This is a genomic window from Infirmifilum sp. NZ (assembly GCF_022693705.1).
In the GTDB taxonomy this organism is placed as follows: Archaea; Thermoproteota; Thermoprotei; order Thermofilales; family Thermofilaceae; genus Thermofilum.
Genome location: NZ_CP094288.1, coordinates 1081105 through 1196447, shown reverse-complemented (window position 1 = coordinate 1196447; position 115343 = coordinate 1081105). Strand labels below are relative to the sequence as shown.

The 115343-nt window shown below is 50.9% G+C and carries 119 protein-coding genes, 5 tRNA genes and 1 rRNA gene (2 of these 125 only partly in view); 63 read left to right on the top strand and 62 right to left on the bottom strand.

Annotated elements, in window-relative coordinates:
• On the top strand, positions 1-1253 hold the 3' portion of the coding sequence (gene aspS, locus MOV14_RS06565) for an aspartate--tRNA(Asn) ligase (RefSeq protein WP_318536534.1). It extends 19 nt beyond the left edge of the window; the window shows 1253 of its 1272 coding nt (coding positions 20-1272); its start codon lies beyond the left edge, outside the window; the stop codon is at positions 1251-1253.
• Positions 1254-1767: 514 nt separating this feature from the next.
• Here the strand turns inward: aspS and MOV14_RS06560 are convergent.
• Positions 1768-2388 carry a 30S ribosomal protein S3ae gene (locus MOV14_RS06560; RefSeq protein ID WP_318536533.1) on the bottom strand — a complete coding sequence of 207 codons (621 nt, stop codon included), beginning with the start codon at positions 2386-2388 and terminating at the stop codon, positions 1768-1770.
• A gap of 128 nt (positions 2389-2516) precedes the next feature.
• Between MOV14_RS06560 and MOV14_RS06555 the strand changes: the two genes are divergently transcribed.
• Positions 2517-4400 (top strand): DEAD/DEAH box helicase, encoded by a 1884-nt coding sequence (locus MOV14_RS06555; protein ID WP_318536532.1) that lies wholly within the window; start codon positions 2517-2519, stop codon positions 4398-4400.
• Here the strand turns inward: MOV14_RS06555 and MOV14_RS06550 are convergent.
• Positions 4397-5116, bottom strand: coding sequence for a nucleotidyltransferase domain-containing protein (locus tag MOV14_RS06550; RefSeq protein ID WP_318536531.1), 720 nt, complete (start codon positions 5114-5116; stop codon positions 4397-4399). The genes MOV14_RS06555 and MOV14_RS06550 overlap by 4 nt on opposite strands.
• Positions 5088-5471, bottom strand: a complete 384-nt coding sequence (locus tag MOV14_RS06545; RefSeq protein WP_318536530.1) for an Sjogren's syndrome/scleroderma autoantigen 1 family protein — start codon at positions 5469-5471, stop codon at positions 5088-5090. The genes MOV14_RS06550 and MOV14_RS06545 overlap by 29 nt, the downstream gene beginning before the upstream one ends.
• 37 nt (positions 5472-5508) lie before the next feature.
• Between MOV14_RS06545 and MOV14_RS06540 the strand changes: the two genes are divergently transcribed.
• Positions 5509-6096, top strand: coding sequence for a ZPR1 zinc finger domain-containing protein (locus tag MOV14_RS06540; protein ID WP_318536529.1), 588 nt, complete (start codon positions 5509-5511; stop codon positions 6094-6096).
• 56 nt (positions 6097-6152) lie between these two features.
• Positions 6153-6356 carry an SEC61-beta family protein gene (locus tag MOV14_RS06535; protein ID WP_318536528.1) on the top strand — a complete coding sequence of 68 codons (204 nt, stop codon included), beginning with the start codon at positions 6153-6155 and terminating at the stop codon, positions 6354-6356.
• Here the strand turns inward: MOV14_RS06535 and MOV14_RS06530 are convergent.
• From MOV14_RS06530 to MOV14_RS06500, 7 genes are all read right to left on the bottom strand, one after another.
• The gene (locus MOV14_RS06530) at positions 6325-7104 is read right to left on the bottom strand and encodes a geranylgeranylglyceryl/heptaprenylglyceryl phosphate synthase (RefSeq protein WP_318536527.1); all 780 of its coding nucleotides are present in this window, start codon (positions 7102-7104) and stop codon (positions 6325-6327) included. The genes MOV14_RS06535 and MOV14_RS06530 overlap by 32 nt on opposite strands.
• A complete protein-coding gene (locus MOV14_RS06525) occupies positions 7085-7384 on the bottom strand; it encodes a hypothetical protein (protein WP_318536526.1) in 300 nt (99 codons plus the stop codon). The genes MOV14_RS06530 and MOV14_RS06525 overlap by 20 nt, the downstream gene beginning before the upstream one ends.
• 59 nt (positions 7385-7443) lie before the next feature.
• Positions 7444-8871 (bottom strand): OB-fold nucleic acid binding domain-containing protein, encoded by a 1428-nt coding sequence (locus tag MOV14_RS06520; RefSeq protein ID WP_318536525.1) that lies wholly within the window; start codon positions 8869-8871, stop codon positions 7444-7446.
• Positions 8872-9508: 637 nt separating this feature from the next.
• Positions 9509-9835: an SWIM zinc finger family protein gene (locus MOV14_RS06515; RefSeq protein ID WP_318536524.1), complete on the bottom strand. Its 327-nt coding sequence runs from the start codon at positions 9833-9835 to the stop codon at positions 9509-9511.
• A 221-nt stretch (positions 9836-10056) separates the two neighbouring features.
• Positions 10057-11055, bottom strand: a complete 999-nt coding sequence (locus tag MOV14_RS06510; protein ID WP_318536523.1) for a DHH family phosphoesterase — start codon at positions 11053-11055, stop codon at positions 10057-10059.
• An 11-nt stretch (positions 11056-11066) separates the two neighbouring features.
• Positions 11067-11357, bottom strand: coding sequence for a hypothetical protein (locus MOV14_RS06505; RefSeq protein WP_318536522.1), 291 nt, complete (start codon positions 11355-11357; stop codon positions 11067-11069).
• Positions 11354-11698, bottom strand: coding sequence for a prefoldin subunit (locus tag MOV14_RS06500; RefSeq protein ID WP_318536521.1), 345 nt, complete (start codon positions 11696-11698; stop codon positions 11354-11356). The genes MOV14_RS06505 and MOV14_RS06500 overlap by 4 nt, the downstream gene beginning before the upstream one ends.
• A 172-nt stretch (positions 11699-11870) precedes the next feature.
• On the opposite strand from MOV14_RS06500, the gene MOV14_RS06495 reads away from it, so the two are divergent.
• From MOV14_RS06495 to MOV14_RS06480, 4 genes are read left to right on the top strand one after another with little or no spacing between them, the layout of a single operon-like run.
• Positions 11871-13982, top strand: coding sequence for a hypothetical protein (locus MOV14_RS06495; RefSeq protein ID WP_318536520.1), 2112 nt, complete (start codon positions 11871-11873; stop codon positions 13980-13982).
• A 9-nt stretch (positions 13983-13991) separates the two neighbouring features.
• Positions 13992-14999: a radical SAM protein gene (locus tag MOV14_RS06490; RefSeq protein ID WP_318536519.1), complete on the top strand. Its 1008-nt coding sequence runs from the start codon at positions 13992-13994 to the stop codon at positions 14997-14999.
• 4 nt (positions 15000-15003) lie between these two features.
• Complete coding sequence (hisS, locus tag MOV14_RS06485; protein ID WP_318536518.1) at positions 15004-16302, top strand: histidine--tRNA ligase; 1299 nt, start codon at positions 15004-15006, stop codon at positions 16300-16302.
• A 24-nt stretch (positions 16303-16326) separates the two neighbouring features.
• A complete protein-coding gene (locus MOV14_RS06480; RefSeq protein WP_318536517.1) occupies positions 16327-17424 on the top strand; it encodes a bifunctional phosphoglucose/phosphomannose isomerase in 1098 nt (365 codons plus the stop codon).
• Here MOV14_RS06480 and MOV14_RS06475 read toward each other — a convergent pair whose 3' ends face one another.
• On the bottom strand, positions 17425-18165 hold the full coding sequence (locus tag MOV14_RS06475) for a DUF72 domain-containing protein (RefSeq protein WP_318536516.1): 741 nt from the start codon (positions 18163-18165) through the stop codon (positions 17425-17427).
• A gap of 58 nt (positions 18166-18223) precedes the next feature.
• Between MOV14_RS06475 and MOV14_RS06470 the strand changes: the two genes are divergently transcribed.
• The 5 genes from MOV14_RS06470 to MOV14_RS06450 all read left to right on the top strand — a co-directional run bounded on the left by MOV14_RS06470 (position 18224) and on the right by MOV14_RS06450 (position 21499).
• Positions 18224-18317 (top strand) — tRNA-Pro (locus MOV14_RS06470).
• Between the two features lie 101 nt (positions 18318-18418).
• Positions 18419-18503, top strand: a tRNA-Leu gene (locus tag MOV14_RS06465).
• Between the two features lie 152 nt (positions 18504-18655).
• Positions 18656-20308, top strand: coding sequence for a thermosome subunit beta (thsB, locus tag MOV14_RS06460; protein ID WP_318536515.1), 1653 nt, complete (start codon positions 18656-18658; stop codon positions 20306-20308).
• 106 nt (positions 20309-20414) lie between these two features.
• Positions 20415-21014 (top strand): AAA family ATPase, encoded by a 600-nt coding sequence (locus MOV14_RS06455; RefSeq protein WP_318536514.1) that lies wholly within the window; start codon positions 20415-20417, stop codon positions 21012-21014.
• Positions 21015-21046: 32 nt separating this feature from the next.
• Complete coding sequence (locus MOV14_RS06450; RefSeq protein ID WP_318536513.1) at positions 21047-21499, top strand: RNA-binding domain-containing protein; 453 nt, start codon at positions 21047-21049, stop codon at positions 21497-21499.
• A 75-nt stretch (positions 21500-21574) separates the two neighbouring features.
• Here MOV14_RS06450 and MOV14_RS06445 read toward each other — a convergent pair whose 3' ends face one another.
• From MOV14_RS06445 to MOV14_RS06430, 4 genes are all read right to left on the bottom strand, one after another.
• A complete protein-coding gene (locus tag MOV14_RS06445) occupies positions 21575-22513 on the bottom strand; it encodes a ribonuclease Z (protein ID WP_318536512.1) in 939 nt (312 codons plus the stop codon).
• Positions 22510-23553: a TRM11 family SAM-dependent methyltransferase gene (locus MOV14_RS06440; RefSeq protein WP_318536511.1), complete on the bottom strand. Its 1044-nt coding sequence runs from the start codon at positions 23551-23553 to the stop codon at positions 22510-22512. The genes MOV14_RS06445 and MOV14_RS06440 overlap by 4 nt, the downstream gene beginning before the upstream one ends.
• A 3-nt stretch (positions 23554-23556) precedes the next feature.
• A complete protein-coding gene (locus MOV14_RS06435) occupies positions 23557-24627 on the bottom strand; it encodes a DUF373 family protein (RefSeq protein WP_318536510.1) in 1071 nt (356 codons plus the stop codon).
• A gap of 87 nt (positions 24628-24714) precedes the next feature.
• Positions 24715-26067, bottom strand: coding sequence for a cyclic 2,3-diphosphoglycerate synthase (locus tag MOV14_RS06430; RefSeq protein ID WP_318536509.1), 1353 nt, complete (start codon positions 26065-26067; stop codon positions 24715-24717).
• Between the two features lie 187 nt (positions 26068-26254).
• On the opposite strand from MOV14_RS06430, the gene MOV14_RS06425 reads away from it, so the two are divergent.
• From MOV14_RS06425 to MOV14_RS06410, 4 genes are all read left to right on the top strand, one after another.
• Positions 26255-26656, top strand: coding sequence for a hypothetical protein (locus MOV14_RS06425; protein WP_318536508.1), 402 nt, complete (start codon positions 26255-26257; stop codon positions 26654-26656).
• A 79-nt stretch (positions 26657-26735) separates the two neighbouring features.
• Positions 26736-27686 carry a transcription initiation factor IIB gene (locus MOV14_RS06420; protein WP_318536507.1) on the top strand — a complete coding sequence of 317 codons (951 nt, stop codon included), beginning with the start codon at positions 26736-26738 and terminating at the stop codon, positions 27684-27686.
• A gap of 840 nt (positions 27687-28526) precedes the next feature.
• Positions 28527-29360, top strand: coding sequence for a diphthine synthase (dph5, locus tag MOV14_RS06415; RefSeq protein WP_318536506.1), 834 nt, complete (start codon positions 28527-28529; stop codon positions 29358-29360).
• Entirely contained in the window at positions 29321-30028 is a 708-nt protein-coding gene (locus MOV14_RS06410; protein ID WP_318536505.1) for a DUF357 domain-containing protein, read from the top strand. Before dph5 ends, MOV14_RS06410 begins: the two co-directional genes overlap by 40 nt.
• On the opposite strand, the gene MOV14_RS06405 is transcribed toward MOV14_RS06410, so the two are convergent.
• On the bottom strand, positions 29991-30659 hold the full coding sequence (locus tag MOV14_RS06405) for an endonuclease V (protein WP_318536504.1): 669 nt from the start codon (positions 30657-30659) through the stop codon (positions 29991-29993). The two genes, MOV14_RS06410 and MOV14_RS06405, sit on opposite strands and share 38 nt — an antisense overlap.
• The gene (locus MOV14_RS06400; RefSeq protein ID WP_318536503.1) at positions 30652-31287 is read right to left on the bottom strand and encodes a hypothetical protein; all 636 of its coding nucleotides are present in this window, start codon (positions 31285-31287) and stop codon (positions 30652-30654) included. The genes MOV14_RS06405 and MOV14_RS06400 overlap by 8 nt, the downstream gene beginning before the upstream one ends.
• A 418-nt stretch (positions 31288-31705) precedes the next feature.
• On the opposite strand from MOV14_RS06400, the gene map reads away from it, so the two are divergent.
• Positions 31706-32620, top strand: coding sequence for a type II methionyl aminopeptidase (gene map, locus MOV14_RS06395; RefSeq protein WP_318536502.1), 915 nt, complete (start codon positions 31706-31708; stop codon positions 32618-32620).
• Here the strand turns inward: map and MOV14_RS06390 are convergent.
• The 4 genes from MOV14_RS06390 to MOV14_RS06375 are packed head-to-tail and all read right to left on the bottom strand — an operon-like array spanning position 32617 to position 36273.
• Positions 32617-34059, bottom strand: coding sequence for a helicase C-terminal domain-containing protein (locus MOV14_RS06390; protein WP_318536501.1), 1443 nt, complete (start codon positions 34057-34059; stop codon positions 32617-32619). The two genes, map and MOV14_RS06390, sit on opposite strands and share 4 nt — an antisense overlap.
• 5 nt (positions 34060-34064) lie before the next feature.
• Positions 34065-35216: an ATPase, T2SS/T4P/T4SS family gene (locus tag MOV14_RS06385; RefSeq protein ID WP_318536500.1), complete on the bottom strand. Its 1152-nt coding sequence runs from the start codon at positions 35214-35216 to the stop codon at positions 34065-34067.
• Entirely contained in the window at positions 35216-35560 is a 345-nt protein-coding gene (locus tag MOV14_RS06380; protein ID WP_318536499.1) for a hypothetical protein, read from the bottom strand. Before MOV14_RS06380 ends, MOV14_RS06385 begins: the two co-directional genes overlap by 1 nt.
• Positions 35560-36273, bottom strand: a complete 714-nt coding sequence (locus MOV14_RS06375) for a ParA family protein (RefSeq protein ID WP_318536498.1) — start codon at positions 36271-36273, stop codon at positions 35560-35562. The genes MOV14_RS06380 and MOV14_RS06375 overlap by 1 nt, the downstream gene beginning before the upstream one ends.
• 96 nt (positions 36274-36369) lie before the next feature.
• On the opposite strand from MOV14_RS06375, the gene MOV14_RS06370 reads away from it, so the two are divergent.
• Genes MOV14_RS06370 through MOV14_RS06350 form a run of 5 tightly spaced genes read left to right on the top strand, consistent with a single transcriptional unit; the run spans position 36370 to position 42206 of the window.
• Positions 36370-36864, top strand: a complete 495-nt coding sequence (locus MOV14_RS06370; RefSeq protein ID WP_318536497.1) for a hypothetical protein — start codon at positions 36370-36372, stop codon at positions 36862-36864.
• Positions 36865-37644: a hypothetical protein gene (locus MOV14_RS06365; RefSeq protein WP_318536496.1), complete on the top strand. Its 780-nt coding sequence runs from the start codon at positions 36865-36867 to the stop codon at positions 37642-37644.
• Positions 37645-37664: 20 nt separating this feature from the next.
• Entirely contained in the window at positions 37665-40058 is a 2394-nt protein-coding gene (locus MOV14_RS06360; protein WP_318536495.1) for a hypothetical protein, read from the top strand.
• 21 nt (positions 40059-40079) lie between these two features.
• The gene (locus MOV14_RS06355) at positions 40080-41150 is read left to right on the top strand and encodes a hypothetical protein (RefSeq protein WP_318536494.1); all 1071 of its coding nucleotides are present in this window, start codon (positions 40080-40082) and stop codon (positions 41148-41150) included.
• A gap of 9 nt (positions 41151-41159) precedes the next feature.
• Positions 41160-42206 (top strand): ATP-binding protein, encoded by a 1047-nt coding sequence (locus MOV14_RS06350; RefSeq protein ID WP_318536493.1) that lies wholly within the window; start codon positions 41160-41162, stop codon positions 42204-42206.
• A gap of 178 nt (positions 42207-42384) precedes the next feature.
• Here the strand turns inward: MOV14_RS06350 and MOV14_RS06345 are convergent, their stop codons facing one another.
• Positions 42385-42819, bottom strand: a complete 435-nt coding sequence (locus MOV14_RS06345; RefSeq protein ID WP_318536492.1) for a winged helix-turn-helix transcriptional regulator — start codon at positions 42817-42819, stop codon at positions 42385-42387.
• A gap of 59 nt (positions 42820-42878) precedes the next feature.
• On the opposite strand from MOV14_RS06345, the gene MOV14_RS06340 reads away from it, so the two are divergent.
• The 3 genes from MOV14_RS06340 (at position 42879) to MOV14_RS06330 (ending at position 44639) form a co-directional block, all read left to right on the top strand.
• Positions 42879-44042: an NAD(P)/FAD-dependent oxidoreductase gene (locus tag MOV14_RS06340; RefSeq protein WP_318536491.1), complete on the top strand. Its 1164-nt coding sequence runs from the start codon at positions 42879-42881 to the stop codon at positions 44040-44042.
• Positions 44043-44088: 46 nt separating this feature from the next.
• A 5S ribosomal RNA gene (gene rrf / locus MOV14_RS06335) occupies positions 44089-44207 on the top strand.
• 261 nt (positions 44208-44468) lie between these two features.
• Positions 44469-44639 (top strand): hypothetical protein, encoded by a 171-nt coding sequence (locus MOV14_RS06330; protein ID WP_318536490.1) that lies wholly within the window; start codon positions 44469-44471, stop codon positions 44637-44639.
• 91 nt (positions 44640-44730) lie between these two features.
• On the opposite strand, the gene MOV14_RS06325 is transcribed toward MOV14_RS06330, so the two are convergent.
• The 4 genes from MOV14_RS06325 to MOV14_RS06310 all read right to left on the bottom strand — a co-directional run bounded on the left by MOV14_RS06325 (position 44731) and on the right by MOV14_RS06310 (position 47887).
• On the bottom strand, positions 44731-45228 hold the full coding sequence (locus tag MOV14_RS06325) for a TFIIB-type zinc ribbon-containing protein (protein WP_318536489.1): 498 nt from the start codon (positions 45226-45228) through the stop codon (positions 44731-44733).
• 357 nt (positions 45229-45585) lie between these two features.
• On the bottom strand, positions 45586-46161 hold the full coding sequence (locus MOV14_RS06320; protein WP_318536488.1) for a tRNA (cytidine(56)-2'-O)-methyltransferase: 576 nt from the start codon (positions 46159-46161) through the stop codon (positions 45586-45588).
• Positions 46158-47402, bottom strand: coding sequence for a GTPase HflX (hflX, locus tag MOV14_RS06315; RefSeq protein ID WP_318536487.1), 1245 nt, complete (start codon positions 47400-47402; stop codon positions 46158-46160). Before hflX ends, MOV14_RS06320 begins: the two co-directional genes overlap by 4 nt.
• 2 nt (positions 47403-47404) lie before the next feature.
• Positions 47405-47887, bottom strand: a complete 483-nt coding sequence (locus MOV14_RS06310; protein ID WP_318536486.1) for a multiprotein bridging factor aMBF1 — start codon at positions 47885-47887, stop codon at positions 47405-47407.
• A gap of 42 nt (positions 47888-47929) precedes the next feature.
• Here MOV14_RS06310 and MOV14_RS06305 point away from each other — a divergent pair, with 42 nt between their 5' ends.
• The gene (locus MOV14_RS06305; protein ID WP_318538142.1) at positions 47930-49054 is read left to right on the top strand and encodes a Gfo/Idh/MocA family protein; all 1125 of its coding nucleotides are present in this window, start codon (positions 47930-47932) and stop codon (positions 49052-49054) included.
• Here MOV14_RS06305 and MOV14_RS06300 read toward each other — a convergent pair.
• A complete protein-coding gene (locus tag MOV14_RS06300) occupies positions 49008-50009 on the bottom strand; it encodes a hypothetical protein (protein ID WP_318536485.1) in 1002 nt (333 codons plus the stop codon). The genes MOV14_RS06305 and MOV14_RS06300 overlap by 47 nt on opposite strands.
• 52 nt (positions 50010-50061) lie before the next feature.
• Between MOV14_RS06300 and MOV14_RS06295 the strand changes: the two genes are divergently transcribed.
• The 3 genes from MOV14_RS06295 (at position 50062) to MOV14_RS06285 (ending at position 51803) form a co-directional block, all read left to right on the top strand.
• Positions 50062-50544: a class I SAM-dependent methyltransferase gene (locus MOV14_RS06295; protein ID WP_318536484.1), complete on the top strand. Its 483-nt coding sequence runs from the start codon at positions 50062-50064 to the stop codon at positions 50542-50544.
• Positions 50545-50898: 354 nt separating this feature from the next.
• A tRNA-Pro gene (locus MOV14_RS06290) sits at positions 50899-50972 on the top strand.
• Between the two features lie 165 nt (positions 50973-51137).
• Positions 51138-51803, top strand: coding sequence for a helix-turn-helix domain-containing protein (locus tag MOV14_RS06285; RefSeq protein ID WP_318536483.1), 666 nt, complete (start codon positions 51138-51140; stop codon positions 51801-51803).
• A 29-nt stretch (positions 51804-51832) separates the two neighbouring features.
• Here the strand turns inward: MOV14_RS06285 and MOV14_RS06280 are convergent, their stop codons facing one another.
• From MOV14_RS06280 to MOV14_RS06270, 3 genes are all read right to left on the bottom strand, one after another.
• On the bottom strand, positions 51833-52105 hold the full coding sequence (locus MOV14_RS06280) for an elongation factor 1-beta (RefSeq protein ID WP_442786680.1): 273 nt from the start codon (positions 52103-52105) through the stop codon (positions 51833-51835).
• Between the two features lie 9 nt (positions 52106-52114).
• Entirely contained in the window at positions 52115-52294 is a 180-nt protein-coding gene (locus MOV14_RS06275) for a zinc finger domain-containing protein (protein ID WP_318536482.1), read from the bottom strand.
• Between the two features lie 57 nt (positions 52295-52351).
• Positions 52352-52425 (bottom strand) — tRNA-Arg (locus tag MOV14_RS06270).
• Positions 52426-52621: 196 nt separating this feature from the next.
• Between MOV14_RS06270 and MOV14_RS06265 the strand changes: the two genes are divergently transcribed.
• Positions 52622-53086: a PUA domain-containing protein gene (locus MOV14_RS06265; protein WP_318536481.1), complete on the top strand. Its 465-nt coding sequence runs from the start codon at positions 52622-52624 to the stop codon at positions 53084-53086.
• Between the two features lie 12 nt (positions 53087-53098).
• Here the strand turns inward: MOV14_RS06265 and MOV14_RS06260 are convergent, their stop codons facing one another.
• The 4 genes from MOV14_RS06260 to MOV14_RS06245 form a co-directional block, all read right to left on the bottom strand.
• On the bottom strand, positions 53099-53434 hold the full coding sequence (locus tag MOV14_RS06260) for a hypothetical protein (protein WP_318536480.1): 336 nt from the start codon (positions 53432-53434) through the stop codon (positions 53099-53101).
• Positions 53435-53527: 93 nt separating this feature from the next.
• On the bottom strand, positions 53528-54010 hold the full coding sequence (locus MOV14_RS06255) for a hypothetical protein (protein WP_318536479.1): 483 nt from the start codon (positions 54008-54010) through the stop codon (positions 53528-53530).
• 11 nt (positions 54011-54021) lie between these two features.
• Entirely contained in the window at positions 54022-55863 is a 1842-nt protein-coding gene (gene tes, locus MOV14_RS06250) for a tetraether lipid synthase Tes (protein ID WP_318536478.1), read from the bottom strand.
• A gap of 71 nt (positions 55864-55934) precedes the next feature.
• Positions 55935-56522 carry a PRC-barrel domain-containing protein gene (locus MOV14_RS06245; protein WP_318536477.1) on the bottom strand — a complete coding sequence of 196 codons (588 nt, stop codon included), beginning with the start codon at positions 56520-56522 and terminating at the stop codon, positions 55935-55937.
• Positions 56523-56975: 453 nt separating this feature from the next.
• Here MOV14_RS06245 and MOV14_RS06240 point away from each other — a divergent pair, with 453 nt between their 5' ends.
• The 3 genes from MOV14_RS06240 (at position 56976) to MOV14_RS06230 (ending at position 58758) form a co-directional block, all read left to right on the top strand.
• Positions 56976-58064 carry a DUF1512 domain-containing protein gene (locus MOV14_RS06240; protein WP_318536476.1) on the top strand — a complete coding sequence of 363 codons (1089 nt, stop codon included), beginning with the start codon at positions 56976-56978 and terminating at the stop codon, positions 58062-58064.
• Positions 58061-58435: a hypothetical protein gene (locus tag MOV14_RS06235; RefSeq protein ID WP_318536475.1), complete on the top strand. Its 375-nt coding sequence runs from the start codon at positions 58061-58063 to the stop codon at positions 58433-58435. The genes MOV14_RS06240 and MOV14_RS06235 overlap by 4 nt, the downstream gene beginning before the upstream one ends.
• A 143-nt stretch (positions 58436-58578) precedes the next feature.
• Positions 58579-58758 carry a hypothetical protein gene (locus tag MOV14_RS06230; RefSeq protein ID WP_318536474.1) on the top strand — a complete coding sequence of 60 codons (180 nt, stop codon included), beginning with the start codon at positions 58579-58581 and terminating at the stop codon, positions 58756-58758.
• Here MOV14_RS06230 and MOV14_RS06225 read toward each other — a convergent pair.
• Positions 58734-60566: a phosphoadenosine phosphosulfate reductase domain-containing protein gene (locus MOV14_RS06225; RefSeq protein ID WP_318536473.1), complete on the bottom strand. Its 1833-nt coding sequence runs from the start codon at positions 60564-60566 to the stop codon at positions 58734-58736. The two genes, MOV14_RS06230 and MOV14_RS06225, sit on opposite strands and share 25 nt — an antisense overlap.
• Positions 60567-61025: 459 nt before the next feature.
• Here MOV14_RS06225 and MOV14_RS06220 point away from each other — a divergent pair, with 459 nt between their 5' ends.
• A complete protein-coding gene (locus MOV14_RS06220) occupies positions 61026-62564 on the top strand; it encodes a DNA topoisomerase VI subunit B (RefSeq protein WP_318536472.1) in 1539 nt (512 codons plus the stop codon).
• A complete protein-coding gene (locus tag MOV14_RS06215; protein ID WP_318536471.1) occupies positions 62554-63684 on the top strand; it encodes a DNA topoisomerase IV subunit A in 1131 nt (376 codons plus the stop codon). The genes MOV14_RS06220 and MOV14_RS06215 overlap by 11 nt, the downstream gene beginning before the upstream one ends.
• 82 nt (positions 63685-63766) lie before the next feature.
• Here MOV14_RS06215 and MOV14_RS06210 read toward each other — a convergent pair whose 3' ends face one another.
• From MOV14_RS06210 to MOV14_RS06195, 4 genes are all read right to left on the bottom strand, one after another.
• A complete protein-coding gene (locus tag MOV14_RS06210) occupies positions 63767-64015 on the bottom strand; it encodes an Lrp/AsnC ligand binding domain-containing protein (RefSeq protein ID WP_318536470.1) in 249 nt (82 codons plus the stop codon).
• A 66-nt stretch (positions 64016-64081) separates the two neighbouring features.
• On the bottom strand, positions 64082-64222 hold the full coding sequence (locus MOV14_RS06205) for a hypothetical protein (RefSeq protein WP_318536469.1): 141 nt from the start codon (positions 64220-64222) through the stop codon (positions 64082-64084).
• Positions 64215-65315: a hypothetical protein gene (locus MOV14_RS06200; RefSeq protein ID WP_318536468.1), complete on the bottom strand. Its 1101-nt coding sequence runs from the start codon at positions 65313-65315 to the stop codon at positions 64215-64217. The genes MOV14_RS06205 and MOV14_RS06200 overlap by 8 nt, the downstream gene beginning before the upstream one ends.
• Positions 65316-65320: 5 nt before the next feature.
• The gene (locus MOV14_RS06195) at positions 65321-65719 is read right to left on the bottom strand and encodes a hypothetical protein (protein WP_318536467.1); all 399 of its coding nucleotides are present in this window, start codon (positions 65717-65719) and stop codon (positions 65321-65323) included.
• Between the two features lie 428 nt (positions 65720-66147).
• On the opposite strand from MOV14_RS06195, the gene MOV14_RS06190 reads away from it, so the two are divergent.
• The 8 genes from MOV14_RS06190 (at position 66148) to MOV14_RS06155 (ending at position 72563) form a co-directional block, all read left to right on the top strand.
• Positions 66148-67239, top strand: coding sequence for a hypothetical protein (locus MOV14_RS06190; RefSeq protein WP_318536466.1), 1092 nt, complete (start codon positions 66148-66150; stop codon positions 67237-67239).
• 166 nt (positions 67240-67405) lie between these two features.
• Positions 67406-69427: a hypothetical protein gene (locus MOV14_RS06185; protein WP_318536465.1), complete on the top strand. Its 2022-nt coding sequence runs from the start codon at positions 67406-67408 to the stop codon at positions 69425-69427.
• Positions 69424-69942, top strand: a complete 519-nt coding sequence (locus tag MOV14_RS06180; RefSeq protein WP_318536464.1) for a hypothetical protein — start codon at positions 69424-69426, stop codon at positions 69940-69942. Before MOV14_RS06185 ends, MOV14_RS06180 begins: the two co-directional genes overlap by 4 nt.
• On the top strand, positions 69939-70178 hold the full coding sequence (locus tag MOV14_RS06175) for a hypothetical protein (RefSeq protein ID WP_318536463.1): 240 nt from the start codon (positions 69939-69941) through the stop codon (positions 70176-70178). The genes MOV14_RS06180 and MOV14_RS06175 overlap by 4 nt, the downstream gene beginning before the upstream one ends.
• Complete coding sequence (locus MOV14_RS06170) at positions 70175-70453, top strand: hypothetical protein (protein ID WP_318536462.1); 279 nt, start codon at positions 70175-70177, stop codon at positions 70451-70453. The genes MOV14_RS06175 and MOV14_RS06170 overlap by 4 nt, the downstream gene beginning before the upstream one ends.
• 2 nt (positions 70454-70455) lie before the next feature.
• A complete protein-coding gene (locus MOV14_RS06165) occupies positions 70456-71022 on the top strand; it encodes a hypothetical protein (RefSeq protein WP_318536461.1) in 567 nt (188 codons plus the stop codon).
• Between the two features lie 151 nt (positions 71023-71173).
• The gene (locus MOV14_RS06160; protein WP_318536460.1) at positions 71174-71380 is read left to right on the top strand and encodes a hypothetical protein; all 207 of its coding nucleotides are present in this window, start codon (positions 71174-71176) and stop codon (positions 71378-71380) included.
• A 61-nt stretch (positions 71381-71441) separates the two neighbouring features.
• Positions 71442-72563 (top strand): TGS domain-containing protein, encoded by a 1122-nt coding sequence (locus MOV14_RS06155; protein WP_318536459.1) that lies wholly within the window; start codon positions 71442-71444, stop codon positions 72561-72563.
• Here the strand turns inward: MOV14_RS06155 and MOV14_RS06150 are convergent.
• Positions 72560-74038: a hypothetical protein gene (locus MOV14_RS06150; RefSeq protein WP_318536458.1), complete on the bottom strand. Its 1479-nt coding sequence runs from the start codon at positions 74036-74038 to the stop codon at positions 72560-72562. The two genes, MOV14_RS06155 and MOV14_RS06150, sit on opposite strands and share 4 nt — an antisense overlap.
• Before the next feature lie 374 nt (positions 74039-74412).
• Here MOV14_RS06150 and MOV14_RS06145 point away from each other — a divergent pair, with 374 nt between their 5' ends.
• On the top strand, positions 74413-75201 hold the full coding sequence (locus MOV14_RS06145) for a hypothetical protein (RefSeq protein WP_318536457.1): 789 nt from the start codon (positions 74413-74415) through the stop codon (positions 75199-75201).
• Positions 75198-75686, top strand: a complete 489-nt coding sequence (locus tag MOV14_RS06140) for a hypothetical protein (RefSeq protein ID WP_318536456.1) — start codon at positions 75198-75200, stop codon at positions 75684-75686. The genes MOV14_RS06145 and MOV14_RS06140 overlap by 4 nt, the downstream gene beginning before the upstream one ends.
• 79 nt (positions 75687-75765) lie before the next feature.
• On the opposite strand, the gene MOV14_RS06135 is transcribed toward MOV14_RS06140, so the two are convergent.
• The 3 genes from MOV14_RS06135 to MOV14_RS06125 form a co-directional block, all read right to left on the bottom strand.
• Positions 75766-76017 (bottom strand): hypothetical protein, encoded by a 252-nt coding sequence (locus MOV14_RS06135; RefSeq protein ID WP_318536455.1) that lies wholly within the window; start codon positions 76015-76017, stop codon positions 75766-75768.
• Positions 76018-76226: 209 nt separating this feature from the next.
• Entirely contained in the window at positions 76227-76586 is a 360-nt protein-coding gene (pth2, locus tag MOV14_RS06130) for a peptidyl-tRNA hydrolase Pth2 (protein WP_318536454.1), read from the bottom strand.
• Positions 76587-76609: 23 nt separating this feature from the next.
• Positions 76610-77107, bottom strand: coding sequence for an adenosine-specific kinase (locus MOV14_RS06125; RefSeq protein ID WP_318536453.1), 498 nt, complete (start codon positions 77105-77107; stop codon positions 76610-76612).
• Positions 77108-77447: 340 nt separating this feature from the next.
• On the opposite strand from MOV14_RS06125, the gene truD reads away from it, so the two are divergent.
• Positions 77448-78782 (top strand): tRNA pseudouridine(13) synthase TruD, encoded by a 1335-nt coding sequence (gene truD / locus MOV14_RS06120; RefSeq protein WP_318536452.1) that lies wholly within the window; start codon positions 77448-77450, stop codon positions 78780-78782.
• 398 nt (positions 78783-79180) lie between these two features.
• The gene (locus MOV14_RS06115; protein WP_326403619.1) at positions 79181-81580 is read left to right on the top strand and encodes a tRNA(Met) cytidine acetyltransferase TmcA; all 2400 of its coding nucleotides are present in this window, start codon (positions 79181-79183) and stop codon (positions 81578-81580) included.
• Here MOV14_RS06115 and MOV14_RS06110 read toward each other — a convergent pair.
• A complete protein-coding gene (locus tag MOV14_RS06110; RefSeq protein WP_318536450.1) occupies positions 81564-82616 on the bottom strand; it encodes a hypothetical protein in 1053 nt (350 codons plus the stop codon). The two genes, MOV14_RS06115 and MOV14_RS06110, sit on opposite strands and share 17 nt — an antisense overlap.
• A gap of 292 nt (positions 82617-82908) precedes the next feature.
• Complete coding sequence (locus tag MOV14_RS06105; RefSeq protein WP_318536449.1) at positions 82909-85071, bottom strand: CDC48 family AAA ATPase; 2163 nt, start codon at positions 85069-85071, stop codon at positions 82909-82911.
• A gap of 94 nt (positions 85072-85165) precedes the next feature.
• Here MOV14_RS06105 and MOV14_RS06100 point away from each other — a divergent pair, with 94 nt between their 5' ends.
• The 4 genes from MOV14_RS06100 to MOV14_RS06085 all read left to right on the top strand — a co-directional run bounded on the left by MOV14_RS06100 (position 85166) and on the right by MOV14_RS06085 (position 88258).
• Positions 85166-85498 carry a hypothetical protein gene (locus tag MOV14_RS06100; protein ID WP_318536448.1) on the top strand — a complete coding sequence of 111 codons (333 nt, stop codon included), beginning with the start codon at positions 85166-85168 and terminating at the stop codon, positions 85496-85498.
• Positions 85499-85628: 130 nt separating this feature from the next.
• A complete protein-coding gene (locus MOV14_RS06095) occupies positions 85629-86105 on the top strand; it encodes a ribosomal protein L13e (RefSeq protein WP_318536447.1) in 477 nt (158 codons plus the stop codon).
• A gap of 527 nt (positions 86106-86632) precedes the next feature.
• Entirely contained in the window at positions 86633-86971 is a 339-nt protein-coding gene (locus tag MOV14_RS06090) for a U6 snRNA-associated Sm-like protein LSm6 (RefSeq protein WP_318536446.1), read from the top strand.
• A 63-nt stretch (positions 86972-87034) separates the two neighbouring features.
• Entirely contained in the window at positions 87035-88258 is a 1224-nt protein-coding gene (locus MOV14_RS06085) for a methionine adenosyltransferase (protein WP_318536445.1), read from the top strand.
• Here the strand turns inward: MOV14_RS06085 and MOV14_RS06080 are convergent.
• The 8 genes from MOV14_RS06080 to endA form a co-directional block, all read right to left on the bottom strand.
• The gene (locus MOV14_RS06080) at positions 88232-90247 is read right to left on the bottom strand and encodes a DUF460 domain-containing protein (protein ID WP_318536444.1); all 2016 of its coding nucleotides are present in this window, start codon (positions 90245-90247) and stop codon (positions 88232-88234) included. The genes MOV14_RS06085 and MOV14_RS06080 overlap by 27 nt on opposite strands.
• A 95-nt stretch (positions 90248-90342) precedes the next feature.
• A complete protein-coding gene (locus MOV14_RS06075) occupies positions 90343-91242 on the bottom strand; it encodes a lipopolysaccharide core heptose(II) kinase RfaY (protein WP_318536443.1) in 900 nt (299 codons plus the stop codon).
• Positions 91243-91616: 374 nt separating this feature from the next.
• Positions 91617-92327: a metallophosphoesterase family protein gene (locus tag MOV14_RS06070; RefSeq protein WP_318536442.1), complete on the bottom strand. Its 711-nt coding sequence runs from the start codon at positions 92325-92327 to the stop codon at positions 91617-91619.
• 11 nt (positions 92328-92338) lie between these two features.
• Complete coding sequence (locus tag MOV14_RS06065; protein WP_318536441.1) at positions 92339-93061, bottom strand: energy-coupling factor transporter transmembrane component T family protein; 723 nt, start codon at positions 93059-93061, stop codon at positions 92339-92341.
• Positions 93049-93885 (bottom strand): energy-coupling factor ABC transporter ATP-binding protein, encoded by an 837-nt coding sequence (locus tag MOV14_RS06060; RefSeq protein ID WP_318536440.1) that lies wholly within the window; start codon positions 93883-93885, stop codon positions 93049-93051. The genes MOV14_RS06065 and MOV14_RS06060 overlap by 13 nt, the downstream gene beginning before the upstream one ends.
• Complete coding sequence (locus MOV14_RS06055; RefSeq protein WP_318536439.1) at positions 93869-94723, bottom strand: energy-coupling factor ABC transporter ATP-binding protein; 855 nt, start codon at positions 94721-94723, stop codon at positions 93869-93871. Before MOV14_RS06055 ends, MOV14_RS06060 begins: the two co-directional genes overlap by 17 nt.
• 11 nt (positions 94724-94734) lie before the next feature.
• A complete protein-coding gene (locus MOV14_RS06050) occupies positions 94735-95940 on the bottom strand; it encodes a redox-regulated ATPase YchF (RefSeq protein ID WP_442786679.1) in 1206 nt (401 codons plus the stop codon).
• A gap of 121 nt (positions 95941-96061) precedes the next feature.
• Positions 96062-96640, bottom strand: a complete 579-nt coding sequence (endA, locus tag MOV14_RS06045; protein ID WP_318536437.1) for a tRNA-intron lyase — start codon at positions 96638-96640, stop codon at positions 96062-96064.
• Positions 96641-96860: 220 nt separating this feature from the next.
• Between endA and MOV14_RS06040 the strand changes: the two genes are divergently transcribed.
• The 4 genes from MOV14_RS06040 to ahcY are packed head-to-tail and all read left to right on the top strand — an operon-like array spanning position 96861 to position 100690.
• On the top strand, positions 96861-97535 hold the full coding sequence (locus MOV14_RS06040; RefSeq protein ID WP_318536436.1) for a phosphoribosyltransferase: 675 nt from the start codon (positions 96861-96863) through the stop codon (positions 97533-97535).
• Complete coding sequence (locus MOV14_RS06035; RefSeq protein WP_318536435.1) at positions 97532-98491, top strand: MBL fold metallo-hydrolase; 960 nt, start codon at positions 97532-97534, stop codon at positions 98489-98491. Before MOV14_RS06040 ends, MOV14_RS06035 begins: the two co-directional genes overlap by 4 nt.
• 42 nt (positions 98492-98533) lie before the next feature.
• Positions 98534-99334 (top strand): S-methyl-5'-thioadenosine phosphorylase, encoded by an 801-nt coding sequence (locus MOV14_RS06030; RefSeq protein WP_318536434.1) that lies wholly within the window; start codon positions 98534-98536, stop codon positions 99332-99334.
• A gap of 57 nt (positions 99335-99391) precedes the next feature.
• On the top strand, positions 99392-100690 hold the full coding sequence (gene ahcY / locus MOV14_RS06025; RefSeq protein WP_318536433.1) for an adenosylhomocysteinase: 1299 nt from the start codon (positions 99392-99394) through the stop codon (positions 100688-100690).
• A gap of 44 nt (positions 100691-100734) precedes the next feature.
• On the opposite strand, the gene MOV14_RS06020 is transcribed toward ahcY, so the two are convergent.
• Entirely contained in the window at positions 100735-102018 is a 1284-nt protein-coding gene (locus MOV14_RS06020) for a tRNA (N(6)-L-threonylcarbamoyladenosine(37)-C(2))-methylthiotransferase (protein ID WP_318536432.1), read from the bottom strand.
• 189 nt (positions 102019-102207) lie between these two features.
• Here MOV14_RS06020 and MOV14_RS06015 point away from each other — a divergent pair, with 189 nt between their 5' ends.
• The 4 genes from MOV14_RS06015 to MOV14_RS06000 all read left to right on the top strand — a co-directional run bounded on the left by MOV14_RS06015 (position 102208) and on the right by MOV14_RS06000 (position 105055).
• Positions 102208-103809: a hypothetical protein gene (locus MOV14_RS06015; protein ID WP_318536431.1), complete on the top strand. Its 1602-nt coding sequence runs from the start codon at positions 102208-102210 to the stop codon at positions 103807-103809.
• A 216-nt stretch (positions 103810-104025) separates the two neighbouring features.
• Positions 104026-104250, top strand: coding sequence for a hypothetical protein (locus MOV14_RS06010; protein ID WP_318536430.1), 225 nt, complete (start codon positions 104026-104028; stop codon positions 104248-104250).
• A gap of 119 nt (positions 104251-104369) precedes the next feature.
• On the top strand, positions 104370-104567 hold the full coding sequence (locus tag MOV14_RS06005; RefSeq protein WP_318536429.1) for a hypothetical protein: 198 nt from the start codon (positions 104370-104372) through the stop codon (positions 104565-104567).
• Positions 104568-104575: 8 nt separating this feature from the next.
• Positions 104576-105055: a transposase gene (locus MOV14_RS06000; RefSeq protein ID WP_318536428.1), complete on the top strand. Its 480-nt coding sequence runs from the start codon at positions 104576-104578 to the stop codon at positions 105053-105055.
• An 11-nt stretch (positions 105056-105066) separates the two neighbouring features.
• On the opposite strand, the gene MOV14_RS05995 is transcribed toward MOV14_RS06000, so the two are convergent.
• The 7 genes from MOV14_RS05995 to MOV14_RS05965 all read right to left on the bottom strand — a co-directional run bounded on the left by MOV14_RS05995 (position 105067) and on the right by MOV14_RS05965 (position 112210).
• A complete protein-coding gene (locus MOV14_RS05995; RefSeq protein ID WP_318536427.1) occupies positions 105067-107271 on the bottom strand; it encodes an elongation factor EF-2 in 2205 nt (734 codons plus the stop codon).
• A gap of 115 nt (positions 107272-107386) precedes the next feature.
• Positions 107387-108715, bottom strand: a complete 1329-nt coding sequence (locus tag MOV14_RS05990) for a TiaS agmantine-binding domain-containing protein (RefSeq protein WP_442786678.1) — start codon at positions 108713-108715, stop codon at positions 107387-107389.
• 16 nt (positions 108716-108731) lie between these two features.
• Positions 108732-109313 (bottom strand): 50S ribosomal protein L6, encoded by a 582-nt coding sequence (locus MOV14_RS05985; RefSeq protein ID WP_318536425.1) that lies wholly within the window; start codon positions 109311-109313, stop codon positions 108732-108734.
• A gap of 129 nt (positions 109314-109442) precedes the next feature.
• Positions 109443-109527, bottom strand: a tRNA-Leu gene (locus tag MOV14_RS05980).
• A gap of 119 nt (positions 109528-109646) precedes the next feature.
• The gene (locus tag MOV14_RS05975; protein ID WP_318536424.1) at positions 109647-110033 is read right to left on the bottom strand and encodes a RidA family protein; all 387 of its coding nucleotides are present in this window, start codon (positions 110031-110033) and stop codon (positions 109647-109649) included.
• Positions 110034-111257, bottom strand: coding sequence for a threonine ammonia-lyase (ilvA, locus tag MOV14_RS05970; protein ID WP_318536423.1), 1224 nt, complete (start codon positions 111255-111257; stop codon positions 110034-110036).
• 47 nt (positions 111258-111304) lie between these two features.
• Entirely contained in the window at positions 111305-112210 is a 906-nt protein-coding gene (locus MOV14_RS05965; protein WP_318536422.1) for a PfkB family carbohydrate kinase, read from the bottom strand.
• Positions 112211-112360: 150 nt separating this feature from the next.
• Between MOV14_RS05965 and MOV14_RS05960 the strand changes: the two genes are divergently transcribed.
• The 3 genes from MOV14_RS05960 (at position 112361) to MOV14_RS05950 (ending at position 114669) form a co-directional block, all read left to right on the top strand.
• Positions 112361-113389, top strand: a complete 1029-nt coding sequence (locus MOV14_RS05960) for a polyprenyl synthetase family protein (RefSeq protein ID WP_318536421.1) — start codon at positions 112361-112363, stop codon at positions 113387-113389.
• A gap of 17 nt (positions 113390-113406) precedes the next feature.
• On the top strand, positions 113407-114177 hold the full coding sequence (locus tag MOV14_RS05955; protein WP_318536420.1) for an isopentenyl phosphate kinase: 771 nt from the start codon (positions 113407-113409) through the stop codon (positions 114175-114177).
• A 78-nt stretch (positions 114178-114255) separates the two neighbouring features.
• The gene (locus tag MOV14_RS05950; RefSeq protein ID WP_318536419.1) at positions 114256-114669 is read left to right on the top strand and encodes a secondary thiamine-phosphate synthase enzyme YjbQ; all 414 of its coding nucleotides are present in this window, start codon (positions 114256-114258) and stop codon (positions 114667-114669) included.
• Position 114670: 1 nt separating this feature from the next.
• On the opposite strand, the gene acs is transcribed toward MOV14_RS05950, so the two are convergent.
• On the bottom strand, positions 114671-115343 hold the 3' portion of the coding sequence (gene acs, locus MOV14_RS05945; protein WP_318536418.1) for an acetate--CoA ligase alpha subunit. It continues 1442 nt past the right edge of the window; the window shows 673 of its 2115 coding nt (coding positions 1443-2115); its start codon lies beyond the right edge, outside the window; its stop codon occupies positions 114671-114673.

The window sequence follows — 115343 nt, the reverse complement described above, 5'->3', positions numbered from 1 at the left end:
TCGTGGAGGGTTGGGTGAGCAACGCAAAGAGCCTAGGAAGGGTGGCCTTCCTAGAGGTCATCGATGACCTCAACCTCTCCCCAATAACGGTCGTCGTTAAAAAAGACCAAGTCGATCCAGAGACATGGACAACCGCTACGAGGGTCAAGCTAGGCTCAGCGGTGCGCGTGGAGGGGGTTTTCCCAGAGGTGGTCGTGAGTAGAAAAGGGCGTGAAATCCAGGCCTCGAGGATAACCGTACTATCCGAGACACTGGAAATACCGCCGATCGACTTGACAGGCAAGACCCCAGCGAGCTTTGACCTGTACATCGACTACAGGTACCTTGCACTTAGGCTGCCCCGCTTTCGAGCCGTGTTCATCGCGCGAAGCAAGCTCATGGGTTTCACTCGCGAGTTCTTCGCAAAGCAGGGGTTCTTGGAGGTGAACACCCCGAAGATCGTCGGTGCTGGAGCCGAGGGAGGGGCCACCCTCTTCACAGTGGATTATTTTGAAAGGAAAGCTTACCTCTCTCAAAGCCCCCAGCTGTACAAGCAGATGCTCATGTGCGGGGTGCCGCGAGTATTCGAAATTGCACCGTACTTTAGGGCTGAGAAGTTCAGCACCCCTAGGCACTTGAACGAAAGCTGGGGGCTCGACGTCGAGATGGCGTTCATCGACAGCGAGGAGGACGTTATGAGGATACTGGAGGACTTCGTCAGAGGTGCAATAAGGTACCTTAGGTCACAAATGGGTGAGACCTTGAGGGAGGTGGGATTCGAGCTCCTAGAGGAGCCGGCGAATATACCAAAGGTAACGTACAGCGAGGCTTTAGACACGCTGGGGAAGCTCGGGTTCAGCCTGCAGTGGGGGGACGACCTAGACACACAGGCGGAGAAAGCCCTGGGAGAGCACTTGCAGAATCAAGGCTACCCGATTTACTTTATCACGAAGTACCCCTGGGACGCAAAACCCTTCTACATCATGAGGGAGAACGACAAGCTGAGCAGGTCTTTCGACCTCGACATAAGGGGTATCGAAGTGGCCTCAGGAGGTCAGAGAGAACACAGGTACACCGAGCTACTCAAAAACCTCAAAGCTAAAGGGCTGAATCCAGAGGAGTTCAGCTTTTACACACAGGCATTTAAGTACGGTATGCCTCCTCACGGCGGCTTCGGTCTAGGCCTGGATAGACTCTTAATGACTATGCTGGGGCTCTCGAACATACGAGAAGTCGTGCTATTCCCAAGAGACCGCTTCAGGCTGGTCCCCTGATGGGCACCGAGGCTCGGCCTTCAAGTGGCTTCGAGAAGCGTTCATGACCACGCTCATCTTAGGTCGCGCCTGCCTCATTTACCCCCTTAACTAATGGGGGGACCTCTCCTCGGGATATCACGGGTCCCCTTTTCCGGGGGATGGCTCCAGTGGACTCCAGCCCGCGTCGCTGTGGGCAAATTGTCTTTTCGCGTTGTTCAAAGCACCCGACTGGCAACCGTGTGGACGTACCGGGAAATGGTTATTGCTCGACGCTGACTTCTCGCCATTCGGGATTCATCTCCTTTTCGGTGCGTATGCTGAGAAACGAGAAATTATGTCTTCGCTACTTATCCCTTTTTGCGAGGTTGAAGGTGCTGGATGTAAACCTTCACATGTACTGTAACTGATGCGGCCCGAGATACGTAGGCATTATCGAGTGCTCGTACAACTCCTTTAAACTTGGATGGAACATGGAAGGATATGAATTGGATTCAGGAAAATTTTTGGGAAAACTAAAAAGTACTGTTGCTACTTAGGCCTGAACGCTTATGCTTTCGGGTTTAGCCAAGGGGATCTGGAATGTGGGTGTGAGGACTTTTATCTTCCTGATTTCAGCCTTCTTAATTGGGTATATCTTTCTGGCATTAGCCTCGATTTCCGAGGCTATGTTACCGAGAACCGCCTGCTGTATGAAGGTGTCGAAGTCGAGCTGGCTAGCTTTTTCGCTTATTATTTGAAACATAATCTTTCTGATAGCCTTTTTCTGCGAGGTTTTAACTCTGCTCACGGTGACGGCCATGCCCATCACCCTGAGCTTAACTCCATCCTTCGTTTCCACGTCTATTATCGCGTCTATCCTGGATGTCCCCCTCCTCACGAGGCTTCGTATGTAGTCTCGCGTGAGCTCCATCTGTTTGAGCTGCGTGTAAGCTGTAGTCCCCTCAACTTTAACTATCTGGAACTTCAGCTTAATATGTAGCTGAGAAATATCCTTTGTGATGTCGTAAAAGCTTACTTCGACGGTCCTGCCAATGACGTTCTCAGGCTCGTTAGCCGGGATTAGACCTAGTTCAGCATAGCCGAATGCCCTGGGCGCTAGCACCTTGATCCACTTCTTCATCGCCCACTTGTCCTTGGCCTTCCTAGTGCTCACGGAGTAAACCCCAGCTTGCCTACGTGTAACGTCATTTAAACTTTTTCTTCCGGCAAGCAATATGCTTATACCCTATAAGTTAGATTTTCATAACAGCCGATGAAGAAGGAGGTGATCTGTGATATTGCATGGTGATCGATGACTACGGGGGTCTGAGGCTGCAATTCGAACGTAGGAAAGGCCTTAGCGCGGAGGAGTTCGAGAGGTTTCTCGTAAACGCTAGGAAGATAGCGTATTTCGATCAGTCAAGAAAAGTTTGGGTGATCTCCGAGGAGAAGCTTCTCAGGCTTGACAGGGAAGAGCTGGTGAAGACTCTCGACTCTCTCAGGGAGTTATCAACCCTCACGGAAGATCAAGTTCACGTTATTCTCGCCAATTACGGCTCGAGTGCAGGGAGCCGCGGTGAGAGGCTCAGTGTCACGGGTTTTCTGGAGGTGCGAGGTCCTGCACAGCTCATCGATAAAATACTTCGAGATGCTGACTTCAGCGGAATGGTGACGAGCAGGAACGGAAGGCTTTACCTCACTTCCCTCCTCAGTCTAAAGGTGTTCGCTGAGAGGTTGCGCGAAAAGTATGGCGTTCAGCTGGAGTACAGCGTCGACCTGTTCAGCGTGAAGGTGTACAGAGAGGAGGCGTCTCTTAGGCTCTCGTTCAAATACGTTGACAGAGACCTCGCTATGCTCTTACTCAACGAGGGTGTTTTGACTTACAACGTCGAGAAGCCTGTTATAGGTCCAGACGGGGAGTACCAGGGTTCAGAGCTTGTCCAGCGCACGCTGAAAGTAGCGAGGATGCGCTGGGGTGACAAGACGCTTATTGCACCTGTAGCACTGTTGGAAAAGTATCTGTCGAGGCTGGCCGCTATAGGCCTGAAGCCCGAAGTCCAGATAACCGAGAAACCCGACATAAAAACTCCTCTTCGCAAGAACTTCACCTTATTACCTCACCAGGAGGAGGCGTTCAGCCTCTGGGCCAAGCGCAAGAGGGGCACGATCGCTATTTTCACGCGAGGAGGGAAATCCTTCATAGCTCTTGAGGCTATTCAGCACCTCCGGAAACCTACGCTTATACTCGTCACGACCCAGGAGCTCATGGCCACCTGGCTGGACTACCTGGAAAAGTACCTCTCCCTTCCGCGCCACTTCATCGGGGTCCTCGGAGCCGGCGAGCAAAAGATACGAGAAATAACCGTCGCGACTTACTCGAGCGCTGTGAAGTACATCGAGCTCATAAGGGACAAGTTTGAGTTCGTTGTGTTCGACGAGGCCCATCACGTCCCAGCCACCACGTTTAAAAACGTAGCTTTGCAGCTCGACGCTCTGTACAGGCTGGCTCTCTCGGCGACTCCCACGCGGAGAGATAACAACCATAACCTTCTCTACGAGCTTTGCGGGGGGTTGCTGTACACGCTGTCATACGAGGACCTTGTGAGGCTGAAGGTTGTCGCCCCTATTGAGCGCTTTCAAGCCTTCTTTACTGAAAGTGAAGAGGAGAAGCTTCACAGACTCTACGAGATCCTGCGCGAGTACCCAGGGTCAAAGGCGATAGTGTTCACCCAATACTTAAAGACGGCAGAAACAGTTTATAGCTTCCTGCAGGAGAAAGGGATCAAGGCTGTTCTGGTAACAGGCCAAACACCAAGCGCCAAAAGGGAGCTCCTGTTCCGAGATTTCCTAGAGGGAAGAGCCAACGTCATCGTTTCCACGACTGTGCTGGATGAAGGCATAACTGTTCCAGACGCCGAGCTCGCGGTTATATATGAGGGGAGCGGTGAGGGCAGGCAGATGATACAGAGGATAGGCAGGGTTTTAGGCTACCAGCCGGATAAGACAGCTAAAGTGTTTGAGATAATCAACATCACGAACCCCAAGGAGAAGTACGCGTACTTGCGCAGGTCGTGGGTTCGTGAGCTCTACGTTTTCGAGGGGCTGAAAAAATATGTCGAAGCAACAAAGAAGGGTCAAACCGACGAGATCAAGCCCTCCTACCAAAGGAGGATAGACTCCTTTTAGCACCCGAGAACCGTGGCTACTGCTCGTCGTATTACTGGGTTCGTCCTTGCCGCCTCGCATATCCTGTCTTCAGGGCTCTCGCCCACTGGGATCTCGAGGTGTACGTAGAATCCCGCTTTACCCTCTCTTGCACGCCTAATCCGCATGAATCTTCTCTCTAAAATAGTGTCCAAGGATATCCCCAGCAATCTCGCAGCTTCGCTCTCAAAGCCAATGATGGACCACTCATCGTGACCGTAGCTTGTGGGCTCGACGAAGAGAAGACGCTTATTCACGCCCGGGACTCGTACCCCCAACTTGATCTCTCTCAGCGAGACGGCGCCCGCGTATTTCGGGAACTCTTCCTCGGTTTTGCTCAGCCTCGAAACTGGGATTGAGATCTCGATGCCCTCATCCACCACGACAATTATCCTGATCGCTGTAGAGGGTGATGCCTGAATCACGCGAAAGCCCCTAACCGAGATGCCAGCTCTCTCAAGGGCAACCACTACGCGCCACGACGGCACGTAAGCCGTGAAGTGCACATCGATGTCGCTCGAAGGCGTCACATCACCCCGTGCAACACTACCTATGACGACAGGGGATGCACCCACGCCCTCTAAGGCTCGAAGTAGCTCCAGAGCCCTCTCCCTGAGGTTTTCTAGTAGCCTCCACCTCCACTCGGGATAAACCACAGGAGTCTTATCCCTAACTCTTACCGGGGTGAGACTCGGCAAGGGTCTTCACTCTGTATGCCGTCTCAAGTATCTGGAGGAGTATCATAACGGCCTTCCCAACCTCGTAGACGTCAGCGGGGCTTGAAGCCCTAGCAAGCTCGTCTCGCAGAAGCTCCATGCGCTCAACTACAGTCTGCTCTAAGGACCTGAGAGCCAGCGCGGAGCGGGCACGGACCTCTTCCTCATCGCTTGATACAATGACAAACCTTTGCCCGCACTTGGGGCACACAACCTCACCGGACTTCAGGCGGAATAGAGGTACTGAGCAGTAGGGGCAAAGCTTGTCGAGCATCGTTGCCCCGGACTTCAGCAAGGAAGCCATCTTGGCTAGAACAGCCTTCTCCTCCTCAGACACAAAAAATACAATATCAGCCCAATATATAACTTAGTCAATGCCAAACGTCGAGGACTTTCAAGACAATCCCTCCATATACGGTAAAAAACTGGGAGAGTTTACGATGCAGTGCCCCCTTTGCGGGGGTCCACTGCACATCACGGAGGCCGAGTACGAAATACCTGTCCTCGGGAAGGTACTAATAGCCAGCAAGCGGTGCGAGAAGTGCGGGTACAGGAAGAACGATATCGTCCCGCTTGAACAAAGAGAGCACCTCCGCGTGTACTTTAGAGTTGAGAAGCCAGAGGACTTCGAGGTGAAGGTTGTAAGGTCCCCGACTGCTCGTGTGATTATACCGGAGCTCGGGCTGGAGCTCGACCCCGGGATAGACGCGGAGATGTTTATAACGAATGTTGAGGGCATACTACAGCTTTTCCTAGACGCCATTCAAAAGCTTCGGGTACTCGACCCCGATGTGGATACAACAGCAGTCGAGAGCGAGCTGAAGCTCATAATCGAGCAGCGCCGATGCGGTTTCACGGTAGTCCTCGATGACGAAAGTGGATTAAGCACCTTCTACTCCGAGAACTATAATATTCCACTCTTGATCGAGAGGGTCGGCATTAAAAAGGCGAGCACTGACTGACCAGTAGGCGAAATGTATATACATGTAAGTAAGGGTAGCTTATACTTGAGCTATCTATGAGCAAAAGCGGGTCTAAAAGCAAGAAAGGGAGCAAAGGCGAGAAAGAACGGAAGCCTACAGCGCTTCCAGCCGCAGGTCTGCTGACGTTCTACGAGGAGGACATAGGAGGGATAAAGGTCAGGCCCGAGGTCGTTGTAGCCGGGACTTTCCTTCTAGCGTTGATCGTGATCATGGCGCATCTCGGAGTCTTCGGGCCCTAGCCCCCTCCTCCATAGCTTTCACAATCTCTCTAACTTTCTCCTGCACATTCTCGGACTCCTCGACAATCGTTCCAGTGACGAGGATGTCGGCACCTGCCTTGGCTAGCTCTCTGGCGGTCTCCGGCTCCCTTATTCCACCCCCAACGATGATGGGTATCGTCACGTTCTCTCGAACCATCCTTACGAGAGCGGGGGGAACGGGGTGGCCACCGGACCCGCCCTCCAAGTAGACAAAGTTAAAGCCCATGTACTCCGCCGCCAGCGCGTAGGCCACCACCACCTCGGTTGCGTCGAAGGGTAGTGGTCTAGCGTAGCTAACAAGCGACGCGGCCCCTCCGGATCCCATGAGGATGTACCCGAGCGAAAGGGTTTCGAGCCCGTACCTTTTAACGATCGGCGCGCCTTGCACCTGGGCCCCCACTATGAAGTAAGGGTTCTGCGAGTTTAGGACGGAGAGGAACCAAACCGCATCTGCGTACTTGCTCAGCGCCGTAGGAGTCCCCGGGAAGAGGATCACCGGTATATCCACAGCTTTCTTGACAGCGAGAACCAGCTCGTCCGTCATACCCTCAGAGACGCCCGTGCTACCCCCCACCATGATAGCTGAGGTGCCAGCCGCGAAGGCCTCTCTGGCTATCTTAGAGGCCTGCTCCGGCGGCGTCTTGTCTGGGTCAAGTAGAGTCATATGTATGGCGCCCCGCTCCCTTATTCGCTCTAAAATGTACTCCCTAACCCACCTCTTCTTCATCCTCCTCACCGCTCGATGGTTTCTCAACAGTCACAAGCTTGCCTGCCTCGAAATCATCTAGGAATTTGCTAAAATAATCCACTGGGTGCAGGTAAGGATTATACTCGTACTCGCCTCTTAGCCCGCAGTTCGCACAGGTCACTATGGCCTTCTTCTCCTTGCCCTTAGTGACTGAAACGCTCACAGCCGTCGCTCCGCATGAGGGGCATTGGAACACCGTGGGTAGCTTCCTCTTGGGAACCAAACGCGGACGTGCACGCTTCCGCCTGCGCCTTCCCATACTACCAGCCTGCCTCTAGAAGATGTCAGCCTAGATATAAGTACTTATGTGTCCGTGGTTTACACTAAAGCTACGTCGTCTACGAACAACGAGTATTGGTCACCAGGCATCATCCTAGCTCTTAGCAGGACATCTGTCCCCAAAAGCTCTTGGTTGACGTAGGACAGAATTTTCTCCAAGGCCGAGGGGGTGTACTCGCACCCCTCCTTGACGTTCATCGAGTATATTTTCTCAAAAACTCTTGCGCTGTTGCTAATACCACGTAGCGTCGCCACGCCATCGTCAAGAACCATGGATAGGTGGAATAAGGGGTTACCGTTTAGGCAGCGAAGGCGAGAGTTGAGAGATATCACCGCGGCCCTGTTCAAAATGTGCCCTGCCTGACCCGTGAACTTCGAGAATACATACCTTGACGGGTGTTTGCTCTCTATAACAACGGCATTGAGGCACTCGCTCTCTCTAAAAGTACCGTCTACCGAATAAGCCCCCACAATTTCACAAACTTTTCCAATGGTCCCAGCGAGCATGGCAAGACTGGTGTCCCGGAATATTACGAGGTGCTGAACGGCTATCCCATCTTTGCTGTTTTCAGTGGCCAAGTAAACCCGCCCTCCCTCTCTTCTAAAGAGAAGGTAGCCCAAGACTTCAGCCTTAAACCCAAACAGCTCATTGCTCTGAGCGTGCGTGCAGAGCGAAACCTCGCCTTCACCGCTCGGAACAGCGGATACTTGCGAGGGGGCATCGCATCTTATGGTGAGGATGCCCTTCTTGGAAAACTCGCTACAACCGCTCGTAGCGACAAGGTCCGCCTCTGGGGCTGTCGTAGCCGGTAGGATCACTACCGCTGGCTCACACCCATCTAAACTAACACCGTAAATGCAGCGCCTGCCGGCTCTGGCGACGCCCCTCACGACTCTTATTACTCGAGTTCCCGGTTTATGCCTCTCGATATACTGAAGAAGCTCTGTCAGCTCGCTCTGAGCTAGAGCTTTAACCGAGGAGGATTTCTCGAAGTATATTTCGTTTCTCTCTCTGTACCTTCTAATGGACACTTTAATAAGCCTCACCTTGGTGCCCACCCTTAAGGCCTTTCCGATGCTTTCTGCTTGCTCATCCCATAGAACCCCCCAGATGATGCCAGTCTCGTCGGCTATAGCGAAACGCAGGTACTTCTTACCTGTAGGCGATAGCTTCAAACCAGAATTGAACACCACTAGGCCCTCGACATCAACGCCTCGGAAACCTGAGGCGAGATCCCTGATCTTCAAAACCGTGAGGGATGAGGGAGTTGACTCGCGAGAAAGAACTACCCCCAGCTCCTTCGCGACCATGAGGGCGGCTGCGTCTCTCCTTATTATCCCTCCGAACTCTTTGACTTTCTCGTCGATCATCCTCTCAATCTGCTCTCGGGTGAGGTTGGGCTTACTCCTCAAAACCTCCTCGACTACGCGCTGAACATCGTTGTCTGCGCTTGGTACTCTCTCCATTGCGCTAACCTGAATTCTGCGGTCATCTTACTAAAACGTTTTTACCTTTAAATCCTTAGATGCGAACATGGGTCATGCGTGGCACACCTATGATTTCACTATGCCGAATGGATTCTTTTAGGAGTAATGGATCGGTCGTATCACTCAAGCGGCTACGCGCAGCAATACCACATTTTATTAGATTTTCCCCAATCTCTTCCCGGTACGACGTGCGCCTTCCCTGCCATCGCGGGTTAGAGGAGTAGGGTGCCGAGTAACGCTTGTGGGGCTTGAGTCTGCGGCTGTCACAGTGCACGTAAAGGATCATGCCCCCGACCCACCAGTGCAGTTATACTCGAGGCAAGTGTCAAGGCATATGGCCGGGAGATTCGAGCTCACAGGCTTAATGGTGGTGCTACAACGCCTGAGGCAGCTGAGACCGCTGAGTAGCGCTCTCGCCACCAGAAGCACCAGGTATACAGCCTGGAGAGCCGTTCATCATGAGCCCCCCGTGTCCACCCGGGAAAGTGTTTTTCAGACCAGTGAAGTGGCAGACACGCCAGCCGTGGCTTAAACATCGACACGAGTAGCTGATATGGGCGTGCCCACTACCAGTGATTGGGATGCTGCAGTCGCGGGCTGTTGCTGAGTAGCCTCGTTAGGATAGGCTTGAGAGAAACTTTACGTATAATTCGTTGAAGCTGATGCGCTCTTTCTTCAGCTGAACACCCTCCTTTATGGCCAGCTCTACTGCAATCATGTGGTAGCAGGCTTTCGACCTGCCTCTGTAGAAAACCGAGAATAGGAAGTCTTCACAGGAGCAGAAAACGCCGGGAACAACAATGTGAAGCCTTTTCCTGTCTTTGCTCTCTACAGCATAGAGTTCAACGGTTCTTTCCCCTGCCCCAAAACCCTCGATTTCAATCTTTTTCACTCTCCCCTCTGCCAGGGCTTTCCTTGCCTGAGTAGAAAGCCTTCGAGACAAACGGGCGGCCCGCTGATCCCGAAGCAATGCTACTTTTTAAGTTTTCCCTTGCCTCCTCTGGTGCTTGACCTTATCCTTCCTCATTTCCAGCGGATGTAAGGGGATCAGGAGTTGCGCGACTAGCGCTCCTAGACCTCAGAACTGCAGCGGTCCTCGCCTCAAGGAATACCATGTGCATCGACAAGGCACTAGAGGTTACCTGCATGTTTTGTGTTGCGGTTTTAAACCGTTTGCTCGCAGAACGCCATTACCTCGGCGATCGCGTCTAACAAAAACTGTCTCAGCGTTCTGTTCCGAATCCCTCTAAGCTTCTTTGAGGCGAGGTTTGTATACCCCGAGGCGCCGGGGTGCCCTCCCCCCTCTCCTCCAAGCATCTTTGCAACGCTGGATACGAGCTTGGAGCTGTCAAAGCCTCTCTCCAGTAGCCTCTCGGAGGCTCTTACGCTGACTCTCGTCGCGTCATGGCCTCCTAGAACTATCGCCAGGTCGACTCCCAGTGAGACGAGCGTCCTTGCTACGGATGCTTCGTGGGCGCTTGACTCGGTGACGGCGATTATGTAACCGCAAACGTCGATTATACTTGCCCTTTGAACACCCTTAAGCCTCGCGATTAGCTCGGAGCGGTCCTCCTTTTCCTCTATTAACTTTAAAGCCTGAGCGTAGTCGGCTCCGCTCTCGAGCAGAATCTTGCTGGCGAGAAATGTGCTAGGAGACGTGTAGAGGTATCTCCTCGTGTCGTATAGTATGCCTGTTAAGGCAATTAGAGCTGTCCTGCTATCGATCTCCACCTTCAGCCTATCGGCCAGCAGGACGGCGATCACCGTCGAGGCGGGTTCTCGCGCTATAACGGACGCTTTAGCCCTCTCCGCAAGTATGCCGGGCGGGAAGTGGTGGTCTATCACAAGTATATCCGTTTCTGCCTCGAGCAGGGGTCGGATATCCCCCAGCATCACGGCGTTTGACGTGTCGCAGACGACTACCCCGTCGGCCTCCTGGCACCTCTCCCGCCACTGGACGCCGAGAGTCTCCATAATCTTTTTCGAAACACTACTCGGCCCCTCTGGTAAGCACACTTCAGCCTCAACGCCTAAGCTAGAGCACACTTTTTTGACCACAAAGGCGCAACCAATAGCATCGGGATCCGCATTCTTGTGAGTTGTTATGATGAGCTTTTTGCCTGTAAAACTCCTGAGGAATTCCTCAGCACGGTCTAAATCCACCGAGCACACACCTAAGGTAAGGGTTTTAAGCCCTTTTCGCGCAACTTCTTCTCAGCCAGGCTTATCGCCTCCTCCGCGACCTCTTCTGCCACTTTTGCAAGCCTCTCCCTGTCTAGCACCCTCGAGTAAATGCGTACTTCCACAGAAAAGTCGTAAGGCCAGTCTTCGCCCAGGAACACGGAGACGATCACCTGGAGACTTGGATCGTAGGGGAGCTTCTCCTCTATCCGCCTGAGCGCAAAGAGTATTACCTCATCAACAATATCGTGAGCATCAGGCTCGGAAACGGTGCTACCCTTCACTCCGCAGTCCCACTAGGCGATGGAAGCGACGCTCTGAGCTGCTTTTCAAGCGAGCTGACTCGCTCGCGTAAAAGCTTCTCCCTCTTGGAGAACTCCTCGATCCTCACCTGAAGCAGTTCTTTCTCGGACGCGAGGTCACGGGAAACCTCCTCCTTGGGAACTTTCATGAGGATTCCCCCCATTGCTTTATAGACAAACTGGTCTGGCGTCTTCTCGAGCTCTCTCAGCGTCTTCTCAACCTCTAGTAACCTCGCCTTATACTGCTGAAGGTTTAGCACAACTGCTCGAAGCTCATCAATAGCCTGCTGGTACTTCGCAACTAGACTCTGGTCGACGGACATACCTGCCTTAATTCCGCGTAGGAGTTTTAATGCTTTTGGTGCTCTTCGCGCACAAACCATCGCCACACAATTGCTCATGAGGGTCTGCAACTCCCCGTGCAACAGCGCCGTCGGTTACAGGGGCTTGAACAACAACCGTTTAATACCCTAACCTCTATTCTACGCACTGAACGTGAGCACACTCCGACTCCTGCTGGCATCATTCGCGCTAAGCGTGCTGGTCAGCCTAGTGTGTATTCACGGTTATTCAAGCACCTCCTCAAACCCCGGGAAAACAGAGTTTGCAAACGCAACCAGCTTTAACGTCACCGTAAAGATTTTTTCCTGCAAGGGTGAGAAGATTGCTGCAGAATACCTGAAGTACCTCACCGTTGAGCTTAAGGGTAGTAATCAGACCTGGCCCTTTCAAGATCAGGACACGCTTCTCGTTACTATTCCAGCTGGGAACTACTCCCTGATCGTGAAATACCTCGGGTTCCTCGTGTATAAGGGGGAAATCCCAGTCTATAATTCAACTGAGGTGAGCGTAAGAGCTAACATCTCAAAAGTGCAGTTCAGGGCCATTGACCTCATGATGAGGGGCATTCAGGGGTACGAACTCTCGGTTTCAGCTCTCAAACTGTCTCCTCGGACTGGCGACACGGTGGACGTTTGGCTACCCTTTGGTAACCTCCAGTACTCTGTAACGTATCGTTGGGGAAACTACGGGAACGTCACCAAGTCTGGCAATGTTATGGTGAGCTGCGATACCCCTCCCGTTGTAGTGCCCCTACCAGTTTGGAGCCAGCTTGTGCTCAACTTCAGGCTCGCCGATGGCTCCTCGGCTCTCGGGCTGAACGGCTCCGCAGAGGTGTACTACTCCAGTGTTCTCGTGAGCAGAGTTGACTTCTTATCCCAAGATGCGCTTAAACTGCAGGGGGCTATTACCGGAGATTACACGCTACGCATTTATCTTCACGGGAAGAAGATAGCTGAAACGGTTATCGCTGTAGACAATAGGAGCTGGAATTACACTGTGACAGTCGGTGTCATGCGCAACATAATGCTAAGACTCTTCGACGCCAGCGGCAAGCCTCTGGTATCCCAAGACTTAACGGTTACCGTAGTAACCCCTCTCGGCGAGACAAGGAGCTACACTCTTTCAGGTTCAAACACGCTAGAGATAGCGGAAGGGGTCCCAGGAAGCTACAGCCTGACCGTGACTAGCTCCGTGGTGGGTCAGCTGTACAGCGACCGAGTAAACATGAGAGACTTAATTTCAGATATACAGCTCCCCCTAGTTTTCACCTACGTGGTATTCAAGCCTGAGGGGTCAAGCACAATACCAAGAGGGGTTTCAGCAAAAGCCTTTTACATCCAAGGTGGGAAAGAAATACTCCTCTGGTCCACTTCCAGCTTATCTGAGGGAAACGAGGGCTATAAAACTGTGCTACTAGGTGTCCTACCGCTGGGCGGCAACGTAAGGGTCGAAGTCTCGTACGCGGGGGCTCAGTCCTCAACACTCACAAGCGTAGGCGGATCAGGAATCATCGAGTCCACGATCCCTGTATATGACTTCGCCGTGCGAGTAATTGACAAGAACAACGATCCGGTAACGGGGTGCCTTGTCAACGTGTCGGCGGGCGCGCTCTCGGTCTCGGGCACTGTGCGCGACGGACAGGTCTTCTTCAAGAACCTTCCGAGGGCTGATGCGAGGGTAATCGTACAATGCAGCAATGTTCCTGTAGCGGACCAAGTTATCAGCACTGCTTCTCGGAACGCAACGATACAGGTTCCACTCGTCTCGTTTAAAGTGAGTGTTAAGAGCTGGTTCAACAGGCCGATCATGGGAGCTGAAGTGCAGGTGGAGGTTCTCACTGGAAACAAAACGCTGTTCACAGCGCACGATGTTACAGACCAGGGTGGAAACGCGCTGTTCTCAAGCGTCCCTGCCCCTCCAGGGGCGACCCTTGGAGTAAAAGTCGTGTACGGTTCATCCTCGTATACTCAGCGACTCAGCGGAGAGGAGAGGGAGGTCACCGTCTTCTTCGATATCCTGGTGGATACTCCACTACTCAAGCTCACCCTCTTGCAGACCGCCACCGTTATAGGCGCTGCAACAATAGTCAGCGTAGCGGGGCTTATAGCCTACAAGAAGTACTCTGCCATCTCCACGTTCAGGCACATGTTCGAAACTGGAGCTGGGGGGGAGGAAGAGGAGAGCGAGAGCTTCACAGAGAAGCTACGCAATATATTCAGACGGAGGAAAGAGGAGGAGGAAGAGGAGGAGGGCTTGTTCTTTTAAGGGATTGGGATGAGAGCCCTCTACAGAATCGACGGGGAACTTCCCCTTATCGGGCATATAGCCTTCGGAGTGATCGACCGGGGAACAAACCTCCTGCAACTTAGGCCTACCTCTTTTTGTCCGCTCTCCTGCATCTTCTGCTCCGTTGATGCTGGACCTCGGTCTCGCATGCGGACGGCCGAGTTTGTTGTTTCCCCCAGGTACCTGGTTGAGTGGTATGCTTGGAGTGTTCGCGTAAAAGGTCTCGACGCCGCTCACGCCTACATAGACGCCGTGGGAGACCCCCTTACTCATCCCCAAATAGTTGAGCTTGTACGGCTTTTGAAAAACTCAGGCTTAGCACTCACCGTTGCCCTCGAGACCCACGGAGCTCTGCTCTCTGAGAGGCTAGCCGAAGAGTTGGACGAGGCTGGTCTAGACCGGATTAACCTCTCGGTAGATGCCATTGATGCTACGAGAGCTAAACTACTTTCCGGCACGCCCTGGTTCGATGTTACCCGCGTGATGAGGGTTGCGGAATACATAGCGTCGAGCCTGCGGATGGACTTACTCATAGCCCCTGTCTGGGTTCCTGGATACAACGACTCCGAGATTCCGCAGATCATTGAGTGGGCACTTAAAATAGGGGCGGGTAAAAAGTGGCCTCCTCTAGGAATCCAGAAGTACGAGGCGCACAAATACGGAAGAAAGGTGCCTGGGATTAAACCTCTATCTTGGAAGGAGTTTTACCATGCCCTACGCAAGTGGGAGGATGAGTATAGTGTAAAACTCGTGCTAAGTCCGCGGGACTTTGGGATCACAAAGGCTGAGAGAGTGCCTTATGCTTTCGAAGTAGGGGAGAGGATTACGGTCAAGGTTGTTGGGCCCGGTTGGCTCAGCGGTCAGCTACTTGGGGTCTCTAAGGGAAGGGTGGTCACGCTGGTTGGCGGGGGCAGAGGTCTCTCAACGGGGACCCGCGTTCAAGCGAGGGTAGTCCGAAATAAAGACAATATATATATTGCGAGAATCTTCGAATAGTGAAATGACCGGAGAGGCACTTCTAAGGCCACCGCGGGGCACGAAGGACAGGCTGCCCGAGGAGTCATACATTAAAAGGAAGGTATGCGAGTCCATCAGGAAAGTTTTCGAGCTCTACGGCTACGGAGAGATCGAGACCCCAGCCTTCGAGCACCTCGAGGTTCTCATAGCTAAGGCCGGTGAGGAAGTCGTAGATCAGATATACGCTTTTAAGGACAAGGCTGGCAGAGACTTAGGTTTAAGATTTGAGCTGACAACACCTATAGCTCGAATCGTGGCCTCGCGCCTTGACATGCCTAAACCAATACGCTTCTACTACATACAGCCCGTTTGGAGGTATGAGGAACCTCAGAAGGGGAGGCTCAGGGAGTTTTGGCAGGCCGGCGTTGAGCTTATAGGGATAGATGACCCAATGGGCGACGCGGAGGTCATAGCAATCGCTCACAGAGCTTTGAGGAGCGCGGGGCTTCAGGAATTTGAAATCCATATCAGCCACCGAAGCGTCGTGGAGGATTTAATCCTGTCAACGGGATTGCCTGAAAACCGAGTCAACGAGGCTTTACGTGCGCTTGATAAACTTGATAAAAAAGGAAAAGAATATGTTGTAGATGAGCTTTCGAGGCTAGGAGCAGAGAGGTCAAGTGCCGAGAAAATGCTCGAGCAACTGTCAAGTGCTGATCTCAACATAGAGGTTAGATCCCAAAAGGCGGTCGAGGGGCTGAAATTCTTATCCCGAACCTTGGATTTACTTGAAAGCGCTTACGACCTGAGAGCAAGGGTAGACTTCGGAATAGTCAGAGGTTTGGGATACTATACGGGCCTTGTTTTTGAGGTCAAGACGCCTCTGGGAGGAGAAGTTGGTAGCGTTGCTGGTGGCGGGCGGTACGATGACCTGATAAGCTCTCTGGGTGGTCCGCGTCTGCCGGCAACGGGTATGGCCATAGGTGTTGATAGGCTTATAGAAGTGCTACGAACCCTAGGCAGGATTGATGTCACATTCAGTGAGTTTGACGCCGTGGTGGTGCCGGTAGGTAGCGATGAAGAATTGCTAAAATACGCCATTAAAGTGGCAGAGACACTGCGCTGGAAGACGGCTCTACGTGTGACTGTTGAGTATACTGGTAGATCCCTTTCGAAAACACTCGAGAAAGCTGGTAAAAAGGGAGCTAAGTATGCCGTGATCATCGGCGCACGAGAAGTCTCTGAGGGGAGTCTGACCCTCCGGGATCTTGAGAACTGGACGGAGCAGAAATTGACCATTGATGAAGCCGTTAAGCTTCTTGGTTATTCAAAAGGATTTTAATCGCCATAAACGCTCTTAATCACAATGCTGGAAGACAAGGCATATACGTTGATCTCTTCGGAGGCCAGAAAGCATGACCCTTCGGGAATGCTCCTACACGTTATCCATACACCTCACAGCGTCCTGGAGAGCACACGTAGGTACAGGGAGGAAGCTGAGAGTTTACTCAGGTTTGACTTCTCACGCCTTAGCGGGGTGGTTGTCAGCGGCATGGGTGGCTCCTTTATTAGCGGACTTTTCCTCTACGACTTAATCGCGGATAAAACCGATAAGCCTCTTGTCTTGAATAGGGACGCAAAGCTACCGAAGTTTATAGACAAGAACTACCTTCTCGTGACGGTCAGCTATTCTGGCAACACCGAGGAAACCCTGAGAGTCTATTCCGAGGGGCTCAAAAGGGGGATCCCGATTGTAGCTGTCACGTCCGGAGGCAAAATGGCCGAGATCTCGGAGAAGAAGGGAGTACCTCTTCTTCGCTTACCTCCTGGCATCCCGCCCAGAGCCGCCTTCCCGCATATAACCTCCGCCCTTACCTCAGTTTTATCCCTTGTAACCGGTATCGACGCAGTTAGCTGGCTTGAAGAAGCGGCTCGAGAGCTCCAGAGCAGGCTTGAGGGGGCTTTCAGTGAGGGGGCCGCATTAGCCAGGCTACTCCATGAGGACGTCGCGAAGGGTCTGGTTCCACTCGTGTACGGGTACTCTCCCTACACTTCCCCAGCCTACAGGTTTAAGACACAGTTAAATGAGAACTCAAAGGTTCACGCATTCTTCGGCGAGCTCCCTGAGGGTAACCATAACGAGATAATGGGCTGGAGTGGCCCTCTGGCCAACTTTTCGGTAATTTTCTTGAGGGGGCGGGAGGAGCCGGAGTACATGCGGGCTAGGATTGAGTTCTTGGAGGAGCTTCTAAGCAGCAAAGGCGTTCCCTACTACAACCTCTATGGGGAGGGTGGAGGCAGAGCCGGCGAGCTTCTCTCACTGGTTTTCAAAGCCGATGTAGCTTCTGTAGCTCTCGCTCTCCTACGGGGGGTTGACCCGACACCTGTTGACATCATTTCACGGCTTAAGACACACCTAGAGTCCAGAGTCGGCTTGACGTTTCTACGAGAAGCCGAGAGGTGATCAGCGCCTCTCAAGCAGTTCTTTAAAGCGCAACGCATCTTGGAACATTTGAATATTGTTGAAGAAGACGTATACTTTTGAGGCGCTGAGGCTTTCTATAATGGAGAGCAGGCGGAGCAGGTCTTCCTCGGTGTACTTATAGGAGTAGTTTACCTCTCCTCTTCCTATGCCGTGCAACCTGAAATACTGCACCTTAGACTCGACTAAGGGCATGCGCCTGAACGGGTCTACAACGTGGATCAGATGGTGTTTTTTGAAAATCCCCTCTAGAAGCTCTGGACGATTGAGCCATTCTCCACGCGGTTCCCATCCTAGAGTCAATGACCCTCTGTCTATCTTCGAGAAAAATGTGTCCACGTTAGACACATTCTCTTCTGTGGGACCAAAGCTGGGGGGCGTTTGGAAGACGACGACGCTCGCGTCCAGGGCTTGAGCCGCGCTTCTCGTATACTCCCACCCTTCGAAAACCTCCCTAGTTGGTCTAAAGAAGCCGTGGTTTTCCGTCGGCTTGATGCCCTTCGCCCTTCTCCAGGTCGGCGAGCTGGCTGGATGCGTGATTCCCTGGAAAGCTTTAAGCGTGAACTCGAAACCTTCTGGTGCTTCACTCCTCCAGCGGCGCAGGGTTTCGAGCGGCACTGGCCTGTAGAAGGTTTCCTGCACCTCAACACCCCTAAAAGAGTTGTAGTAGTTTCTACGTCCTCCTTTTCCGGAGAAACCGCACGTTCCTACAACAACCTCCACACTCTCGCCCGAAAAAAATAAACATTGGCCAGCGATAAAAGTTCATCTGGGATCTCCGGGGGCCGTAGTCCAGCCTGGTAGGATAACCCGTAGCGGTTCCTGATGCCTGGCTTGGGCCCAGGTGGTCCCGGGTTCGAATCCCGGCGGCCCCACTTTTGCACAGAACTACTCTCCTTCTGACCACCTGAATTACCGCCCTTGTCTTGCAATACTAGAAAAAAGTTTTAACAGCGTGTAGAATTCTTTCAATAGTGCGGGGGTGCCCGAGCCTGGACGAAGGGGGCGGACTTAAGATCCGCTGGCGTCGGCCTGCCCGGGTTCGAATCCCGGCCCCCGCACCTCCTCAAGCTTTCAGGCTTAGTTACTGCTACTGGAAGCCGCATGATGCTAATGGGTATGAACTTAGCGGTGAGTTGAGAAAAATTTTTATAGAAGCGATAATTTTCATGAGGTGCAGGCGAGGAAAATGGCATCACCTGGTGGTGAGGGTATGGCGTCGGTGGCGCAGCTGGGTGGAGTTCCTGTATTGATACTGAAGGAGGGAACCTCGAGGCAGACTGGCCGTGAAGCGCTTCATCTTAACATAATGGTTGCGAGAGCTATCGCTGAGACCATTAAGACGACTCTTGGCCCTAAAGGCATGGACAAAATGCTCATTGACACGCTCGGCGATATAACAATATCTAATGATGGAGCAACAATTCTGGATGAAATGGACGTGCAGCACCCTGTCGCGAAGCTGATGGTAGAGGTGGCTAAGGCTCAGGACAAGGAGGTTGGCGATGGGACAACGACTGCAGTGGTCTTAACCGGCGAGCTCCTAAAGGAGGCTGAAAAACTCCTAGAGAGGAACATCCACCCGACGATAATAGTGGGCGGGTACAAGAAGGCAATGGAGAAAGCACGTGAGGTCATTAAGCAGAAGGCCATCAAGGTAAGCCTGGATGACGTGGAAACTCTAAAGAAGGTTGCGGCAACATCCATGAGGAGCAAAGCCGTTGCCGCCCTAAGGGACTACTTCGCAGACCTAGCAGTGAGAGCCGTGAAGCAAGTCGCAGAGGAGGTTAACGGTCAGGTACGTGTGGATATCGACAACATACAGATCATCAAAAAGAAGGGAGGCGCCTTCCTTGACACACAGCTGGTCTACGGCATCATAGTCGACAAGGAGGTTGTCCACCCTGCTATGCCTAAGAGGGTTGAGAACGCGAAGATCGCCCTGCTCGATGCGCCGCTCGAGGTCGAGAAGACGGAGATCGACGCCGAGATCAGGATCTCCTCTCCCGAGCAGATGCAGCAGTTCCTCGAGGAGGAGGAGAGGATACTGAAAGAGATGGTCGACAAGATCAAGGAGAGTGGTGCTAATGTGGTTTTCTGCCAGAAGGGTATTGATGATGTTGCGCAGTACTACTTGGCTAAGGCTGGGATTCTGGCTGTTAGGCGTGTGAAGAAGAGTGATATGGAGAAGCTTGCTAGGGCTACTGGGGCGAGGATCCTGACTAGGGTTGAGGACATCACGCCCGAGGCCCTGGGCACCGCGAAGCTCGTGGAGGAGAGGAAGGTGGCGGACGAGAAGATGGTCTTCGTCGAGGGCTGCCCCAACCCCAAGAGCGTCACAATCCTCGTCAGAGGCGGATTCGAGAGAGCCGTGGACGAGGCTGAGAGGTCGCTCAAAGACGCACTGTACGCTGTCGCGGACGTCCTCAAGCACCCGTACATCGTCCCGGGCGGTGGCGCGATCGAGGCCGAAATCGCTAGGGAGCTCCGCAAGTACGCCACCGAGGTCGGTGGGAAGGAGCAGCTCGCAATAGAGGCTTTTGCCAACGCGATAGAAGCTATTCCGCGAACCCTCGCTGAGAACGCTGGGCTAGACCCCATCGACATAATCGCTGACTTAAGGTCTGCCCACGAAGACCCCGCGAAGTGGGGTTACGGTGTCGATGTAAATAACGGTGGAGTCGCGGACATGTTGGCTCTAGGAATATTTGAGCCGGCGAGCGTTAAAGACCATGCGATTAAAATCGCAACCGAGGCTGCGTCGATGATCCTCCGCATCGACGACATAATCAGCGCTTCAAAGCTCGAGGAGAAGAAGGAGGAGAAGAAGAAAGAAGAAGGAGAGGAGAAGAGCGAGTTCGATTAAAACAACATTAAGGAACAAATATTCTTTTCTTCTCCTTTTTCTTTACTTTTTGCTTCAGGGTTGAAACAGAACTAATTTTAAGCCTTGAGTATCTCTTAGGAAGAGTATGCCAGCGCGCAGCTCGGAATGCAGGGTGGAGAAGCTAATACTGGTTACAGGCATGCCCGGTTCGGGAAAAAGCATCTTCGGTGAAATTGCTAGGAGAAAGGGTCTACCCGTTGTAAATATGGGTGACATTGTGCGCGAAATAGCACAGGAGCGAGGGTTAGAAGTTAATGATAGTAACCTCGCGAGAATAGCCAAGGAGTTGCGAGACAAAAGTGGCAAAGCGGCGGTGGCGATGCTGGCTTATGAGAAAGCATGCAAAACAGGGAGTACTGTAGCTGTTATCGAGGGATTGAGAAGCCTAGAGGAGCTTGACTATCTTCGGCAGAATGCAAAAGAAGCTGTCGTGGTTGCTTTTCACTCCTCACCCAAAACTCGTTTTAACCGATTGCTGAGGAGGGCGCGTAAGGACGACCCGTCGACGTGGGAGGAGTTCGTGGAAAGAGACCGACGCGAGCTGGGATTCGGAATAGGTTCTGTCATCGCATTAGCAGACATCATGGTTGTCAACGAAGATATAGAGATCGATGAGCTCCAGAGAAAGGTTGAAAACATATTGAATAAGCTACTTAACGTAGAAGTAGAGAGATCTCCTGTATAAGCTTATAAGTACCCTCTCCTTGCGGTCACAGTATGATGGTTGTAGCTCGAGCTCCACTCTATGCAACTGAGTCTGAGGAAAAGGTCCTGAGAGCTATCCTAAACGTACTGTCATTCAGCAAAGATGAGTGCTCCATCCAGAATTTCGAGGATTATCGAGAAGTAACCTGTCGGTCTGAGTCTTACAAACCTCTCGAGAAGCTGTCTAATCTCATCAAAAGTCAGAGAATACTCGACGCTGCGCGAAGCTATGTTTTGAGAGATTCTACTGAGAAGATGTTCAAATTCTATCTGAATAAACAGGCCGCCTTCCAGGGACGTGTCAGCTTCTGCACCTTCGAGTTCGGTGAAAGCCCTCTTGGAGCGATATCAGTACTAGTCGACATAGGTGAGTGTGACCGAGAACTGTTTCTTAACTGGTTTGTGCCCGAAACACGTGAGGGGCGGCCAGTAAACGAAGAAGCCGAGTTCAGGTGTCACGGCTGAGGAGCGGCAAGATTCTTTGCCGGCAAATATCAAAAGTCGGCTCACACAGCGTGCAACTGGTTCTAACTAGTATTACTACGCCCTCATGATAGTTATGACCCTTGGTCGCCCAGCTTTGACCTCCACCACCAGGCCTCTCTCGGCCAACACAACACGTGGGAAAACGGCTTTGGCTTCCTCAAGCAGGGGCTCAAGTTCGGTGTAACGAGTGCTGAAGTGTGTGAGGATTAAAAGCTTGACTCTAGCTTTCTTCGCCAGGTATGCTGCTTCTCGGGAGGTTGAGTGGGCGATACTCTCTCTGCCGATCCAGTCAGCATGGAGGAATGTACTTTCGTGTATCATGACATCTGCTTCCCGGCTTGCTGCTCCAAATCGGGCGTTAGGTAGCGTATCGCCACTGTATGAGATTTTCAAACCGGGGATTTTGTCCAAAGTGAAGTCCTCAAGGAAGTATACCTTCCCTCTGTAGCGTATTTGTCCCCTGTCCAGAAGCCTTCTCCTGAGCTTTCCCGGTATGCCTTCTTCCTGTAGTTTCCTCCCATCTAAACGTATTCTCTCGCGTGTTTCTAGCACATAGGAGTACGATATGTATGAGTGGGGGGCCCTGATGTACCTAACCGATAGACGCTCCTCGCCGCCCAGCGGGATTCTGCCTTCGTCGCCTAAAATCTCCAATACCCTTACCGGGTATTCCTGCTTCAGCAAAAGCTGTGCCGGAATTATCTCACCTACGCCCAGCGGTCCTATGATCTCGACCGGTTCCTTCCTGCCAGCCAGTTGCAATGACTCCAAAAGTGGCACCAGCCCGTATGTATGATCGCCGTGAAGATGCGAGATCAGAATAATCAATGGGGAGTTGTAGCTTAACCCGAAGTACTCAAATGCTCCCTGACACATTTCTCCAGAGTCGAGGAGTACAATTCTCCCGTCGAGCTTTACCACGGTGCAGGGAGGCAGCCTTCCCTTGAAAGGCCGCGTGCTGCTAACACCCCAGAACATTATCCTGGCGATCATTTAGTACACCGCCAAACTGACCTCGTGAGGCTTGAGTGCTCGCGAATCCAGCAGATCTCCTCGCACCCCAAATCCCTCAACTCTGCATTGGCGCCTTCATATGGATAAAGGAAAACGCACGACCCTCTCTTCTTTAGAGCCTCCTTTACACGCCGAAGTGCGAGTTTGAGTGTTTCATCGGGGCTTCGCCCCTTCGCGGAGGCGAGCCGGCCGTACGGCGGATCAAATGCTATCGCGTCCACAGCATTCGCCCTTAAAGGGAGCATTGAAGCGTCTGAAAGTATGAGGTCTACTCTTTCGTAGAGGCCGTGGAAAATCACGTTCCTCCGAGCCCCCCGAACCGGTCTGTAGTGTATTTCAACCCCCACCGCGTAAAACCCTAAAAGAGCCGCTTCGATGAGCGTGCTACCCGAGCCGCAGAACGGGTCCAGAAACGTCCTGGTCTCGTTACTTGCACCGAGTCCCTGAGTGGATAAGTTTACTAGGAAGAGAGCCAACTTCGGTGAAAGAGCCGAGAACTGCAAGTATGGTCTCTTCTCGGGCGAGCGGTACGTGAATCTATCTCTCCTGAAGCTGTGGAATATCTCACCCCAGTAAGCTTTCTCCCTTGCGAAGTCTACTAGAAGGAAAAATCTTTGGCCATGCTCGGGATAAATTTCACCAAGGGAGAGGTTGCTCTTCTGGATAAATTTTCCCAAAAGGCAGTTCACTACTCGGACTTTATTTGGTTTTTCACCAATGATGACCATCTTGACTGAGCGAAACCACTCCTTGCTTCCTGGTTCCGCATCCAGAGTACAATCCCCAATCTCCACCTCTTCTCTAACAACAATGACGTCGCTCAATGTTACAGACCGGTATGCGTGCTCCATCAGCTCTCCTAGGTCGACGCTTCCCTCCACCTCGTAGAGGTTCCTGCTCAACTCCCTTACAACTCCACTTCCCGATAATAAACGAAGCATATTGGAGATGTCTACTTGGCTACATTCTCCGAGATTCCATTTGAATACTAGGAGTAGCTTACTTACGTTGCGATCCAAGTATTACCTCCCGCTTTTCCTCTCAAGAGGCATTATTGCTACCGAGAAAACCACGAACCCTAGAACTATGAAAGACCATGTTAGAATCGCTCTTATGTCACCTCCTCCGGAGAGGTATTTGGCAACCTCTACCAGCAACTGCCGAGATATGAGTATCGTGGTAATCGCGAAGGCATCTGAGTACAGCGGCGGCTTACGCGATAAGACGGCGTCTACTAACTTACCGAAGATTAGCAGGGCAACCGACAGAACGAGTAGATCTACAACTATTAGCTGGGCTCCCACCGGAGCTATAAGCATATCTCCGAGGGCGTTCCAGACCCCCTTGGAGAGGCTTTGGACGAAGACCGATAGACCCTGTATAACGCCCAAGAGCAGTAGCAGCGAAGAAAGTAGCAGGGTGGCGAACGTTATCGGCCTCGAAGCGTAGATTTCTCGTAGTGCCACGTCGAGCTCATACCCTTTTACGAAAAGAGCGGCCCCTGTGAGAAGTAGTATGATAGGCCATACAAACTGCGGAACCAGCGTCGAGAGGACAACGTAAGCGACTAGGACGGCTCCAGTTAAACCTAGGGAGTATCTACGGTACTTTTCCTCTGTCACGAGCTTCTTTAGGTAATTGACCATTAGGACGAATGTCTCCTCTACTCCGCGAGACTGCTGAACGATCACACGCCTAATTGAGATGAGTGGAAGCCTGGATTGTATAAGCGGTGCGACCGCCTCATCTGTAGGTCCGTCTGACACGAGTATTGCTCCCGTGTACTTATCTTTGGATAGGATAGAGTCGAGCTCGCGTAGTATTTTCATGTCAGCTTCAACTCCCTCCTCCTTCACGCCTGCCAGCAGGGCAACTTCGACTTTGCCCTCATACCCTTTTGCCTTGAGCTCCCTGTACGTTTGGATAGCCGCGAAGAGGGCGTTAGAGTCTGAGTCCTCTGGACGCCTCAGAATGTAGTCGAGCGCGATCTTCAGAATGCTTTCTTCTCCTACGACCGGTGTGGATACGCCTAGAGTATCACCCACATCGTTGTCCCTATCCACGCATAGGACAAGTACCTTGCCTTCCTCCATACCGACTGAGAATATATTTGCTCTCGAAGGATTATATTATTATCTACCAGGAGGCCTCGAGTAAACACCGTCCAGAAAGATCTATCTTCACCGAGGTTTTACCTTCTTCGTGATAAAGTCAGATAGTATCTCTAATAGCCCAGGGTTGCTTACATCGCGAGCTTCGTAAAACACCCTCACAGCCGGCTTATTTAACCTGAGGTAGCGACGTAGGTCTGATGGGGTGCCGAGAACGACGGTATCTGCAGGCACTTTGTTAAGCGTCTCCTCGAGTTCTCTGATCTGGGTTTCAGAGTACCCTAGTGCCGGGACAACGGGCCCTATGTGAGCATACTTCCTGTACGCCTCAGCGATCGTGCCGACTGCGTAAGGACGTGGGTCTACAATCTCTCTAGCACCGTAAAGCTTCGCAGCAAAGTACCCTGCTGCATGGCTCAGCGACCCATGGGTTACTGTAGGTCCATCCTCGACTACCACTACACGTTTACCCTTAACAAGCTCAGGAACATCCACATTAACCTCCGAGACCGTATGAACAATAATTGCCTTTTTATTCACCTCACGAACGCTTTTTTCAACCTGCTCAATTGCGGACTTATCGACCACGTTGACCTTATTGACGACTATAACGTCAGCCAACTTCACGTTAACGTAACCCGGGTAAGAGCCCAAAACGTCATCCGGCCTTGTAGGGTCAACCACCGTTATATAGAGATCAGGCTTGAAAAATGGCCAGTCGTTGTTCCCGCCGTCCCACACTATGAGCTCCGACTCTTTTTCGGCTTCTCTAAGAATTTTCTCATAGTCAACTCCCGCGTACACGATGCTACCCATGGCGAGGTGAGGCTCGTACTCTTCGCGCTCCTCTATTGTACACTTGTACTTATCTAGGTCTTCAAATGACGCAAACCTTTGAACCACGCTGGACTTAAGGTCACCGTATGGCATCGGGTGTCTAACGACGACGAACTTTACTCCGTGCTGTTTCAGGCCCCTGGCTATGAGACGTGTGATGGTACTCTTCCCAGCCCCCGTTCGCGAGGCAGTCACTGCTATAACTGGCCTAGTTGACTTCAGCATCGTTTTTTCAGCTCCGAGTAGAACAAAGTTCGCCCCGGCGGCTATAACACGGCTTGCCTTATCCATCACATCGTTAAAACGCAGGTCGCTGTACGAAAGATAGACCTCATCGACGTTGTACTTCCTTATAAGGTCTTCCAGGAGATCCTCGGGGTAAATCGGTATCCCGTTAGGATACAATGGACCGGCCAGTTCTGGCGGGAACGTGCGATTTTCGATAAATGGGATTTGCGTAGCTGTGAAAGCAACGACTTCGTAGTTGGGGTTGTTCTTAAAGAGAACGTTAAAATTGTGAAAATCGCGACCTGCGGCTCCCATTATAATGACTCTTTTCCTCGAAGGTGGTGTTTGCGAAGGCATCGAAGCCCTTGTTGAAAGCTTCATCATGAATTAAATAAATTTTTGTAAAAGTTTTTGATATTTTTTCTGATAGTAGAGCAATACTTTTACTTCTTAAGGAGAATCTTCATGAAATGCATTCAATAGATCAAGAAGATTTTTATTACGATGTTAGTAGTGGTATGAGAGTCGAGGCAACACAATGTGCGTGTCACTGCTAGTTGATACAAGCGTTCTCTTGTTCGTTTCTGAGCGGAGGTTGAGCCTCTTAGATGTGCTTTTTGACTGTGAAATCACAGTCTGCCGTATCTTAATTGCCGATGCTGTTGTGGAGGAGTTAAAGAGGCTTGCTCTCTCTAAGGCTTCCAAAAGAGGTAGGAGTGCATCGATTGCGCTAGCTATGCTAAAGGATGTACTTTCTAAGCACAGTAACTTGTTCTCAGTTATTGAGGTGAAGACCAAAGAGGGAGACGTGGATTCAACGCTAATATCCCTAGCCAAGAAAGAGGGACTTATTCTCGCTACGGCAGATAAGAGAATGAAGACAAGAGCTGAGAAGAACGGTGTCACAGTACTATTCCTGAGGGAAGCTAGCGGAAAACTCGTATAGGCACATGTACACCTCTTCTTTGACAGAAAACTTTATAAGTAAATTGGAGAAATCCTTAAATAGGTTTCGGGTGAGTGGCATGGCTAAAAGGGAGAATGCAAAAGAAGAATTTGAATCTGAAGAAGAGCTTAAGTGCCCACAGTGCGGCAGCACGAAGTTAATCTATGATGCCACTCGCGGTGAAATAATCTGTGCAAACTGCGGCTACGTGATGAGCGAAAGGGAAATTGACAGGGGGGCAGAGTGGAGGGCGTTTACGCCAGAGGAAAGGGAGAGAAGGAGTAGGGTCGGAGCACCTATCTCGAGATTTGGGATCGAAAGCCTCGTCACAGACATCGACTGGGCTGGGCGCGACGCGGCAGGCCGTGAGATTAGCCTTAGGAAGAAGATAGAGATGCTTAGGCTTAGGAAGTGGCAGGTGAGAGCCAGAGCCCAAAGCTCTATTGAAAGGAACCTGGCTCAGGCAGTTGTGGAGCTTGAGAGGCTTGGAGCTCAGCTCGGTCTGCCTAAGTCTGTCCTGGACCGAGCTATTGAGATATACCGAAAAGCGCTAGACAGTAATCTTGTGAGAGGCAGAAGCATCGAGTCTGTGATGGCGGCCGCTGTTTATGCAGCCTGCAGAGAAATGAGGTTGCCGAGAACATTGGATGAGATAGCTCTCTACACTAGGGCCGGGAGAAAGGACGTGGCAAGATGCTATAGGCTACTGTTGAGGGAGGCCGCAATAAAGGTTCCGCTACCGAACGCCTCTGACTTTGTACCTCGTATCGGGTCGTTGCTGAGACTGTCAGGCTCCACGATCAAAAGGGCTATGGAGATCATCGAGCAAGCTAGAAACGCGGGGCTCACCGCAGGTAAGGATCCCGCAGGATTAGCCGCAGCAGCAATATACATTGCTGCAATTCAGAATGGAGAAATGCGGACCCAGAAAGAGGTCGCTCGGGCTGCGAAGGTTACTGAAGTTACTGTGCGTAATCGCTATAAGGAGCTCGTTAAAAAACTCGGGATAAAGCTTCCGGTAAAAAAATAGCACTATTAAGGGGCTTAAAGCCTAAATTAAGACGGCTACTCAGTAGCTATAGCTATTAATTTCTTCGGAATGCTCCTCGAGGTATACTAGATTTATGAGAATGCTTGGTGGTACTCGGCCGCGACCGTCACATTACTCCCATTCACTAGTCCGGAGAGGCCTTCTTCGAGGTAACCCTGGATTTTCCCTCTCGGAGCGAGGCGAGGTGCTAGGCGACACTTGTCCCCGGTTCAACGTATTCACGAACAATACCCTATACAAGCGCGACAGCCTCTCCAGCCTACGGCTTTAAGCGCAAGGTGAGGTATTCACGCGGGTAGCGACGGCCACGTAACATCGGAGGTGGCCGAAGCTACACGCCTGATGGGGCCTAATGCATTACTTTCGCACTCCAAGTCCACGGCACCGTGGCCGAGCAACACGAGCGGGTTATGTGCCCTTAGTGTAAGGTAGACGTAGCGGATATTACCCGCAAACGCCTCCCTGGTGTCTCCTGAGCATAGTCTTTTCAAGTCACCATTAACGTACTCCGTGGCGTAGACCCTTAGGTGCGGCTTTGCTCCCTTTAGAGCGCCAGAAAAGCTTCACGGAGCCGTTGTTTCGAGCCACGAGCGGCGCCCAGATCCCACACTTACCTCAACTCTCATGCTTAAGTGGATGCTGGGGTACAAAAATTCTCATGTAATGTGTCGACTAAAGGCTAAAAGCTGTAGGGCGTTAGTAGACATCCTCCCACAACCTCTTCCAGTCCGTAGTAAGCGGGGGTCGCGAGTTGATCGCGGGAAGAAACTCGGGAAATCTAAAAAGGCGCTGCTGGTACACTATAAATGCATCGTTAGTATGCTGATAGTCGGAGGAGTAGGTATCTGGGGTCTTCGGGACGTCTCGCTTGGACTCGTTGAAGCATTAAAGACAGCTGAGCTGGTGTTCCTAGAGGAGTACACGAGCATCACGCCTGGCTTCTCGAAAAGAGTTCTGGAAGATGTTATTGGGAAGAAAGTGGAGGGCCTGACTCGCAGCGACTTAGAGAATGGCAGGCTCCGCGAAATACTCGAACTGGCGCGGACTAATAAGGTTGCTATTCTGACCTACGGAAACCCCTTCTTCGCCACAACGCATGCATACATAGTCTCCGAGGCTTACAGGCTCGGAGTCCCCGTAGAAATATACCCTGCACCTTCTGTTTTCGACGCTATCCTCTGCTCTACAGGCCTGCACGTCTACAAGTTTGGCAGAATAGCCACTCTCGTCTTTCCAGACGAGGGGGTTGGGTACTTTCCATACACAACATACAAGGTTCTGGGTGACAATCTCTCTCGGGGTTTGCACACATTGCTCCTCTTGGAAATGAGGACTGAGGATGGTGTGTTCATGAGCATACCTGATGCCGCTTCTGTGCTCCTGGGGCTCGAGGAGAGGTTCCGCGAGAGAGTAGTCGAGCCCAACATGCTAGTGATAGGAGTTTCCAGGGCACTGTCACCAGATGAGGAAATCTTTATCGGTAGCCTAGAGGAGGCGACAAAGCTAGAAAAATCCCCACCGCCTCACTCTTTAATCATTCCGGGCGTCCTACACGATACAGAAATAGATTTCTTGCATTACAGGCTTGGAGTTAAACGCGAGGTGCTTACCGGTTGGAGCGAGTCTGTAAAGAGAAGGCTTCAAAGTACATAGAGAACGTAGAGGAGGCCCTGAGGCAACTAAATCATTCCAATGTTGCGTCGAGGCTTCAAACAGTAATAGAGCAGGTCAAGCTATACTTGAAGGACGCGCAATTTTACCTTAATCGAGGTGATTGCATTACATCAATCGCGTGTTCGAGCTACGCCGAGGGGCTCCTCGATGCCTTAAGATTCTTAGGCCTTGCAGAATTTCAGTGGAGGAGCGGTCCCGCTGCTGGCTCTGCGAAAAAAGTCCTGGTTGGCGGTGTGTTTGACATACTGCATCCAGGACACATATTCTTTCTGCGGAAAGCCGGCGAGTACGGCAGAGTGTACGTCGTCGTTGCTAGAGATCAAACCGTATTGGAAACCAAGGGTCACCTGCCTATCTTCAGCGAAGGCGATCGGGTCGAAATCCTAAACAGCCTGAAGATCGTGGAGGAAGCGTTCCTCGGTGACTACCCGCCGAACTTCGAGAACGCTATTAAGAGAGTGAACCCTGACTACATTGTGCTCGGAAGTGACCAAGAAAGGCTCGTTCAGGCTGTCGAGAAAGCGATTGACTCCCTAGGAGTGGACACAAAGGTGGTAGTGCTCAAAGAGCGTATCGAGGGTTACTCGTCGACGCTCTACAGGGACAGACTTAGGAGCTATTACGCGAACGTAAAAACTCCAACCTAGACCTGGTCGCTATTCTGTGAGCTTGAATTAATGGTTCTGGAATCGAGGAGTTCTTTTTGGTAAAGCTTATAGTCAGTTTTAGGGCAGTTTCAAGAGTTACTTTATGCCCTACACTCACGTAGATAGCTCTACTCCGCTCTCCAAGCTTTATGGCATAGGCCAAAACCTCGCCTCTATAAACAACTACCCCTAAGTTCTCCCGCTTTTGAAAAACCTCACCCACTAGCAGTTTTTTGGCAACTCCAATGGTGGGTTTATCGAGAATTACCCCAAGATGACATGCAAATCCGGCTTTAAACGGGTGCAGTCTCCCGTTTCCGTCAACAAACAGCACTTGATAAGGTGTGCTCAGAGATTTCACGGCCTTATAAGCCGGCCAAACCTCTCTAAAGGCGAGTAAAGTGGGTATATAGGGGAACTGTACGTCAACAACCACGGTTTTGCTTTCAATAACTCTCAACCCGGGGTAGTCCACAACTACAGCTGATGCAACGGCTTTATCATCAACATAGGCTACGTCGACCCCCGCAGCGTACTTTAAAGGGAAATCTATCTCGTCTACTTCTTTCACTTTTTCAGCTATCTTCTTTTGGGCTATCCTTGCTTTCTCGATAGAGAATCGTTCAATCACCCGCTCCACCAGAGAGGAGATGATCTATTTTCCTTGACAGCTTAATGGATTTCTCCGACACCAGGATGTCTTTTCTAGTGCTGTCGATGAGCGCTCTCGCAACGTCCACTTTGTGCCTTAACCCAGGTGTCAACGCCTCGGGAAGAGAGAACTTGCTTAACTCGTAGAATATTCTTTCCATGAGGTCTACTAGCTCCCACGCTCTGGTAAAGTTATCCCGCCTTAGCTCGTCCAAAGCGCTTCTCCTCAGCTCGCCTATAAGGTCGCCCAAACCTTGAAGGTAGGCTTGGGGCTCAACGCCCAGATCCTCAAACGACGGTGGTGCAGTCCCGCTTAAGATTGAGTAGAGCATTTCCGCCTCAACGTATTCAGCTTGAGCCGATATCACATACCCGGCGTAGTAGATGTTGGGAAAGCCCTCGCGGAAAGAGAGGATCCTCCTAAGGAGACGGCGAGCCTCTTCAAGGCTTTGAATGCCTCTTTCCCGATCGCCTCTGTGTAGGCTGAAAATGGCTTCTCTCGCTTTTCTCGTTAGCTCACGTGTCAGTGTCAGAATTTCTTCTCTTTTCTCATCAAGCTCGGTTAACAATTTATTGATCTTTTCAAGATCCTTACCTAACACCTCCACGGTTTACTCGGTGTAAACCAACTGGTACGGTTTAAATACTTACCATTGTTCCGTGCTCCTCTGGTCGCTTCGCAAGCTTTGCAGGCCACTTGTCCTTTAAGGGTACCCAGCCCCACTAACGCTTCGGCTTCCATAGATTCAAAGAGCCATTTCTTGCACTCTAGTTTTCGCTCGTCACAAGGCTAGAGGCCCATGCCGAGTCTATTAAAGCATTAATGATAGCTAGGCACAGGAGGTCGGTTTAAGGACGGTCGGAGTTTGGGGTAGAGGTGTCTCTCTTAGATGAGTTACGGTAGAAGTGAGGCGGCGCTGTTTCCCAGAGAATTACTACTTGATGTGCGAGGTAAGATCGCGCGATAGCAGGGGTCTGATAGTTACGAATTTATGCTAAAGGCTTTAAGGCTCTTGAACACGCAGTATGGAGGAGAAGTACGCTCGCGCAGGCCAGATAGCCTCCTCGGCTCTTAAACTCGCTATAGATATAGTTGATGAAGGTGTGCCCTTAATAGAGATAGCCGAGCGACTTGAGGGGTTCATAATTTCTAGAGGAGGTAAGCCGGCCTTCCCGGTTAACATCGCTATTAACGAAGTCGCCGCTCACTACTCGCCAAGTATCGAGGATACGAGCGCGGTTCCTCGAGGAGCTCTTGTTAAGGTGGATCTCGGCGTGCACGTCGAGGGTTATATCGCCGATACGGCGATTACTATTCCATTAAGCAGTAGGTTTAACAATATCGTAAAGGCCAGCCTGGAGGCACTCGAAGAGGCTTTAGCCATCATTAAAGCTGGTGTAAGCGTGAACGAGGTAGGAGCTGCCATTACGAGGAAGATATCCTCTTATGGATTACGACCCATCAGAAATCTAACCGGGCATAAAGTAGAGCGTTTCGAGCTTCATGCGGGCAAGAGTGTGCCGAACGTGCCAGGCTTCGAGTACTTTGCCGCTAAAATGCTTGAGGGTGAAGTTTTCGCCATAGAGCCTTTTGCAACTGATGGGGCTGGTTTTGTCGTGGAAAAGGGTTGGAGTAACATTTACCGAGTTGTCTCGGTGAAGAAAATCCCCCGCGAAGGCGAACTGAACGAGGTGCTGGAAACACTATGGAGGGAATTTAGGGGGCTACCTTTCTCTGAGCGCTGGGTTGTGAATAGGATAGTAAGCAAGGAGCAACTCGAAGAGCTGGTGAAGCTGAGGCGCGTGTATCACTATCCAATGCTGGTTGAGCAGGGGCTTGGCTTCGTAAGCCAATTCGAAGACACCGTCATTGTCTCGCGAGACAGAGCTTTACCACTGGCCTCTACGACGAAACTCTTCAGAGAGTCTTTTGCGCTTTAACGCGATACTAGAACTTTCTCTAAACTTCTCAAGTCCACTTCCTCGAGCACCAGTGTCGGGCTGAAGTCGAAGCGCCTGAACCTGTAGTCCGCCAGGACTATAAGTGGGCTGTCCTCGGGCTTCCGGGTGGCCCTCCCGACGCACTGCAGGGTTGTGGTCACCATGGGCACCCACCTCGCAGCGTCGCCGCTGATGCCCAAGCGGTTGTAGTAGCGCTCGTACCTCGCCTCCACCTCCGGCGGTAGGAAGGGTGCCCCCAGGAGGGCTACGGCGTCCGCTGACAGGTCCACCCCCTCGCTGAAGCGCCCGTAGACAGTGTAGAGCGCCACACCCCTCCACTCCGCCGGGAGGCGCTCCTCGTAGAAATCCACCCCAGCGATCACCTGCCTCGCAACCCTCTCGGTGGCGAACGCCAGAACCCTCGAGTAGCGCCGCCTCAGCGCCGCGAGCAACTTAACGTAGCCCCAAATGGTCTCCGAGCCGTACTTGCTCGTCAGGTCCGTGACGACCAGAGCCCTCCTGGGCTGCTGAGGCACCCTGACAACCTGCGCCCCGAAGAGCTTTTCGAGGGGCTCCGGCACCGTACCACTAAGGTATATGCGGGGGTTAATGTTGGGCTTCCACGGAGGCATGTAAACCTCAATTGCTCCTGCTTCTCGGTAGACTACCCCGCCCCTCACTACCGCCTTTAGCAGCCTTACAAGCGGCACTAAAGCAGTATGCACCTTACCAAGCATCTCTCTGTAAAGCTGGAGTACACTCTCAAGTGCCTCCTCAGCAGCACCCTGTTTTGAAAAAGCCTCCTCTACAACTGGCACCAGGCTCGGCTCCCTAGTTTTCAGCTCGTCCAGTGCTAGCTCCAGCTTGGCGAGATCGTACTTCAAAACCCTCGGCGCCAGCAAGTTGTGGGCCTCGTCCACGACAGCAGCGCTGTAGTAGCCGCTCACCCTGCGGTAGTAGTTCTGTACAACGACGTCCGCCCTGCTGATCACGGCGTCCTGGGCGTAGTAGTGACATACTCCCGGTAGCAGTTTAGGTAGTTCCTCCCAGCTCTCCGCCCACAAGTCCCCCACCCCCTCCCTGACCAGCGAGAGGAAGTGGGGGCACTGCGCCCTGAAGGCCCTGCAGAACTCCGCCGTGTCCTCGACGCTCCTGGCGTAGGGGCACAGTTTTTCCCTCCCCGCCGCCACGAAGGCCCTCAAGCCCAGCCTCGAGGCGTCGGCAACAACCCTCCTCCCGACCTCCAGCGCCCTCGTCAGCCACAGCACCGGCAGCCGATGCGAGGCCTTCAGCCCCGCGAGGACAGCCAGAGTCTTGCCCCAGCCCGTCGGAGCCACCAGTAGCACGTCACCTTCAAGCTCGGCTATCAGTTGCGCGACTTCAAGTTGCCCAGACCTCGGCTGTAGGCCCGCTTTTTCGAAGAGCTCCTCCGCTTTCAAAGTTTTTACCGCTTGAGACTCAAGCCAAAACTACTATAGACCTCAGCTAAGGCTTGGTTCGCGGCACCCACGTACAGTTGATCTGGCACTGCCTTCAGGAAATCTTCTTCTGCGGCAAAGTCTCCGTCGGCGTATACTGGGAAGAGTCGTTGCCCGTCGCTCACGTAGATGCCTTCAACCTGCCTCTCCACACCGCTGGGAGTGACTTTCTTGCGCGTTTGAACAAAAACGTCGATGTATTGGAGCGCGCTGTTCTCGTCGCCGTACCCAAGGTGAGCTCTGAGAGCATCTGAAAGCACTTTTACAGCTTTCCTTATAGACGGGCTGTGAAAAGTTGTTATTGTCGGAAGGCCTGCGCGTCCTGGCTCGACTATGCTCCACACGTCCTCTGCCATTATTTCTCCAACCACTAGAACGTCGGGTCGGTAGTACCTCATTGCAAACCTTACTCCTTCTGCCAAGTTATCGTTAATTACCCACGTGAACCATCCGTCCCTAAACACTAGCTCCCTGTACTTCTCGACAACTGCGATATGAAGAAACGGGTACCTAAGTGCCACCTCCCTCACTAGCGAGTTGAGCAGCGTGGACTTTCCTGAGCCAGGTGGTCCGAGAATAAGTACGACCGATGGTCTCATCAGCAAAAGAAGAAGCCTGGCAGCTGCAAGCGGAGGCAGGATTTCTGTGATCGCCGGCACTCTCGCGAAGCGAGTTGCAACCAGTTGCAACTGACCGCCCGAGGAAAGCTGAAGGGAGACTCTCCAGTCGTCGACGTCCACGACGCCTCTAGGGCGCCTCATGTCAACTTTTACTCCCGTTGCGGCAATTATCTTTACAATGATGTTTTCTAGCTCCTCCCTTGTGGGTGCTCCAACAATGCTCACCCTCCCAACGTTCTTTATTGTGACGATTGTTTTTCCCTCGAAAAGCCACACCTCTTCGGCCTCCTGGGATAGAAAGATTGGTGATAGCCTGCCCCATATGTCGTGCTCCCTCAAGGGAATTACATCTACGCGCCCATCGTAACTGACAACGAAACCGCTCGGGTTTTTAACCAGTAATTTAGAACCACTAGGTATAAGATCCTCAACGCTCACAATTTCCTGGCTACTCTGCTTTCCTGTCTTGGATGTTCGAAAGGTTCTCAGAAGGTTCATCAAGCAACACCAGAAAATGCTCTGATAACCGAAGCTATTCTCTCCTTCTCCTTTAACAGGCGATTTCTCTCACCCTCAAGTTTCGCGATTTCAGCCTCTATTCTGCTAATATCCCTATCAATCTCCACCATCCTTTGGCGAACCTTCTCAGCTAAGGCTCCCTCAAATCCCAGACTCCTTAGAAGCTCCTCAAGAGTCCTTAACCCACGCTCAAGCATATCCTTATCCTCCACGACTCCTAAGGTTGTCTCCATCCTCATAGGCGGTGACGGAATTGGTAAAGACTGTTTCTCAGCGCGTTCAGCAACCCTCGACCCATTCGCGAAAGGTCTCCTTAACGACATCAGCCTGTCACCTTCAGCAACGGCTTCTCAATGCGGTAAGCTAGGAGCCTCAGCTCATCTTTAACACGGCGATTTGATAGGGAGTAAGCGTCTTCAATAGTGCTTGTAAGCGAAAACAGGAGAGCAGAGTCGAACGGAAGCGTGAACACCGATCCGAATTCATCCTCTGCTTTCTCTTTCCACTCACCCATCATCGTAAAGTACTTATTGAGAAGCGGTAACACAAGCTTTCTGCTGCGAAAAGCTCTCCGCTTTAACCACTCTTTAACCGCCTGGAAGGACAGAGAATCAGGATTAAATACCGGGACAATTATTTCGGCTAAGCCAACTATGGGGTCATATAGCGAACCGGGGTAAGCGGGCAGATCTATAAACACGTGCGAAACGTGGCTGCTCACGCGGTCTAGCAAGTACTCAAGCGTTTCGGCGTCCACGGGACCTATCTCGCCACGGCTTGGGGCGACATGCAGGTTGTCGCTAAATGGACTTGTCACGATAACATCGCCCCAGGAGGCGTTTCCCAGGAAATAGTCGTTGAGGTACGGTGGGCCGGGGTCCCTCTCCAGGGTTAGCTGGGTGCTACTGCCGTATTCGCCTAAATCAATGAGGAGTACTTGTCTACCGCTCTTCGCAAGGTGATAGCTTAAGAGGCTGGCGGTTACTGTTTTCCCAGTCCCCCCTTTGTTACCGGAGGCAAACGCCACGATAACCATAGTATCCCTGCTTGTTTACATGCACGCATTAATAAGACGAATAAACGCGGTTCCTTCTCTCACTTTTCAATATAAACTTGCGGCTAAGTTTCAACGATGAACTTTAAGGATAAAATTAAGCTGAAAATTCTCCAGGTTAGGTTCGAAGCATCGCTTAGAAGAGCAAGAAGGAAAGAAGTGGTGGAGTGGCGCAACGTCGACGAGAAGATCGCCGCCATTGTCCCCCTTGCGCTAAACGCACCTTCGCTTCTGCAGCCTGAGGAGATCGTATTGAAGATCTTTCAGCCATTCGTTGATATCCTAGCCCTCCTGTCCGCGATAACCTTCGGTATCGGCGTTCTCGGCTTTATTATACTTATTTTGGACGCCGCCCTTTCGTGGGTAACCGGAGGGAGCTTTGGGAGAAGCCTCGCCGTGTCTAAATTTATACGCGCCGCTGAAACACTCGCGATCATACCGATAACTTTCTTCGTCGTCTACGTGCTTAACTCGCTGGGCATCCCGGAGATCTCCAGCATTGCTCAGATCATGGATAGTCTGCTGAGGCGTGGCTGGACCATAATTGTAGGCACGCTATCGAAGGGAGTGTAGATGCTGGTTGTTGATCTCGTCGCCGCGAGTGGGGCACTACTGTACCTCGCACTCGGAACGCTCAAGTGGACATTAGGTAGACGCGGTGAAGCTGTCTACGATTTCGAGGCAGCCGTGAATGTATTGCTCTACACCGTTATCCTTCAGGTGATCTTCTCAGCCGCTGACAGCATAGCTGGCTCGATCGGAATACCTATAAGCCTCAACTCCGCGGGCTTCGTCAGTGAGAGACTCAACGAGAGCAGTTTGACATTTGCTAATGCCAGCAGACTAGCCGTCGAAACGATCCTTTACGTCCAGAGCGAGCGGGCGGTTCTGGCGTCCGCGCCTCTTACATCGCCATTCGCTAGCGTACTTGGTGCAGCAACGGGCTGGTCTGTAACCGAGCTATCTATAGCTGCGGTATTTTTCCTGCACTTAAGCTTCGCCTCGAGGGTTGTAGCTGCAGCCTCACAATATCTCGCCCTGGTTGGTTCTGCTCTGCTACCAGTCCCTAAGTTTCGAAGGTGGGGCAGTAGTTTTCTGGCAATCTATCTCGCAACGAGTTTAGGCTTGTTGTACAGCAACTCTGTGACGGCGAAAGCTATAGGCAGGGTCCATAGACCCTCGCCTTTTTCTCCGGCAGACTGGGTCAACGTAGCGAGCATTGCAGGTGAGACCGCCGTAGCTTTAGGTGAGGCAATGACCCTAAGCGCGGTAGCTCTATCGCTAGCAACGGCGGCTGGAGTGGGTTTCGCCGGAATCTTCGAGGGGATCTACGTCAACTTTGTGAGAGTATGATCGCGTGGTCGGTCGGCCCTTTGGTAGTGCTGCTCGTTTTCCTGGGTAAATGGTTCACGGGGCGGAGGAGCGAGGCGGTGAGTTGGCTCTCCAGAGAACTGGCTGAAGTGCTACTGGCGGTGTCTATAGTGGTGGCATTAGAGCCACTCCTCTCTATGGCCGGGCCAGGGCTTTTCGATTCTGCTAAGAGCACTATCGATAGGAGTATAGCCTCGCTAAGCGCATTCCTTGACCGGCTTCTGGATCTTTCGAAAGCAGTGGCTGTTTTGGATGTTGTACTAGGCATTGTTTTCGCGGAGGCAGGGAGCTCGACGGCTCCGACGGTCGTCGCGGGTTATCAAACATCTATGCACGCTGCTCTGGGACCCCTGGAACTGCTAGCCACCTCTACTGGACTCGCCTTCGCATTGCTTCGAGGCTTGCTAACCGTTTTAAACTTCTCCCCGAGCTTTCAAGGCCTGCTTGTTTCGCTGACACCTACATTGCTTGTACCGAGGGTGCGAAGGCTCACTTTACCCGTGTGGTTTGTCGCATTCATCCTCGCCGTTTTGATACCCACCGCCGTTCAAACGTACACTTTGAGCCTTCAGCCTCTAAGTGTTGGGATCCCCGTTGAGAGCAACATTGGGGTTGTGAAGTTTCACGTAGAGGACGTTTCCGCTACTCCTTTTTTCAAGCCAGATGTGTTGGTAGCTCTCCGAGATGATTGGGGCCACGTGTACGTGACCCGGATCCGCGAGGGCTCGGCGGTGTTGCTCCCGATTGGAAACTACACTGCCCTCTGGTTGGTTCACTACTGGACCAACTTTACGCTCCATGCGTGCTGCTACTCCCCGCGCGAGTACTCGAGCTGCAACTGCTACGTCTGGCCAGCCGTCTTTCAAGTTAAAGAAGGCTATACCACTGATGTCCAGGTATGGTTACCGGTAGAGCCTATCGAAGAGGGTAACGGACACTCAGGCCACGTGTTGGCCTATGTGGGAGACTCTATTGTGCGGTCGAATAAGGGAGAGGAGTATGTCACCTACTCATTTTCACTTCACGAACTAAAGCGCGGTGTAACGGTTCTCGTACGAGGGGGGCCGTACCGCGTGCAGTACAGCCCGAATCTTGGAGGGTGCAAGCCTAACATCACGGTGAGCGACGAGAAGCCTCCAGGCAAGCTCATAGATCCCGGCTGGCTCCAACAAGCCAGTGAAGCTTACAGGAAGTGGCTACAACGTGTTGCCAGAGGAATCTCCGTAAACGGGGAAGTACCACTCAATCTGACCGAGACGCCCATCCCGGGTTTCAGCGAGTACGCGCTCCACATTAGCATTGCTCACTGCGACTCCATAGAGGGCAACACGACGGTTAATCTGAACTTGACAATATGGGGTATCGCCCAGTGGAACGCGACAACAGCCCCGACTTATATTAGCTCATGGGATCCTGTCACCCGCTTTACGGCGTGGATAACCGAGAATGTCATCGAAGTTCTAAACCCCATCGCACAGCTATTTGGGATTGTGATGACTTTATTGATCACTGCCTCGGCACTTTTAAGCTTCGCTGGAGTAAGCGCATTTTACTTGAGCGATTGGGCTAAAGCTCTCCTACCACATCCCCGCAGCCTCATAAAGCCACCGTTACTCAGCTGGGCCAAGAAAGTCCTAGACAGAGAGAGGAGGGAGGATGAGGAGCGTTGGATTGAAAATCATCTGGACGAACCAACCCGAGTAAACGAGGTGGAGAATTTATTCAAGAAAAAACGCGCTTCCACATTCTCTAAGAGAACCGAAAGGGAGTTATTCGAGGTGACGGTAAGCGAACGGGGGGCGCGTAGAAAGAGCAGCAGGGTCAGAAAACTCCTGAACATGCACCTTCGTTCCCAAAAAAGCCTGAGAGCTCTTGAGGGGCCTGTAAGGCTAGCAGTGAAGGAAAAACTCCCCCAGCTACCCCTGAAGTTACATATAATGTACCACGCGTTTCGCGGCTACAGGAGATTCTCCTATAGGCAACTGAACTTCGAAGCTGCTGACAATTATATAATGACGCTAGATAGGGATCTCTACACGCGGATCCTAACGACCTACAAGCAACTGGCTTTAAACGACCTGAGATCCTCCCCGAGAAACCAAGAGGAGGTTTCAAAACTAATCAAGCTCATAGAAAATGCAGAAACCCTTAGTGGGGTCGACACTGGGGTTATCTACGCGACAGCATTTGATCATGAGTTGTACCTCTCGCTCCTCAAGAGGTACAAGATCTACGAAGAGCCCATCTTCTCGAGAAAAGCGCTTCTGCTGAACTATCGACTCCAGGCGCTTAAACGGCTAGGTAGCGGAGAAAATGTAAAATGGGCTCGCGAACTGTACCTGGATTTCAGGCGAGCTAGTGAAAAGGACTCTCGAAGGCTGGGAGAAAGCCAATAGTACTCGAGGAGGGGCGGGGCATTGAACAGAAGTATAGTCTCCCTTCTTCTGTTCCTCTCAGGTCTTTCGCTGACAACCTACTCGCTTCCACTAGCCTACCTTTTAATCTCGCTCTCGTTCACCGTGTCAGCTAAAGAGATCTACAAGCTATTCGTGAGCTTTACGCTGAGAGGATGCCCGTTACAGAGCCTCGAGTGCCTCGAGAACGCGTGCTACGGTAGGATGAGTAACCTGTATTGCGGATACATAGGCTTCGAGGTGCTGGACTGCCGTCATGGTTGCTACGACCTCGACGAAAGAGAGTTCTGGGCACGCTCTATGACGCTTTTCAACGCAGCATTCACCTCAGGTGGACAGTACTTCTTCGTAGTGCAAAGGGGGAGAGTGTTCCTGCTGGCGAAGAGATGCGTGACTAGGCTTTGCGATCTCGCAAACAATCTACTAGAGGCTAAAGAGACCATTGGGCTGGGAACAGAGCTTACCGGATGTACCCTCAGGAGGCTGAGGGCAGACGAGGTTAGGGAAATCCTCAGGCCAGCCTGGTTGAAACAGGTTAGAAGTAGTCCTATAAGGCTTCTGGGAGTGCTTATTCTGACCGCAATCCTCACGCCTTATTTCCCTCCATTCCTCGTCCTCCTAGTGCTTCAGGTAATGATTATACCCCTAATCAAAGGTGATATTTACTCCGTAAGCCTGAGCCGCGAGACCCAAGTTTACAGCTTACGAGAGTCCACAGTAACATACACTTACCCAAGCCTCCGCGAGGTGTTCTCCAGGGCGCGGATCAACTACAGACTTGCACAATCGATAGAGTACCTTGCCTTCAGGCTTGAGCCGGCTTCGTGGGAGCATTCAAGCAAGATAGACGCAAAGGCATACCGGAGCTACGAGTTTGGAACGGCCCTGGATAAGCTGAGCACAATCCACCAGAGCCAGAAGTACTTCCTTGCGAGCAGGAGAAGGTGGGAAAGACGGGAGCCCGTTTACCTGGCATCGGCCATCCTGTTAGCAACTCCTCACGTGCGCGAAGTATATGACCGGATGGGTCTCCACTTTTCCCATGACGTATTCACGTTAAAAGTACTGGAATAGCGTATAGCGATGATGGACAGGATCATACGCTCACTCATGGAGAAAAAAGTGCTCCTCCTCGCAGGAGACATAATTCCCGTTATATCCCCGCTATCGGTCCTAGCCCCGAGAGAAGAGAGCACTGGTTTTCACCTAGGCATCGACGAGAGAGGCAGGGACATCTTTCTCAACCCTGAAAAACTGCCTAACATGCATGGAGTAATCTTGGGAACTAGCGGCAGCGGCAAGTCTACGCTAGCAAGGCACTTAATACTTGAAGCACGGGAAAGTGGAGTGAAGACCTGGGTTATAGATCCACATGGCGAAGAGGCGTACGCGAGATTGTTCACCAGACGCCTGATAATTACGAGTGACAGGATAGATCTTCTTACGGCTACCGGCTGGGATCTGCTAGAATACGCAGGGGAGTTGGGTAGATATGTCGAGCTGATATACGGTTTGAGGGGGGCTAGAAACGTTATCCGCGAGATTATTGCCGAGTGCTTAAGAGAACAGAGCCTCGAGCCCTTTAAGAAACTGGCTAACGGAGACCCTGACCTTGAAAGGTTGTTTGATGATATATCGCGGCTCCACGGAAATGATTACAGAATAACCGAGCTGGCAGAGCAGGACGTCTACTTCACTCTACCTTTGATGGCGTCCCGGGAGCTTGTGGCGTTTGCGACGCAAGTCCTGCTACTGTTGCTACATGGCTACATGAGGGCGAGGGGCGCAAGGCAGAGGCTCGAGATGGTTGTAGTCTTAGAAGAGGCGCACGTCCACTCCCCCTACCTACTTTCGCTGTTTAAAGAAGTGAGAAAGTGGGGTTATGGCGTCATAGCAATCAGTCAACTCCCCAGGGAGTTCGACCCCCGGGTTTTCCAACTTGCCGGATTCGTGATCATCCTCGCTGGCCCCGAAAGCTACGTACGGGATGTCGAGTCGCTGTTTTCCCTCACAGCAGACGAACGCGACCATGTTCTTTTCTCTACCCGAGGGGCAGCCCTGTTCTACCGGCAAGGCGACCCCCGGCCGCGCAAGGTTTTCTTGAAGTTAAGACAAGCGGCTCTAGCTTAGAAATCCGCAGGCCTAGGGGGTTAAGCTGATGTGACAATATCTTTAGTTTCCCCGTATCTTACGTGTTTGACCAGCACTTTTCCCTTACTCCTCAGGATTGGAGATAGGTTGAGGGGGACCATAACTACCCAGCAAGAATGGGTCTCCGACCAGTAAAAGGGACGCGGGAAGCAGCCAGTTAAGATTGAAGGTTAAGATGTGTCTGCCTGGAAAGGTAGTAGATGAGGGGCACCATGAGAAGCGCGGTGTCACGACCTGCTTCAGTTAACCTGTAGAGAATTGTTGTTGGAGGTCCAGGTTTGACCTCCCGTGCGATCAAACCGTGAACTTCCAACTCCTTGAGGCGCAAAGCAAGGCTTCTTTTGCTAATCCCTGTAGCCGTACGTAGTTGATTGAAGGATGAGGGCCCTGCCAATAGAAGAGCATAGAGCAAAGTTAGAGCCCATTTTTTTGAGAGAATTCGGAAGCTAGGTTCTAGAGAGCTTATTATCATCTTGACTTCAACCAAAGACAATTTTCCCTCTTCCACGAATTTTTCAAGAGTTTCAGAGACGCCGTTTAGTACGTGGCGAACTTTCTCTTCCACTTCCTGCTCGATGGTCCCTCTCCTCATTCGTAATCTTCAATGGTACAATTTTTATACCTGGTATATAACTTATACCCCTGATAAAAATGAGTTACGACGCTATAGTCGTAGGTGCTGGCCCCGCGGGACTGATGTTCTCCAGGAAGCTGGCCGAGAAAGGCTTCAGAGTCGCTGTCATCGAAAAAAACGAGACCCTTGCCGTTAAGCCTTGCGGAGAGGGTATTAGTGCTCGTGTGCTCCAAACAGCAGAAGTTTCAAAGAGCGATGCCCCCCGCTTTGTCTCAAGGCCCATAAAGGGGGCAGCAGTTGTAGCCCCAAACGGCAAAGAAGTGCTCATAACAGAGAAGGGAGAAATGGGTTATGTTATAGACAAGAGAAATTTCCTTAGGGTAATGGCCGAGTATGCAGCATCGAAGGGCGCGGATATCTTCATGCGAGAACCCGCGAGAGAAGTTACTCTGAAGGATGGAAAGGTTAGAGTAAACACTAGAACACTGAGTCTTGAAGCCCCTCTTCTCGTCGGAGCTGACGGGTACCTTTCATTCGTGGCAAAAACGTTCAACTTAGAGAAAGCCGGCGAGAGAAAAGTCATACCAGCGATACAGTACGTTATGACGGATGTTAAGGTACCGGACCCTGAACTCACATACTTTTACCTGGGTAATAGCATAGCGCCTAAGGGGTACGTCTGGATTTTTCCAAAGGACGGAACTCTCGCAAATGTCGGAATAGGAGTCCAAGGCGCTGCCCCGAAGAGCTACCTAGACAAGTTCATCAAAGTTCACCCAGAGATGTTCAGCCGCTCTAAGATCATCGAGTTTAGAGGGGCAGCTGTAACAATCGGGGGAATGCTGAGTCAAATAGTGCAAGATCATGTTGTGCTGATCGGCGAGGCAGCAGGTCAAGTAATACCGCTAACCGGAGGGGGTATACACACATCGATAGCCGGTGGTAAAATAGCGGCTGAAGTTTCCGCTGAGGCTTTAGAGAGTGGCGATTTATCTTCTAAAATGCTACGCAGGTATGTTGATAAGTACAATGAATACTGGGGTAAGAGAATAAGAGACAGCCTAAAGGCGTTGAACGTAATCGAGAAGCTGAGCGATGACGAGCTTAACCAGCTCGCGGACATCCTTTCCCCAGAAGACGTCGTGAACCTAGCTAACGGAGAAAACATTACGAGTGTCGCTGCAAAGCTCCTAAAGCACCCGATCTTTAGTATAAAACTTGCGAAGGCCCTCCTGTCTTAGTGCTTCAACGCAATTTTTTTATACCCCTGTAAATACGTGTCATACTGGCCCCGGCCATAGCACCCCTGCAACGCCCGGTCTCATTCCGAACCCGGAAGCTAAGGGGGGTGCGCCGTCCTGAGTACTGGGGTCCGCGTGCCCCGGGAAAGGGCGGTGCTGGGGCCACTTTATACTGCACATGTGTCTTGCATTGTTCGCTTAAGCCTGGTTGATTTTATTAATACAGTTGCTAAGGCCGGAGGAGGTTTGAGGACAGGAGACGTTATCTGCTGTTTGCGAAGCAATGCTACTTTTTAGTTTTTCCTTTGTTTCCTCTCTTGTTCTACTCGTGTCTTCCCTCGCTTCCAGCAGGTTAGTGAGGGGGTGCGGGAGGGTGTTCGAGCGACATCGGTTCAGGCTTTTAGCCGGCACAGCATGTGTGAAGGTTTGATCCCCGCCCCGCTACTTCAGCCCGCAGTTGAGGTAGGCGACAAGGTCTGGGAGAGCGTGGCAAGGCGACTGGAGGCCCCGGCCCGCGGTTGGCCGCAGCCGGCGGCCGCCGGCTGCTCCTCTCCCGGAAGCCCCTCGAGGGGCAGGCTCGCAATGGCCGATGCTTAGCCCCCGTAGCGTGAGCCCGAGACCGACCAAAGATAACGGGGAGATAAGAAAACCAGTAGGAACAGAAAGGGAGGAGCAGGTATCCACCAAATTAAGGAGTGAAGTCACTTAGTTTTTTGATAGCGTTTTCGAGCTTAAGAATAATTTTAGAGTTGTCAAAAGGCTCCAACACTTCCCCGCAAGCGTCGCATACATAGCCGTTGTTGTCGGCCTCGCTAGAAGAGAATCTCTTACCGCAGCGTGGGCATACAAAAAAATCATCACTTCTTTCGTAACTCAGGGCTTTTTCTAGAAGGGCCAGTGCTAGGCGTTTTCTGTCCTCTAGAATTCTAGCAACGGGTTCATCCGTTATCCGCCAGAAATACTTATACCATCCTATGACTTCGTCTCTAGCCCTACGATACTTTACCAGCCTTGATTCAAACAATTCATTAAGAATTCTCCTGACCTCAGCCGGGTCGAGATTAAGCTCCTTAGCTATATCCTCGTCTGAAATCTCAACCCTTTCAGATAAGAGACGCATAATTTTCTCCGCTTTCTCACCATGGATTTTCCTCGCGAGTAAAACAATCGTATCCTCATCGGGCATCAAACCACCCCTGCATTAAACTACTATTCTGTACTACTCCTCACCATATAAATTAGTACCCTTGTCCCGGCTTCTGCAGACCTCCTTTACTTTCGTATAAGGAAAACTGTTATGTTACTCTCACTCCTTCTAAGTTACACTGCATCAGCTTCGGTTTCACGCATTAGTAGTACTCTTTGTTTTTCCCACGTTTCTCCCGCGTGTCTGGCCCCTGCCTTCGCGAGTCCCTGAGAGTTAAAGAGAATGTTGAAATATGCGTCGAGTAACGCTTGTAGGGCTTGGATCCATAGCGACTTCAGTTTATCACTTTTAAGAAGTCGCTCCGCATATTATGTTAATTATGTTTTTAGAAAATCTCTAGAGAGAGTTTCTACAGCTATTTTTTAGCTTGACTACTCTCTTACCTTTTGGAGAAGGTATGATTTTAATTTTAGCCCCGGGAAAGTCTCTGATCAGCTCCTTACCGTCAAAAAGCCTATCAAGAAAAACGGCTAAAGCTGCAACCTCGCTGTGCGGTTGATTACCTATAGCTAGGTTAAAGTCGGCGAGGTCGTAGACCTCCCAAGGAACTTTTTCACCGCCGACGACTACCAGCAACTTATCTTTAGACTGCCTGAGTAAATCTATAGTATTTCCTTCGGCGATATTCAAGCCATACATTGTGAGGTGGACAACTTTTCCAGCACGTTTCCACTCCCTTATAAATCGCAAAGGGTCACTTACGATCTCAACTTTGAACTCACCGCCCCACGTTTCACAGACGCGTACAAGAGTCTCTATCACTGATTTCTCAACCCTTTCTTCTAAGAACAAGCCACGAGCCCCGAAAGCACGCGCAACAAGACCCACGTGGGTGGTCACGCGGTGATCGCGCACTGGCCGATGCCCAATTCTCAGCACGTAGACTTCGAGGTTCGAGTCTTGCGTGCTCACGATCCCTGACACCTTGCTTTAATCCTCTCAACAACGTTGGCTCTGCCCTCTATCACGATCTTTACCCCACCATCATGGGCCCCGCTAATTTCAATCACCCTGCATTTCGTCAGAGCTTCCTCAAGGACTTTAGTTTCCCCGGGTTTGACGAAGATAGTTTCGAGAACTTTTTCAGGTAGTTTAGACGCCACTAAACCTTTGAGCTCCTCTAAACCCATGCCCTGCTTCGCGGACACGGGAACTACTGGTAGACCGCTCGCCTTGAGCACGGACAGTTTTTTCTCGGCATCCGCAGGGCTTGTTGCATCGGTCTTGTTAGCTGCGACTACCACTTTCTTAAGCGGCACTCCGAGACCGGACAGAATCTCAATACTAGCGTTGAACTTTCGCTTTACCTCCTCTAAGCTTTCAGCGATATCTACCACTAGGACTACCACATCGGCAAAGAGCGTTTCGCCGAGCGTCGTGTAGAACGCATCGAGCAACTGCTCCGGCAGGCTGTCTATAAAGCCAATTGTGTCTGTCAGTATGACAGGGTAACCGCAGACTTTGATCCGCCTTGAAGTCGTAGACAGTGTGGCAAAGGGCCTGCCGTCAATGTATACATCCTCTCCCGTCAACCTCGCGAATAAAGTCGATTTTCCCGCACCAGTGTAACCGGCCAAAGAGACGCTGTAAAAACCCGCTTCCCCCCTTCTGACCCATCTCGCGCTCTTTTGAGTCCGTACTTTTTCGAGGAGCTTCTCGATTAATGCCGCGCGGCTAGAAACGTAAGTATAGTAGGCGTCTACAGCGTACTTACCACCTCCAAGAAAGCCATGAAGCTCACCGCGCTTAGAGAGGTTGATGTACTCCCTAGCAAAGCTAAGCTCTCTTTTTAGCCTCGCTAGCTCGATTTGAAGCTTCGCCTCCCTGCTACCCGCCCTCTTAGCGAATATCTCAAGTATTAGCTCGTAACGATCAATAACGTCTACTCCCAGCTCTTTCCTCAGGTTGTAGGCTTGGCTCGGCTTCAACATGTTAAAGAAAATCACTTTATCGACCTTCCCATTCCTCACCTTCTCATGCAACTCCGGTAGCTTGCCTCTACCAATGTTATATTTGGGGTCCTCTGGCCTCGTTTGAATAAGAGACCCGACAACCTCGTACCCTGCTGCGGCGGCGAGCTCTTCCATTTCACGGACACTAGAGGGATTAACCTTCTGGTCAAAGCGGAAGACTAAAACAGCCCTTTTAGTCATAACTACTCTTTGAACTCAGCTATATCCCCAAGGGTAACGTCGTAGCCGCCTATATCTCGGTCGGAGTAATAGGCGCCTTCACTAACTGAGTATCTTTCGATGAGTTTTACTTTCAACACTTTCTCCAGCTTTCGAGCAAGGTCTATGGTTGGTTCAAGCTGGCCCGCCTCGATTCTCCTTAGCGTAGACTCCTTCTCACCAACCATGACCGCCAATAGTTCACGTGTAAGCCCCATTTTCTCGCGTGCCTGCCTTATTATGTCGCCGTACCCATCTACAATCACCTCTTCAACGTCTTCCCGCGTGGTTCGCATTACTTGTTTCTGCCTTGAGACCTGCTTCGGTTGGGAAAGCCCTAGTCTGACGGTGCCTAATACGGTTTTCCCGTGGGCACAGCGTGGGCATACTATCATCTCTGCACCATCGAGAACTATCCGGTAGGCTATCTCTCTTATCTCGGCTCCACACAGCTCACACTTAACCATGCGAGAATATAATGGGCTGCACTTTTAAAACATTTGTCTGAGGTGGCTGAATTTCTTCCTCTCCACAAAAGTGGCATGCCGGGACAAAAGATAAAGGGAGAGGCATTCTTACGAGTGTTGAATCGAATGTCGCTCAACATAGCTGTAATCGGCGTAGGGAGGTGGGGTCGAAACCACGTTAGGGTACTCTCCTCTCTTCAAGGAGATGCTGTGAACAGGCTTATCGTCGTCGACGTTGATCCCTCTCGAGCTAAGGAAATAGCTAGCTTATACGGCGCAGACACATATTACGACAACGTGGAGGATCTGGTTTCCCGCGAGAAGGATCTGGACGCGGCGATCGTGACGGTGCCCACGGTGCATCATTACAGTGTAGTGAAATCGCTGATAGAGAGGTGCGATGTATTTGTGGAAAAACCCTTAGCTGAAACACCCGAGCAGGGCTACGACCTCTTAAAAGCCGCGTCTAGAAGTAACAGAATTCTCATGGTCGGGCACATCGAGAGGTTCAACCCCATAGTGAGAGTTGCAGAAAACGTGGTCAGAACTGGGGGGCTGAGGGTTCTGTCATTTACGTCTGAAAGGCTAGGTCCTGGCCCCGCTGGCAACTACACCCTCAACTTGGGGGTCGGCCACGACCTTCTAGTACATGACGTCGACATAGCTAACCTCTTTTTCGGAGATCTCCCGCAGAGAGTTTACGCGGTAGCCTTTCACACCCAGAACTTTCCCTACGAGGTAGAAGTTCAAGCGATGTTTGAATACCCGGGTGCAAGGACTGCGCAACTAACTGCGAGCTGGCGGACGGCTCCCAACTATAAGCGACGGAGCTTCTCCCTTAGGACCGAGAGCTCTGTTATAACAGTTAACTACATTCTGCGACGCATCATCATCGATAACGGCATAGAGGGATTCCAACTCGAAAACTTTAAGACCTCCCTCCACAAGGAAACTATCGGCATCGAGCTCTCCTATCAGCAAGAAGAGCCCCTCAAGCTCGAGCTCTTAGATTTTCTGGATTCTGTTAAAAGAAGGCGCAAGCCTAGAGTTTCCGTGCTAGAAGGGTACATTGCTCTAAAGTGTGTTGCAAAAGCGCTAGAGTCTGCAAAGAAGGGTTCCCCTATAGAGATCTCGTGGGAGGAGCTGAAGGACGTCGGCATGTCTTAAACCAAGCAGCGAGAAGCAGATCAAGGAACTTATTGTCAGAGAAAAGAGGGCTTTTAACTACTGCTAAGATCCTCAAGTTCTTGGGGTCGCAAACATTCCCAGTGTCTAGCAACGGAAGAAGGGCTAGAGGCAACTCGCCTCTTGATAAAGCTCCGCTAACTCCTACAATTCTCTTGTTTACTTTGTCCAATTGTAGTCGTAACCACGAGTCACCATGAAGAGATGTTTTAACAGAGGATGAGTCGGGCGGAAAGTTTCCAACCCTGACCTGAATGTTATCATCGTTCTCGATGAAGAGAAGGTCTCCCAGCTCAACAGCCAGTGTTTTAGCGGTTGCAAGCTCAGTATCCGACGCCAGACTCCATGCGAGCATTGCTGAGATACTGTGAACAGCTTCATCGAGGAAAGGCTCAACTGGCAAAGAGATGCTTCCTCTAGCTGTTTTGACGAAAACGCTTCCCTCCCTGCAGACGTCACTCAAGCGTGGATCTGGGGGGTTTTCAGTCAGCAAGCCAGCACTCAAGCTGACAGGTAACCGCGAGTACCCAGATGACTCTTTGGATATAAACGCCTTAATGCCGGCCATCCGCAGGTACAGAACCAGCTGCAGTGAGAGGGGGCATGGCGGAAAAACGGCTTCTCCTATCAGCATCCTACGAAGTTCTTCAATTGCACGAACAGACGTTATGGGGGATCCCTTTAAGGATGGTTCAACTGCATTGATTAACACATCGCGATCCCCCACCTTGGAAACGGGTTCGTGTTCAACCAAGAGAACCTGCGAAAGATACCGCTTGGAATAAATGACGCCCCCACTTCCCTTCAATATTTCCTTTAAGCTTCTCACACTGTAAACGTCAGAAAAAGGCTCTGTGAAAACTATCCTCGTTCTAGGCGAGAAACGACGCAGCCAGAACGCTATAGTGGCTCCGATAAGTGTAGACCCTTTAATCACTACGCGGCGCCACACTTTTAACTTCCTCTTTCACTGCTTAAAAAAGAGAACTGTGCTACCTTACGACAAAATAGCCAAAAGATACGAGGATCTTTATGGAGCGGAGCAGCTACGCAAGAATATGATCGCAGGAATGTTCCTGGACGGCGCCAAAAATTTGCTCGATATTGGGTGTGGAACTGGAATGCTTGGATCCCTACTCCGCGCTACGGAGTATTACATCTGCTTGGATCTATCTCGTGGCATGCTCAATGTATTCAAGAGAAAAAATCTCACAGTTATAGGTGATGCTGTGAGAGCCGATGCCGGCAATCTGCCCTTTAGAGACAGGTCATTCGACGGCGTAGCCTGTATTACCGTTTTACACGAGGCTATTAACGCTATGATGGAGATAGCTAGGGTCATCAAACCGGGCGGGAAGATCGCCGTGTCAATTAAGAAAGTTTTCGACAGTAAGGTAGATTTGACCGGGATGATAATAGAGAAGATAATCGAGAGCGGGGGAGACGATATCTTCTTGCTTAAAGCACAGTAACGTGTCTCGTTGATCCTCTAAATCTGCATACTTAACCCTTGCTTTCTCAGCGCAGACTAGCTCATGTGGTTATTCTCCCTACTACGGAGTCAAGCAAATACCTTCTCATCATCTCTTCAGTGTAACTCTGACCTATCATCCCTTGTTTGTTCCTTCTCTAAACTAATAAAAACATTGTCGTAGCAAAAACCCTCGCATACGCTTGCTGTACACGCCTCTCGCTTTTCAGCGTACCTACACCTAAAAACCATGTCCTCTACAGGCAAGAGAATTGCGATACACGTCAGACAAATTCGAGCCAGAGAGCGCGGGCAAACTTTTTAAGGTGGCGTTGATAGGTTCCTCCTAGACTTGGGGGCCGTAGTCTAGCTTGGAAGGATGCCAGCCTGGGGCGCTGGTGGTCCCGGGTTCAAATCCCGGCGGCCCCACTCTCGCCAAGGTGAATGCTACCACTAATGGTGTAGGATCCCTGTAGATTCATTTCATAGAAATAAACAAAGCGTAAACACTGTTTGGAAAAGCTACGGGTGTTCTAACTTTCGTGAAACAGAGTAGGGGTTATAAGCGCCCCCAGTGAGCAGTAATACGTTCGTATGACTGTTGATGTCGAGAAGGTACTTTCGGAGCTTACAGATACTGAGCGTAGGATAGTGGAGTACTTCCTCCGGCGCGGAGGATCAGCGAAGGATATAGCCTCGGCACTGGGTGTCTCGGAGAGAACGGTGTATAAAGCTCTCTACAAATACCGTAAGCTCGCGCGCGAGCACGGTCTCGACCCAAGCGCCTTCTACCTAAGAGGCGCTTTACAGCAACCTTCCGTGCAGACACGGGAAACGCAGGTCGCGGAGTCAGCAATGTCTCAAGATATTGTAGATAGGATCAAGAAAGAGCTCCTAGAAGAAATTACAGAAGCTTTAGAAAAAAGCGTTCGGGAAGCTGTGCTCAGTGCCTTTGAGGAGATTCTCGTGGCCTCCGAGACGCGTATAAAAGCTCCTCCAAGTGTTCAAAGACTTCCAGTATCCGAAAACGTTACCGACGGTCTCCTACTGAGAAGGCTGATCGACAGCCTTGAACGCTTAAACCAAAATTTTGAGAATTTTTCGAAGAGAATAGAGTTAATTCAGTACACATCAGCATTACGTAACAACATCAATAGGCCAGTTTTCCACGAAGATGAAGATCCTTCACCTAGTGGAGAGCTTCCTAGCTTCATAAAAGATAACCCGTGGATTGAAGTGCTGCAGAGGAAGTATAAGTAACAGGTTCTGAGTAAAAACTACAAGGTTGTTTAAGAAATGCGGCTCACGCTTAAAACGTCTACTTGGCTCACTCCGGGTACTCCTGATAAAATACTTTCTATCTCCTCCGTTCCGCCCTCAACGTCCTCTGGCATAAGTATGACCATGCGCAGAGCTTCTAGTCCAAAAGCTATAGGCTCAGACTGGTACTGAGCAATCTGGTACTTTTCAGGAAGTTTCTGAGAGATCCTTTGGTAAAGATCCTCTGGTTTGATTTCAGCATCTTCTGGAAGAATCCTAACTAAAATAGCCACCTTAGCCAATCCGATCACCTACGGACCGCGAAAACCGCACTTCGGGCAAACGTAGCTGTTTCCCTGCCTTCTGCACCTTTCACACCGCCATATAACAACTTCCCCGCACTGAGGACACCTAAAACTGGTTGCTTTCTCGAACGGAGGTATCGGCTTGCCGCACGACGTGCACTTAGGTAGAGCTAAGACGCGTGACATAAGCGACAGACATACACATCACCTGAGTTTTTAAATTTTTCTTCTAACCCGAAGAAGCGGGCCCGCCGGGACTTGAACCCGGGACCTACGGCTCCGCAGGCCGCCACGCTTCCTAGCTACGCCACGGGCCCTTCTTCAGGAAAATGTAACCTGATCATCTTAAGCTTTTTGCCGGAACAACTCATCGTTGTGGTGGGCGAGCAGTAGGAATTGTTCGGTCAATTCGCTTTTAGCCAATACCACCCCCGAGCGTGAAAAACACGGATCGCTAGAAAATCATAATAACTAGCGTGATGCAGAGGGGCGATGAGAGCGTGGGGGGCTTGGATGAGCCTTGCTACTGATTATGAATTGCGGGTCTTAGAGAGCATTTTGAGGTATCAGTTGGGCATTGAGATTAAGCTCGATGACATTAAGGCCAGGCTTACAGTAGTGAGGTCTCGGAAAACGGGTCGGATAAAGCAGGTTCTGATCGATGGAAAGCTTTTCGCCACTATAAGGGCGAGTGACGGGTTCATTATACTGAGTAAGGAGGGCTGGCGAACCGTGAGAGAGCTTGTACAGAGTGGATCTCTGCCGTGCGTTACGGTACCCGATGACGTCGCAACGTTTGTTGCCGATGGCAGGACCCTCTTCTCAAAACACGTTGTCGCATCGGATGGAGAGATTCTCCCAGGGGACGAAGTATGCGTCAAATCCGAGAGAGGAGAGGTTGTGGGGGCAGGTAGAGCAATGCTACCTGGCTGGGAGATGGGCAGAACTAAAAGAGGTAAAGCCGTAAAAACCAGGTAAATAACTTAAGGCTTATTTTTGGTTACTTTTGTAGAGAACAACGTACCTAAACTGTCTTCTGTTCTCTATTCTCGCGTTGAACTTCGTTCTAAGCATTCCCTCGATCTCTCTGTAGTAATACTGGTTTGTGAGCCATGCCGGTGGCCTAACCCTAGGTACTAATCCTCGAATAACATTGATGTCTGATGTTCTCTTCACATACGAGACGTATGCGTAGCGCAGAAGGGTGCGAAGCTTTATTGAAATCTGAGAAGATTTCGTCGAGGAGATAAGTTGTCTCACGACAATCTCCAAATGCTCAAGAAGTTTCTCCTTCTCCTCGCGTATGCGACTCTCCATAGGAACCACAGGTTGACTTTTAAACTTGATGTTTCTATGCGGGCAAACTATATATAGTTAACTCTACTAAAAGCTATTTAATCGACAAAAAACGAATTATTATTAATCCAACTTTATCCCGAGCTTTGCAGTTTCCTCTTCCAATGTCGGTAAGTCGATTCCCAAAACTTCTGCAATTAATCTAAGTCTTTCGCGAACAGGTTTCTTCACGTATTGGTTGTCTGAGTATTTTTCATCTAGACCACCATGAGTGGCTTGAAAAACCTTAAAAAATACGCTTGCCCTTCCGCTTAGTTTATCCCTAACTTGAACAACCTGCAGATAAGTGTTTCCAGGCGTAAGACTGTACTCAAGTGTTTTAACTCCATAATCCCCATGTACAAGATCGTTAATAGACACGCCTATTAATTGAGCAATCGTAGAGTCAAAGTCGATAAAGTCCTCCTCACCGAGCTCTCTGACGCGTTCTGGCGCAACCAAGAAGAACTTTTTCTCCGCGAACCCAAAAAGATGGGTTTTCACTTCAATGTGAAGAGGTTTAGGATCATGAGACTGAAGCTCAAGCTCGAATGCCTTGAGCATCATAGCCGAGAGCCTCAGTCTTCGATCACCGGTATACCGAACTTCTTTGAAGCCAGAACGTGCTGCTCATATGGTATCGCGTCGACGTCTATAATGCCCTGGTAGTGCCTCCTGTAAGGCTCTCCGGCGATAAGTTTCCTGATGTTCCTCTTGTAGCTCATCTCCCTTATCGATTTCCCGCTTATCTTCTCCCAGTCGCTTATGGAGTACGAGAAGGCCTTCTGCGCCCTGTCCCTGTATAGATCGGAAAGCACGTTAAAAGAGCAGAACGGGACTTGCCTCCCGTCAGGCATTATGTAGTGTATGTCACACCTCATAACTCTCGCCACGTCATGGTTGTAGAGATCCTGGAAGTGCATCATGCCCAGGAACAGCGTGTTGTAGTGGAACTCACCTAAGCTCTCGTAATCGTGCTTTACGAAGACCTCGTAGAGAATCCTAAGAAGCTTGTTACCTTTCCTGAGACGTTTAGGCGCCTTTTCGAGGTCGACGAACTTTCTCAGTTTCCACGTGAGTTCAAGCATAACAATGTACTTGTTTCTGCCCTTTTCTAGCTCGTCGGCCTTCTGATCAAGGAAAGCTAGGAACTCGTCTACATTCACAAACCTGGTTATCGGTATTATTTCGCCGTCATCCTGCCAAACGTAAGTAGCAGCGCCGCATGCGAAGTGCGTCGTGAAGGCGATCTGGGGTTTACCAGTTAGCGCTTCCACGAACCTCGAAATGGGAACAACGCTCGGTACAGGATACCAATCCTCGACTCTTATCTGGCCCTCCGTCTGCTCCTCTATCGCCTTGAGCACATCCGGGATCGTCACCCGCTCCTTATCCCGCTCTTTTCTGGGCATGCGCCCGACTATGGAGACTGGCTGGAAGTTTACGCCTCTAACGATGTCATTGTGTCTCAATCCGAATTGTATTATCTTCCCAACCTCACTCAGATTGTAGCTTCTTATAACCGTCGGGACAAGTACCGCACCGAGCCCTGCTTTCCTGAGGTTATCCAAGGCGTATGGAACCTCCCAGTGGTTTTTAGGGTTGGTTAAAGGCGAGACACCATCAAAGCTTAAGTACACGACGTTTGTACCAGCCTTCCGGACCTTCACCGCTAGATCGGGGTCAAACGCCAAGCGAATGCCGTTGGTGTTCAGTTGTATGTGCGTGAATCCCTCCTCTTTTGCCATTCTTATAATGTCTATCAGATCGTCGCGGAGCGTCGGCTCACCTCCTGTTAACTGTATTGCAGGAGGTTTTACAGGCTCGGCCAACCTTGCCTGCCGAAGCATGTACCTTATGTGCTCAAGCGTGGGCTCGTACACGTATCCTGCTCGAGACGCGTAGAAAAAGCAGTAGAAGCAGCTCAAGTCGCACCTGTTGGTTAGAACTATGTTGATCAAAGCCGCATTGGATTTGTGCCTCGGACACACCCCGCAGTTGTACGGGCATAGTGCCATAAGGGGGACGTGGGTAACAGTGTTCCCCCTTCCGTCTCTCTGAAAGCTCCTAAATCTTTCATATACCTTGGCATCCCCGAAGTAAAGTTCCTCGAACTCGCCGTGCTCAGGACAAACCTTCCTGATCCAAACCTTGCCGTCTCTCTTAAACACCGCCGCAGTTAAGAGAGAGTTGCACTCTGGACACGCGGACTGAGTGTACGTGATCAGCTCCTCTCCTTCCCGAAGCTGCGGCTTGAAGGAAAGGTACAGCTTATAGTCCACGCCCGGTTTAGGCATGAGGAGCGGGCGTAATTTCTCAGCGGTTTCTTTAATCTCGGAGTAGCTCGCGTTTAAAAGTAGCTTATAGTCGATGTGAGGTTCCTCCGATTTCTGGGAGAACTCTATCTTGAGATCGGCCATAGAGACACCTGTTCTGGCAGTTTAGATACCTTATCTCGCTGATTTTTATAAAGCTTGCGATTATGACGCCGTCATTCAATGTTTCTGTATTTAAACACTTCTTTCAGCCTCTCAACTGATATAACCGGGAGGCTGTTCTTTAGTATGTCTAGCGAGTAGAACAATTTCTTCTCATCATCTGGCGTGAGCTGAACCCCCTCTTGATGCACGAAGTAGCTGAGAGTGTCAAGAATAGTGTACGCTTCCAGCTTTAAGAGAAGCCTTTTTCGTTCGAGTCGCTTCCTCTCTTCCATATATTCTTCGTAGGAGATTTCCTTCATCACGAGGTGGCGTTCTCCTAAGACTAACAGGTCGTTTTTTATTTTCCTCAGCTCCTCTGCTATCTCCCAGAGTCTCTCCAGCAAGGCCAATGCCCCCTCGTACGAGTGATCCAGTAGAACTATTTTCTTTCCCGTAATTCTGAGCTTATCAGGCGTGGTTTCAAGAAACTCTCCGTTTACGCGTTTTATCACGACTTTCAATGGCTGCTTAGTTTTTTTGGCGATGTAGATTTTCCAGATGACACCTACCTTAGAGTTGTTGTGATCATAGACTTCTTTCTTCACTATTTTCTCGAGAAGTTTCCTATCATTTATCTCGCTTAAAACTACTCCGCGCATCCCCGATCTACGCCCTGTATAAGGTGGAGAGCACATAAAATAGAAAAAAACGCTATATGTTATAGCGAAAAAACCATACGGTTGTATTACAATTGTTTTCACCGCCGCCTAGCCGTATTGCGCCTGCAACTGTTCAGAGCCGCCTCTTTCACTCGAACAAGGAGTTCAGTGGCTTAGTTGTGGGTTGTCCTACTCTAGAGGCCACCCTTGATGGGCGCTTTCGGCTATCGGTTGAATCTCCATCATTTTGAGACAAGGCAATGAGGTAGCGCAGTGCCTGGAACGGAAGCTACACCTATCACTTCTCCTTATTGGTCAAGTGGTTTTATCCTTCGTTTCCTCGCAAACGCTGTAGTAAATGTTGCCTAGAGGGCTGAATATCGTTAGGGTTCGAGCAACCACATATATTTTTAAAGCGGAAGGGTACTCTCTCATCTAGCTTGGGTGTAACGGATGGACGGCGACACTTACAGCTTGATACTTTGGCTTATCATACTCGCTTTCTTCTCGTTCTTCACTCAAGAGATGCAAATTCTCAGAGCGATCAGCGAGGTAGAGAATTACCTCCTTGTATTCAGAAACGCTAGGGATAAGTCCCTGCGATTCCTGATGGGCCAGATCAAGCGGTACAGCGATGTACAAGATGAAAAGCTGCTTTCGAGCAAAGTGAGCGAGCTTGTAGAAACGTATATCATACTTCCGGTCGATATAGATCCATACGGCATCGTCAAGAAGATTAAGCACATTGTCCGGACAGGCGAGAAAGGGTTAGAGGAACGAATAGCTCGGATAGCTCCTAAAGCTTCACGCGTTGAAGTGCAAAACTTGTCTAACATAGTGGAGATTGCAAGGGCGCTAAACAGCATATACAAGCTCCTAAACCACTACTACCTTATTGCGAGGAAGTTTAGGAGTTTGTGGCTGCTTATGCAGCTCAGCGCTCAAATGCCTTTCGTAATGGAGGAGGTCAAGGCCATCGAGGGGGCCCTTGAGGCGTTTGAGCGAAGCGTACCTATAGGCGACTCTGCTGGACCGCTCGTGACAAGCTACCTTGTTAGGAAGTATGCGCGGGACCGTAAACCCGTTGAACCTGTTGAAGACACCCATGTTTACCACTTAGAGCTTGACGGTAGGAGAGTTTATGTAATAAAAGCGAGAGGACCCGGAGGCACTGTGGGTAGACTAGATGATGCACTGCAGTGGCTTCTGGAGCGGGAGAAAGTATCGCAAATCCTAACAGTCGACGCCGCCCTGAAGTACGAGGGCGAGGAATCTGGGATGCTTGCCTACGGCTATGGAGTTGCAATGGGGGGTATCGGGGCCGAACGTTTCGTTATCGAGGAACTGGCGACGAAGAATGGCATTCCTCTTTACGCTGTACTCATAAAAATGTCAGAGGCCGAGGCTCTCTCTGTAATGACCGAAGAGATATACAAAGGCGTTAGAGAGGCTGTGGGTATAATAGAGGACTTCATCAGAGCACAGCCTGTAGGCTCTACTTTAGTAATCATAGGCGTTGGAAACACGGTGGGAGTGCCATGAACTTAGACCCTGTTTCCCAGGCTAAAAGAAGATGGATTCCAGTTTACGTCCTACTCTTAATCGGGGGCTTTTTGATGCTCGCTGCATTGTTATACCTGTACTTCAGGACAGGGTACGACGCTTACCTCTCTGGATCCATCCTACTAGTGATGATTGAGGGGTACGTGGGCTGGTCTCTCTACAAACTCGTGTCCACAAAGCCGGAGAAAAGGATCTTGATAACGCTACTTCAGTGTGAGAAATGTGGATTTGAGACTGAGCGTTCGTACAAAAACGGTGACAAGCTATTTGAAAAAGCTGGAACGTGCCCCAAGTGCGGTGGAGATACACTAGTGATAACCGCAATTTTCCTGCGCAGTCACAAGTCCTAGGAATACACCTTGGGGATCTCTAGCCTGAGGTTAATTTTTGGGTATTCTTTAGATAAATATCTCGGGGAATGCGATCCTTAATGTCGGTTAATGGGGGCAACTTTTAAATAGTGTAGCCGCAGTGGTTGAGGGGTGCAATAGGTATGGCGTACGTACCTAAGACGCTTGTCCTAGGTCGCTGTGTCAGGTGCGGGAAGAAGATCTACAGAGGAGACGAGTACTTCTTCTGCGAAAAGTGCGGTGTTTCGTACTGCCCTACCTGTGCTAGGAAAACATTCGGTAAATGCCAAATATGCGGTCAGCCGCTCGTGAGGCGCCCGTGAAGCTTGAGCGTGTACTCTGCAACAGGGCATTTCCTCTGACACATGCCGCATCCCAAGCATCTTTCCTCGTCAACGGTTATTCCCCCGTTCGGGTTCAATGATATAGCATTTGTAGGGCACCAGTTAGCGCACTCTAGGCATTCCACACAGTAGAAAGCGCGTATAACAACCCGGGCTAACTCCTCTTCAACATCTTGTGAGGCCTCGCTGACCTCTACAATTAGTTTGTTGTGCTCGACCTCTATCCTCTTCGCTGACGACCTTGCCTTTCTTGACGTATAGAGTAAGTTGCTGAACCTATCTCCGCTGAGCTTTGTCCGAGGTTTGTCCACCTCAAAAATCATCACTTTCCCAGAATGTTTCCACGTTACTCGTGCACCTCTCCTGACAGGCGTCTCACGTAGGTTCAAAGCGCGAAGTATGTCTTTAGGCGGGTGTACCCACCTCCAGAGCCCGTAGCGTACCCAGTAGTCTCCGAGCGAGTTTTCGCTAGCGTATTCTTGTAGAACTTTCTCCCAAGTCGAGTAAAGTGACTCGTTGACTCGTTTCGCGAGTTCGAATTCACCCATTTCAGTTGCAGGACAAAGCCAGCAACCGAGACGGTCTAAACCGTAGTAGTAAAGTGGATTGGGTAACAACCTCTCCCTAAAGATGTAGAGCCATACATCTAGTGCAGTCCAGTCCTGTATAGGAGACGCGGCTACAACGTTAGGCAACCACGTGTTCCTCCAGACTCGAGGCGAAAGCGCGCGTTGCATGGATTCAAACTTCCTCTGACCCACTAGGCTCAGTACTCCGCTCGGAAAGAGGTTTTTCAAAGCACGGGCTGTTGGAGCAAACTTAGTGACCTTGCAACACCACCTGAAGTCTCGCGCAGGGGGTCCCATTACGGAGACCCCGCGCCAGAAGGCATTGCCGGCATCCGCAACAATAAGCTCCACGCCCATGCGTTCACATATCCTATGCGCGTATTCTACAGTTTCCGGAAACTCTATCCCGGTGTCATTGAATAAAACCTTGATTTTCTCGCTTCCAAACGCTTTAACCGCAAGGTTGAGGGTTACGAGACTGTCCTTACCGCCGGAAAACGACACCACTACCGGGAGCCTGTACTTCTTGTGAATCTCTCTCAGGAAGGATATTGCCTCAATCTCCTTTTCAGCTAGGTATTCTTCGTGAAGCCTCGTCACCTCCCACCAGTCCGGATCCCTCTCGAGAATACCGTAGGGTCTGCTAATCCATGTTTTCAGAACGTAGATCCTTTCATTTCTCAGAGGCACTCCGACGCCCAGCAAGCTTAAGTCGCGCGTTGCAAGAGCTACGTACTCATCCCCCCTGGGCAGTACATATCTCTCAAGGTGTTTTTGCTTCAGCACAAATCCCCTAGCTAGCTTTTCTAGCCTCGTAACGGCATAGAAACCCACCTCTTCTTCCACCATCCTTGAGACAGTCATATACAAGGGGCGGAAACGCCAAGTACCTCTACGTATGTCGTAGACGACGTGGCCTATGACCTGAGCGTCTAAAGCGAGCTCAACTCCATAATCAGGGTACATCACCTTGTTCGCCAGCATCACTTTTCTTTTCTGCAAAACCTCGTCAACACGATGCCCCGATTTGGAGAAGTAGTCTTCAATAACCCCCCAAACGTGTTTGTAGAAGTATCCGACAACCGGCCACGCGTCCCCTGGGGGCGTTAGACTCAGCGCCACCGCTAAGTCCCCGCGCTTGTAGGCAAGTGGGCTGTTGAGCTTCAGATCCCAATATAGCTTAGCGGAAATCCTCTTCAGTACGCTCGCATTCGGCACATCTACCCCTTCAATACCAAGCTCCAAGGCACCTTAATGGCTTTTCATGAGCTTTACTTTGCCACGAGTACCCTGCTTAAACCTGCGCTTAGCAAGTTCATCCCTCCACTCATCAACGAGCCCTCTTCCGGTTTTACCTGCCTCAGCACCTTCAGCTCCCGTCTAAAGTTAGTTTGCGAAAGGGTTGCATGTTTGAGGCTTGTTAAACGATACGTATTTCTAGGAAGCTATGTAGTCCAACCGTAGTATGCTCGTAATACCCGCCGCAGCGTTGTTACTCATTGCAGCGATTGGGTACCACCTGCGCTCAGCCAGAATCTCTCAAGCTAAGAGAAGAAAAATAAAACTTTATGGACCTCGTGTAATCATTTAAACTTCTAAAGCGTCTCTTGTTTGAAATTAATTCTTTTTGAAATCAGGTTTATCTGGGCTTTCTTTTCAGTCGAGTGGGGAAGATAATTGGAGAAGTATCGTGGATTATCGCCGGCACAGTTCTTTCATAGAAACAAGGAGATAGCAGGTTTCTCCAATCCAGCGCGGGCTCTATACCAGACTGTACGTGAGCTGGTTGAAAACTCCCTGGACGCCACTGAAACCCACGGTATTCTGCCTGACATAAGAATTGAGATCTCCCTTGATCCTAACAACTCTGAGAGAGTGACAGTAAAAGTCACAGACAACGGAACAGGCATACCAATACATGAAATCCCGAATGTTTTTGGCCGAGTGTTTTACGGGTCTAAGTACGTAGTGAGACAAACAAGGGGTGTCTTTGGACTTGGAGTAAAAATGGCCGTACTCTACGCGCAGATGACGACGGCTCAGCCGATCTATGTCAAGAGTGCCCCAGTGAACTCCGAGTTCATAGGCGAGTACCTGCTATACATAGATGTCGACAAAAACATACCGCACATTCTTAGAATGAGAATAAGGAAGAAGGACAACCCTAAGGTTCATGGAACTTCCGTGAGGCTCACACTTGAGGGCTCGTGGGTACAGGCAAAGAAGCGCATTGAAGAATATATTAAGCGAACCGCGCTCATAGCCCCCTATGCAACTATAAGGTTTAAGACACCTGAGGAGGAAGTCGTCTTCAAAAGGGTCACAAAAAAACTTCCTGAGCCACCGAAGATAGGTCAGTACCACCCGAAGGGTGTAGATGTCGAAGTTCTCAAGGAGCTCACAAAAAACATCCAGGATTCGAACACCACTTTGAGGGAGTTCTTAGTTAAAAGCTTTGAAGGTGTGGGTGAGAAAATAGCGCAGGAGTTCCTTCAGTGGGCTGGTTTCGATCCTTCCCTAAGGGTAAAGGAGCTCAGGCTTCAGGACCTCGAAGCCCTTGCTTCAAAAATGCGCTCGTTCGAGGGTTGGCGCCGTCCTCGACCCATTACTCTCTCACCGATAGGGGAGGAACTTTTAAAGGAAGGAGTTAGGAGCACTCTGAAGCCGAGCTTCGTTAAAGCTGTAACTAGACCTCCCTCATCTTACGGAGGACACCCGTTCATAGTCGAGGTTGCAGTTGCTTATGGTGGGGAAATCCCGCCTCAGGACCAACCAATGATCCTGCGTTTTGCAAACAAAATGCCTCTGCTGTACGACGAGGGTGTCGACGTTTCCAGAAAGGTCGTTGACGAAATTGATTGGAGCGTGTACAAAGTAAAGTTCCCGGCTCCGCTCGCGGTAGTCACTCACGTCTGCTCTACGAAGATACCCTTTAAAGGTGTGGGTAAAGAAGCCATAGCGGACGTTCCCGAAATAGAGCATGAGCTGGAGATAGCTATTAGGGAGGCTGCCAGGAAGCTGAGGTCATATATAACGAGAATGGAGAAGCTCCATGAGATTCAGAAAAAAGAGTCCACGATTAGGCGTTATATGCCGGAAGTCGTCGCGGCAATCGCGGAGGTTGCCTCAGTAGAGCCTACTTTACTTGAAAGGAAGCTCGAGGAAATTCTTTTGAAGGAGCTAGGGAAGAAGAAGGTGGAGCAATATGTCGAGTAGGAAGGGAGGAGTTCAAGCCCCCTCAGAGGAGGAGGTCATTCGAAAGCTCGAGGAGCTCGGAAAACGCGTGGCAGACCAGATTCTGAGGGGTCAGCCACCCTACCTCGAAATACCCGTGAGAACCCTCGCTAACACCATTTGGGACAGCAAGAAAAAAATGCTCTTGCTAGGCCCAAGGACCGCCCGAAGGGAGTTCTTTGACGTAGGTGAGTCGAAAAGGTTCATGCAGACCGTCCTGATGCTTAAACTCATTCTGGAGGCGCGAAGAGAGGGTGTTCACCCAACAATACGTGACCTCTACTATCGTGGCAAGCACACACTCACGGATAAAAATGGGAGGCCTCTCGGGGAGAACACTTGGGACGATCAGCGTGAGAGTAACGCAGTGATACAGGATATAGAGGTAGCTACAGGGCTTCTTCGAGAGCACATGGGCTTAATGCACGATGCCAAAGGCAGAATCGTCGGACGCATGACGATCAGAAGCAAAGGAGAAATCATAGACTTATCAAGGCTCGGTAGCGGTGCCTACGCTATTCCTTCGAATGTGGATAGCCTCGAAATACTCGAGGTCAAGGCGGAATACGTGCTAGTGGTCGAGAAAGGCGCTATCTTCGAGCAACTGAACGAGGACGAGTTTTGGAAAAAGAATAACTGTATACTCATCACGGGGAAAGGGCAGCCCGATAGAAGCACGAGGAGAATGGTTCGCAGGCTATGGGAGGAGTTTGACCTGCCAGTGTACGTGCTAACTGATGGCGACAGCTACGGTTTCTACATCTACAGCGTGTACAGGAGCGGATCGATAACCCTGAGCTACGAGAGCGAGCGCCTCGCCACCCCCGAGGCCCGCTTCCTGGGTGTTTCAATTACAGATATCGAGAAATACAAAATACCTAGAAACTTCATAATCAAGGCTACTGAGAGGGACATTAAGCGCGCGAAAGAACTCTTAAACTACCCGTGGTTTAAGGAGTCAAAGAGGTGGCTCGAGGAGCTCAATCTCTTCATAGAAAAGGGGCAAAAGGTTGAGATAGAAGCTCTCAGCGGTCACGGGTTCAGATTTCTCTCTGACTCCTACATCCCAGAGAAGATAAACAAGGGAGAGTGGATAATTTAGGGCATCGGATTACCCCTAGAGTGATTCATCTCGGGGTAAAATTATCCCGGAGTATTTATCCACTGGTACTGGAGTTCTGTCACTAGCTTATCTCCTGAGAGATAAGGGTTGCTGTTTGTTCGATGAATTTTAGGCTCCTGATATTGGAGATAATTCTGTCTAAATCCGAAAGCGATGGGGCTTCAACCCTAACGACTATATCCCACAACCCGTAGGTCACATCGACGTCGCTAACAAAGGGTATTTTCATTATCTCACTCGCAACCTCGTACTCCTTACCTGGCTTCGTGGATACAAGTATGTATCCTTTGACCATCTTCCGGGCTCTCATACTGAAGCTAGCTGAAATATAAATTGTTTACTCTACAGCTATGAGAAAAATTATTCAATGTGACGGCTATGTGCTTATAATGATTAACTTGCCATTCTCAGCGATGTATACACTTTTTGTGGATAAGCTCATCTGAGCAGGATTTAAAGCCATGAGCAAGAGTATAAGCGCAACGAGCAGTATAAGCGCGTAGATGGCCTTAGACATTCCCCCCACCGAGCAAGGCGCCCCCAAAAAAGCTACCTAAAGTTATTGCCAGTGAGGCTATTGGCAACCAGAGAGCGGTGAAAGCCGGCGATCCGGTTGATAAGACGCTTAGCCCTACTGAGTACACGGCGACTGAGGCCAGCAAGTACATGTCTATTGAAAACTGAACTCCATGTGTATCCTCCACCGGCACCCACTGAACAACGCTCTCCATCGGTAACCTATTGAAGATGCTCTTAACTATCGCTGAGGCGAAGCCTAGGAGGAACAAAGTTACGAGGTTAAGCGCCGCGCTTGTGAACCCTTTCCTGACCAAGTTTCTGTGAAAACGATGAATTTTCTCATAAGTTAATAGCAAAAGACTGGGGTCTTCGATGCCCCATACGGAAGAGAAGTAGACCGTTAGCCTAATGCTTCGGCTTAAGCCCAAAGCCGTCTCTGCCAGAAGAGCTTCGGGTGAAACTGCCCGAAAAACGTGCCCTGGGGACTGCAGCGAACGAACGAGTATCTCCCTGTTTTCTTTAAGTTCATTCTCCACTGTTTTCAACACCCTAGCGGCTAGGATAGCCAGTGGTAGGCACGAGATAGCCTGCACCGCCAGCGCGGTTTCAACACCTCTATACAATAGTACCGCCACCGACGTTGCGCTTATGAGTAATGGAGCTGTTGCCAGTTTCAAGCTCCTGGGTAAGCTCAACACCCTCGGATGCAGGTCCCTGTAGAGTACTACGAGGACAGCGTTTAGGACTAGGAGGAGTGGCAGGGTTCCCTGGACAACTCCAGGTCTAAAAAAGCCTATTGAGTATAGCATGACCGGGGCCACAAGAAGTGTGATGTTGAAAACCTCCCCAAGCGTGTCAACACGCGATGAAAACGACTCGAGCCTGAACTCTAATTCTCTGATAGCTCCCTCGAGCGACGTGCGTATGCCTACCCTTGACCCAGCTTTCTCGTCCTCCACGATGACTCTTCTCGTCTCGTCAGACAGCCTGTAGGATATTCCTCTACTTTCCAGCCATGCCAGGACGTGGCTTGGAGGAGCCTCCGTGAAGGAGAGTAGAAATAGGACTTCGAGCTCACCTAGCTCAGCCATCTTTTTTATCCTCTTACGATTGAAACCTTGTATACACCGTAGTTGGTTACGATGTACCCTGTTACAGCACTCGTGATCTGAACGGTCGTTGAGAAGGTGGCGGTGCAAGTGCTCGTGGTCCCCGCTGCAACAGTTCTAGGATTGCAGGTTAACGGCGCTCTTAGGTTGTACGTCGTGATCGTGAGGTTAGCATTTGAGAGATCTGCCGTCGAGGTTCCAACGTTTTGGAGCCATAGCGTAACAGTATAGCTGTTACCCGTAGAGGTGAGAACAGCATCGCCCGCTTGAACCAGAACGGGGCGGCTCGTGGTCGCAGAGGCAACGGAGTAGATGAAGTAGCCTATAAGAGAGACGACGGCTAGGGTGATTATGACCATGATGCTTCTACCGACTTCTTCGCTCACGTTTTCTCACCCAGAGGCATAATGGCCTCGTTTATAAGACGGAGACAGAAGAGTTCTCCTTTGGAGCTGTTTCATATCCGGAGAGCGTGCGGTAAGCGATGCAGCTTAGGAAGAAACTACTCGTATTTGCGGCCACGCTGGTATTTTTCCTTACAGCACTAATTACACTATCTACGATACATTCGAGGCAGCAGCCTCCTTTGAACTCTCCGGAAAGCCTTAGCGGTAGTATAACTCCCCGAAATCAATCCTCAAGCGTTTCGTGCCAGCTGATACTGTATGCTAACATCGAGAATGCCAGTGTAGTAGTGAACCGAAGTTTGTACAAACTTCCGGTAACATTAAAAACCAAGTGCAATACTACCCTTGTCGTCGAACCACTCCCTACAGGGATCTATGATCCTGTAAATTCATCTGTTGCAATTCAGGTGGGCAGGAACACTACGACGTTTCTACGTTACCGAAAAGCCTATGCAAGTGTCACCATCAAAGCTAACTACCCACTGCTGGTAAACCGCTCTGTCATAAATAGCGAGACTATCTTCAGGGTGAAGTTTAACTCCACGCTCAGCTTCGTCAGAGCGTGCGCCGACGCCGGCAACTACACGGTCCTTTGCTCCGATAAAATCAGGGTGGTGAGGGGCAATGTTACGGAGGAGTTCCGGCTGAACGCGACGCTGACTTTTTCTGAGGACGCGGTGGTCAGCACTGAGGGCGCAACGCTCTACGTGCTGGAGTTCAGAAACGTCGTCGTTCCGGTAAGCGTGAACGGCTCGCTCTACAGCGGGGACTTCGAGCTGAGGGTTCCCCCCAACTCGACCATCGTTGCCGAGGCTCACGGGGGCGATGACAGGGGCTGCTTCAGCTTCAACGACACGCACCTAATCTGCCCCGTGAACTGGACGACTCCTACAGGCGTGTACCCCTTCGGGAGGTACATGGTCTACAGGGCTGTGAGGGGAGGGGTGCTGAGGCTCAACGCCCTCCTCCTGCCGCGGGAGCACAGGGTGATCGAGGGCGAGGTTTACGTCAACGGCAGGCTAGCTCCAGCCAAGCTGATCCCCGGGGACAGGTACATGATCATACCGTTCATCGGGAACTACGAGTACTTGGGCAACGCGACATGGCGCCTGTGGGGGGATCAAGCCCTCTTCTACCTGCAGATCCCGACGAACTGGACTTGGGTCACGGTGAGGGTTCTCAAGGTGAAGGCGAAGCCCTTCATGGGCGGGTACATGTCGCAGGATGTATGCGTCGTTGTTAGGAACGATGAGGTCTACTTCTCCAAGGGCTTTCCGCTGCCTCACGAGGGATCAGCAACCATAATCTTCGAGAAGAAGCTCATAGACCCGAGCGACCTTACAGTAAGCTGGCAGAGACCTCCCGGAGTATGCTATGGTTGTGGAAACGCCGTCGCGGGATATGGTCCTGGTTCGAGAACATTCGAGGGCGTGGAGCCTTACTGGTTAGAGGTGAATGTCTATGGGGAGGTGGTGGTGCAGGTTGAAGTCGAGGTCTGAGTTACTCTTCCTAATTTTTCTACTGACTACGCTTCTTTTGGCGGGCAGGTTTTCGGGAAACCCCGGCTGCTCTTGCCAAACTGGTCCTGATGGGGGAATTGCCTGTTCGAGCGATTGGCTCACCGACGATAAGGGGGTAGGGGCGAGGCAGGATTGGACGTGCAGCATGTCTTGCTCGAAGCTGACCAGCTTTCAGAGCATAAACTGGGAGTACTTCATAAACAACGTCCAAGTATCGTTTTCCCCTTCGAGCGGTTCTGGTCATGGCACTCACTCGTATTCTGGGACCTCCTCTGTAAAGCTTGACGAGTGCTACTACGATTCGAGCGGCAACTTGGTTTGCAAGAACATATTGAGCCCGTCTCCGGTTACAGTGAGCAAGAGCTTTCCTTTCATGGCGTCCTTTGGAGGCGTTTACGACGCGCACGATAAGAGCTTAAGAACACTGGACAGCGGCTACTACCTTTTCAGGGTGGGTTCAAGCAGGTCATCTTTCAGCCTCCACTTCGAGCTTTACTGGGGCACAGGGAAGCTTGTCCAGAACGACATTCACTTCACTTACAGCAGTGCGGGTGGCAGTCCACCGCCGACAACTTACACTTTGACCGTCGCGGCTATGATCGTGAACTTCACTTTGCCTCAGGGTGCGGCGGTGAGCGGTAGCCTGCAAGTCTCTGGTAGCCCTGTTTTAGGTACTCTTACGTTCTCTGGTACTTCTTTACAAGCGTCCAAGAGTGCTACGGCCAGCTCGGGGACAAGCTACAGCGAAACCGTTCCTCAGTCCCTCGTGCTGACGCTGACCACCAGCGGGACAGCGATAAGTGTCAGCAACAAGTACGCCGATGCCTACTCAGCGGTATACTACTCCAGCGACTACTACACAGGGAAGTTCAACGTCTCTGGCTCCTGGAGCATAACATATCGGGGAGGCGCCGTCAGGGTCTGGCTGGACGCCTGCACGCAGGGCGGCTCCTGCAGGAACCTCTACTACTCGGGCTTCGTTTACAGCGGGTCGGGCTCATTCACGGTGAGAAACGCCCGGCTGAGCAATGAGAGACTGAGGCTGACGATCGGCTATGGATACTCTGCCTACGTTACCGCATCCGTGACGCTGAGCAACTCCTCCACAAAGACCTTCTACTTCGCCTACTGGGACACACCGTCGGGCAAAGTGTACTCTTCTACAGTGTCCGGCTCCCTGATTTCAAGCTTGAGGCTAACGGCTATCTACTCACCGAGCGGGAGCATCAACGCGGCTCTGGCGCTTCTACCTGGCATGGACTTTCTCCCACACAATACAACGCACTTCATCCCACTAATGCCGGGGATCTATACTGTCGAGACGAACGCCACGGTAATCCTGCTGGATGCAAGCGCCACGCGTATCTACTCGGTTAAGGGCTTAAACGCCACGGTAAAAGTCCTTTCGGCCTTCGGGGAAACCGCTAAAGTCGGGACAACCAGGAAGGCCAGCAGGCTCCCAGCAGCTACCTTGCCTATCGTTCTAATCGGTAACCAGACATTTTACCTGTTCTCGCTTACCGCCCCGGAGACTCCGAATTTAACAATCTACCTCAAAGTAAACAACTCAATTTACATCTACAGGGTCATAGCACCCCGAATAGAAATCACAGAGATCGATTACGGCTGGGACGCAGTAAGGATACATTTCAACGCGTATCCTTCCTGGGAAAACTACAACATCACAGCACTACTTGATGGAAAAGAACTGTCTTCCGCTACAGCGAGCGCGGGCGTGCTGGAGGTAAGGTTTGAGGAGCTTCAAGACGTGACCACTCCTAGGTCAATTGAGCTTGCACCCTCGTGGGGTGGGCGTCTAGAGATTCCCGGAGAAAGGCTAAAACTTCTCTTACTACCCGTCGCAGTTGAGCTGAGCTTCCGCAGCGGAGGCAGTGGGCTTGTTCTAACAGCCTCAGAACCTCGGGTTCTAGGAGTGAATACTACGCTTAGGCAAGAATTGATCGCGGTAAATGAGACACCGAATATGGGGAACCTCTGCATAAAACTCGTGAACGCCAGCAACCAGGCAGCGTGGCAGGTGTGCGTGCCTTACCCCTATGTAGCCGAAGTACCCTATCCCGACACAAGCGGGCACTTTCTGGAGGTGGTCTACGTTCCTGCTCCTACGAAGCGAGTGATCGTTTTTCCGTGGTGGGAGCGATTATGAGCGATGTTTTGAAAATCGTGATACTTGTAACCATTTCTGTCTCTATCCTTGCCACTATTTACATGCACCTTCGATCAGCAAGACCCATTGCACACCTTAACTCGTTTAGCCTCGTGACGCTAACGCAATCCGATTTCATCGACTTCAACTCACGAATCTATTTAAACAGCACACAGTGCCGTGTTGTCGTCAACGGTCTTCAACTATTGACCTTTGAAGATCCTGAGCTCATGATCCCGGATTGCGTAGCAACCCCTTTGAACACTACATGGATTAGCGTCAGGAGGATGAATGATGAATGCCTGCTCTTATTCAACTCGGTTTTCCGCGCCGAAAACGCCACTCTGATTATATTTAACGCAACTGAGCGCGGTTGGACTGATAGGCTGTGCTTGACGAAGTTGACAAGGGAAGTCCGCATTTACAATCCACGGATTGAGGTCTGCGGCTCCTTCTTCTCGCTTGATGGGCCTATCGTCTTAAAGCTGGTTTTGATAGAGGTGAAGAGGTGTTGAAAAGCGTCGAGGAGGCTCTTCTAACAATCTTCGAAGTTCTATTACTTGCTAGCGTCCTGGTATTTGCGCAAGATGCTTCAGTAGACAGCGACGTTGTGCACGTTCAGGGCTTGCTACCCCCCGGAGCGTGCACAACGGTTTACTCGTCGAAGCCCATAACCCTCAACGGAACGCAGCGCGGCAACATCATCACCGTGTGCCGCAACCACTCGAGCATCGTGGTGGTCGAGCCATGAGGGAGGTGCAAGCCGCCGTGGTTGCGGTCATTGTCCTCCTTACGCTGAGTAAGGCTACTACACTTATACTGCACCCGCTCTCTGTGCAGGTTAAAAACGCGAGAAATGCCGCCGCAATAGCAGCATACGTTATGCTACACTCTAACTGTAGCGATGTCACCGAGTACCTTAGGGAAGTTAACGCTACAGCCCCCCTTCCTGATGCCACCACCGGGTTCGTAGCTGTTTGGTGCGGTGAGGAACTCCGAACCTACTCCTTCTCCTGGAGGGGGTAGCCGTGCGTAGGCGTGGTAGTGCCGCTCTGATAGCCGTAGCTGTCCTGAGCTTGCTGATATTGAATTTACATCAGGAGGAAACTTACCGGGTCATTTACGAGGGCGAAGACGTTCATGCACTACTCCTGATTACCGCGCGTGAGGCTTGCAAGAGTCCGGATAAAGCTGCCATGCTCTTTGCGCGGGCTCAAACCCTCGCAAAACACGTTAGGGTAAAATCGTACGCGGTTTCAGTTATCGAGAACTCTTCTAACTACGAACGAGGGACTCTGCTGTGCGTTGCCAGGGTGAGCACCAGCCTCGGCGAGGATACTTTCGCATTGAACTACACCTACAAGCTCGTAGGGCTCCGCGTAGACGAGCTCACGGGCCGCATACTCAGAATATACGCCGTGAGCGCTTACCAGTATTTCAAGTTGCCCGTGTACAACTACACGATACGAATAAGCATTACACTCCAACCTCTGTGCCCGCACGACTATGTCAACGGCGATTTAGCAGTGAGGGGACTTGGGCCGTGCGTAGTGGCCGACAAGTGGGGGCTAAAGCTGGTGATCCCAGGTGGATGAAGCAGTCCTAGCTCTACTCCACCTGTTGGTTTCGGGTTTGGTCTTTGCGTATTGGCTTAATCTCTACTACTTCTATGGCTTTCGGCAATCCCCTAACACTGCTCTCATCCGCGATATATGTTTCCTACTAGACTCACCGAATGGAACTGTCGTGAACAGTGACTACTACCTTGATGGCTGCATAGCGAACGGCACGATCGTTTCTAGAGTTCCAGTTTCAAGCATGTGCTTGATACGGATAAACGCGACAGCCGTACGCGGACCATTCTCAGGCGAAGTGGCGTGTTCCGTTGGAAAAGTTCGCCTGAGGCTCGAGAAGAGCAACGGGATTGTCGTTATTAAGAGCAACGGAGAGTGAAGACTCTGAGCTCTTGTCGAAGTCAACTTTTAAAGTCAAAGATCCCTCACTAAGTTCTGGAATGCCGACAAACCTCCCCGCTGAGGCCAAGAGTAAGTGGAAGAAAGCAGTCGAGGCCAGAACACCCGAGGAGAAGCTCCAAGCGCTACAGGAGTTCCTATCAGCAGTGCCGAAACACAAAGGCACCGAGAAGCTTAGGATGCAGGTGACGCGGCAAATAGCCGCTTTAAGGCGGGAGATCGAGGCTAAAAAAAGGAGAAAGACTGGAGGCGGGGAGCAGTTCTTTGTGGAGAAGGAGGGGGACATACAGGTCGTTTTGCTCGGACTTCCTGCTTCTGGCAAAACTACGCTTTTTCGGTGCTTAACGGGTTTAGAGGCCACAGAGGCCCGGAAACCCGTCCCTGGAATGAGAGTTTGGGAGGGAGTCTACTTCCAGATCGTCGATACGCCGCCATTCCTCGGAGATGTGTCAGCTCAGGCCAAGCTGTTGGCGCTGGCGAGAAACGCTGACGCCCTCATGCTCGTGGTCGATGCTCTGGGCGATGTGGAGTACCAGGCCTCGACGCTTCTCAGCGCGTTAGAGGAGGCTCGCATTGCCGTGAGGAGGCCCGAAACCAAGGTGGAGATCGAGAGAAAGGCGACCGGTGGAATCGTCGTCGTAGGCGAGCTAAAGGGTGCCACTCTCCAGGATGTTGTGGCGCTTCTGAGGGACTACGGTATATACCACGCGGTGGTGAAGATCCAAGGCAAAGCTACACTCGATGACATTGAGGAGAGCGTATTCGGAGAGATTTCTTACAAACCATGTGTTATTGTTGTTACGAAGTCCCCAAGCCTCGATAAAAAGGTAGAGCATTACCTTCAATCCCTATCCGTACCCGTGCTAAGTTTTACCTCATGTGATGATTTCGACTTCGGCAAAGTCGCTGAGTATTTTTTCAGGGAGCTTGACTTAATCAGGATTTATACGCGAAACCCTAAGTCCGGCGAAGTTGAGGAAAGGCCCGTGGTTACAAAAAGAGGAACAAGGGTTATAGAGCTCGCTAGACTCATACACTCACAGCTCCAAGAGAATTTCAAATACGCATTGGTTTGGAGCAACAGATTCTCATTTAGCCCTAGACGCGTGGGGAAAGAGTTTGTACTAGAGGACGGCGATATCGTTCAGATTGTCGGTGGCTAGAAGATAACGCGGATAGCTAGGCCAATGCCCATACCTATAGTGAACATTATTTTAAACCCCTGCAGCGACACACCCTTGAGAAAAGCTGTGATATTCAGAGCTAAGGCAACCGCGGAGAAGATCACCATCAAAACCACACCATCAATGCTCAGCAGCTGGTATAATGCTGAGGCCAAAGCTAGACCAGCAGGGTGCAATACAGTGAACGATGCCGGGATAAACAACCAGGAGCCTCTGTTGAACAAGGACTTTGAAAAACGCCGTTGCAACAGCGTTACGAGGAGCGCGAGAATTGGTAACAATAAACTTGCCTGAGTACTCTGAACGGGCTGCTGAGGGAGCTGTATTGAGCTAGCTTCAGCCTGGAGAAGTGCGAAAGCGAGAGGCTGCGAGAGTAGAGCTACGGCGGCTACCGGGGTAAATGTGCACTCGTCGCTTTCATATCGAGGCTTGATCAAGTTTAAGTAAAGGCTCGCGAGGACCCCGGGAATGGCAGCGATAATGAAGGGGGCAACAGGTAGGCTTAACAGCCTAAGTTGCTCTGGGAGAGAATACGAGACGAGTAGAACTACATAGGATGCTATAAAAGGACTTAAAATAAAGCTTCTTCCTTCCACCTGCACTACAAAAGCAGAGACTAAAAGAACGTTTAACAGGAAAAAGGCTATGTAGAGCGGGAAGCCCGTTCCGAACACTATGAAGAATGCCAGCGTCATTATTAAGAGAAAGGATGAAGTCATCAGTAGAGTTGCGCTCGCCTCGCCCTCCTTTTTTCCCGTATTCACAGCCAACGAGTAGAGAAATAAAGCCGTAAGGGCTCCAACCATCCCAAAAGGAACACCGAGGAAATACTCAAGGGAAATATAGAACATCAAAGAGGCTTGAATGAATGTTGAACTAAGCATGATTAAGACACACAGTGGTGCAATTACGAACATATGAGGCTCGCTGGGGATGAGTGCAGCAACCAAAACCCCCGCGAGTACGCCTATCGCTGACCAACGTTGAATACCCGGCTTCTCGCTTAACATGAACACCGGGTTTGAAGGCGACTCGAGCTGAACACTCCCTAGCAGGTTTCTCACCAGAATGCTTCCGAGTAGCATAGCCGCTAAAAAGACTGCGAAGGCCAAAACGTAAGGAACTGTTAAACCTTCACCCCTAGCCATGAAATCGTTTAGGAACGGGGACGCGATCTGACCACTCCTGATGTCTTCCTCGAGCATTTTAGCTGAGAGGAGCACGTATGGAGATGCCAGCACTGCAACCAAGGAAGGGGCCAGCAGAGCAACGCCACCGTCTATGCCGCGCCTCTCAGCCACGGCGTGAAGAATGTAGATGATCGGGAAGATCAGGAGCAGTGAGGGCGCGTCCAATCTCGGTCCCAGCCACGTGTAAAGCCTCGCAACTAGACCAGTTACCAGCAAAAGCACACCAAGGGCGAAAACGTAGTCAATCTTCCTTAAACAAGGCACTGGACGCACCCTTTTTAAAGTTATTTCCTAGTGCCAGCTTCTTACTTACCGAGGCTAGTACAGGGCAACCCGACCCCCCGGACTTACAGTAGCTCAGGTACTTCTCGCCCAAGGCTCTCCACTCAGCCACACCAATAAAAACGCAGCGAAATCCCCGTGCGGTTTGCCGAAAGTACCTACACGTGTTTCCCTCTCCGCTCATCGCAGATCACTTGACTATACTGGGGTTATTGTAGGTTACCTAATGTTTTGCGATAACTCAAGCTTGCGGCTCGGAGTTTTGGCGAAGCCATACAGTAAAAATACCTTGAGATGACGGGCGAGTTATTCAATACTAATATATCGCCCCTTATTGCGTGTAAATTCGAGTTTGAATGGCTTCGAGTGGAGTGTGTCCAGGTCTTTACAAAGACGCAAGGGGAAAATTCTACTGTAAGTACGCGGGCGGCGCTGAGGTAGATCCAGCCTTCATGCCATGCTTGATGGAGTACTGGGACTGCCCCTACTATGTGCAATGGACTAAGAGAGAGAAAGCTGAGAGAGAGGAGGTAAAGCCTGCTCCCAGCGTTAGCGAGCAGGTTACAGCACCACCGCAACAGCTTTTGGTATCGGCCGAGCCCTTAGCTGGGGTGCCGCGCTACGAGGAGCTTTCAAGCAGGCTGGAAAGCCTGATTAACCGTGCTTCCGAGCTATCTAGAGCCTGGGAAGAGTATGAGAAGGCGGCACGCGAAGTCATTGAGAGCTGGGAAGAGCTACGGGATACTCTCGAAAAAGAGCTTTTGGAGATCGATAGCTCTCTCGAAGCGTACATATCCGAGCTGGAGCGCATTGAACTCAAGCACAAGCTGGGTGTCTTAGATGACAGCCAGTTCGAGGAGCTTAAGTCTGAGCTCGACAAGAAAATCGACGAGAAAACTGCTGAAAAGGAAGAGATTCGCAAAAAGCTCGACGAGCTTGACAGGTTAGTTATACCTCATTACAAGCGCGTGAAGGCCGCGGAGGTTAAACCCGAGATAGCCAAGCTCAGGTTGGCTTTGAGCAAGCTCGAGCAGAAGTATAGGGAGGGTAGCATAAGTGAAGAGGCTTACAAGAGCGTTAAAACGGAGCTCGAGGCTAAGCTAAAAAGGCTCGAGAAAATACGTGAAGAGGTGGAGGAGCAGTGAGTTCGTTCAGCTACGAGAATCTGGAGCAATTTTTCGAGGATGCTGACAGGGCTTGGAGCGAGTACACCGAGACTGTGAAGAGATGCCTGCTCGAGTGGGAGAGACGTAGACCCCTCCTGTCTGAGAAAATAGCCGTGTTGAAAGCCCGAATAGGCTCTAACTTGAAGGAGATTGAGGAGCTGAGGGTGAAAGCAGATCTAGGGATTATCGACGAGGAAAAGGCTCAGAGGAAGATCAACGCACTTTCCGAGGAATCGGTCAATATGATACATGAACTGGAAACAACATGGCTGACCTTTGAGAGAAACGTGTACAAGGCTATACTTCACATGCGAAGAATAGGTCTCCCTCCAGACATCTCAAAGGAGGACATCGAAAGTAAGTTGAAGGATCTGGAGAGTAGTTTTAAACGTGGAATAATAAGTTCTAAGGATGTGTTCGATGAGCTTAAACAGCTTCTAGATGAGCAACTGAGTTTAATATAATTTTGATCCCATTACTTCTCATGAAGCAGTTTCTGAAAGCCGTTATAAGGTCAGCACCAAAGTAATAGTCCGAGGAAACTTACCCTTTTTCACCGACATCTACTTTTCTGACTCTTTTGATAGACAACTTTACTTTACCGTCACCAACCTTCTCCACTCTTATACTTTTGGCAGATATTGACCCTCTACGCACGGCCGCCTTGGTCATCCTCGCTACAAGCTGTGTGAAGTGGGGTCTGCAAAGATAGATAGCCTGTCCTCCAACCTCAAGAATTATTTCTGCTTGACGTGTGCATCCCTCTAACATGCAGTTTTGCGTGTCATCCGCCATCTTAATCACTCGATACCAGTATTATGGCTAGAAATGCTATTTTTAGCTTTCCCTTGTAGGTTGCTTAGCACAGTGACTGCTCCAATTAAGGCAGGTTATCTAAGCTCGCCCCTAAGGGGCGAGCCTCGGACTAGCAAGAAGGTTACATTAGTTACATTTTTGCCTGTAATCGTATTCCGGCATCTCGTGGTCTCCTCGGTAAGACATGCCTAAAGAAGCTTGAGCCGCCTAGTTATCGGGTCAATAAGATAGGATGGAGCTGGCCCAATGGCAACGGCTGTAATAGTTCCGGGCTCTAACTGCGTAAGACCCATGTCTGTTATGAGCGCCACCGGGAGGCCTGATTTCTTCGCCTCACTGTACACCTGCAGAAGCTCTTCCAAGCTATCAACTCGAACGACTATTTTCTTCTGCCCTGTTGCTAACCAAATACGCGCCCACTCTGGGCGCGACTTCTCGGCCTCTAGAAACGCACTGAGTGAGGCATGCGCCCCCTGTGCAACAAGCTTACCCTTTCCCATCTCTAAGTCTCGTCTAATAACAATAACCTGTTTCAGTTCTTCCGCCAAGTGCTCTCACACAGGCTCTGTGCTCACGCACGCTTATACCCTATTTTCCTGAGGAGCTCAACACGCTTGCGCTTCTCCTCCTCGCTCTCGACTCCTATGACGTTGTAACCATCAACGACGCCTAAGATGCCTCTACCTTGACTGGTCTCTGCTATTATGACTTGAACAGGGTTTGCTGTAGCGCAGAATATCGAGGCGACTTCCTGCACCATCTTCAGCTGGTTAAGTACATTTATAGGCCATGCGTCTCTTATCAGCAAGACGAAAATGTGGCCAGCACCTATGCGCCGCGCGTTTTCTATAGCTGCGTCGATGAGCTCCTTGTCATTGCCATCCCACCTCACGAGCCTATCTCCACTGGCCTCGTTGAAGGCAAGCCCGAACTTTACGTTAGGAACGCTTGTAACAACCGCCTCAGCTATGTCTTCTACACTCTTGATGAAATGAGTCTGACCGATTATAATGTTAGACTTTTCGGGCAGAAGCATCTCCACGACATGTATTTTGACGGAGTTCATCATTACGTAGAGACCCGCAACATGGTTGAAAAAGCTTACTCCTCATAGCTTCCCGTAACATACTTAATTCTAGACTTACTAACCAGGCCAACGTGACAAAGGGGACGTTTAAGTAAAACCTTAAGGTAATTACTTAGAGTTCATGCCATTTCGTTTACATACTTAGTCAAAGCCCATTAAGAGCACAGCGTTCGTATCAGCCCTAGCTAGGAGGTTTTGCTGTCTTGCACTCTTATACTTTGGAGTGGACCATGAAGTTCCCGACAACCGGTTTGGTAGACCTTTGAGGACCCTATATATGCGCAGAAAAACATAACCCAGCGTGCTTTACATTCGAACAAGTATGGTAGTTGAATCCAATGTTGAGCTCGATATTCTCTTAGAGATGAGGTATTATGGCTTGGATGGAGACGGCATTGGAGGGTCTATTAGACAAGCAATCGAGGACTTCGTGGTTTACGAGATAAGCGTTGAGGGCGTAAAAGCGTCTTCAAACTGCTCAGAGATACCGCAAGGCGCAGGAGAGTACACGTGGGTCGTTGTTGAAAAAAGGGGTGTTGACTCTATAACGGCTTTAAACAAGGTCCGTAAGTACTTCGGGGTTAAAAAGTCAGACGTAGGAATTGCTGGCCTGAAAGATACTAACGCTGTGACCTTCCAATTCGTATCCATTAAAGGAGATATACCGCTCGACGCTATAATAGCTTTCAACAGTTCGAGCCAACGCGTGAAGATCCACTGCCCTGTCAAGAGACCGTTCCACTTGAGGCCCGGGCTTCTTTTCGGGAACCATTTCATCGTGAAGGTTAGAGGTTGCAAGACGGATAGCTTGGAGGCCATGCTGAACAAGCTTACAGAGGTAGGGGGTGTACCCAACTACTTTGGGTACCAGAGGTTCGGAAGTATACGTCCCATAACGCACATAGTTGGACGGCACATTATTCAAGGAAGGTTCAAAGAAGCCGTAGAAGAGTTGTTACTGAGAATCTTCCCCTACGAGTCCACTAAAGCGAAGATGGCTAGAGAGTACCTCGCATCAACTGGCGACTATAAAGGGACACTCGAAATATTCCCTAAGAGCATGAGGAGCGAGCGCGCCGTGATAGCGCATCTAGCACGAAGACCAGGAGACTACGTGGGGGCTATCCGTAAAATATCTGGCTATGTGAGAAAACTGTTCGTGGGCGCCTATCAAGCCTACCTCTTCAACAAGGTACTTAGCAGGAGAATTGAGCATGGGCTTTCATGGGTTTACGCATCGCCGGGCGACTACGTAGGAATAACGCTGGGTTCTCCAGGCTCCGGTCACACGCCTGTCCTCGTCGCCAATGACACAAACATCGAAAAAGTCAACAAACTCATCCTTGAAGGTAAAGCGACCCTATTACTTCCCGTCTTCGGCTACAACACTCACTTGTCGCAGGGAGTACAAGGGGAAGTTGAAAGAGAGGTCTTGAAAGAGGAGGGTCTAGACATTGGCAGCTTTTATATAAAGAGCATCCCAGAGGCTTCGTCAGCAGGAACATATCGTCCAGCTAGTCTATCGCCACTGAACTTGCGTGTAGAGGTTGGCCAGGATTACGCAACGTTCTCCTTCACGCTAAAGAAAGGAATGTACGCTACAACACTCCTCCGCGAGTTCATAAAACCGAGTAATCCTGTCGAACAGGGGTTCTAGCCCTCATCCTCCTCTTGTGAGCGATGCTATTTTGGCCTTATCCCTCGATTTCTTCCGCGTGCTATCGGAAACTTTGCGGTTTACTGCAGATTACGTAGGGACACACCGCTAAGGCGATAAGGAGGCTAACTACAGCCAGGTTTGAAAGGAATGTCCTCGGTGACATGAAAATTGTACTTGTGACTGTCATAAAGTTGCTTACCGGGCACAGACTGTGCGAAAAATGTTGAGATACCATAAGCCGTCTTGCGTGACGGTGAACTCGTTGTGGACGCCCATGACTACTCCTAGAAAAGAGTCTCAGACTGGAAGCCTCAGAGGGTCGGTTGTGCTAAGCGAGTCAAGGTAGTGCGTGGTATTTAAGTTACGACCTATAGTGGAGCAATAGGGGCTTAGTTATGCCGCTGATCCCACAAGAGCACTTGGACGAAGTGCGAGAAGAGCTGATTATTGCTAAAAAGGCTAATCACAGGCGCTTGTTAGTGATATACAGTGATGACGACTCGAGGCTCATCACTGCTGCCTTAGATTTTCTCTACGAGATTCGAGACCTCGTTAGAGAAGGCGAAGTCCTTTACACATATCATTCCTTTTACTCCGACGGCTCCATGAGGCGAGACCTCTTTGCCAGGGGGGCACCGAAGGACCTTGACATTGATTACGTTTCATACCAGAACCTTGATGTCATACTCGGCAAGACTTACAGCTCATGCATCGCAGACCTCATAAATAACCTAGAGCCGAACGACCTTGGCAGGCTAATGGGCGTTGTTGAAGGAGGGGGCTTGTACATTCTGCTTCTGCCCTCGCCTAGTAAGTTAATGGAGCTAGTCACGAGGTTCCAAAGTAACTTAATTGTCCCAGGCTATACGGCTAATGATTTGAAAAGATTTTTCATGAGAAGATTCCTAAACAAGCTCTACGCGCACAGCGGGATAGCGATCTACGATGCCGACGCCAGGTACTTTGTGAAGAAGTTCGCTAGGCTACAGACATCGCCATATGCTCAGAGAGCAATAACTTACCCTGAAAAATCGAGGATACCAGTAAAGGTTTACAAGCTCGCTTTAACGCAGGATCAGGTCGAGGTACTTAAGAGGTTTGAAGAACTCTACAAAAAGTCCGAGAAGAAAAAGGTTATCGTGCTGACCGCAGACCGTGGAAGAGGAAAATCTTCGGCTGTTGGAATTGGTTTAGGATGGCTCGTTCACAGGTTACGCAGAGCCAAGGGGAGATGCCGTGCGGTTTTGACGGCGCCTAGCGAGACAAACATTCAGGAAGTTTTCCGCTTCGCTCGAAGAGTGCTCGAAATGTACAAACACCCGATTAACGTTCACTTCGTTGATGACTATACTGTCAGAATAGAGTCAAAGGGCATCGAGGTTGTATACATGACACCAATTGACGCCATGAAAACCAAGGCTGATATCTTGGTGGTCGATGAGGCCGCCGCAATACCTGTCCCGCTACTTTTCAAGTTACTGGATAGATACGATAAGTTGGTGTTCTCCTCCACTATTCATGGGTACGAGGGGTCTGGCCGAGGCTTTTCAATAAGGTTTCTGAGGCGGTTGAGGTCGCGTGAGGATGTTGAAGTTCTTGAGTACGAAATGGAGGAACCGATACGCTACGCGCCTCAAGACCCCATCGAGGCTTGGGCGTTTGATACCCTGTTACTGGACGCAGAGCCAGCCACCCTCACCGAGGAAGACCTGCGGGCCATCGAAAACAGAGAAATCACGTACCACACTCCCGACGAGGCGGAGCTGTTCTTGAAAAACGAGAAAGAGCTTCGCGAGTTCTTCGGAATCTACGTTATGGCTCACTACCGTAACAACCCCAATGATCTTGGAATAATGATGGAAGCGCCTCACCACTTTATCCGGATGGTCAAAACGTCAACTGGGAAGGTCGTTACCTCGCTGGAGCTCGCCGTGGAGGGTTCCCTAGGGCCTGAGCTGTCGCGGGAGTCCGCAAAAGGGGCCTGGCTTATGGGTAACATAATACCTGATAGGATTATTAAACACTACAAGCTCCTCGACTTCGGAGATTTGAAAGGAGTTAGAATCGTCCGGATAGCCACGCACCCGCAGGTTATGAACAAAGGACTCGGCAGCTTCGCCCTAGCTGAACTAGAAAAGGAGGCCTTAACCAAAGGCTACGACTGGGTAGGCGCCGGATTCGGTGTTACGGAGGAGCTACTGAGATTCTGGGTTAAGAACGGTTACACACCGGTGCACCTGAGCCCAGAGAAAAACCCCGTGAGCGGCGAGTATACAGTCATCGTAATTAAACCCTTAAGCGAGAGAGCCCGGAAGGTTGTAGAGGTCATAGCCCGCGAATTTAAAGAAAAGCTCCTCGACTCTCTCCCCTCCCCCTACTACGACCTTGAGCCCGAGACGGCCCTCCTACTCCTTGAAGCCACTCCCCGCTTCCAGGCGAAACTCGACCTAACGATTCTGAAGAAGGCAAGATTCCTCATGTACGCGTGGAGCGACATGACTATCGAGAACTGCATGGACGTGATGAACAGGCTGGCTAAACATTACTTCAAGTGCATTGATCCCCCGGAGCTTACTCGTTTGCAGAAGCTCTGCTTAGTATCAAAGGTCTTGCAGGCTAAGAGTTGGCACGCCACTCTAGAAGATCTCAAGATAACAATGCCCCAAGCGACCTCTGAGCTAAAAGAGGTAGCGAGAATATTCTCTAAGGCGTTCCTTGGCGTGAATAGCCTGGACGACGCGATGAGATACTTCTACCTGACTTTAAGCGACGTAACGTCTACTCCTCCGGAGTAATAACAGCTACAAGCCTCGCGCTTTTACAGCAGGAGAGGCATAAACCACACCTGTCACATTTTTCCGATGCCACGAGAAAGTCTCCCATGATGCCCGTTGCTTCACCCTCACGGGTAAATGCTCTAAATGGACAGACGTCAACGCATTGTTGTTCCTCTCGCAGGTTGAAGGCTGGTCTCATTCTCTCATGTATACTGCTCCATCTAACTAGAAACTCGTCGCCGAGCCTTTTTACCTGCGGAAAACTCGCGACGCGATGCAGTAATGCGGTATCGTACAGGATAATGTCAAAGGATCTTTCAACCGCAAAGTCCCCCAGTAGATGTTCTGGGATGTCGCTTATGTAGGCAGAGGGGACATCGCTGGTAGTGGCGAGCTTCGCCCATATAAGTGCATAAACCTTCGAGAGGTAGGTCGAGTGCACTCTAAAAAACTCATTCCCTAACGAGTAAACCACATGCGGGGAGAAAATCACGGCCCCGACACCTATTGTCTTCAGATGTCGCAAAAATTCCTGCGTAGGAGGGGCAGCTGGGCTCAGTTTGACAATGACAGGTCGTGCCGACTCCGAGACGAACTCCTCCAACATATCGATAACATACGATTCAAATCCCCTGCGACCTCCAGATAAGAGGTACGTCAGTCCGAGGTCTATTTCAAAGCCGTCAACCTTATCGGCAAAGCGCTCAGCAAGCGCCCTGAGTGATGAGAGGCGCGAGGAGGCAAACGATGCTACAACCTTAGCGTCACTGCGCAACTTTAAGGTTTGAGCTAACCTTTCAGCTTCTTCCAACGAGAAAGAAAAGGGCCTCGTCATTATCATATAGTCGTTCCAAGAATTAAACTGATGCACCCAAATCCTAGCTCTCCAGTCCTCTTCAACTCTGATATCTGATACTGTTGGAAGGAAAAAGATAGCGATATCATCTAGTTTTTCGGCATTTGACTCCAGCAACTTGTAGAGTACAACATCATCGCTACTTAGGCCCCTACGTGCTCTAAGTGGCAGACCGGCGAAGTAGTAAGCTTTAGCCACAATTGCCTCGCAGGATCATGAACAGCAAAACTACTTAAAAGTCTGTCCCATGTCTCGTCTCTCATTAGTACGGCACCGTACTTTATAAACCTCCCAGTTTTCCTTCATGATCTACTAAGGCCCTATCAAGCTTCTCGCGAATCGCGAAAAGACTAGAGATTGAGGCTGAAGTCTCGTGGTGCCGCACCAGGCTCATCAGCCACTACGTTTTTAGAGCTTTTCGGGTCCTATTTTACTGATGATGAGGAGTACCAAATACGATAGATGAATTGAGAACTCTCGGCTGAATATTCTAGCTCAGCATTCTCCTAAACTCCTCCGCTATCCTCTTGTATCTCTCGAGGTCTTCTCTGGTAACGCTGGGCTTAACGGTCTCAAGAGCCCTTAAAAAGTGGTTCATCGTCACCTTTGTGGGCTTCCCAGCCTCGCGGAGCGCAGTAATAGCAGCCTCCCTACAAACAGCGGCGATGTCTGCTCCCGTGTAGCCTTCTGTCCTCTTTGCGAGCTCTGCGAGGTCTACGTCCTCGGCTAGGGGCATTCTCCTCGTGTGCACTTTGAAGATCTCGAGCCTAGCCTTCTCGTCGGGCGGCGGGACGTAGATCAGCCTGTCAAACCTCCCAGGCCTGAGCAGAGCAGGGTCAATGATGTCAGGCCTGTTAGTAGCCGCAATCACCACAACACCCTCAAGACGCTCAAGACCATCCATCTCCGTGAGAAGCTGGTTCACAATTCTATCCGTGACGCCGGAATCGTATCTCTGGCCCCTTCTCGGGACTATAGAGTCTATCTCATCAAAGAACACCACGCAGGGCGCTGCTTGCCTGGCTTTTCTGAAGATCTCTCTGATTGCTCTCTCGCTTTCCCCAACCCACTTACTAAGTACCTCCGGCCCTTTCACGCCAATGAAGTTTGCCTCGCTCTCGGTTGCCACGGCCTTCGCCAGCAGGGTCTTGCCAGTGCCAGGTGGGCCGTAGAGCAGTATACCCTTAGGCGGGTCAATGCCCATCTCTCTGAAGTACTCGGGGTGCTTCAGTGGCCACTCCACGGCCTCCCGCAGCTGCTGCTTAACATCCTCAAGACCGCCGATGTCATCCCAGTGAACCTCAGGTACTTCAATGTACACTTCTCTCAGAGCGCTTGGCTGGACCTCCTTAAGGGCATCCATGAAATCTTGCTTGGTTACCTTCAGTTCGCTGAGAATTTCGGCTGGAATCTTCTCACTCTCGATGTTTATTTTCGGTAACACTCTCCTGAGGGCGCGCATTGCGGCCTCGCGGCAGAGAGCGGCGAGATCCGCCCCAGTAAAGCCGTGCGTAATTTCGGCCAGCTCGTCGAGGTTCACGTCGTCTGAGAGTGGCATGTTTCTCGTATGCACTTGGAGAATCTCCCTCCTAGCCCGCTTATCCGGAACTGGGAACGCTATTTCCCTATCAAACCTTCCCGGGCGCCTGAGAGCGGGGTCTATGTCGTCTGGCCGATTTGTGGCTGCTATGACGATGACCTGTCCTCTCTCCTTCAGCCCGTCCATGAGTGCTAGGAGCTGTGCTACAACTCTTTTCTCGACCTCGCCTGTCACTTCCTCCCTTTTCGGGGCGATGGCGTCGATCTCGTCGATGAAGATTATAGCCGGAGCGTTTCTAGATGCCTCCTCGAAGATCTCCCTAAGCCTCTGCTCGCTCTCACCGTAGAACTTGCTCATAATCTCGGGGCCATTGATGGAGATGAAGTAGGCGCCGGTCTCGTTAGCAACGGCTTTCGCGAGCAGGGTCTTGCCAGTTCCAGGAGGACCATAGAAGAGCACCCCCTTAGGCGGGTCAATGCCCAAGTGCTTGAACAGCTCAGGGTGACGCAACGGGAGCTCGACCATCTCTCTGATCTTTTGTTTAGCCTCCTCCAGATCACCAATGTCCTCGTAGGTTATCCTCGGTATCGCAAGCTCCCCGCTAACAGGCTCGCTTCTGATGCTGACCTCTGTTTCATCCGTGACCTGCACTGCCTGCGCAGGGAAAGTTGAGACAACGGTGAACTGCAGGGCCGTGCTAAACGTAGGTATTTCAACTACGTCTCCGCGAATGAGTGGACGTCCTAGAAGCTTGCTTTTCACATACTCCACAAGCTCCGGCACTATTTCAAAGCCCATTTTGAAAGTAGGTGCGAGCACGACCCTTTTCGCAGGGGCCACCCTAGCTTTTCGAACCTTAACCTGGTCACCTATAGCCACTCCCGCATTACGCCTTATGAGGCCGTCCATCCGGATTATCCCAGCACCCTCATCTTCCAGCGCTTGAGGCCACACTATCGCAACTGTAACCTTTTTCCCTTCAATCTCGACAACGTCGCCTGGATCCACACCAAGCTTGCTCATAGCGCTTCTGTCGATCCTTACAATGCCTCTTCCTACGTCTCGCGGTCGTGCCTCGGCAACTCTAAGTGTAACTTCGGGATGTGACGACATCAGAGTAAATCTTAATGAACTCTTTATATATTGCTTTTGGGACCATGCAGTAATCGTTTTTAAGCCGGATGAAGTGTAAGCGACGGCGGTCTAGATGTTTATTAAACGGGAAGATGCTGTCAAGAGGGCTTCAAGCCTCCTCACACGCGCTTTACTTATCAACACAGTCATCACTCTGCTACCCCCAGTCTACATCTTCTTTTCAGGACCCATCGGCCTGCACACCTATGCAGCATTAGCCTTCCTCTTGGTTTCTGTGGCTTCACTCCTGCTAGTATACTACATTCGGAGAGCCGTTGAAGATTACTCCATCGCTTCCGCCAAGGCAGTGATACCGATAACCTTGCCTATAAGCCTCGTAGGAGGCTTGGTAATCGTAGGATTGCTTGTACATAAAGCGCGTAAGCACTTGATGGAACTCCAATAAGGTCACCGATAAACTTTACAAATTTTTAGCCCCCCATTTTCCTTACGCACAATGCAGTGACCTCTGAACCTAGGAACACTCGAGTGGAAATGTTTTTATTCCAAACCTGAATGAGATCTCCCGGGTTCCTATGGCAGGAGAGGCGCAAACCCCTTTCCCATCGCAGGCTCAAGTAAACTCGGTACCTCTGCGAAGATACGGGGGGGTGCTCCCAAGACCCTACAGAGAAGGTAGAGGCTTCAGTCTCAGTGAAATTAAAGCACTGAACTTGACCGAGCGCGAGGCGCGGCTTCTCGGAATATACGTGGACACTCGCAGAAAGACAACTCATGAGGAAAACATCAAGGCCTTGAGAGAGTATCTGATTAATTTAAAGAAGGCTCTCGAGAGCGGTGCCCCTCTACCTGAACCGAGGCTTCCTAAAATCTTTTTAGCGAAAAGAGATGTTTCCAGGGTCTTCAAAGGTAAAACCTCAGCGGGTAGAAGAGGGAGAGGACTCCAGTCCGTCAAGTATAGATACACACACCACTACAAGTGGAAGAAGAAGCAAAGGGAAAGGCTTCTCAAAAAGCGCCACGAGGCCAGTAGGCACAAGGGCGGAGATTAACCTAAATACCTCCTTTCATAGCTCTCGACAATTTTCCGCGAGTGCTCTAAAACTATGTCCATCCCGCACTTTGCGCAGTAATACTCGCCGTCAATTTTAGCTATAACATCTTCGCTTCCGCATTTCCTACACCTAGGTCGTATAGAGTTACGCGTATCCTGCTTTACATCACTGTTCTTCAAAGACACGTCATATGCCCTGCAAGCCCAATCTATATAATTTAGCCTACACAAATCAGCTCGTAGAGCCGGATCCTTAAAGCCGCATTGACAACCAATACCAGGCTTGTCGGTTTGTCCACTCGCAGGACCAAGCTTTCCACAGCCTTGATCACCATTAGTCGTAAGAGAGCTAGAGCACGCCTGTTATACCCCCGGTGTCACCTGCAGAAGTCGGTAACCGCTGCTCGAACAACTTACTACAATCAGCGAGCGCCCTCTCTGATTCCCTTTCATCTGAAGTCTCTGACTAAACTGGTTTCGGAGCAACACAAAGAATATTTATAGTGACGCTGTATGGGCTAGAACGTGACGCAGACCTCGAAAGCCCAGTATAGAGCGGTGCATCCCATCGACTACTTGAGAAGCTACAGCGGTAAAAGCGTGCTCATAAAGCTGAAAGACGGCTCCGAGTACATGGGAAAGCTGAAAGTCATCGATCCCTCAATGAACATCGTATTATCCGAGACCAAAGAAGTCACGGAGACCAGCAAGGTGGTAGCAATTCTAGGAGATGTGTTTATCAGAGGCAGCAACCTGCTGTTCGTGTCAACAGAGCCCGACAAAGTCACTTTCTTTGAGCCTGACCAGCCGAAACAGCCCGAAGCACCTCCAAATCAGAGCACGACGGAAGAAGAGGAAGAGTGAGATAAATTACTGTCAGTAATTATAGGAAAATCATAAAAGCAATACAATTCCCTAGAGCACCCGATGGCGCAGAAGAATATAGTAGTTGAGAAATCGGCGTACATTCCACCGGACCTCTTACCCGTTGAAATCGTAGAGAGAAAAGGTACCGGACACCCTGACTACATCGCAGACTCCATATCTGAGGCAGCAAGCCGCGAGCTATCAAAATACTATCTGGAGAAGTTTGGCCGCATCCTGCACCACAACTTAGATAAAGTACTGGTCGTAGGAGGACAATCTTCACCTAGATTTGGAGGAGGGGAAGTGCTACAGCCGATCTACATCCTGGTCTCTGGCAGAGCCACAACAGAGGTTGTTGAGGCCGATGGTACGCGTGTTCCCGTGCCCGTTGGACCCCTTGTGCTGAAGGCAACACGCGAGTGGATTAAAACAAACATTCGGTATCTTGACCCTGATCATCACGTGATAGTTGATTATAGGATTGGGAAAGGATCCGTAGACCTGGTCGACATATACCAACGCGCGCAGTCTTACCCGGGTGCTAACGACACGTCTATGGGGATCGGGTACGCACCACTATCAGAGACAGAGAGACTGGTTTTCGAGACAGAACGACTGCTAAACTCTCCGAGAGTGAAGAAAGAGGTACCAGCGGTTGGCGAAGACATAAAAGTTATGGGGGTGAGGAAAGGCGATACCATTCACTTAACTATAGCAGCTGCAATAGTCTCGAGACACGTGAGATCAACAGAGGAGTATCTAGACGTGAAAAAGGAAATCCGGAAACTTGTCTTAGAGAAAGCTTCAGAGATAACTAAGCGCAAAGTCGAAGTTTACGTGAATACAGGAGATGACCCCAGTAAAGGTGACAGAGGGGGGCTGTACCTTGTCGTTACTGGCACATCGGCTGAGCATGGAGACGATGGAGCAACAGGCAGGGGAAACAGGGCGAATGGGCTTATAACACCCTTCAGACCTATGTCTTTAGAGGCAACCGCCGGTAAGAACCCCATAAGTCACATTGGGAAATTGTATAACATCGTAGCGTTTAACGCATCTCAGGAGATAGCACAGCTTGACCACATAAGAGAAGTTTACATAAAACTAATTAGCCAAATTGGAAAACCAATAAACGAGCCCCTCCTGGCATACATTGCGATTAATGCTGATGAGGCGGCTATTTCACGTGTAAAGCACCAAGCAGAGGAAATATTGGCCCACCACCTCGACGGAATCAATAGACTCTGGGAGAAGGTTCTACGCGGAGAGGTTACTCTCTTTTAAATCCTTGAGCAGCCTCAGCCTTTCTCGCCTATACTCCTCGAGTATGCCTTTTATTTTAGAGATATCCCCCTGAGTTTGACGCGCCAACGCGTTAGCGAGCTCTTTGCTTTCAAAGGCAACTATCGGGCCTATGTCAAAATACTGCGCGATATCCTCGAGAGATATTACCTGAGCCTCAGGGGGTATCGCTCTCCTTAAAGTCTCCGCTTCTTTCGAGCTTCTCGTAACAACAATCACCGAGCTTTGAAAATCCTTAGCCTTTAAGGTTTTAAAAACAAGGTCTTGTACAAGTTCTAGGGGGTAGCTCTTATCGATAAATACTATATTGTCCGAGAGCTCCTGTAGAGTTCCTTCGTTTTCTCTGGTTTTTTCCACAAGCCACGAAAGCTTTATGGCAAGCCTATACTTGCTGAAAGCCATACCAAGAAGGATCCGCTCCAACTCGGACACCCTATCTTCTAACTGTTGAAGCTTCGCCTTCAGGTGCGAGGCTTCCCTCTGTAACTGTTCTACCCTAGAGTCAAGCTTCACCTTCTCTGCATCTGCGCCGAGGGTTTTACGGACGGAAAGCAGCTTTTTAAGGGTCAACTCTAGCTCGCTTACCCTCTTCGTAGCCTCCCTCAGTTCAAGGGTAAGAGCTTTATTCTCCTGAAGCAACCTTTCAGCTAGCTTTCGGTAAAACCTTAGCTGCTCCTCGGCTCCTCCCTGGGCTATGTCCTGGAGCGCTAGCTCCTCCTTGGTTGATAGCTGGAGGTACTCCTTCGCCGCTTCCTTAACGGCAAGAGAGACGGGGAGGCCTTTAACGACTTGAAGCTTAGCCTTATCTAGCGGAATAGAGAGGCCATATTTGCTGGCCTCCTGTTCAACGGCGTCGAACTTCTCGCGATACTCGTTGAAGGCTTTGAGCGCGGCGGCAAGAGCATCCCTCTGGTGTGAATTCTCAACTTGTGGATAGCCAGACGTGAGCCTTCTTTTCTCATCGACGCTCAAGCTACGCTGCGGTGTAAACAGAAGAGCACCGAGCTGAGATGCAAGTTTCTTAACGTAAGCGGGTGCAGGGGACACATCACTGGCTATTACTGCGGGATGCCCGAAATCTAAAAGTAGCTTTACTAGCTGACCCCTGCTAAGCAACCTCCTTGAGAACACGCTCACGATACTTCCGCTAAAATCGAGGATGGCCACACCTGTCGTCATTCCTGGATCTACCCCCACAATCGTGTAACGCTCGCTCCTAGCGCTGCGTTTCGGCGTAGCTCCTAGTGGTCTGTACTCGATACTCTCACGCCTTACCGGCGATATCTCAACAAAAATGTCGTGACCAGACTCTGGCTTCACGAGGCCGTTGAGCCTCTCGCGGGGAGCGTAAACCACGAAAGTTGCCCCAACCACTCCCCAGCCTCCTTTTCTCACGAAGAGATCGTAGTCTATCCCTGCCTTGTCCAGCTTCTCGCGTATCTCCGCAACCTTCCTTTTGACAAGCTGCTCGATGTTACGCTTATACCGCTCCCTGCTCATCCCCCCCTGCCCGGGAACCCTTCCACGTCCAACGCGTATTCGTGTCTCCTCCTCGAAAACCAGGACCTCTGAGCCTATCCCCCTGCTTGCGAGAAACGCTAGAAGCTCTGCTGTTTCCACCGGACTCAACTTTCCTCTACATAATCCTGTCAACACGCAAAGAGCCTCAACGCTCACAACCTCGTCTCCGAGCCTCGTGACCTCTACTAGCCTCGGAGTTTTCCCGGGAACTCTTCTCAAGACTTCAGCAATTCCTCGAAAGTCCCCAGCTAGCTCGTAAATGTTATCTACCGCAATCGCCTCGACTCCTCTCTCCCCCACCAGGGCCAACACTTCGCTTAGAGGTACCCGTTCCATCCTCAGCGTAACTCGTCCCTCCTCTACTAAGGCGAGGGCGAATAATGGCTCACCGGCCTGGGGCGAGGAGCCAGGTACTATGTCAAGACCCACTACCCTGCGAAGTATCGACACCCCCGCTCCTTACTACTAAACTTCGCGATATTAATCATTACGGCAGGACCAACTACCAGAGCGTTTTCGCGACCTCTGTTGTTACAAAGAGCGCATTACGCAACTAGCCCTAAGCGGGTGAAGATGTTACTTAGATAAAGCTCCTTGTTCAACCGTAGTCCATACTTTCTCGTGAAGAAGTTGACTATGTTCTCGATGTCCCTTTTAAGGTAGAATGCTGCATTGGGATGTGCCGACGAGACCCACTGAGGCCAGTCGAGCAACTTAATATCTTCGTCCTTAGTCACTATCACATTGTACTCGTTTAAATCTCCGTGAACCACACCGGCTTTGTAAGCTTTCTCAACCTCAGCAAGAATCTTTTCCAGAGTCAATATAGGCTCACTCAATGGAGGGACTTCTGAGAGCTCTACCCCTTCTACGTACTCTGTGACAACTACGTGCCGGTTCCAGTCAACCGGTTCAGGCACAGCAACACGCTCCCTCCATAGTATTTTGAGAGCCTCATACTCGTTACGTGCAGCCAGCCTTGAGAGATATAGCCATGAAAAGTGCCTCTTATCTGCGACATATCCCCTCACCCTCTTTGCGCCTCTAAAGCTAGTTCTACCAGCCCGGTGAACTTTGACTGCAACGATCCTCTCACCCGAGGTTTTACCGAGGTATACTTCCGATTCCTTACCCTCTCCAACTGGAGTCTCCGAGATAGCCACTATGGTTCCTCTCTTAACGAGAGCATTAAAGGCTAAGCAGTCGTAGCCGCGGCTAGTTAAGATATAGCCCGTGAAGCTACCCCTATATCTCTGGACGAGGCCTAGTTTGTTCAGCTTTTTAAGAACCACCTCCACGTAATCTTTCGCAAGGCCCGAAATAGAAGCTATAAGTTCAACATCCACGTACTCATGATTTATCATACCTCTCTCGATTGACGTTAGCACTCTAAGATCGTCACCGGTCAACCCCTTTAGGCTCCAAGCGGAGAAACGAACACTCACGATTCTAAACAACAGACACTCAGTCTTTATTTCTGTTGTCATGGCCAGAAAACTTTTTTGGAAGAGTGTCGTGGATTAGGCGATGATGAAACAGCTCGCGATCGAGCGGTGAATTAACCTTCGATTGCTGAACTAGGTTCTCCTGCTTAAGATTGAGGGAAAAACTAAGTGCCTAGCAACACTGGGCCCGGCCCGCGGTTGGCCGCTGAGGCGTGGCGGCCGCCGGCTACTACTCCCCGGATGCCCCTCGTGGGGCAGGCCTGTAATGAGTGATGCTTAGCCCCATGGGGCGACCCCGAGGCCGATAAAGGTGACGACGAGTTTAAGGGACCGTGGGGCAGAAAAGGAGTAGCGCTCACGTAAAGGTAGAACTGTCACATAAAACCCACTAAACCTATGGGTCTCACCTCGATTATCCTCACTTGTTTTATCGCCGGGAGAGCGACGTTATAAACTGGCGTCTGTCCAATGAAGTCAGAGTGGATTTTGCTCTCGTGAAGGTGTCCGTGCACAACGGCGTCGACAGGGTGTTTCCTCACGACTTCTGAGAGCTTCTTGCTAGACATCTCCTCCCAGAACTTTTCCTTTTCACCTACCAGAGTGCGGCACCTCGGTGGGTAGTGTGTTAACAGTACTGTCAGCTCTTTTCCAGCATGCTGTGAGATGAGCTCCGCGATCTTTTTCAGCCTACTAGCGTAAAGCTCATGGACGTTCGGCACATGCTCCAGTTGCCACCTCGTAGGTTTATCAAGCGCACCGGTTGTACCCACAACGACTAGCTCTTTTTCCAGCGGAAGCCTTACGTAGTCGTCATCCAGCCAGATAACCTCTTGGCACTCCTCCCTCATCTTTTCCCGTACGTCGGGGTAGTCCTCGTTGCCGAAAACAGCCACTATTGGGGCATTCGGCAAAGCCCTCCGCACGGAGTCCTGCACCGGCGCGCACATCCTGTAGTTTCCCTTCTTGACTACGTCGCCAGCTATCAGGACGGCTGAGACCTCGGTTGCGCTCAGGCGTTTTAGCGACGAGAGGAGGAGCGGCAGATACTCCGGTGCGTGGACATCTCCGAAGGCTAAGACCTTCATATCGGCTCCACCTAAGACATTACGAGAAAAAGCACCGCGAATGAAGCAATTAAAAAGAGTGCGAGCACATCATTCCTTGTGAGCTTTAGCTTCACCATCCTAGTTGGCTTTGTCCGAGCTCCGAAACCCCTAGCCTCTAAAGCCTCGGCTATCATGAGGCTGCGTCTTACCTCGAATACAACTAGCGGCACCATTAAGTAAACGTAATTCCTTATACGCGTGGTAAAACCACCTTTTTCGAGCTCTAGACCCCGACTTCTAAGAGCGTCTATTACGATCTGCACGTCCTGAGCAAGAGTGGGAACGAATCGGAACGACATTGTTATTAGTAGCGAGTAGTCCCGGGGGAGGTGCATCTCCTCAAGAGCTAGCGCTAACTCATCAGGAGGAGTGGTCAGGAAGAATACAGAGAAGGCAGCTGTCAGGACGAGAAAGCGCAAGGTCATAGCTAGAGGCTGTAGGATCCCCTCGTGCATGGCTGTAAGCCAGTTTAAGAAAAATATTGCACCGGCTAGCGGTAGAATCCCCTTCACACCCTCGAGCATGAGCTTGAGCCTTTTCGCTAAGAGAGCGGCCAGCACGACTGTTCCAAATAGGATTAGTTGCCGCTGCACGCTCAGCGTTATCAGAGACAATGCCGCGACCGTAAAAGAAAATACCAGCCTCGTGCGAGGATCCAACCTATCAAGAGCGGAGTCCTTCTTGATGGATCGGAAGGCCCTTAGTGCCTCCACGGCTCTTCCTCCTCGACTATAGCCCTGATAAGGTTATCCAGCCTGTGAAAGTCGAACTTCAGGTAGTTCTCACCGAGTAGCGCTTTTGCAAGCCGCACCGATTGTGGGGGTAGAAGGTGGGACCGTCTTAGGAGCATATAATTGGATAGTATCTCCCGGGGTGACGCGGAGGCTAAGATTTTTCCATCAGACATCACGACTATCCTGTTTACGTGTTCCACTACGAACTCAACGTCATGTGTAACGATAACGACAGTTTTCCCCGTAGTTCTAAGTAGATTTAGCATTTCCGATATCTTCTCTTTTTGCACGTAGTCCTGACCAGCTGTTGGCTCATCTAGGACGAGTATTTCGGGGTCATAAGCCAAAACAGCGGCTATGGCCAGTCGTTTACGCTCCCCAACGCTTAAGCTGTAGGGGGACCTGTCCTTGTACCGGTATAGCTCCATCACCTTTAAAGCCCACTCTGCTCTGCGCTCTATAACATCTCTCGGAAAGTTGAAGTTTTTCAGAGCAAAAGCCACCTCGTCAAAAACAGTTTCCCCAAACAGCTGGTGATCTGGGTTCTGAAAGACAAGGCCCACGATCCTTGAGAGCTCTGCAACCGAGTGAAAACGGGTGTCCATTCCCTTTACGAGAACCCTTCCCCCTGTGGGCTTCAGGACACCGTTAAAATGCTTGACAAGCGTTGTCTTACCTGCGCCGTTTTCACCCATTATCGCGACGAATTCTCCGCTGGCAATAGATAGGTTGACGCCTTTCAAGGCCTCCGCGCCATCAGGGTACTTATAGTAAACATCTTCAACCTTAATTACCGGCTCCACGAGCCTCACCCTGCAACTTTTTACGAGCCTCAGCGGCCACGTGCTCAGGTGTTAAAAGCTTGGGGTTTATTTGCAACCCGTACTCCTCCAGCTTCTCGATAAATTTGACGATAAAGGGCTTACCTGTAATGTACCCGTATTTCTTTACTCCTTCGAGCGGTCTACCTGTGAACACTACCTCTCCTTCATTCATTACGACAACACGGTCGGCAAAAGGCAGAGCTACTTCCAGCCTGTGCTCAATGACTAGCGCGAGAATGCGGGAAGATTGAACCTTCTTTTTCACCAAACCTAAGACCTTCAGTGCCGTTAGGGGGTCTAGATTCGCCGTTGGTTCATCGAGAACCAGAATCTCTGGCTCTAGCACCATAACCGAGGCAAGAGCGACTCGTTGCTGTTGACCCCCGCTCAGCTCAAAGGGAGACCTGTTCCTGAGCTCCCAGAGTCCATACTCCCTAAGGACATTTTCCACTCTTCTGCGTATCTCCTCTGGAGGAAGACCTGCGTTTTCCAAGCCAAAAGCTATCTCCCGCTCCACCGACGTGAAGAAAAGCTGGTTCTCAGGGTTTTGAAAAACAAATCCCACATGCTTGGCTAGCTCGTATGTCGGTGTTTTACGTGGGTCCAAACCCTTGATGCTGACGTGACCAACAAGCTCTCCCCCATAGAAGTTGGGAATTAAGCCGTTGAGTATCCTTGCGAGAGTGCTTTTCCCACACCCGCTCGGACCGAGCAGCAGAATGAATTCTCCTGCGTTGGCCTCGAGATTTATGTTCCTTAAAATCCAACCGTCACTGTCCGGGTACCTGTAGTAGACGTTTTTTAGCTCCAGCAACAATACGTTACCACCTAAGCTCTAGCGATTATCTTAATTACCATCCGGTGTGAAAGTTTTTCATCCGAGCCTACGCGTCTCCCGCTTCTAGCATCCACAGCTGAGACAAACCTTTCGCCGAGCTCCGTGTGTATAATATATGCAAGTTCTCTTGCAGTGGTCTTTCCAGGCACTATAAAAACGTCCGGCAACACGTTGCCCTGATGATCTGAGAACTTTTTCTCATTCTCAACGGGAAAGACGGCGATCATTCCTAGAACATCGAAGACAGCTGTGTCCAGCGCTTCCTGAACGCCTGTGCTACCCCAGCGCTTCAGCACTTTCTCCCTGATGTACTCAAGAGCTTTCTCCTGCTCAGGCCTGAGTTCACCGACCACCTTGAAATCCCCCTCCCCCGGAATGTACTCTATAAGCCCCGCTTTCGCCGCCTTCTTTAAAGCTAGCTCCGCTTCAGCGCTTGCGGGGATGATTTTGTACCTTGAGCCTAGCCCCTCGCGCATCCTCTTTATATTATCTTCAGCTGGGTCGAGATCCGCCTTGTTCGCAACCAAAACGATGGGCTTTGCCTTCTCTCGAACGAACTCTGTAAGACGCAGGATATCCTCTCTAGTCCAAGACGAAGCCTTCTTGCCCTGAAGCCCGAGTTCATCCACCGCGCTCCGCACAACATCAGGCTCTATGCCAAGCCCGCTAAACCTTGAGTACAGCTCATCGTACCGCTTATGCAGGTCTATGAGCTTCGATATCCTTTCCCAATCCTTGTACACGATCTGGAACATCCACATCGTGATTTCTCTCTCGAGAAATACAACATCCTCCAGCGGGTCGTGAGTACCAGGTTTGACTGGGCGCCCTTCCTCGTCCGTTGCACCGGCGGCATCGATCACGTGGAGAAGGACTGGAGCGCGCCTTAAATGGTCTAAAAACATGTTTCCCAGACCCCTGCCTTCCCATGCACCCGGGACCAGCCCAGCGACGTCGATGAGCTCCACTGGAGCAAAACGCCATCCGTCGATGCAAATCGAGTTGCGAGGATTATCCTTGACGCCGAGCTCCTTGCAGACGCACTTTACCTTAACGTATCCAATACCGATGTTGGGATTTATCGTGGTGAAGGGATATGGCGCTCTCTTAACGTCAATAAGGGTAGCTGCGGCGAAAAATGTCGATTTTCCTGTATTGGGTTTTCCAACAACACCCAGCTGAACAACCACGTTCATGAAGGTGAGTGCCTTGATTATTAAATTTAGGTTAAACGGGTTAAGCTCGCCTACAATCTGCTACCTCCTGAAGCCCATCGAGCAGTGAAGTCCTCTAGTTGCGCTTTTGCTTCAGGTGGATCTACATAAGCCACTTGAACACAAAGTACCTTATCGTCCCGTCAACTGGATCCCTATAGGCGAGTATAAACTTCTTCTTCACAGAGTGCGAGAGCCTACCTGCGCGGATAATTTCCAAGGGATCCAGCTTACTATGGTAATCGAGGACGTGCACAAGGAAAGGTGCGTGGTCAATACCAGGTCCTAGCTTGTATACCGCAAACGTGGATCCGAATTTCATGCCTGATTTCACCACATACCCTCTACTCCTTAAATCCCTGTACACGGCATAAGCATCTTCAAAATTCTCGTAGGCATCCATCGCGAGACGCTTCAGCTCATCTACGCGAAGCGCCTCTCCACTCGCACTATAAATGTCCAGACAACCTTGCTCTGCCAGGTAAACCGCGTCGAAAAGAGAGAGCTCAAGCTCCTTCTTAACATCTGGTGTTTTAGGCTTTGGCACGGTGAAGAAGCGGCCGTAAAAACCTCCCTTAAAGTAGAGAGAGTTCGCAGCTTCGCGATCGAATACAACTACTCTGTTCCCCAGTAACACGGCTTTGGTTTTCGCACATTGGTTGTGCTCGGGCGTGGGCTCCACGGAAATAGTGAACACAGAAGATCGTAATTATAATTTGGGGTGCTACACCGCATTCCTATGCAATGAACTAAGCTTTAGGCGCCCAATGCCCAGCCAACTCAGGGCCCCTGAAGTGCTCTCGACCGAGTATGACATGAATGCTAAAGCAGGATTCACTATCAAACGCGGTAACATCCCCTCGAGACAAAGTTTTAAGTAACGTCGGCATGTAGAGGTTATTGTGCCCCGAGTTAACACGAAGCTGGTTAGCTGGGATGAGATCCTGAACTGGACTTATGAACTCGCGCGCATGATAGAGAGGAGCGGTTGGAAGCCGGACGTTGTCGTTTCGATAGCGCGAGGGGGCTATGTGCCCGCGCGCCTTCTCTGTGACTTCCTTGACGTAAACGATCTGGTCAGTGTCCAGGTTCTTCACTGGGGCAGGGCCGCAGAGATCACCGCTGTAGCCCATGTGAAGTACGGGTTTGAGGCCGATTTAAAGGGTAAGAGGGTTTTGCTAGTAGACGACATATGCGATACTGGGGACTCTATCATCGTGGCTCGCGAGTATATAGAGAGAAAGTACTCGCCCGCGGAGCTGAGAGTGGCCGTAATGCAGTGGATTAGCAGCGTGGCTAAAATCAAGCCGGACTACTACGTCGACGAGGTTAAAGAGTGGGTATGGTACCAGTATCCCTGGACGCGCGCGGAGGACACCACTAACTTCTTCGAGAAAATAATCTCCGAAAGTGCTAAATCTGGAAAAACCGAGTGGACATACAACGAGCTCGTAGAGGCTTTCAAGGATTGGTACGGGATAGATGTCGGGGAACGGTACTACAGACTCGCACTCGAGAGACTTGCTCGAAGCGGCAGGCTGATCGTGGAGGCAGACAGGATAAAGGTTATTCGATGAAAACTCTAGAAGTAATCGTTAGTAAAGGGGTTTTTCTCGGCTATAACTCACTAAGTATCGCTTTTGACCCCCTCATGCTTCCAACGGGCAAGCCGGCCGTAACCCTCGTCTCGCACGCGCACCAGGATCATTACTCGCCGAGCGTTTTACGAAAGCTCTCCCAGAAAACTCATATACTGATGAGCCCGGCAACCAGAAGGATCATAGACCCTGCTCGCAGGCTGAAAAACATTATAGAGGTCAACCCGGGCGAAACGCTGGAAGTTGAAGGTTTAGGCATCGAGGCTTTTCATTCAGGACATATTATCGGAAGCCTCCAATTCCGCGTAGTGATCGGTGATCTGACGGTAGTGTACACGGGGGATTTTAACCTCGAGAGACGCGTCGTCCTCCAGCCGGCTAAGCCCCTAAAGGGAGACGTTGTGCTGATCGACGCGACGTATGGTAGCCCTGATTACGTTTTTCCAGAAAGAAAAGAGATCTACGCTAAGATCATCTCGATTTTAAAGGAGAGGGAGGGAGACGAGGTAGTGTTAAAGGCTAGGAGGCTTGGCGTAGCCCAAGAGGTAACTGCTTTATTGAGCATGTCCACCCATATACCTGTCATCGTGGAGTCAGAGATCGCGAAGTACAATGAAGTATACGAGGAGTTCGGTGAGATACTCGGGCGCTACGCTATCAGCAACACACCTAAGCAGGGATTCCCCCTTGTAGCGCGACTTTCACGAAAGTTCCCGAAGAAAGTTTTCACACTATCGCTCACTGGTTGGGCGGTTAAGACGGGGGTTCCGCTGAGTAGCCACGGGGACTTCCGGCAGCTCGTAGAGTACGTGACCGCGAGCGAGTCCCAAGTGGTCATCCCTGTTTGCGGCTTCAGGAAGGAGTTTTCTGAGTACGTTAAAGAGATACTGGGAATTACAGCCTCTTCAGATGATAAAATTAACATACGTCTGTAAAAACTGCCAAAAGTTTTATACGGCCTTGAGAATTGACTTCTTGTGTCACAAGCCCCTCCTCGAGTAAAAATAGGTATAATCGGAGGATCTGGCCTTTACTCTCCAGACTTCCTCGAGAACGTCCAGGAGTACAAGATGCACACTCCCTACGGAGCCCCCTCTTCGGAGATCATGATTGGTGAGATTAAGGGAGTAAAGGTTGCTTTTCTCCCCCGCCACGGGAAAAGGCACAGCATCCCGCCTCACATGATCAACTACCGCGCCAATATCTGGGCCCTCAAAGAGCTCGGTGTAGAGAGGCTAATCTCTGTCTCAGCGGTTGGAAGCTTACGTGAGGACTACAAACCTGGAGACTTCGTGTGTACAGACCAATTTATTGATATGACGAAGGGGCGCGAACTCACCTTCTACAATGGGCCCGTGGTGGCCCACGTATCCATGGCTGATCCATTCTGCCCAGAGCTCCGCTCGTTATGCATGGAGTCCGCTCGAAGGCTGGGTATAAGAGTCCACGATAAAGGAACCTACGTGTGCATCGAGGGACCTAGGTTTAGCACCCGGGCTGAGTCCAGGCTATGGAGAAGCTTCGGCGCGGACATTATCGGGATGACACTGGTTCCTGAAGTTAACCTAGCTCGCGAAGCCCGAATGTGCTTCCTCAACATCGCTATGGTCACAGATTACGATGTATGGGCTGAAAAACCCGTCACCGCTCACGAGGTGGCCCGCGTTATGGCCGAGAACACTGAGAAGGTTAGGAGACTACTGGTGGATCTCATACCTAGAATACCCGCTGAGAGACGTTGTCAGTGCGCCAGATACCTCGACGAGGCACTCCTTTAACTCACTCACACTAAGTTTTTTTAGCAGAATCCCTTCTTGCCGGGAGGGTGATATTTGGTGCCCGAGTATAGGGTTCGTGACTTATCCTTGGCTGATAAAGGCAGGCTCGCCGTCGAGTGGGCTGAGCGGCAGATGCCAGTCCTAAGGCTCATAAGAGAGAGGTTTTCGCGTGAAAGCCCCTTGAAAGGGGTCAGAGTCGCCGCCTGTATGCACGTTACAAAAGAGACAGCCGTCCTCATGCTGACCCTCCGAGACGCTGGGGCTGAGGTTGCTCTTTCGGCTTCAAACCCTCTATCCACGCAGGATCACGTGGCTGCCTACCTTGTTCAAGAAGGCATTCATGTTTACGCTTGGCGCGGCATGAGTGAGAGAGAGTACTTTGAGGCTATCGCGTCCGCGGCATCCATCGAGCCCGACATCACTATGGATGATGGAGGAGACTTAACTGTAATGCTACATAAGATCGCTCTCGGTGAGAAGGGTGGGCTGGACTACGAGATAGGGTCTAGCATCTTAAATCCGGGTCTTGCCAGAAGAGTACGGGGAGGCACTGAGGAGACGACCACAGGTGTTATAAGGCTAAGGGCTTTGGAGAAGGAGGGGACACTCCTCTACCCCGTCATCGCCGTGAATGATTCACTCACTAAGTTCATGTTTGACAACAGGTTTGGAACCGGGCAGTCGTCGATCGACGGAATACTCAGAGCCACAAATATCCTGCTGGCTGGTAAGAACGTAGTCGTTGTGGGGTACGGGTGGGTTGGAAGAGGCATTGCGTGGAGAGCGCGGGGCATGGGAGCGAGGGTGACGGTAGTTGAGGTGGATCCCATAAAAGCGCTTGAAGCGTACTACGAAGGCTTCAACGTTGCGGATATGGCCACAGCAGCGGCTATGGGAGACCTGTTCATCACCGCAACCGGTAATACCGACGTCGTACGAGCTGAGCACTTTTTGCGCATGAAGGATGGAGCTCTTCTCGCTAACGCCGGACACTTCAACGTTGAGATCTCTGTGCGCGATCTCGAGAAGATCGCGACGGGGAAGAGGAGGATAAACGAGCACGTTGAAGAGTACACTCTACCAGACGGCAGAAGGCTTTACCTTATAGCCGAGGGCAGGCTCGTGAACCTGGCTGCCGCCGAGGGTCACCCCAGCGAGGTGATGGATCTCTCGTTCGGGAACCAGGCGCTAGCAGTTAAACTACTGGTTGAGAGAGGCGCCAGGCTGGACAAGAAGGTATACAAGCTTCCAAAGAGTATTGACCGCAAGATAGCCTCATTGAAACTTAAGTCCTTGGGTGTGAAGATCGAGAGGCTCACTGAGGAGCAAAGGAAGTACTTACTGAGCTGGGCTTAGCCATCTCTCCTTTCCAATCCCCTCGAAATCAAGTTACTTGAGGTTTAATCTACGACATCTCCTACGAGAGCTAGTGGGGTGGCCTCCCTTATCTTCACCTTAACCGTCTCACCCAGCTTGAGATCATAGCCCCTGAGGATCACGGGCTTGTACTCGATGGTTCTACCAACAAAATCCCCCTTTGCTGATACCGAGTTTACCAAGACGTCGGAGAGGCGTCCCACGTACCCTTTATTCACCTCGTAAGCTACTCGCAGTGATACCTCAGAGGCGATCCTGCTTCTCTCCTTTTTCACAGGCTCTGGAAGGCCCCTCATAACGTATCCCTTTGTGAATGGCCTTAAGGTGTACCTGGCCACGTGGACTTTATCGAATTTAACGTCCTCTATTAGTCTTAATGTGTTTTTAAAGGCCTCTTCGTCTTCGCCCGGAAAGCCAACTATGATGTCCGTCGCTACGCTAGAGGTAAACCCGGCGGAGCGTATTCTCTGGATCAGCGATTTGTACTCGCGGACGGTGTACTTGCGGTTCATCAACCTTAAAACGCGATCGTCTCCTGCCTGTACTGGTATGTGGAAGTACCTGTAGACCCTGCCGTCGTGCATCAAGTCTACAAGGGCGTCGAGCTGCTTGGAAAGTAACATGGGCTCCATCATTCCTATTCTGATCCTGTACTCACCGTCAACCTCCTCAAGTATTCTCCTCACTAGACCTGCAAGGTTCGTGCCCAGGTCGTAGCCATACGCCGCTAGGTCCTGCCCCACCAGGTAAACTTCCTTGGCCCCCTTTCTCACTGCATCTTTAACGGCCTCGATGATAGCTTCCACAGTGTAGCTTTTCACGCCAAATCCTCTCGTCACCCATTCTATGCAGAACGCGCAGGACCCCAAGCAACCCGACTGGACCGGTAGAACATAGGTTACTCCTCCCCGGTGCTCAGGCAGTGTGGTTCTTGCACGGGGGTAAGTTCTAAGCTCAAGAACTTGCCCGCTGTTTTGAACAACCTCGACTATCTTTTCAAGAGAATCCGGTTCTATGAGGCTTGCTTCGGGCGCGATCGATAATATGGACTTTGGTCGAACGTTCACAAGGCAGCCTGCAACGACCAGCTTAAAGCCCAGCTTCTTCCTCAACTCCTCCAGCTCCCTTAGCCTCCTGAATATTTTAACCTCAGTATCACCCCTAACGGCACACGTATTTACCACAACTACGTCTGCCACCTCGGGTGACTCCACGAAGACGTGGCCGGCACGCGACAGCAACGTCCTCATTATCTCGCTCTCTCCTTTGTTGAGCCAGCATCCGTAAGTCTCTATGAATACCTTCATGTCGACACACTTCTTGTAAGCGTTACAAAAGGCGTAATAAAAACAACACCTGCTCCAGGAGCTGTCCGCTTGAACATCATTAGAGGGTACGGTCGTAACGTCGAGAAGGTTTAGGGGATGAAAGAATGCCAGGATGCATTTTTGCGAAACTAATAAATTTCCTGTATAAGTAGGGTGCAGGGGGTTGGCTTGAGTAAAGTGACCCTGAGTGCCAGATGTATCACCCTGCTGGTTCTCACGGTACTTGCGATATCCCAGTACGCGACTTCGCAGGCGATGCCTCCGGCGAAAGCCACCGTCACTGCCAGACTAGAGTACGGGTATGGCCTGGTATTCTATAGCTTAGAGCTCCAAAACCCCGTTACGTATATCTCCTTCAACCTGTCAGGCTTTACGGATAAACTGGTTTTAGGACTTGCACGGCCCCCCTCGCAGTCTCCAGTAATAGGCGTTAAGGACGGGAACACAGTCTCGTTCAAGTTCCAGACTCCTGTCAGCAGAGTCAACTTCACTTTTGTGTTCAACGCCATCAACACTACGGATCAAAAAATAGAGGTTAGCTTGCCCGTCCCGCTCAGCCCTCTAGGATACGTAACGAATGTGACAGGAGTAGCATCGTTTGCATCGGGAGTCACCCTTAACTCCACGCTGGGAAAAGTGACGGGCTCTCAGATCAACTACAATCTCACGGCCTCTCCGGGCTCACTGGACATCGTCAAAGGCGAGGCTCCTATTTATCAGATTCCTGTGGGGCAAATAGCGGAGCTCAACAGGACTATCCTCATAGAGCCTGGGAGATTCGTATTCCTCGACTCCATAGAGATAGTGGCACTCTCAAACTACCCAATATCAACGCTTTCACTGAACCTCCCGAAAGGCTACGCGTTTGACGGCGCATCCGGAGTACTCGGTCCCTACCCTGCCACTTACTGGAGAACGTACAATTACTCTGACTCCACGCTCGTAGTGCTGAACCTAATGTCATCTGTGCAGATGAGGGGGCAACGAACGACCTTGACCTTAAGGTATCACGTGAACCAGTCTTCAAGCATAAATGCATTCCTTGGATGGGGGGCAACGGTCACGAATTACCGCGTTAAGGTATGCATCAGGGGAACTTTAAAACTACCGGCGGAGTTTGTAGCAGAGGAAAGCATTGAGAACGCGATGCACTGCTATTCACTTAAACCCATCGGCCCTCTCTTCTTACCGGACACATATCCCAGCATTCCAGTAACCGGTATTTCACTCCAGCAACAGTCTTCAGGATACACGTCTCTTCTGTTCGTTATCCTGATTGCCGCGGTTGGAGGTGGCATCTACGCGCTTGCCCGGTTGCAACACAGACCCGTTGAGAAAGCTAAGAAAAAAGTCCTCGAGCAGACGGCTCTCCCCCGCGAACTCCTTGAGAAGCTACAAAGGAACCTCTCGCGTCGGGAAGAGCTGCTGCTTTCGACAATAGAGCACCTGCGTGGCTTAAGGGAGAGGCGGGCCGGAACAGCCAGGATTACGTCTGCGATTCGAGAATATGAGAAGAAGGACAGCTCGCTCGAAACCGAGGTGGCAAAAATTTTAGGTCAGCTTGGTGATGAGGGGCGGAGGATAGCCGCTGAACTTCAGTCAGTTAGTGCTCTCATTCGAGAGAAACTCAGTGAACTCGAGAGGACTGAAAGGGATTATAGAGTTGGGAGACTCGAGAAGAAAGAGTATCAAGAGAGAATCGAGAGAATTGATGGCGAGCTTCGAAAGCTCTCCCAGAGGTTCAGGGAAATTTCCGATAAGCTCTCTTAGAGCTCTTTTTTCCGTACATTTTAAGGCCAGCAATGGTGCTTTTTCAGTTTTTCCCTTGTCTCCTCCCGCGTTCGGCCCGCGCACTCCCTGTATCATGAGGGCTTGGAGAGGGGATTGCGGGAGGGTGTTCGAGCAAAGCCTTTGGGCTATGTTTCTATTAGTCACAGCTTGTGCGAACGATTACAACCCCCTCTCACATTTAGCCATGATGGTCGAGTGAGCAGAGGGGTCTGGAAGAGCGTGTCGAGGTGGCTCAAGCTGGTTAGCCTCGCTAGAAATCTGTGGCGCCTAAGGCAGCCCAAGCCGCTCAGCAAGTCCTTCGCCACGAAGAACACCAGGCAAACTGCCTCGGGGCCGGAGAGGCGGCGTCTCGCAGACTTCGTGAAAAGAAGCATTGGTCGGCAACGGCGAGATATTGCACGGCGCAATCAATGCCCTTGAGGTGCTTAACGCCTCGAGGGACGAGCTCTACGTTCCGTCTGTCTGCCAGGGCCCGTGCTTGAGGACTTGGAGCGATTCGACGACATTAGGCTCACGTTGCAACTCACTGCAAGGGAGGGTTGAGGCTACTGGCGCACCGCGTGGTTAAGCCTCCAAATACGACTCTGCTGAGACTCCTTGCGGCTATTATGACCAGCTACTCCGGGCTGGGCAACCGGAATAAGGCCTTCCAGAGGTTCAAGGAAGAGAGAGTTATCGAAGAGCTGCGGAGAGAGGACTACGCAGTGAAGGAGGTTCTGAGGATCGCTAGAGGTTGAGAGCGAAGATGAGCCTGATGCCGGAGCGCGCCGAGAGGGTTGCGAGGCGGGCGTCGAGGAAGGTTCAAAGGGTGAGCGACGACTGGATTAAGGGCGTGTTCAGAGAGCTACGGAATCTGGTCAGGAAGCTGAGGGACCGGGGCTACACCCCCGTCATTGTAGCAGTTGTGCTCCGGGGAGGGAGCCTGAGGGGAGCAAAGCTACAGCGAACCCTATTGAAGGTCGCGGAGAGACATGAGAACCTAGCACTCTATGATGGAGCGAGGCAGTTCCAGCCGAGCGACAATGTCTCTGGGAAGCAGTGCCCTGTTTGCGGAGCATGGGGGGTAGAGCTGGGGAAACGCTACCACCGCTTCCCCAGCTGCAACATAGCTCACAGCAGAGACTGGGGCGCCTGTGCTAACGCGGCGAAGCTCTTTCTAAAAAGCCCCAAAAGGGGAGTCATGACCCCGCTAGAGGGCTCTCAGAAAAGTGAGGGGGGCGGATGAGCCAGGCGCAGCTAAGGTCCGATAAAGTCTTCAATTCTCGGGAGCCGCTTTGGCAACCCCTTGCGTTCCCTTATAGCAAGAGCGATCTCTTCTAGTTGCGATGCGGGGACAGGGGCCCAGCGGTAGAATTCATAAGCGAAGAAAGCCCTACCTTGCGTTGCTTCGCGTAACTCATCGGCTATGTTGAAGCTTTCAGCCACAGGAAGCTCTGCGAGGACGCGCATGATCATCCCTTTCTCTTCCATTCCTATTATCTTACCTCTATGTCTGTTTAGGACATTTAGAACCCCGCTTACGTGAGTTGTCGGCACTTTGACATCCACTTTCAGTATGGGCTCTAGAAGAGTGGGTTTGGCCGATAGCAAAGTCGCCATTATGCTGTTCTTCGTGGCTGGCATTATCTGCGCGGGACCTCTATGCGCTGGGTCCTCGTGAAGAACAGCGTCAACCAAGACCACCTTTACGCCTCTTACGGGCTCTTGTGCCAGTGGACCAGCCTCCATAGTCCATCTGAAGCCCTGAATTATTGTGTCCCGCACCTCTCTGAGGTACTGTATGCCCGTTGTCTTGTTTACGATTATGTTGAAGTTCTCGTCGATGTCCCAGATATTTCTAGCTTCATCAGTATCCCAGCCAGCGTACTCCCTTAGAATAGACGCTCTTTCACGCCAATCCTGGTCTGGGTAGACCTTACCCTCTTGAAGGAGCTTTATCGTCTCCTCGTTGAGGGGTTCGGCATAGAAGTATAGCTTATTGTGCTTGTTGGGGGATTTACCCTCGAACACCTGGCCTTTTTCGCGGATAGTCTCTCTGTACCGTACTATAGGCGGCGAGGTCACGATGTCGATGCCTGTTCTCTGCTTGAGCTCCCAAAGCGTTATCTCGAGGTGCAGTGTGCCAACTCCGCTTAGGAGGTACTCGCCCGTTTCTTGGTTGATATACACTTTTAGAGTTGGATCCTCAATAGCGAGCTTTCGAAGAATATCAACCAGTTTAGGCAGATCGCTGCTCTTCTTCGGTTCTAGAGCAATCGTTACCACAGGCTCAGCGACATAGGCCAGGTGCTCGAAGGGCACCATAGCTTCCTTGAACCTTGTGTCTACGACGGTTTCGCCGGCCCTGGCTTTCTCCAGCCCAAGCATAGCAACTATGTTTCCGGCCGAGATCTGGTCGGTTTTCTCTCGATACGGCCCCATGTATAGACCTACCTGCAGGACTCTAGCGGTATCCTTAGCATTTACAAGGTAAACTTCTTGCCCCTCTGTCACAGTACCGCTAAAAACTCTGCCGGTAGCAACGTGCCCGGCATGCGGGTCTATGGTTATCTTGCTCACCGCAACGACCGTCGGACCATCGGGGTCGCACTCCAGCATTGCCTTTCCTATTTCACTATTCAAATCGCCACGCCAGAGCTTGGGTACCCTGTACCTCTGGGCTTCCCTCGGATTGGGTATATGCTCTACGACCATGTCGAGCAGAGCCACGTAGAGCGGGAACTCCTGTGCAAGCTGCTCTTTGTTGTCGTGCATGTATGCGTCGATTATGTAGTCGAACTTTACCCCCTTCTCTGCAGCTAGGGGTACTGTGAGCCCCCACTTGTGCAAAGCGCTACCGAATGCGACCTGGCCCTTTGCGAAATCGACCTTCCATTTATCCCTGAACTCTTTGTCTGCGTAAAGCTCTATCAGACCGTTAAACTCCTTAACGATCTCTACAAACCGCTGCTGGATTTCCCTTGGCTCTAACCTTAGCTCCTTTATAAGCCTGTCTACTTTGTTTATGTATAGCAACGGCCTAACGTACTCCTGTAAAGCCTGCCTCACGACGGTCTCGGTCTGTGTCATAATGCCTTCGACAGCATCTACAACTACTATGCCTCCATCCATCATTCGAAGGCTCCTAGTAACGTGTCCGGTGAAGTCTACGTGCCCGGGAGTATCTACGAGGTTGATTACATAAGGCTTACCCTGCCATTCGTGGTAAAGCGACACGTTAGCAGCTTTCACTGTCATTTGTCTAAGTTGCTCGATCTCGACGTAGTCCAGAGCCAACGCTTGGCCAGCCACCTTGGGGCTCAGGATTCCAGCACCCATGAGCAGTGAGTCAGAAGTCGTCGTTTTGCCGTGATCAACATGCGCTAGGGTACCTATATTCCTCACTTGCTCAACGTTCCTCATTATCTTGATGATATCTGAGACCTGTTTGTAGCGAACCATCTCTCCACACCTGTGCCGCTCTAGCAACACAAGTTACGCATATAAGATTTTTCTGACTGCAGGAGGGCCGCGTAGAGCACTCTCCTAGAAGTAATGTAAGTGTGAGTGAGCGTGACTAGAGGGGGCCAGCTAGCGGGGGGAGAACCGCCGTAAAACTTCTCTCTATACCGTATACCTCTAACGGTCGGGACAGATGCCTGTAAGCTCTAGCGCTCTGAACGTATAGGCCAGGCTCCAGTATCCTTGGCAGCTCCTCCCGGTTTTTGGCAAGAAAGTTGCCGCGGAATCCGCACTTGCGGCATCTGTACCCTTTATTCCTCCCGGCGGATTCTAGGCGTGAACCACATACGGGGCATAACGGGTTCAAAACACGCTCAATTGGTTTGACTGAGAGCACGCGTAGAAACTCCGCGTTTAACGTTAAAACCCTTCTAGGGATAACTCCTCCTCCGACTTCCACAACATCACCCTCTCTGAGCAACCTCGCAACCCTGTTGAGCCTCCCAGTCTCCTTATAGAACATCGAGTCGATGCAACCACTACCATCGCATACTTCAACCTTGACGTGCCCTCCCTCGAGAACTAAAGGCCTGCCTTTCACAGTCGCTTCGAGAATTACTGAGTCGTAGGGCCTAATCTCCGCCACCCGCTTCTTGAACACAAGGTGAGCGTTTGTTGCCTGGTTACTCTTGTACAGGATAAACCCTACGGCACCAAGGCTCTTGATACGTCCTTTGAGGTATTTCTCTAGCACTTCAAGCAGGGTCTCGGCACTCAGAGACCTAAACCCCATTAGAACAGGGTCAGGACCTCGGGGTGTTACGAGGGGCCTGCGCTCGGAGTAATCGTACGTAGCGAAAACTGTAGGTCTGAATTTCCTATCTATCTCTATAATAACCCCTTCATCTAGAACGGCCTTTGGCCCTCTGAAGCTCGGGTCCCTATACACCAATAGTTCGTAGGTGTAGTCCCTCAGGGGGTAGGCGCCTATGGCTGCTAGGGCCCCTACAATGCCCCTAGCCTTCCCACGCCGAAAAACCATGACGTCTAGCATCCCGCTAGCAACAAGTCCCTCGACGTAGCTACGTGGGACTAGGCTTGTCAACGCGGCCCGGTAGAGTTCTCGTAGGGTGTCAGTGACCCCTCCTTTCAACAGGGCAAAGCCGGGCGAAGTTTTACCGTGATGCTCCGAGTGTCTCAAAACAAACTCTTCGACAGTATCTACAATTTCTGGAACTTTATCTTCAGGCACGTCGAGGTGGATAGATATCGCAGCATTTCCTCTCGTTTTGAAAGGTACGTTAGGGTTTAAACGCACCAGATACGGGAAATCCAGAAACCTGTAGCCTCTCCTCTGGAACTCAACCACTAGCTCATAACCCAGATAGGTTGTGCAAAAACCCTCCGGTGAGTCTGTGTCATCCACTCCGATGTGGAGTTCCATGAACTATTCCTTATTTTTATGACTTCAGATGCTCAACGGCGTAGAGATATATGCCGTCGAGCACACCGGGGCCTGTGCCCTCACGCCCGTGCGGGCTGGGTCTCCTATCTCCAGTTAGCTGCGTCGCATGGTGTATATTGGCCGCAGTTTGGGCGACAGCCTCCTTGTCCACACCCTCAATGATGACGTCCTCTTTCTCCACCTTCACTTTAACTCCAGGCAGGATTTCAGCGTACCTCTTGCCTCTCTCACCCAGGAAGTTTTCGATTATCACTTTGTCTTTGTCGACCTTAAGCGTCATTGGGAAGTGAGCATAGACTACCTTCATCTTATACCGGAAACCCTTAGTTACTCCTATTATCATGTTGTTTATGTGAGACGCTATGGTTTTTACGAGCGAGTATTCACGCTTGTTTGCCAGGTAAGCCTCAACCTTAATGAAGCCATTCTCAATGGACAGTTCTATCTTCTTCGCAAAGCTGAAGTCGCGCTCAACCTTACCGAGAGGACCCTCAACGCTTACCTTCTTGCCCTCTAGCTGCACCTTCACGTTCTCGGGAATCTTAACTCTCTCTTCGACGTGGAATACCCTAACCATGTTTACCCTCTTCTCGTAGAGGGGGCTAGTCTATAAACATTTTTCTTCAACGGACAAGAGGCAGAGAAAATATAGGCTGAAAATGCGATAACGAAGAAAACTGAGAACGATGGTGGGATAACTAGGAAGTGCGGGGGCCGGGATTCGAACCCGGGCAGGCCGACGCCAGCGGAGCCTGAGTCCGCCCCCTTTGACCTAGCTCGGGCACCCCCGCTCCTACTCTTTCTGCCAAAGACGGAATATTAACTTTTCCGCATCCTTGGATAAACGAGGAAACTGGGCACGACTATCATAGGAAAGAATTTTACTCATAACCAGGGAAAAATCCTTACATCAAGATTTCTTAAAGGCTATCACCGATATCTCCACTAGGGCTCCTCTAGGCAAATCCGCAACTTGAACCGTCACTCTCGCTGGAGGCTCTCTGTGGAAGTACTGGGCGTACACCTCGTTAAATTCGTTGAAGAGTCTGATGTCCTTGAGGAAAACAGTAGCATAGACGACATCCTCCATTGTGAGCCCCGATTCTTCGAGTATAGCCTTTATGTTTTCCAGGACGCGCTTCGTTTGTTCCTTTATCCCCCCTTCGACGATGTTGCCCGTCTGCGGGTCTATGGGTATCTGCCCTGAGACAAAAACAAACCCTGCCGCTTCGACAGCTTGACTGTAAGGCCCGATGGGTTTCGGAGCATTAGGAGTGAAGAGTATTCGTTTTGTCATTCAGGCCACCTCTTCAAAGTTCAAGCCGAGCTCTTTTAGTTTTACTAAAAGCAGGTTCACGGACTCCTTCGAGGGGACTTCCAAGCCGAGCGTTACCTGCGCCATTCCCGGTATAACCAGAGGATTTACGCGTTCATGGTCGATGGACACGATATTAAGTCCAAGCTCCGCGATGACGTCAACTACTTTCTTTAACTGGCCTGGCCTGTCAGGAAGCATGCCTCTAATCCTGACCTGCCTACCTTCTATGAAAAGCACCTGGTTAATTATCCTTGATAGCATCGACGGATCAATGTTGCCCCCTGAGACCACGGCAACCACACGCTTCCCCCTAGCCTCTACAGCCCCAGAGAGCAGCGCGGCTACAGAAAGAGCCCCAGCCGGTTCGGCAACGGTTTTCGCGCGCTCAAGAAGGATGAAAACAGCTCTAGCTATGTCCTTATCGTCCACCAGAACAACATCATCCACGGTCTCTTCCATTATCCTCAGGGTGGTTTCTCCGGGCCTCTTTACAATAACCCCGTCCGCAATGCTCCAAACATTAGGTGTCTCGACGAGTTTCCTCTGCTTAAAGGAGAGGTACATCGCTGGCGCCCCGGAAGGCTGCACACCAATAACCTTTATTCGATCGTTGAGTTTCTTCAGGGCCACAGCTATACCCGAGATAAGCCCCCCACCTCCCACAGGAACCAAAACAACATCCACGTTCGGCGCATCTTCGAAAATCTCGACGCCTATAGTTCCCTGTCCAGCTATTATGTCCAGGTCGTCGAAGGGGTGTATCAGGGGCGCTTTCTGCTCTTCTGCGAATTCTACAGCCTTCTTGTAAGCGTCGTCATACGTCTCCCCGTACAGGATAACCTGGGCGCCGTAACTTCGAGTAGCGTTAACTTTGTAGAAAGGTGTGTAGCGAGGCATGAATATCGTCGCGTCCACCCCCAGTAACGACGCTGAGTACGCGACGCCTTGCGCATGGTTTCCCGAGCTGGCGGCCACTACTCGCGTGACGCCTTCAGCCCTCTTTAACTTGCTTATCTTGTAGTAGGCCCCTCTCACCTTGAAAGCGCCTGTCTTTTGAAGATTCTCGAGCTTCAGGAAGACCTCTGCCTTAGTGACGTCGCTCAGAGTCCTACTAGGAAGAAGAGGTGTTCGGTGAATTACTGGACCCAGCACCTCTCGTGCTTCCTTTATCCTCGAACTAACCTCGTCCAACAGCGGCTTCATCACGTACTAGTGCTCTAATAGATAAATAAAGCTTTTATCAGTAAAAGCTAAATTTCCTTAATACTCTCGAGTACCTTCTCCGCCCTCCGCGAAAGCTCCCACCTGTTCCTGAGACCGTCTACGCCCGGCTTTTCGATTAGGTACGACACCGCGGCGGCCGCGTAGCTCGCCGCTTCCTTAATGTCCCCGGAGCGTTGGTACTCAATTGCAAAAACTGTGGTGAAAACGTCTCCCGCTCCAGTCCTGTCTACAACGCGATTTGTCTCGGCTGGAGGCACGAAGAACACCTTCTCCTTGGTCGCGACATAACCGCCGTCAGCACCCATTGTGACCAATGCTATTGCAGCGCCTTCATCAACAATTTTCCTCGCAAGTTGTTGGGGTGGGGCATCTCCGAAGAGAGCCTTTGCTTCACTGACTTCCGCATGAACAATGTTCGAGAGCGATATTACGAGTAACGCCTCCCTCGAGGAGGATAGGTAAACTCTCCTGTCGGGACCGACCCGCCTCAAGTAGCCCTGAAGGTCGCTTACCACAAGTGACGCTCGCTCGGAGATCTCCTGAACCACACTTGGTGCAACTTCCCCTACGAGAGCCCCTATGACTGCTATAGACCCCCTAATTTTCTCTAATGGCACATCGCTTGAGAGAATATCTTCACACCTCGAGAGCAGGTACAGTGTTCTCTCAGAGTCTTCGTAGACGAGCTTGAACTTCGTGGTAGGAAGATCCTTCGACACTGAGATGTACGTTGTGTCGACGCCGCTTCTTGCGAGGAAAAGCAGGTACTCGTCAGGAAAATCCAGGCCTATCTTAGATATAATGTAAGGCTTCGCTCTGTGCCTGAGGGCGGCTATGGCACCGTAGGTCACAGTGCCCCCGAGACTCCGCCTAACGTTCCCTCGAACCACCAGCACGTCCACGACTAAATGTCCGAGCAAGAATACGTCCATAGCGACTCCACGGTTTAGCCGACAATGATACTTTAAATGTTTGCTTAGGTTTCGTGGAGCGTGAAAGTTCAGGCTTACTTAGCCACTTCTTAAACGCAGCACTGAGGGTGTGCCACAATCGATATATCTCATCTCTGTTTGTTCTGAAGCGTGGAAGGAGCGGCAACGGTGAACCCCCTCGATTTGCTGGTTGAGTATGGTAAGCGAGTTGACCCGGTCATGGAGAAGTACCTTCTGAGTAATGCTCACCCTGACTTCGCGGAAGCTGTGCTGTATCCGATTAAAATGGGTGGCAAGAGAGTCCGCCCAGCCCTCACGCTGCTTTCAGCTCTAGCCGTCGGAGGTAACGCTGAGGAGGCGTACCCTGCAGCAGCCGGTGTTGAGCTCGCACATAATTACTCGCTGATCCTCGACGACATTATCGACCACAGCGAGGTTAGAAGAGGTATGCCGACGGTGTGGAAGAAGTACGGCCTTAGCACCGCTATACTCGTTGCAGTTCACTATAGGGAAAGCATTTCAGAGGCGCTTAATGATACCAGGGATCCGGAGGCTTTCCACGAGGAAATGGCGCGAGTCATAAAACTGCTCACAGACGGGGAGCGCTTGGACATACTTTTCGAGCAAGCTGGAAGAGAAGATGAGCCGTATGTTCTCAGTAAGCGCTACCGCAAGCTGAAATTAGAGGAGTATCTTGAAATGGTTGAGAAGAAAACAGGTGCGCTCATCGAGGCGTCCTGTTTCTTCGGAGGCCTATCCGTTGAGGGCGTCGACGACGAGGCTCTAACCGCTTTGCGAAGCTACGGTAAAAACGTTGGCATAGCTTTCCAAATCAGCGACGATATTATAGACATATTCGGGGAGGAGGGAAAGACCGGTAAAAAGGTCGGCGGCGACATCAAGGAACACAAGCTTGGGAACATCGTCGTGCTACTGGCACTCGATGAGCTCGGGGAGGATAGCGTTCTGAGCCGAGTCCTAAGAAAAAACGAGGTATCCTGGGAAGAGGTGTCCGCGGCTATAAACGAAATTAAAAAGACCAACGCTTATCGTAGGGCTGATAGTTTAAGGAAGAGCTACGTAGATGCAGCTTTGAAGGCGCTCGAAAAGCTTCCAGATAGTCCGTATAGGCGAATGCTCGAGAGCCTGGCAATATTCATTGAAAGACGCGAGTTCTGACTCCGCGGTGGCGCTCTTTGCTCGCCGTTGTTAAGCTCGGGGGTTCAGTGATTACTGAGAAAACAAGACCCTTCACTCTACGCGAGAGCAACATCGACTTGTTCGCCGACAAGGTCTTACAACTTTACGAAGAAGGCGTGAAGCTGGTGGTCGTCCACGGTGGAGGTTCTTTCGGACACCCTGTTGCGGCAAAGTATTCACTGACAAATGGAAGCTTCTCTAGAGTTAAGGCATACGGTTTTGCCGAGACGAGGTACTGGATGAGCTACCTTAACCTGAAGATCATTGAGAAGCTTTTAAGCAAGGGCGTTCCAGCAGTGTCTGTTCAGACCTCAGCAGTTTCCCAGACGAGAGACGGACACCTGTACAGGTTCGACGCAGACGTCATTGGCCTGTTCCTCGAGAGGATGCTTGTCCCCGTCCTCTACGGCGACGCGGTAGTCGATGTCTCACGCGCTGTAGCTATCCTATCAGGTGACGACATAGCCTCACACCTAGCCCAAGCCCTAAAAGCTGATGTACTAGTCTACCTGATGGGGTCCGGTGGGGTTTACGACCGCCCTCCCAGCAGGCCAGGCGCAAAACTGCTCAGAGAGATACGCCCCGGCGACCCCTTATCCCAAATCTCTGAGAGCGGAATCGACGTCACGGGAGGGCTACAGCACAAGCTCAGTTGCGCTTTCGCGGCTGCCAGGAGCGGTATAAGAGTGGCTATAGGAGGCTTAGCATACTTTGAGGAAATGGTGCTAGGCCGCGACGCACCTTACACCCGCGTACTGCCGGAGTAGACCCATCGGGTTGCCATATGTGTTTAAAGGAGGCCTCGTGGCAAACCTTAAAGTAACGAAATCGTTGTAGAGGATAGTATGAAAGTTGTTGTTAAAACTCTCACATTCTCAACAAGGGAAAAGTTCGAATTAGTTAACATAACAGATGAAGTCGAGAAGGCCGTGTCTGAAAGTGGCATAATCAACGGGATTTGCTTAATTTTCGCTCCGCATGCCACAGGCGCGATAGTAGCAAATGAAAACGAAAAAGGACTTATTAGAGACATTCTTGATCACATTTCACAGTTGTTCCCACCTGGTAAAAACTGGCTACATAATAGGATCGACGATAACGCGCACGCCCACGTAGCCTCCTCTATAATAGGGGCTAGCCTCACTCTCCCTGTTATCAATGGGAAGGTCATCAGAGGGACCTGGCAGGACGTGTTCTTCGTTGAGATGGACGGCCCGAGAACAAATAGGAGAGTAATAATCGAAGTGCTAGGCGAGTAGGTTAGTCGATTTTTCTCAACGTGACTTTAACGTCCACAGCAAGGGCTCCTTTACCTTTCTCATACACGAAGAATGGGTTAATGTCTATGTCTTCTATTTCCGGGATATCCAGCGCGAGCCTAGAAAGCCTTATCAGAGCGTTCACAACGCTCTCTATGTCTGAAGGCTGCTCCCCCCTGTAGCCTTTGAGCACTTGGTAAATCTTCGTCTCTTCCAGCATCTCGACCGCGTCCTCGAGGGCTAGAGGCGCGACTCTGAAGCTTACATCCTTTAGCAACTCTACAAGCACGCCACCACTCCCAACCATAACCAAGGGCCCAAATACCGGGTCCCTGTGCACGCCGATGACGACCTCCTTGCCTTTCTCAGCCATCTTTCTTACGATAATTCCGATTACTCTAGCGTTCGGCGCCTTCCTCGAAACACTGTCCATTATTCTGTTGTAGGCTTCTATTACAGCCTCATCCGAGTCAACGCCGACTACTATGCCACCTACATCGCTCTTATGAAGTATATCGGGTGATTCCACTTCTAGGACGACGGGATACCCTATCTCACGCGCTACCCTGAGCGCCTCGTCGGAGGAGCTCACGAGCGTTTTCTGGAGAACAGGAATGCCATAGTAAGACACAAGTCTTGCGGCTTCAGCGGGAGTTAAAACATACCTTCCTTCC

Excerpts from the sequence above, each read along its gene's own strand:
- MOV14_RS06555 (WP_318536532.1), top strand. The coding sequence starts at position 2,517 with ATGGTGATCGATGACTACGGGGGTCTGAGGCTGCAATTCGAACGTAGG.
- MOV14_RS06540 (WP_318536529.1), top strand. The coding sequence starts at position 5,509 with ATGCCAAACGTCGAGGACTTTCAAGACAATCCCTCCATATACGGTAAA.
- MOV14_RS06535 (WP_318536528.1), top strand. The coding sequence starts at position 6,153 with ATGAGCAAAAGCGGGTCTAAAAGCAAGAAAGGGAGCAAAGGCGAGAAA.
- MOV14_RS06530 (WP_318536527.1), bottom strand. The coding sequence starts at position 7,104 with ATGAAGAAGAGGTGGGTTAGGGAGTACATTTTAGAGCGAATAAGGGAG.
- MOV14_RS06525 (WP_318536526.1), bottom strand. The coding sequence starts at position 7,384 with ATGGGAAGGCGCAGGCGGAAGCGTGCACGTCCGCGTTTGGTTCCCAAG.
- MOV14_RS06520 (WP_318536525.1), bottom strand. The coding sequence starts at position 8,871 with ATGGAGAGAGTACCAAGCGCAGACAACGATGTTCAGCGCGTAGTCGAG.
- MOV14_RS06500 (WP_318536521.1), bottom strand. The coding sequence starts at position 11,698 with ATGTCCGTCGACCAGAGTCTAGTTGCGAAGTACCAGCAGGCTATTGAT.
- MOV14_RS06490 (WP_318536519.1), top strand. The coding sequence starts at position 13,992 with ATGAGAGCCCTCTACAGAATCGACGGGGAACTTCCCCTTATCGGGCAT.
- hisS (WP_318536518.1), top strand. The coding sequence starts at position 15,004 with ATGACCGGAGAGGCACTTCTAAGGCCACCGCGGGGCACGAAGGACAGG.
- MOV14_RS06480 (WP_318536517.1), top strand. The coding sequence starts at position 16,327 with ATGCTGGAAGACAAGGCATATACGTTGATCTCTTCGGAGGCCAGAAAG.
- thsB (WP_318536515.1), top strand. The coding sequence starts at position 18,656 with ATGGCGTCGGTGGCGCAGCTGGGTGGAGTTCCTGTATTGATACTGAAG.
- MOV14_RS06455 (WP_318536514.1), top strand. The coding sequence starts at position 20,415 with ATGCCAGCGCGCAGCTCGGAATGCAGGGTGGAGAAGCTAATACTGGTT.
- MOV14_RS06450 (WP_318536513.1), top strand. The coding sequence starts at position 21,047 with ATGATGGTTGTAGCTCGAGCTCCACTCTATGCAACTGAGTCTGAGGAA.
- MOV14_RS06445 (WP_318536512.1), bottom strand. The coding sequence starts at position 22,513 with ATGATCGCCAGGATAATGTTCTGGGGTGTTAGCAGCACGCGGCCTTTC.
- MOV14_RS06435 (WP_318536510.1), bottom strand. The coding sequence starts at position 24,627 with ATGGAGGAAGGCAAGGTACTTGTCCTATGCGTGGATAGGGACAACGAT.
- MOV14_RS06430 (WP_318536509.1), bottom strand. The coding sequence starts at position 26,067 with ATGCCTTCGCAAACACCACCTTCGAGGAAAAGAGTCATTATAATGGGA.
- MOV14_RS06420 (WP_318536507.1), top strand. The coding sequence starts at position 26,736 with ATGGCTAAAAGGGAGAATGCAAAAGAAGAATTTGAATCTGAAGAAGAG.
- dph5 (WP_318536506.1), top strand. The coding sequence starts at position 28,527 with ATGCTGATAGTCGGAGGAGTAGGTATCTGGGGTCTTCGGGACGTCTCG.
- map (WP_318536502.1), top strand. The coding sequence starts at position 31,706 with ATGGAGGAGAAGTACGCTCGCGCAGGCCAGATAGCCTCCTCGGCTCTT.
- MOV14_RS06385 (WP_318536500.1), bottom strand. The coding sequence starts at position 35,216 with ATGAACCTTCTGAGAACCTTTCGAACATCCAAGACAGGAAAGCAGAGT.
- MOV14_RS06380 (WP_318536499.1), bottom strand. The coding sequence starts at position 35,560 with ATGTCGTTAAGGAGACCTTTCGCGAATGGGTCGAGGGTTGCTGAACGC.
- MOV14_RS06375 (WP_318536498.1), bottom strand. The coding sequence starts at position 36,273 with ATGGTTATCGTGGCGTTTGCCTCCGGTAACAAAGGGGGGACTGGGAAA.
- MOV14_RS06370 (WP_318536497.1), top strand. The coding sequence starts at position 36,370 with ATGAACTTTAAGGATAAAATTAAGCTGAAAATTCTCCAGGTTAGGTTC.
- MOV14_RS06365 (WP_318536496.1), top strand. The coding sequence starts at position 36,865 with ATGCTGGTTGTTGATCTCGTCGCCGCGAGTGGGGCACTACTGTACCTC.
- MOV14_RS06350 (WP_318536493.1), top strand. The coding sequence starts at position 41,160 with ATGATGGACAGGATCATACGCTCACTCATGGAGAAAAAAGTGCTCCTC.
- MOV14_RS06345 (WP_318536492.1), bottom strand. The coding sequence starts at position 42,819 with ATGAGGAGAGGGACCATCGAGCAGGAAGTGGAAGAGAAAGTTCGCCAC.
- MOV14_RS06340 (WP_318536491.1), top strand. The coding sequence starts at position 42,879 with ATGAGTTACGACGCTATAGTCGTAGGTGCTGGCCCCGCGGGACTGATG.
- MOV14_RS06325 (WP_318536489.1), bottom strand. The coding sequence starts at position 45,228 with ATGCCCGATGAGGATACGATTGTTTTACTCGCGAGGAAAATCCATGGT.
- hflX (WP_318536487.1), bottom strand. The coding sequence starts at position 47,402 with ATGACTAAAAGGGCTGTTTTAGTCTTCCGCTTTGACCAGAAGGTTAAT.
- MOV14_RS06310 (WP_318536486.1), bottom strand. The coding sequence starts at position 47,887 with ATGGTTAAGTGTGAGCTGTGTGGAGCCGAGATAAGAGAGATAGCCTAC.
- MOV14_RS06285 (WP_318536483.1), top strand. The coding sequence starts at position 51,138 with ATGACTGTTGATGTCGAGAAGGTACTTTCGGAGCTTACAGATACTGAG.
- MOV14_RS06275 (WP_318536482.1), bottom strand. The coding sequence starts at position 52,294 with ATGTCACGCGTCTTAGCTCTACCTAAGTGCACGTCGTGCGGCAAGCCG.
- MOV14_RS06265 (WP_318536481.1), top strand. The coding sequence starts at position 52,622 with ATGAGCCTTGCTACTGATTATGAATTGCGGGTCTTAGAGAGCATTTTG.
- MOV14_RS06255 (WP_318536479.1), bottom strand. The coding sequence starts at position 54,010 with ATGATGCTCAAGGCATTCGAGCTTGAGCTTCAGTCTCATGATCCTAAA.
- tes (WP_318536478.1), bottom strand. The coding sequence starts at position 55,863 with ATGGCCGATCTCAAGATAGAGTTCTCCCAGAAATCGGAGGAACCTCAC.
- MOV14_RS06245 (WP_318536477.1), bottom strand. The coding sequence starts at position 56,522 with ATGCGCGGAGTAGTTTTAAGCGAGATAAATGATAGGAAACTTCTCGAG.
- MOV14_RS06240 (WP_318536476.1), top strand. The coding sequence starts at position 56,976 with ATGGACGGCGACACTTACAGCTTGATACTTTGGCTTATCATACTCGCT.
- MOV14_RS06235 (WP_318536475.1), top strand. The coding sequence starts at position 58,061 with ATGAACTTAGACCCTGTTTCCCAGGCTAAAAGAAGATGGATTCCAGTT.
- MOV14_RS06230 (WP_318536474.1), top strand. The coding sequence starts at position 58,579 with ATGGCGTACGTACCTAAGACGCTTGTCCTAGGTCGCTGTGTCAGGTGC.
- MOV14_RS06215 (WP_318536471.1), top strand. The coding sequence starts at position 62,554 with ATGTCGAGTAGGAAGGGAGGAGTTCAAGCCCCCTCAGAGGAGGAGGTC.
- MOV14_RS06210 (WP_318536470.1), bottom strand. The coding sequence starts at position 64,015 with ATGAGAGCCCGGAAGATGGTCAAAGGATACATACTTGTATCCACGAAG.
- MOV14_RS06205 (WP_318536469.1), bottom strand. The coding sequence starts at position 64,222 with ATGTCTAAGGCCATCTACGCGCTTATACTGCTCGTTGCGCTTATACTC.
- MOV14_RS06200 (WP_318536468.1), bottom strand. The coding sequence starts at position 65,315 with ATGGCTGAGCTAGGTGAGCTCGAAGTCCTATTTCTACTCTCCTTCACG.
- MOV14_RS06185 (WP_318536465.1), top strand. The coding sequence starts at position 67,406 with ATGTCTTGCTCGAAGCTGACCAGCTTTCAGAGCATAAACTGGGAGTAC.
- MOV14_RS06180 (WP_318536464.1), top strand. The coding sequence starts at position 69,424 with ATGAGCGATGTTTTGAAAATCGTGATACTTGTAACCATTTCTGTCTCT.
- MOV14_RS06170 (WP_318536462.1), top strand. The coding sequence starts at position 70,175 with ATGAGGGAGGTGCAAGCCGCCGTGGTTGCGGTCATTGTCCTCCTTACG.
- MOV14_RS06155 (WP_318536459.1), top strand. The coding sequence starts at position 71,442 with ATGCCGACAAACCTCCCCGCTGAGGCCAAGAGTAAGTGGAAGAAAGCA.
- MOV14_RS06145 (WP_318536457.1), top strand. The coding sequence starts at position 74,413 with ATGGCTTCGAGTGGAGTGTGTCCAGGTCTTTACAAAGACGCAAGGGGA.
- MOV14_RS06135 (WP_318536455.1), bottom strand. The coding sequence starts at position 76,017 with ATGGCGGATGACACGCAAAACTGCATGTTAGAGGGATGCACACGTCAA.
- MOV14_RS06125 (WP_318536453.1), bottom strand. The coding sequence starts at position 77,107 with ATGATGAACTCCGTCAAAATACATGTCGTGGAGATGCTTCTGCCCGAA.
- truD (WP_318536452.1), top strand. The coding sequence starts at position 77,448 with ATGGTAGTTGAATCCAATGTTGAGCTCGATATTCTCTTAGAGATGAGG.
- MOV14_RS06115 (WP_326403619.1), top strand. The coding sequence starts at position 79,181 with ATGCCGCTGATCCCACAAGAGCACTTGGACGAAGTGCGAGAAGAGCTG.
- MOV14_RS06105 (WP_318536449.1), bottom strand. The coding sequence starts at position 85,071 with ATGTCGTCACATCCCGAAGTTACACTTAGAGTTGCCGAGGCACGACCG.
- MOV14_RS06100 (WP_318536448.1), top strand. The coding sequence starts at position 85,166 with ATGTTTATTAAACGGGAAGATGCTGTCAAGAGGGCTTCAAGCCTCCTC.
- MOV14_RS06095 (WP_318536447.1), top strand. The coding sequence starts at position 85,629 with ATGGCAGGAGAGGCGCAAACCCCTTTCCCATCGCAGGCTCAAGTAAAC.
- MOV14_RS06085 (WP_318536445.1), top strand. The coding sequence starts at position 87,035 with ATGGCGCAGAAGAATATAGTAGTTGAGAAATCGGCGTACATTCCACCG.
- MOV14_RS06070 (WP_318536442.1), bottom strand. The coding sequence starts at position 92,327 with ATGAAGGTCTTAGCCTTCGGAGATGTCCACGCACCGGAGTATCTGCCG.
- MOV14_RS06050 (WP_442786679.1), bottom strand. The coding sequence starts at position 95,940 with ATGAACGTGGTTGTTCAGCTGGGTGTTGTTGGAAAACCCAATACAGGA.
- MOV14_RS06035 (WP_318536435.1), top strand. The coding sequence starts at position 97,532 with ATGAAAACTCTAGAAGTAATCGTTAGTAAAGGGGTTTTTCTCGGCTAT.
- MOV14_RS06020 (WP_318536432.1), bottom strand. The coding sequence starts at position 102,018 with ATGAAGGTATTCATAGAGACTTACGGATGCTGGCTCAACAAAGGAGAG.
- MOV14_RS06000 (WP_318536428.1), top strand. The coding sequence starts at position 104,576 with ATGAGCCTGATGCCGGAGCGCGCCGAGAGGGTTGCGAGGCGGGCGTCG.
- MOV14_RS05995 (WP_318536427.1), bottom strand. The coding sequence starts at position 107,271 with ATGGTTCGCTACAAACAGGTCTCAGATATCATCAAGATAATGAGGAAC.
- MOV14_RS05990 (WP_442786678.1), bottom strand. The coding sequence starts at position 108,715 with ATGGAACTCCACATCGGAGTGGATGACACAGACTCACCGGAGGGTTTT.
- MOV14_RS05985 (WP_318536425.1), bottom strand. The coding sequence starts at position 109,313 with ATGGTTAGGGTATTCCACGTCGAAGAGAGAGTTAAGATTCCCGAGAAC.
- MOV14_RS05975 (WP_318536424.1), bottom strand. The coding sequence starts at position 110,033 with ATGACAAAACGAATACTCTTCACTCCTAATGCTCCGAAACCCATCGGG.
- ilvA (WP_318536423.1), bottom strand. The coding sequence starts at position 111,257 with ATGAAGCCGCTGTTGGACGAGGTTAGTTCGAGGATAAAGGAAGCACGA.
- MOV14_RS05965 (WP_318536422.1), bottom strand. The coding sequence starts at position 112,210 with ATGGACGTATTCTTGCTCGGACATTTAGTCGTGGACGTGCTGGTGGTT.
- MOV14_RS05950 (WP_318536419.1), top strand. The coding sequence starts at position 114,256 with ATGAAAGTTGTTGTTAAAACTCTCACATTCTCAACAAGGGAAAAGTTC.